The following is a 115343-nucleotide window of genomic DNA, read 5'->3' as shown; positions in this document are numbered from 1 at the left end:
CACACCTCCCCCATCGCCTGCAGCACCTCGCCAGTAAAGAGGCCGCCCTGACCGCTCACCCCGATCAGCACCGCCGGGCGCACCTGACGGATGGTCTCCAGCAGCGAACTGTTGCCCTCGTTCACCGCGCGGGCAAACGGCTGCTGGGCGCGAGTCAGCGTGGAGCGATCGCTGCAGACCACCCCGTCCTGATCAAACAGCCAGACCCCCTCACTGCCCCCGCCAGCTGGGCCAGCATGGCGGCGATGCCGCAACCGGCAGAACCGGCGCCGACGATCAGCACCGGAGCATCGCACAGGGCGGTGCCCGCCTGCTGCAGACCGGCCAGCACACAGGCGGAGGCGACCGCCGCCGTGCCCTGAATATCGTCATTGAACATGCAGAGCTCGTCCCGATAGCGGGTCAGCAGGTTGGCGGCGTGCTTGCCGGCAAAGTCTTCAAACTGCAGTACCACCTGCGGCCAGCGCTTGCGAATGGCGGCCACCACCTTGTCCATGAAGTGGTAGTAGCTCTCACCGTCGATCCGCTGGGCCTGCCAGCCGAGGTAGGAGTCATCCTCCAGCAGCTCGGGGTTGTTGGTGCCCACATCGACACAGAGCGGCAGGGTGCGCGCCGGGTTGATGCCGCCAGCGGCGGAGTAAAGCGCCAGCTTGCCGATGCAGATCCCCATGCCGCCGATACCGAGATCGCCGAGCCCCAGCACCCGCTCGCCATCGGAGATGACAATCACGTCCACCTCCTGCTCCACCGACTCGAGGATGTCGTCGAGATCGTCCCTGTCGTGCCAGGAGAGGTAAAGCCCGTGGCTACGCAGATAGAGATCGCTGTGGCGCTGGCATGCCTCCCCCACCACCGGGGTGTAGATGATCGGCAGCAGCTCCGGCAGGTGGTGGCGCACCAGATCGTAGAAGAGTACAGGGTTGTCCTCCTGCAACTGGCGCAGCAGCAGATGCTGGTCAAACGGACTCTGCATGGCGCTGACCAACCGGTAGATCCGGCGTCGCTGCTGGGAGAGTGACTCCTCCTTGTGGGGCATGCGACCCCGCACACCCTGACGCTTGCGTTCTGCATAGGGCAGGCTGGTACCCATCATGATGTCGTTCATTTTATGTGTTCCTCAATCCGGTATTCAGGCAAGCAGGGAGATAAGGGCGGTGGCCAGGATCAGCATCACGGCGCCGCCGAGGCGAGAGGAGATCTGGGCAAAGGGCATCAACTTCATGCGCTGGGCCGCCGAGAGCACGGCCACGTCACCGGTGCCGCCCATGTTGGCCATGCAGAGTCCGCCGGTAATGGCCGCCTCGATGGGATAGAAACCGATCATCTTGCCGACCAGCGCGGCACCGAGGGCGCCACCGATCACGGTGACCATGACCAGCACGAAGTAACTGATCGAGAAGGCGCTGATCAGCTCCGGGATACTGGTGTAGGCGACACCGATCCCCACCAGCAGGGAGGGGGTCAGGTTGCTCACCACAAACTGATACCAGTCAGCAGCCGCCTGCTCATAACGGCGCGGCAGCACGCCGCTCACCTTGATAAAGGCGACCGCCAGAATCATCAGGGCAAAGGGGTGCATGGGGATAAAGTTGCCGAGCAGGGAGCCCAGCACAAACATGCTGGAGCTGATAAAGAGCCCCATGCCCAGACTCTGCAGGGTCGGTGCTTCAACCTGCTCCTCGGCGATGCTATGGCTACTTTCTTTGACCATCAGCTTGCCGTTGCCAGTCAGGGAGGGGTAACGGCGACCGAGGCGCGCCAGCAGGGAGCCCACCAGAATGGCCAGGGTGTTGGCGATCACTACCGCCGGCACCATGCGCGACAGCAGGTCGGCGCTGGACATCTGCATCGGGCCGGAGAGGATCTCCACCAGTGGCACGGCACCTGCGCCCATGCCACCACCCATGATGGGCAGGCCGATCAGCAGCACCGCATTCTTGAAGCCATAACCCATCAGGGAGCCGACGAAGCCGACGCTCAGCAGTGCCAGCGCCACGCCGCCGAGGATCACCGGCAGATAGCGCATGGCGGCATTTTTCAGCAACGCACTGCTCATGCCAAACACCGAACCGGTCACCAGACTGGCGATAAAGAAGTTGAGAAATCCTCCCTCCTTCATGAAATTGGTGATGACCTGCCCCGCCTGCACCGGCAGCAGCTGGTATTCGAACAGGGCAGCGCCGCCAAAGATGGCGAGGATGGTGCCGCCCCCCAGATATTCACGGATCGGCATGATCCGCTCCCCCAGCTCGGTCAGCAGGGTGCCCAGCACAAACATCAGCGCCAACGCACCGACCATGCCCAGTGGCAGCGAACCGTTCCAGCCGGAAAAGAGAACACAGGTCGCCAGCCCCAGAAATATAAAGAGCGGCATACCGGCAATTTGTTGGCCGCCCATCAAGGCGGCCTTTTCTTGTGTGGTTTGTAGGGTAGAGAGGTTTTTCATTGTTATGTACTCTGCGTGTGATTGTGGCAGCTACTTTATTGATCCCTCTCGCCCCTGTCGGTTAGCCAGACTGCAAAGCCATATAAAAACATTAAAAACTTAAACATCATGGTGCCGCCAAACTGCATGACTCAATAGATCACCAAGCCATCGATACCCGGCCAGACAAGTAAACAAGAAGATAAAACGAGCGACACGCATGGCGCGTTATTTGGGTGATCAGCAGTAATAGCAATCTGATGATCGTTCGCCTTTGGGGAAATAACAGAGCCAGATGAAAAACCCTGCGACCATTTATCGCCACAGATCCTGTAAGTGATAATCAGAGGGCAATGTCATCCCGATGCCGCGGTCGTTACGGCAGGCGGTATCAGGGATTGCGCGCACATTGGTGCAGCCAGCGAGATGAAAAATGGTGAGAGAGGCGGCGCAAGGAAGAGCGTTGAAATTGTGATGAGTCAAGCCAGCGAATACCAGGGCACTGGCTTGAACTCACAAGGATCACACACGGTCAGGTCTATTCTGCCAACAATAATGGAATATTGGCGGGGTCAAAATCATGACTGATATCGGCACTTCTGACAGCACCATCCCGATTCACGCCATGATGTGACTCTGCACCATATTCCCCGTCACTCAACAGAGTTTCAATTGCCAGATACACACATCCACTGTCATATCCATCCACAACCCGTTTCCCCCTTGTTTTATAACCCCATCAATATTAGCGGATAAAAAAAGCGCCGCTCGCCGGACCTGAAAATTTCATGAAAATATCCGCCTAATATCCTCCCTTCACGGCATCCTATCTGGAGCGGTAAAAGAGCCCCGAGTGGATCAGTGCTGCAAACAATATCAGGGGCCCGAATGCTACTCACCCGACCCCGACGAAAGATCCGACCAGAAACACGATCGCCATCACACCATTTACTTAGCCTGCTAAATAAGTAGAATGCTTAGCAGGCTAAGTACATTGAGGATGAGAAGATGACGGATCTGGAAAGGTTGCGCGAGCTGTCGCTCGCCGAGCAGATAGCGCGGATGCACCGGCTATGGCGTACTGCCGCCGATCTGGAGTTGGCTCCCCTTGGCCTCACTCATCCCCGCTGGACCGCGCTGTGGAAACTCTCCCGCATGGGGAACCATGTCAGCCAGAAGACCCTGGCCGAAGCCCTCGAGATAGAGCTCCCCTCCCTGATGCGCACTCTGGGCCAGCTGGAAGAGCAGGGGCTGATTGAGCGCCACTGCTGCAGTCAGGACAAGCGGGCCCGTATCGTCTGCGTGACCCCGGCTGGCCAGACCCTGCTCGATCAGATCGCCGACCGCATCATGAATATCCGCCGCGAACTGCTGGGGGGCATCGACGAGCAGACCCTGCAACTGTTTGAAGCCACGGTGCAGCGGATCTCGGCCAATGCCCTCAGCAAGATTGAACAGCACCACGACCGACAGGCAGGAGGCGATACAAGCCCTCCCTATGCCAGCACAGAGAGAGAATAAGATGACACCGGATCAACAATTTACCCGCTGGATCAAATGGTCCATGGCAGGCTTTGCCGCCCTCTTCGCCTATTTTCTGGTAGCCGATCTGCTGATGCCCCTCACGCCGCAGGCGATGGCGACCCGGGTGGTCACCAAGCTTGCCCCGCAAGTGAGCGGCAAGGTGGTCGAGGTTGCCGTTCACAACAACCAGCAAGTCAAGAAAGGGGACCTGCTGTTTACCCTGGATCCCGAACCCTTCGCTCTGGCGGTAGAGCAGGCCCGTTTGGCCTTGGCTCAGGCCGAACAACAGAACCGTGAACTGGATGCCGAACTGACCGCTGCCGCCGCCGATATCAGCGCCAAAGAGACGCTGGCCAGCCAGAAATGGCGGGATGCGGAGCGGACCGATGCGCTGTTCCAGCGCCACATGGTCTCAGTGCAACAAAAAGATGAGGCGGACAGTGCCCTGCGCAGCGCTCAGGCCAACCTGCGCGCCAGTCAGGCCAAACTGGCCCAGATCAAGGCCAGCCGCGGCGTAACCGGTGAGGACAATCTGTTGCTGCGCCAGGCCCGCAACAAGCTGGCGCAAGCGGAGCTGGCGCTCGCCTATAGTCGGGTGCATGCGGATCAGGATGGCACCATCACCAATCTGCAGCTCAAACCGGGCAGTATCGCCAGCGCGGGCAGCCCGCTGCTGGCGCTGGTGTCGGAGCAGGTCGATGTGATCGCCGATTTTCGCGAGAAGAGCCTGCGCCATGTTGGCGAGCAAACCCGCGCATTGGTCGCCTTCGATGGCGAGCCGGGCCAGCTCTATCCTGCCCGGGTGAGCAGTCTGGATGCCGGGGTGAGTGCAGGTCAGTTTGATGCCAACGGTCGGCTGGCGGCGCCGGTGGAGTCGGATCGCTGGGTTCGGGATGCCCAGCGGATGCGGCTGCACCTCGAGCTGGAGCAGTTACCCGACCACCTGCCAGCCGGGGCGCGGGCCACGGTGCAACTGCTGCCGGACAATGCCCTGACCGCCATGCTGGCACGGGGCCAGATCCACCTGCTCAGCCTGCTGCATTATGTCTATTAATCAGGTATCTACTCATCCCGTAGCTACCAATACCGTGCCTGCTCATCACGCCGCGCACCTCTGGCATCGGCCCCTTACCGGCAACGAGCTGCGTCAGTGTTTGCGTATCGCCTTTGGCTGCACCACGGGCTTTCTGCTCTGCAAGCTGTTTGGCTGGGGTTACGGGGTCTTCTACACGGTCACACCGGTGCTGCTGCTGGGGATGGTGCCGGTGATGAATGGCCATGCCGCCCGCCAGCTTATCGCTTCGGCGGTGGTCTGTGGTGTGGAGGTCGGGTTGCTGGGGGGGCTGTTTGGCAGCCATCCGGTGCTGATGACCCCCATCGCCTTTCTGTTGTTTCTCTACCGCTTCGCTGCCATGTCGCGCGGCAGTCTGTTTCTGTTCGGGGCCAACGGGGTGCTGAGCCTCAGCATCATGCTGCACTTTGCCAGCTATCCGCAGACAGATCTTAACGATCTGATTTTCAACAATATCTGGGCGAACATCCTGTCGGTGCTGATCGCCTATCTGATGACGGCGCTGATCCCCGACCTGGAGGCTCGACCGAAACCGGCACCCGCCCCCAAGGCGCCGCACCGGATGCGCCACGAGGCGCTGCTGGGCGCCACAGTGGCCACCCTGTCATTCCTGACCTTTCAGCTGTTTGATCTGCGTGACTCCATGTCGGCCCAGGCCACCACCCTGCTGGTGCTGTTCCCCATGCACTGGAACGGCGCCCTCAGTTATGCCCGCAAACGGGCGATGGGCACCTTGCTGGGGGTCACCTTTGGCCTGCTCGGCCAGCTGGTGCTCTATGACTGGTCAGGGCAACTGCTGCTGGTCGCCCCGCTGCTGTGGCTCGGCGCCATGCTGTTCAGTCATGCCCACGTCAAGGAGGCTGGCGGCTCGGGGGTCGGCTTCGGCGCCCTCACCACCCTCGGTATCCTGTTTGGCCAATACCTCACCCCGGGCAACGATCTGGTGTTCAGCGCCCTCTACCGGGTCAGCAGCATCCTGTTTGCCATCGTGGTCACCCTGCTGGCCTGCTACCTCATCCACCGGTTGCTCAACCGCTTCGAGGCAACCCGCTTCGGTTATTGATTTCCTGTTGTAAACACTGTTGTCAGCCCATGGATGAGCTCTCTTTCGCCCCGTCGCCTGCCGGGGCGTTTTTTTGTCTCTCTTATTTTCCTCCCTCCTGCCGCCACGGATCAGCGCAGAAGTGTGGCTATGCTTGTAAGGCTGCTGTCGATGAGGTGTACCTATGGTTCCGTGGTTAAAAAAATGGCTGGTTTGTCTGGTGCTGCTGGCCACCAGTTCGCTCGGGGCCACCCCGCTGATCATTGGTGCCGAGGATGACTGGGCTCCCTACTGCGAGCGCGACAAGGAGGATGGCCAGCCTCGCGGGCTGGCGCCGGAGCTGGTCAAGGCAGTGTTCGCCGCCGAAGGGATCGAGATTGTGTTTCGCCCCCTCCCCTTCGCCCGCTGCATGCACGATGCGAAAAGCGGCAAACTTGCGGGGTGCTTCAACGCCACCATCACCGAAGAGAACCGTTACCAATACCATTGGCACGATACCCCCATGTTCGAGGAGGATCTCGCCATCTTCGCCCTCGCCAGCGAACCACAACGGGATCTCAAGCTCACTTCGCTGGAAGGCAAGCGGGTGGGCATCACGCTCGGTTACACCTACCCCACCGATTTTATGGAGAACCCCAGGATCACCCGCTTTCAGGCCAAATCTGATGCGCAGATCCTCGAGATGCTGGTACGCGGCCGGGTCGACTACATCCTGATGAACGGCATGCCGGGCTACCTGAAGATCCAGCAGAAGCAGCTGACCGGCAAGGTGGTCAAAGTTGGCAAACTCTCCACCGATGGCTTCTGGCTCGCCTTCTCCCGCAACGCCCCGCAAGGGGAAGCGCTGGCCAAGCGGTTCGAGCAGGGGCTGCAGAAGATCAAGAACAACGGCACCTATGAGACTCTGATCCGCCAGTTTGAAACCCGACTCGGCTTGCACTGATGGCGGGTACCTTGCTAACGCCGATCCCCCCCTCACACTCGCGACGGTATGCCGGACAGCCAGCGACGCACCGAATGGCCGCGATGATTGCACAATAACGGCAACCTGTTAGGCTCACGCCCGTATGACACCAATGGAGCTGTAATCATGAATAAAGTACATGTGATGGCCGCTGGTGCGCTGGCCCTCGGCCTGCTCGCTGGCTGCAATCAGGGCAATACCCTCTCCGTCACCGGTGGCGAGCCGGTCAGTTACCAGTGCGAGCAGGGCAAGAAGGTGCAGGTGCGCTACTTCTCTCTCTCCGACGAGAGCCTCAGCTTTATCAAGCTGTCGCTGCCGGATGGCAAGGATTACACCCTGCCACAGGCCATTTCGGCCTCCGGTGCCCGCTATACGGACGAGCACGAGGCTGTCTGGTGGAACAAGGGGAACGAGGGTTTTGTCGAGCTGCGGGATCAGGATGGCGAGTGGCAGACCGCCTACAACGACTGCAAACAGCAATAAACGTGACCCCGGCTAGGCCGGGGTCTCTGTTTCTCTGGCATCGAAGTGGTGGGGGATCAGTTGATCTCGATCTCGAAGCGGTTGGTCACCTCGACCGGAATGGCATCCGGGTTGCCCTCTGCCGGGCTGTAGCGGATCCGCGAAAGGGTCGCCAGCGCACTCTGCTCCAGCTCGCCGGGGGGCTCGGCCGCCACCACTTCCGGTTTGACCGGCGTGCCGCTGGCGTCGATTTGATAGCGTACTTCCACATACCCCTTGACCGGTTTGGCCGGCAAGGCGGGCTCGTCATTGCCAAGCCATGACCACTGCGTCTCCTGAACCCAGTAGCTGGACAACTGCTCGAGAGGGATAGCGATCGGAGCGCGTTCGTGCGCCACCTCCTGACGGGATGAGCACCCCAACAACAGTGTCACTGCCAGACCTGACCATACTGCGACTTTCCACTTCATGTAACGCTCCTTGTTCTCTGCCGGTGCTTGTTGCCGGACTGCGGGGCGCTCAACACGCGCCCCCTTGGTCAGTCATCCATCCTAACGAAAAAGTATTCGTATGAACATGAACAAAAGGGCCAACCCCGAGAGGTTGGCCCTTTTATCGTCAATGAGCTCACTAACCAGCCGAAGGCATCAGCCGCGCTTGTCGCTCACCACCAGCCAGAGCGCATGCACCATGCCCGGCAGACCGCCCATCAGGGTCAGCACAATGTTGATTAAAAAGTGCAGGCTAAAACCCACCTGGATAAAAGCGCACACCGGGGGCAGGAAAATGGCCAGCAGGATCTTGAGCAGATTGTTCATCTCGGCTCTCCTCTTCATGAATGTCGTCAGGATTGGAATGGGCTAACCATAAACATCCCGGACTTCAACTGCAAACCAGACAGGAAATTCGCTCACCCCTTTCACGCCAGGCGTTGAGGTCGTGGATCTGCTGATTGCTGCTGCCACGCCAGAGCAGGCCCGGGTCTGCCAGCTCCTTTTCAAACTTGCCATCCACCAGCACATCCAGCAGGGCAACCAGCTCGCGCTGGGCATCTGAGAGCTCGCCGAGCAAATAGCCGGTCCAGCACCAGATATCCTTGCCCGGACACTCGGTGCGCACCCGTTTCACCAGCGCCAGCACGTGGGGTACGTTGGCGGGGTGGAGCGGATCGCCGCCGGAGAGCGACAGACCTCGCCGTTTGATGCGGCTGTCGTTGAGGTCGCTAATGACGCGATCGCTCATTACCTTATCGAAAGGCTGGCCGCCATCGAGCCGCCAGGTGCTCTGGTTGTAGCAACCCTGGCACTGGTGCTCGCAACCGGAGACAAACAGGGTGGCGCGGGTGCCGGGGCCATTGATCACATCGACCGGGTAGTATTGGTGGTAGTGCATCACTTGTTTCCTGCCTCGTTCACGGGAATACGGCATGACTGCCGCCCTCCAATGAAAATGGCCCCTTGAGTCAGGGGCTAGCTCTTCATCGCTTGTGCGCTTACATATGTTTGACGCGGCGCTTCACTTCTTCCTGCTTGCCCGCATTGAAGGGGCGCGCATCCGGGCTACCGAGGTAACCGCAGACACGGCGGGTCACCGACACCTTGGCGGGGTCGTGGTTGCCGCAGCGCGGGCAGGTGAAGCCCTTGGAGGTGCACTCGAACTCGCCGGTGAAGCCGCAGTCGTAGCACTCGTCGATGGGGGTGTTTGTACCGTAATAAGGCACCTTGTCATAGCTGTAATCCCAGACGTTTTCGAGCGCTTCCAGGTTGTGCTGGATATTGGGGTACTCGCCGTAGCAGATGAAGCCGCCGCTGGCGATGGGCGGATAGGGCGCCTCGAAGTCCAGCTTGTCGTACGGGTTGACCTGCTTCTCCACGTCGAGGTGGAAGCTGTTGGTGTAGTAGCCCTTGTCGGTCACGCCGGATACCACGCCAAACTCCTTGGCATCGATGCGGCAGAAACGGGTGCAGAGGTTCTCGCTCGGGGTGGAGTAGAGGCTGAAGCCGTAGCCAGTCTCCTCTTTCCACTCGTCGATGGCCGCCTTGAGGCGGGAAATGATGGCGATGGCCTTCTGTTGCAGCTCGGCGCTGTCAAACAGGTGCACCTTGTCGCCAAACAGGGCGTTGATGGTCTCGTGAACCCCAATATAACCGAGGGAAATGGAGGCACGACCGTTCTTGAAGATCTCGCTGACGTTGTCGTCCGCCTTCAAGCGCACGCCGCAGGCCCCTTCCATATAGAGGATCGGTGCAACCCGCGCCTTCACCCCGTCCAGACGGCTGATGCGGTACATCAGCGCCTTCTTGGCGACCCGCAGGGAGGCATCCAGACGATCCCAGAAATCCGCTTCATCACGGGATTTCAGCGCAATGCGCGGCAGGTTGAGGCTCACCACACCCAGGTTGTTGCGACCTTCATGGATCAGCTCGCCATTCTCCTCGTAGGCACCGAGGAAGGAGCGGCAACCCATGGGGGTCTTGAAGGAGCCGGTCACCTTCACTACCTGGTCGTAGTTGAGGATATCCGGATACATCCGCTTGGAGGCACACTCCAGCGCCAGCTGCTTGATGTCGTAGTTGGGATCACCCTGCTTGTGGTTGAGGCCATCCTTGATGGCGAACACCAGTTTCGGGAACACGGCGGTCTTCTTGTTCTTGCCAAGGCCAGCGATGCGATTGCTGAGGATGGCGCGCTGGATCATCCGCGACTCCCAACTGTCCCCCAGACCAAAGCCGAAGGTAACAAACGGCGTCTGACCGTTGGCGGTGTGCAGGGTGTTGACTTCGTACTCCAGCGACTGGAAGGCGTCGTAGCACTCTTTCTCGGTGCGGGCCATGGCGTAGGCTTCCACATCGGCAATGCCCCACTCTTCGGCCACTTCACGGTGCTTCTGCCAGCTGATGGTCACATAGGGGGCCAGCACTTCGTCGATGCGGTTGATGGTGGTGCCGCCATAGATATGGCTCGCCACCTGGGCGATGATCTGGGCGGTTACGGCGGTGGCAGTGCTGATCGATTTCGGAGTATCGATCTCCGCATTGCCCATCTTGAAGCCATGGGTCAGCATCCCTTTCAGATCGATCAACATGCAGTTGAACATCGGGAAGAAGGGGGAGTAGTCGAGATCGTGGAAGTGCAGATCACCACTCTCGTGAGCCTGAACCACATCACGGGGCAGCATGTGGCTGGTGGCATAGTGCTTGGCGACGATACCGGCCAGCAGGTCGCGCTGGGTCGGGATCACTTTGGAGTCTTTGTTGGCGTTCTCGTTGAGCAGGGCGGCATTGGTCTGCTCGACCAGACCACGGATCTCCTGCGCCAGACGGCCACGCGCCTCGCGAGCCTGATCCCGATCGTGGCGATATTCGATATAGGCACGGGCGATGGCCTTGTCGTCGGAAGCCATCAGGTGGTTTTCAACCCGGTTCTGGATCTCGTGGATATCAACTTCACCACGCCCTTCCAGCTCCTGGCTGACCGCGCTTGAGATGCGCAGTGCCAGCGCCGGATTGGCCTGATTGACCGCTTCCGCCGCTCGGCTGACCGCCTCTGCAATCAGCTGGGCATTGAATGGTGCGCGACATCCGTCACGTTTGATCACAACCGGTTTCATGGATTTTCCCCGTTAAAAGGCCAGGCATTTGCCTCTGGCTCACCCTTGTTGGGCCCCCCTCCCGGCATCTCGTCCTGGACGCAAATAAATTCAGCCGAGGCTTGACAAGCCTGGGCTGAAGATAGGAAGGGAACAGCTTATACACAGCTTAATAACACAACATATAGGGATTAAAAACGAATGCGTCCCTATATGTGGTGTCTATTAGGCACCAAAGCGCAGCCTCATTTCTTGATCCAGAACAGGTTTTTCAGCGAGCGGGACAGTTCACGACCAACCACAAAAAGATCCAATCAAATCCAATCTCAAGCGTGGTGCGGGCTGGCGTCCGATCCGCCCAGCCGAAAAAAAATCGCCCCCCACCACACCGGTTTCGAGATGACAGCACCAACCAAAACCACCCATACTGAGTAAGTACACTCTTCCGCTCGACAAGGGATAACCCATGCGCACCTCCCTGCTGTTGCTACTGCTTGCCACCCTCGCCCTGCCGCTCCGGGCAGCCCACATTCTGGTGATCAGCAGCTACCATCCCGAATACCTGTGGGACCAAAGCTATAACGAAGGGCTGCTCAATGGTTTGCAGGGAGAACACAAGATCTCTCACTTCTATATGGATACCAAGCGTCACCCGCGGGAGGCGTTTGACGACATTGCCCAGCAGGCCATCGCCTTCTATCTCAAGAGCAAACCGGATCTGGTAGTGCTGGGCGATGACAATGCCATCAACTATCTGGCCAACGAGATCGCTTCGCTGGGCACCCCGGTGGTGTTTCTTGGCATGAACGAGAACCCGCGCCTCAAGGGGTTTGTCGGCCACCCCAAGATCACCGGCGTGCTGGAGCGGCCGCTGCTCAAACGCAACATCAGCGAAATGAGCCTGCTGATGGGGGGACTCGACAAAGCGCTGGTGCTGTTTGATTCCAGCAACGTGGCGCTCACCGCCATCGAGGATGAATTCAAGACCCAGACCGAACTGCGGGTCGGCAAGACCCGGGTCAACAGCCAGTTGCTTGGTGACTACAGCCTGTGGCAGGAGGCGGTGCTCAACGCCAGGAAGAGTGGCTATCAGGCGATCTTCCTCGGCCTCTACCACACGCTCATCGACGAGCAGGGCAAGCATGTGAGCGAACAGACGGTGCTGGAGTGGACCAGTGCCAACAGTCCGGTACCCGTTTTCTGCTTTTGGGAGTTTACCGTCGGCAAGGGGATGGCCATCGGCGGGCTGGTGCTGGACGGTCACGATCAGGGGATGCAAGCCGCTTCCCTGATCAACACCATACTGGCGGGCACCCTGCCCCGCACCCTCTCCCCGCGCGCGGCCCTACGCGGCGAGTATGTCTTCAGCAAGAGCGAGCTGGCCCGCTGGCAGCTCACCGTGCCCGACAAATGGCGCCACAAGATCCTCTGGCGCGAGTGAGTGACTGCCCTACAACAAAAAGAGAACCCGGCCATGCCGGGTTCTCTTTTATCGGGTGCCGCGGTTAGCAGGCTTGACGAGGGCTATTCAGCCCTGCAACGCCTGTTGCAGCTCCTCTTCGGTCCAGATGGTGATGCCGAGCTCCTGCGCTTTGGTCAGCTTGGATCCCGCCGCTTCCCCCGCAACCAGCACATCGGTCTTGGCAGATACAGACCCCGCCACCTTGGCACCCAGCGCCTGCAGCGCCGCCTTGGCATCGTTGCGCGACAAAGTAGTCAGCGTGCCGGTCAGCACGAAGGTCTTGCCGGCAAAAGGCTGCTCAGCAGCCTCTTTCTTCTGGATGGCTGGCCAGTGGATACCGGCGGCCAGCAGGGCCTCCAGCACCTCCACGTTGTGAGGCTGACGCAGGAAGTAGTAGACATGCTTGGCCACTACCTCGCCCACATCGGCCACCGTCAGCAGTTGCTCCACCGAGGCGGCGCGCAGGGCATCCAGCGTGAGGAAGTGGTTGGCGAGGTTCAAGGCGGTCGCCTCCCCGACTTCGCGGATCCCCAAGGCAAACAGGAAGCGCGGCAGGGTAGTGCTGCGGGCCGCATCGATGGCGGCCACCAGATTGAGGGCAGATTTTTGCCCCATCCGCTCGAGACCGGCCAGCTGGATGGCGTTGAGGCTGAACAGATCGGCGGGGGTCTTCACCAGTCCCTTGTCCACCAGTTGCTCGACAATCTTGTCGCCAAGGCCATCCACATCCATGGCGCGACGGGCGGCGAAGTGCTTGATCGCCTCCTTGCGCTGCGCCTCGCAGAACAGGCCACCGGAGCAGCGGGCAACCGCTTCCCCTTCCAGCCGTTCAACCGCAGAGCCACAGACCGGACACTCGGTCGGGAAGAGGATCGCACGAGCGTCGCTTGGGCGCTGTGCCTCCACCACGGCGACGATCTGCGGGATCACATCACCGGCACGACGCACGATCACGGTATCGCCGATCATCACACCGAGGCGCTCAATCTCGTCGGCATTGTGCAAGGTGGCGTTGGAGACAGTCACGCCACCGACAAACACCGGTTTGAGCTTGGCTACCGGAGTCACGGCGCCGGTGCGGCCGACCTGAAACTCGACGTTCTCAAGCTCCGTCATCTCCTCCTGCGCCGGAAACTTGTGAGCGGTCGCCCAGCGCGGCGCCCGGGCTACAAAGCCCAGTTCTTCCTGCAGGGCGATGGCATCCACCTTGTAGACCACGCCGTCGATCTCGTAAGGGAGCTCGCCTCGACGGGCCAGAATGTCGTCGTGGAACGCCTGACAACCGGCAGCCCCCTCTTTGAGCTTCACCTCGGGACTGAGCGGCAGCCCCCACTCCTTGAGCTGATGAAGGCGACCAAAGTGGGAGTCGCCCAGTTGCTCGCCCCCCACACCCACGCCATAGGCGTAAAAGCTCAGGGGACGACTGGCGGTGATGCGTGAATCGAGCTGGCGCAAGCTGCCTGCGGCGGCGTTGCGCGGGTTGACGAATACCTTCTCGCCCGCGGCCAGCGCCCTGGCGTTCATCGCCTCAAAACCGGCTTTGGGCATAAAGACTTCGCCACGCACCTCTAGCCGGGCAGGCCAACCCGTGCCACGCAGCGCGAGCGGAATGGCCTTGATGGTACGCACGTTCTCGCTGATCTCCTCACCGGTGGCGCCATCGCCCCGGGTGGCCGCCTGCACCAGCTGGCCATCCACATAGAGCAGGCTCACCGCCAGACCATCGAGCTTGGGCTCGCAGCAGAAGGTGAAACGCACCTCACGCTTGAGGCGATCGCTCATCCGCTGTTCGAACGCCTGCAGCTCTTCGCTGCTAAAGACGTTATCCAGACTGAGCATGGGGATCTCGTGGCGCACCTGACTGAACGCCGTCAGCGGCTGGCCGCCGACCCGCACGCTGGGGGACGCCGGCGTTTTCAGCTCGGGGTGCTCGGCTTCCAGCGCAATCAGCTCGCGCATCAGGCGATCGTATTCGGCATCCGGCACTGTGGGGTTATCCAGCACATAGTACTGATGACCATATTCGGTAAGCAGTTCACACAATTGACGGTGGCGGGAGAGGGTGTCGCTCATGAAAAAGTCTCGAAGTGTGATTGAACATCCGGCCGGGGTAGAAACAAAAATGCGGTACCAGGGTACCGCACTTTTTCTTCACTCGACCCGCATGGCGTATTAGTCGCGACTGGCCTCGTAGGCAGCCAGCTCGTGACGGTAACGGGCAATGGTCTCGTCGCTCAGCGGGCTGCGATCCATATCTGTCAGCATGGCATCGAGATCGCTGGCAAGCTGATCGGCAGCCTGCAGCATGTCCTCGAAGGCAAACGCGGCATTGCTGCGCAGCGGCAACTGCATGAACAGGGAGACACCCGGCGTGGTGAACTGTTCCATCCGGTACGGGTTGAAGGTGCCCGGCTTGACCATGTTGATCATGGAGAAGAGCACTTCACCCTTGCCGTTGGGATCTTCGTGACGGTGGAAAATATCCATCTCGCCAAACTTGAAGCCCAGCGCCATCAGGGACGAGAGCAGGGTTGCACCTTGCAAGTCGTGACCCGGACGGCCCATCAGGTTGATGACATAGACATCCTGCCAGATCTTCTCGACCGGTTGGGGCGCCATGCGCGGCTCTTCAACCACCGGAGCAGGTGCCACATAGACCGGCTCTTCATAAACAGGCTCGGGGGCCACATGACGGGGCTGCGGCTGATATTCCGGCTCGGGAGCGCGCACCGGCTCGGCACGAACGGTGTCAGCGGTACGGACTGTCTCGGCACGGGCACCGAAGGTCGGGGCGGTCGCGTAGGCGGGCTCGACCAGCGGCTCGTCGTCCAGCGACTGCATCATCGGCTCGCGCTGGGCACGGGAACGGTAGACCGGGGTACGACGATTGACCTGTGCAGGCTTGCGCACCGGTGCGGCAGGTGCCTCGTCGATCTCCTCGGGCTGCGGTTCGTCGAACGCTTCCTCTTCTTCATAGACAGGAGGCGGCGGAACCGGACGGGCAGCAGGCTTGCGCACTACGGGCGGCGGCAGATCGTCCTCGTCATCTTCATCATCAAAGGCGGGTACGGCGGGGCGACGAGCGAGTTCCAGCTGGCGGCTCTCTTCGCTACGCAGCTTGGGCTCGGCACGACGGCCACCACTGACCACGCGCACCTGGCCGATGCCATCGCTGTCGAAGGCGTCGTTGTCACGATCCCGCGACTTGGAGTCCATCCGTCCAATCGGTTTCTCTTTGATCGGTGCCTGACGATTTTTTCTGTTGCTCCACAACCCGTGAATGAGCAATGCCGCAATAGCAATACCGCCCAGGGCAACCAAGATGTAACGCAATTCCTGCATTAGCTGCTTCTCTTTCTAGTTTTGCTCAGCCAAAGCGACGGCTTCACCGATATCGACCGACACAATGCGAGAAACCCCGGGCTCTTGCATCGTGACGCCAACCAGCTGCTCAGCCATCTCCATGGAGACCTTATTATGACTGATGTAAACGAACTGTACTGTGCTCGACATCTCTTTGACAAGAGAACAGAAGCGACCGACGTTCACTTCATCGAGCGGTGCATCCACCTCATCCAGCAGACAAAAAGGTGCTGGGTTGAGTCTGAAGATGGCAAAAACCAGCGCAAGCGCGGTTAACGCCTTCTCCCCCCCGGAAAGCAGGGCAATGGTAGCATTCTTCTTACCCGGAGGTCTCGCCATGATGCTCACTCCGGCCTCCAAAAGATCATCGGAGGTCAACTCAAGCCAGGCACTGCCCCCACCGAACACTTTTGGAAACAGGGATTTTAAATCTTCGTTGACCTTATCGAAAGTGTCCCGGAACCGTATTTGTGTCTCTTTATCAATTCTTTTAATGGCTTGGCTCAAGGTTTCCAGTGCTTGCTCGAGATCCTGACACTGATTTTCGAGATAGGTTGAGCGGGTTTTCGCCTCTTCATACTCCTCCAGCGCCGCCAGGTTGATGGAGCCAAGCGCTTCCACTTGCGCCTCCAGGGTCTGGATCTCCTGCCGCAGTTTGCTGCGATCTGCGGCGATCAGCACCGCCTGATCGAGATCCACCAGCCTCACCCCCAGCTCTTCGAACTGCTCGTGCAGCCCCTGTCGACGGGTGAGGTTGCGTTCGCGCTCAAGGCGCAGGGTTGCCAGCTTCTCCTGCAATACGACCAGCTGCTTGTGATCGGCACTTCTGGCCTGATCCAGCTCGCTCAATTGGCGCTCCAGCTCGGTCAATCGTTGATGGCAGGCGAGTTGCTGCGCCTCCAGATTGCGCTGCTCGGCCAGCAGGGGCGCCAGATCCGGCACCGCCTCGCTATCCGGCCCTTTCAGCCCGGCCAGCTCCAGTCCAAGTCTCGCCAGCTCCTCTTCACCCAGGGTAATGAGTTGGCGCAGATTGCCCAGCTCCAGTTGCAAACGCTGGCAGGCTGCTTGCTGCTGCTCTCGGCGCACACGGGCCTCCTCGACCGCCCGCTCGCAGCGGGTCAGCCGATCCTGAGCGACCTGCAGCGCTTGTGTCAGCGGCTCACCCTGCTCCTGCAACTCGGCAAGGCGCGCCTCATCGAGTTCCAGTTGCTCACGGGCATTGGCCAGCCGCTCTGCCTCTTCGGCCTGCTCCTGATCGAGCCGGATCAGCTCTTCACCGAGCTGACCGAGCCGCTGCAACCGCTCCTGCCGCTGACCCTGCTGCAGGCTCCAGGCTTCGCGCAATTGTTGCCATTTCTGCTCCTGCTCGCGCAAGGTTCGCTGCGACAACTCCTGCGCGCTGGCAAGCTGGGCGCGCCGGGCATCGGCTGCAACAACTTGCTCGTTCAGCTGTGCCAGCCCCGCGGCAACCTTCTCCTGCTCGGTATGCAACCGCTCACGCTCACCGAGCAGCGCCATGGTGCCGAGCGCCGCGCCATGCCCCAGATCTGCCCAGTTTGGCCCCAGCCAGTCGCCAGCAGGGGTCAGTACCGACTCACCGGCAGCAAGGCTTGGCTGGCGGGCCAATGCCGCCTCCCTGCTATCGACCAGCCAGATCGCATTGAGGAAGGCGGGAATGTGCTCGCCGCCCAGTTGCGCCGCCAGGGTACCGGCAACCGCCGGTTGCGCCGGGCCAATCCAGAGTCCCTCTTGCGCCAGATTGCACTCGTCCGCCAGAGTTGCGGTGAGCCAGCGGCCGAGCACCTTATCGAGCGCCGGAGCCCATTCGGAGGCAACGTGCAGCCGATCGGCCAAGGTCGCCCCCTCCATCTGCTCCCCGAGGATCTGATCCAGCGTCGCCAGCCGCGCCTCCAACTCCCGCTGCAGGCTCAGCTGCTGGCCATGCTGCTGCTTGAGTTGTTCATGGGCGTCGACCGCCAGTGCCAGCTGTTCGGTCAGCTCGCCGGTGGCAGCCCGCGTCAGCTCCAGCTCACAACTGAGTGCATCGAGAGTCGGTTGCAGATCGTCAGCCTCTGCGCCGAGGGGGCCAGCGCGTTCATCTTCCAGTTTGAGACGGGCCAACCGGGTCTTGGCTTGCAGCTCCTGCAGGCCACCCAAGCGGGTGCGGGTCTGGTTGAGCTGCCCCTGCAACCCGGCCAATTGTTGTTGCCACTGCTGCTGGCGCAGACGGGCCTGCTCCACCCCCTCGCTGGCATGCTGGCGGGCCTCCTGCTGCTCGGTGAGCAACTGCTCACACTGCTCCAGCCGGGCGCTCTCCTGCTCGGCGCGTAATACCCCTTCGGTCAGTTGATCCTGCTGGCTGGCAAGCTGCGCCTTGCGGGTAGCAATCCGCTCGCCCAGCGCCTGAGCACGGACCTGCCAGTCGCGCCCCAGTTCACTCTGGTGCAGCTGTTGCTGTTCGAGACGGGCGATGGCCTGGCCGCCGAGAAAAATCTGTTGCTGGCGGCTCGCCTGCTCGGCTTGCGCCTCTTGTCTGGCGACCGACAGGGTGACGTGGCGCCCCTCATCGGCGGTGCGCTTGGCATCGAGCGCCGCCAGCGCCTGCTCGGCCTGCGCCAGTTCGGTTTTGGCCTCGCCAAGGCGCGTCTCCAGCGCCCACAATTCGGAGCCAATCAGCTCGGCGCGGGCGGCGCGCGAACGACTCTTGAGCTGTTTGTAGCGCTCGGCGGTCTCGGCCTGGGCTTTGAGGTGGTCGAGGCGCGATCCCAGCTCGCCGCGAATATCGCCGAGGCGCTCCAGATTCTCCTGGGTATGGCGAATGCGCTGCTCGGTCTCGCGGCGCCGCTCCTTGTAACGGGAGACCCCGGCCGCCTCTTCCATAAAGAGTTTGAGATCGGCCGGGCGCGACTCCACCAGTCGGCTGACGGTGCCCTGCTCGATGATGGCGTAGCTGCGGGGGCCCAGACCGGTACCGAGGAAGAGATCGGTGACATCCTTGCGGCGGCACTTCTGGCCATTGATCTGATAGTAGTTGGTGCCATCGCGCAGCACTTCGCGGCGCACCGAGATCTCGGTAAAGCGGCCAAACTCGCCGGGCACCCGGTTGTGGGGATTGTCGAACACCAGCTCCACCGAGGCGCGACCGTGCGCACTGCGGTTGATGGAGCCATTGAAGATGACATCGGTCATATTCTCGCCGCGCAGATGGCGGGCGGAGCTCTCCCCCAGCACCCAGCGCACCGCGTCGATGACGTTGGATTTGCCACAGCCATTGGGGCCCACCACGGCAGTCATATCTGCCGACAGTTCGATGCGGGTCGGCTCGACGAACGACTTGAAGCCGGCGAGTTTGATCAGTTTCAGACGCATGGCGACCTGTATCAGTGGCTAAATAAAGAGGAGGCGGGCAGGTGACTTTACCAAATCCAGACCCGGCTTTGTTTGTAATATGCAGGCATCATCCCCATTCATGCCCGATGTTCAGTCGCCACGGCACGAAATAAGGAATAGTCGGCGACTTTACCAAATCAAAGGCTTGTTTGTAATATGCTGGCAGTTCTCCCATGCATAGATGGAGCTCACATGAGCCAATCACCCCATATGGTCAAAGATTCAATCAGCGGTGCAGACTACTTCCTGCGCGGGTTTTCCCTTATTCGCCAACCGGGCATCCGCACCTTTGTGCTGATCCCCCTGCTGGTCAACTTCGTGCTGTTCGCCGGGGCCTTCTATGCCCTGCTGCTGCAGCTCGACGGCCTGTTCGCCTGGCTCCATCAGCAGATCCCCGCCTGGCTCGACTGGCTGGATTACCTGCTGTGGCCCATCGCCCTCATCACCATCCTGGTGGTCTTCTCCTTTATCTTCAGCTCGGTCGCCAACTGGGTAGCCGCCCCCTTCAACGGCCTGCTGGCGGAGAAAGTGGAGCAGATCCTCACCGGCCAACCCGCCAATGACAGCGGCATGCTGGATATCGTCAAGGATGTGCCGCGCACCTTCGGCCGCGAATGGACCAAGCTGAAGTATTACCTGCCCAAGGCTATCGGCTGCCTGATCCTGTTCCTGATCCCGGTGGTAGGCCAGACCCTGGCGCCGGTGCTCTGGTTCCTGTTCAGCGCCTGGATGATGGCGATCCAGTACATCGACTATCCGTTCGACAACCACAAGATAAGCTTCATCACCATGCGCGATGCCTTGAAGCAGCGCCGTGGCAAGTGCCTGAGCTTCGGCGCCCTGGTCACCCTCTTCTCCGCCATTCCGGTGGTGAACCTCTTTGTGATGCCGGTCGCCATCTGTGGCGCCACCGCCATGTGGGTCGATCACTACCGGCAGCAGCAGTTGGGACGCTAATCCTTGAACATTGATTAGAAAAAGGCACCCGAAACGGTGCCTTTTTCGCATTTAGCATGAATTAAATTAATGCATGTATTCGAACGCTTGTCCCATATGACACGAGTTGGTAGGATGCGGGCCTTTCTCGCTCCCTGGGATATCTCATGTTACATGCACTCTTCTTGGTGGGCCTGGTGGCCGAAGGGATGACCGGCGCGCTGGCCGCGGGTCGGCGACGGATGGATCTGTTTGGGGTGGTGATCATCGCCTCGGCGACGGCCATCGGTGGCGGTACCATTCGCGATGTGTTGCTGGGCCACTATCCGCTGCTCTGGATTGAGCATCCGGAATATGTGCTGCTGGTTGCCGCCGCTGCGATGGCGGGGGTGGTTTCCGCTCCCCTGATGCGCTATCTCGGCAAGCTGTTCATGGCGCTTGATGCGCTGGGTCTGGTGGTCTTCTCCATCTTCGGTGCAGCCCGTGCGCTGGATATGGGCCACGGTGCCGGTATTGCCTGCATCATGGCAGTGGTGACGGGGGCCTTCGGCGGGGTGCTGCGGGATCTGCTCTGCCAGCGCATTCCGCTGGTGTTTCGCCGCGAGCTCTATGCCGCCATTTCGCTGATCACTGCCGCGCTCTACTGTCTGGCTCTGGATCAGGGCCTGCCTAACGACTGGGCGGCTTTCGGCGCCATCGGCATCGGCTTTGTGCTGCGGCTGCTGGCGGTACGCTTCAAGTGGGGACTGCCCACCTTCAACTATCAGTACGCGACCCACTGAGTACGCCAGCTTCTGGCGAGGCAGGTTGGATTGCGAGCAACAAAAAAGCGCCCGAGCGGCGCTTTTTTCATGGACGGTCTGCGACTCAGTTAATCCCTTCCGAGCTGAAGAAGGTCGCCTTGTCGGCGATAAAGCGGATCTTGATGTTCTTCCCTTCCCCGCCCCAGAGGCAGCTGGTGGTGCCCAAGGCATCATCACAACGCTCCGCCTTGCCCAGAATGGTGCTGGCCTCGGCGTAACTCATCCCCATCTTCAACTGGTCGTAATTTTCACGGTTGAGCTTGCTGCAACCGGTCAACAACAGGGCGATCAGGCCGCCAATCACTATCTTTTTCATCGCTATCTCCTCACTGGTGGGAAGAGCTTGGCAGCTTGCCAACCCCTTTACCAGCTGCGAACCGGGCCAGTATCGAGGTGAACAAAGTTGTCACGGGGATAGTAGCCGACGCCACCCACCTTGAGATTGAGGGCCGCCTTGCGCAGATGGGCCAGCTGAACGCCGGGGATCCGCACATCCACCGCCTGCCCGAGGGTGTGGTAGCTGTGCTTGGCCACGCCGCGGCTCTTGTGACGCTTCTGGCGATTGGTGGCCGGGGCGCGATAGCCGGAGATCAGCTGGATTTCGCTGCGCCGACCCAGCTTGTGCTGCAACAGGAATAGCTGATCAAACAGCTTCTTGTCGATGTTGAACACTTCATTGCGCCGGTAATCGCGGAAGATGTGGTTGAGCTCGGCCAATCCGTCGCTCAGATAGTGGCCGTTCTCCCAATAGCTGGCGCGCACCCGCTCGCCGGTATTGAGATTGAAGAAACTGAGTTCACGCCCGGTGGTACTGCGGCTTGCCAGTGCAGGGAAGGAGATCAGCGAGCAGCCCAGCAGGCAACCGGCTCCCAACAACAGGCGACGTCGACTTATCTCTTGTTCCAGCATAAGGGGTTCGTCCATCGCAGATTCAAGCGAAAAGGTGAATAAGCTCACTGAGTGAATGTCATACAGGCGCTTGAAACTACCCTCCGGCGGGGGGCCCTGTCAAACCTCAATCGCCCATAGAAAAGCCCGGCACAGGCCGGGCTTTTCACTCTGTGGCAGGGATCACAGCAGGCGGCTCTGGAAGCTGACCCGATCAAATCCGTAGATGTCGTTGCGCAGTTGCTGGCGACCATTTTCGTCGATCCAGCTGCTCCAGTAGACGGTAAAGACCGGGATCGGCGTGGTGAGCGGCAACCATTTGGTCTGGCTCTCCTTGAGGATATTGGCCACCTTGTCCGGCTGATAGCGGGAATCGGCCAGCAACAGCTCGGCCAGATCGTCCGCATGTTCCACCCGGATGCAGCCCGAACTGAAGGCGCGCGCCCCCTGCTCGAACAGCGCCTTGCGCGGAGTGGAGTGCAGATAGATGGCGTCATTGTTGGGCAGGTAGAACTTGTAGCGCCCCAGGGCATTGTGATCACCCGGTTTTTGCCGCAGGCGATAGGGGAAACCGGCGGCCAGCGCCTGATGCCAACCCTCTTCGGTGAACTGCACCGGGTTACCCTCGCTGTCGATCACCTCGAACTGCTCACGATTGAGGTAGGCAGGATCACGGCCGAGCTTGGGCAGAATGTCCTTGCTCAGGATCGAGCGCGGCACATGCCAGGAGGGGTTGAGCACGATGGAGCGAATTTCGCTGGCCAGAATGGGGGTGGCCCGCTGCTCCTTGCCGACGATGACCCGGCTGGTGAACACCTCGTTGCCGGACTCCACCACACTCAGGCGGTAGTCGGGAATATTGACCAGCACGTAGCGGCCAGCGGCGAGCTGATCCACCAGATCGCGACGCCACAGGTTGCGCAGCAGCAGGCTGGCGCGCACTTGCGGGCCGGTATTGAGCCAGGAGCGAGTCTGACGGCCGATGATGCCATCAGCGGTAAGGCCATGACGACGCTGGAACTGTTTGATGGCCTGCTCGGTATCGCCATCGTAAATCAGATCACCATGGCTCGGGGCACTGTCGCCCAGCTCGTTGAGCATGGCGCGGATCTGGCCAAGCTCGGCGGCGCTCTCTCCGGCCCGCAGGGTCGGCATATCAAGGGTCGGCCACTTGCTGGCCATCGGCATCGCCAGCAGCTTGTGCACTTTGGCCCGCACCGCCTCGTATTCCGCCACCTGGGGGCGCAGGGATTTCACCTGGGTGAGCAGGTCATCACTGCCGGGCTTGGTCACCACAGGGCGATTCAAATCGAGCTTGAGGGTCTTCATCTGCTCGCGAGAGACCAGATCCATCCCCCGCCAGGCATGCTGGAAACGGCTCAGCTTGGCAAAAATGTCATCATAGATGGCGCCACGCTTGGCGGCAGGGGCGGCCTGCAGGCGCTTCCACAAGGTGAAAAAATCGGGGTGCAGCTGAGCCAGCACAGCCTCTTGCAACTGCTGCTCCAGCTCGACACGGGCCTGTTCGGCCCGACGGCCCTGATACCAGTCATGCCCGGTTTCACTGGCCGCCACCACTACTTGTGCTTCGGTCGCATGTACCGCGCCGGCGGGCAAACATCCCAGCCACACCAGATTGGCAAGAGCCAGCCAATACTTCATCCCCATGAATACCTCAAAACGGTTTGTTCACTCTGTCAGGCCTGACCGGCAGACCCGATGCTCAGGCCGCTCATGATGCGTGAACGGCCAATACTTTGCTAGCGCCCGGGGCCATAACGTTGCCAGATAATGTCATAGGCATCCGTCTCCTTGAACGCGGCTAACCTCTGGTTGAATTGTTGCAAGAACTGCGGCGAAAAACTGCGCTTGCTAAACATGAAAAAGCTCGGCGATTCATACACCACCATGGGATGAGCAACAAACTGACTACTCAGCCCCTCCTTGTTAAGGGCGCTGGGTGTCGCCAGCATGTCGCCGAGGAAACCGTCGATGCGCCCGCGGGCCAGCTTCTCGTAATTCTGCTTGTCGCTTACCGCACTCACCTGTTTGGCATATCGGCCGAGCAGCGACATCACCTCATCCCCATAAAAGTACTCTTTGGTGACGCCGAGGGAGTACCCCTTGGCCAGCCAGCTCGCCAGATCCTGCTCGGGATAGTGGCTGCCCTTGCTGACCCACAGCAAGGTGCGTCCCGGGTTGTAGGAGTCGGAAAACCAGGCATAACGGGCGCGCTCATCGTTGATGTTTGCCTCCATTGCCATGTCTATCTCGCCGAACTCCATCTCATGCAGTACCCGCTTCCAGGGCAGCTCCACATAGTTGACCTTGCAGTGCATGGCGGTGAGCACGGCCGTCAGCACCTCGACGGCATAACCGCGCACCTGTTGCGGTGAGTCAGCCTCATAGTAATGGTAAGGGGGCCAGTTATCGTAACCGACCTGAATGGGCTCGGGGCAAAGCGCCTTGGCAAAGGCCATTGGCGCCCATAATCCAAACAGCAGAGAGAGGGAGAGCCACTTCATAGGTCATCCTTGACGAAAAGGTGAGTCATCATAAATCGCCCCCTGCAAAATGGCGATAGAGGCCAGCGGACTATCGCATCCGCTAGAAAATGACGCAGCAATGTATCTCTATCTGCCAAACTGCCTGCCGGAGCGCCCCTTGCCACTGGCTACTTGCGCCCCGCCAGCCTTGTTTGACCAGCAAACAGCAACATTTGGAACAGAGGGAAAAAGGGGTTAATATGTGACCAAATATTTTTTTGTGATCCACTATGCTTTTTTTGCAATTGGATTAGCATATGCGCGACATCGGCCTACCAATTCTGTCAGGCGTAGAGAGTGATATGACGTACAAAAAGTTCGGTTTTTTGACTGCCATTCTGGCGTTAAGCGGTTTTTATCTTTACACCCTCTATCTGGCTGCTCACCCCAACGTGAGCCTGGCCTACAAACTCTATTATCTGGAAGGCAAAACCCGCTTCTGGGAACACAACTCCAGCATGACCTATCAGCCGGGTAACGAGCTCAATCTGACCAAGCCGAGCCGCTTTCTCTCCAGCGAAGGCTGGGCCAAGAAGCCGAGCGATGAAGGCACCCTGCTCAGCGGTCAGGGCGGTCTCTATTTCGTGCTGCCCAAACAGGCGGCCAATCCGGATCAGCTCACCGTACACGCCCGCATCAACAGCCCGCAAGCCGGGGCCCTGTTGAAAGTGGCGCTGGGTCACGACTTCACCACCACGGTGAAACTGGCCAAGGCGGGTATCAACGAAATCCGTCTCAGTCTGCCCGGCGACTCGCTCACGGCAGACCCCAAGCACCCCAATTTTCTGGCGCTCTCGGCCCCGACCCCCATCAATGTGCAGTCGGTACGTTTGACCGTAGCCCAGTGATCCTTGCCCCGAATACCATTTTATAAAAACAACTATCCCAAATAAGGACGTTCTTATGTCGCATCCAGATTTTCGACTCTCTCTGGTCGTTCCCGTTTACAACGAGGAAGAGAGCATCGATGCCTTCATCAACGCGATAGACAACGAACTGGCCCCGCTGAAAGACCAGCTTGAAATTGTATTCGTCAACGATGGCAGCCGTGACCGCACCCGTGAAGTGGTCGAACAGGCCATCGCCCGTGACCCGCGCGTGACACTGGTCAACCTGGCGCGCAACTTCGGTAAAGAGGCGGCCCTGACTGCCGGTCTGCATCAGGCCAAAGGGGATGCCATCGTGCCGATGGACGTGGATCTGCAAGATCCTCCCGCCCTGATCCTGGAATTCGTCAAACTGTGGCAGACCGGTGACTACGACACCGTCTACGGCATCCGCGTCGATCGCAGCGCCGATACCCCGATGAAACGCGTGACGGCCGGTGGCTTCTACCGCTTCTTCAACGCCCTCTCCACCAGCACCAAGCTGCCGGAGAACGCCGGTGACTTCCGCCTGATCGACCGTCGCGTGGTCGAGGCGATCAAGCTGCTGCCGGAGCGCAACCGCTTCATGAAGGGTCTGTTTGCCTGGGCCGGTTTCCGTGCCGTTGGCGTCCCCTACGAGCGCCCGGCCCGTCACGCCGGTGAAACCAAGTTCAACTACTGGAAACTGTGGAACTTCGCCCTCGACGGTCTGCTCAGCTTCTCCAGCTGGCCGCTGCGGGTCTGGAGCTATGTGGGTGTCGGCGTCTCCTTCGTCGCCTTCCTGTATATCCTCAAGATCGTGACCCAGGTGGTCTTCTTCGGCATCGACGTGCCCGGTTACGCCTCCCTGATGTCCGTGGTGCTGTTCCTCGGCGGTATCCAGCTGTTGTCGCTCGGCATCATCGGCGAGTACATCGGCCGCATGTTCGTGGAAGTGAAACAGCGTCCGGTCTACCTCATTGAAGGGGTCTATGGCCAGTATGCCAAGCAGGATGCGGCCAAACCGCAGAACGCTGAAAGCAATCCGCAAGAGCAGCAGGAGCAAGCGCCTCAATGATCTCCCGCGAGGAATTCTGGCGGCTGGTACGTTTCGGTTTTGTCGGCGGGGGGGCTACCCTCGTCGACCTTGGCACCTCCATCGCACTGTTTCATACCTGGCCAACCATCTCGGAGCACCTGGTTACCACGTTGGCCTTTGCCATCGCGTTCTGGTTCTCCTTCTTTGGTCACCGCTACATCACCTTCCAGAAGCAGGGAGCCGCCAGCAAGTTTCTGCTGGTCGCCCTCTTCTCGCTGGCGGTGCGTAACCTGATCCTGAGCGGCCTGCTGTTTGCGGGGCTCTCCGGTCTGCTGCCGGTGGTCATCGCCACCCTGACCGTTACCGTCCTCACTTACGTTCTCTCTCGCGTCTGGGTTTTTGCCTGATGAATGATATGACCAATACTGCCCCGCTAACCGGGGCTGCACTCCCCTATCGCCCGTCACTGCGCATCAGTGGCCGTGACTGGCTGATGATCATCGCCGCCTTCATGCTGAGTCGGATAGCGCTGTATGGCATGGGCTACTTCGGTGTCCAGCTCTATGGCTCCCCCGATATCGGCCCGCTGCAGGCCTATTGCCAGTTCGACTGCGTCTGGTTTCAGCGTATCATCGAGAACGGCTACGACCTCTACCCGCGCTGGCTGAGCAAGGGCAATGCGGCCAACTGGGCCTTTATGCCGCTCTATCCGATGGTCTCCGGTGCCATCTCCAACCTGTTCAATGTCGAGAGCCTGATCGGCCTCATCATTGTGGCCAACGCCTCCTTCTTCGCCAGCCTGCCGCTGATGTTGCTGGTGTTGCGTCAGCTCAAGCTGGGTGACGATACCGCCCGCTTTGGCGTCTGGCTGCTGGCCTTCTCCCCCTTCTCCGCCTACTTCGTCTCCGGTTATACCGAGTCGACCTTTATGGCGCTGATGCTGGGGATGTTCCTGTTCGCCTATCGGGAACAGTGGCTAATGGTCGCCGTGCTGGGGGTCTGTATCTCGGGTACCCGCAACCTGGGCGTGATGATGGTGTTCCCGGTGCTGATCCTGGCGCTGCAAGCCTACGGCTGGCGGGAATTTTTCCGCTTCACCGAGCGCGCCTTCAAGGTGGTGTTCACCCTCTGGATGATCCCGTTCGGCCTGTTTGCCTACATGGTCTACCTCTATCACCTGACCGGTGATGCCATGGCCTTCAAGCACATTCAGGTGGCTTGGGGTCGTTACATGGACAGCCCGCTGGACTGGTGGCTGAGCGGTTTCGAGCTGGGCGGTCGCAAGGCTTACCTCTCCATCATGGTGATCTTCGGCTGGTGCCTGAACGGTTACCTGTTCAGCCAGAAGCGCTGGGCCGAGGCGACCCTGATGTTCATCTGCTGCACCATTCCGCTGATGACCGGCCTCAACGCCATGCCGCGCTACATGTTCGGGCTCTATCCGACCTTGCTGGCCATCATCCTGCTGACCCATCGCTGGCCCGCCATCCGCCCTGCGGTGCTCTGCATCAGCGGCATGGTTGCCTCCTTCATCGCGGTGGCCTTCGTCAACTTCAAGTTCTTCACCGTCTGATGTGACGACGATGCCTGAAACGCCAAATGCCGGTCACCTGACCGGCATTTTTTATGGCCGCTATTTTTATCAACAGAGCGCCTCCCCCATCACACTTTCCTCGGCTTGAAAACGTAACCATTTGAACTGATGTCACAAATCGGCATTTTGCCGATCCAAGGCGCGCTTTGCTGCTCCTAGAATGGGCCCTTGTCCGAACTGCCCTGCTCAAGGAATGGCTTATGCGTCGCGCTCCCAACTTATCCTCTCTCTGGCTTGCCCTGCTGGCCGCCCCTCTGTTCACCCCACAGGCGATGGCCGCCCCCGAGGTTCACCTCTATGTGGATGGTCAGCCGATAGCGACCCCGATCGCGCTGGACAAGGGCACGGTGGAGCTGACCCATCACCTTGCCAAGGGGAGCCACCAGATCCGCATCAGCGACGCGGGCAACAGTTGCGGTACCAGCTTCGGCCCGAGCGAGGCCAAACCGCTGCCCTTCGGCACCGCCCAGCCGATGGACAAATGCAGCAAGGAGCAGAGCTTTACCCTGCGGGTGATGCTGGCCGGGGAGTATCAGTTCACCTTCAACCCGGATACCCCCAGCCTCAAGGTGCTGCGGGCGACCAAAAAGAGCGAGTTCAAGCGCCAGCCACCACAAGAGCCCTGCATCAGCTGGGATGGCGGCCCGGTCACGGTATCCCTGCAAGGGGTCTGGCCCGACGGCACTCGGCTGCGGGATGCCTACTCGAAACAGGAGGCAGTGGTCAAACAGGGCAAGCTGACCCTGACCCCGAGCAAGGAGAGCGGCAGCCTGCTGCTGCTCGAACCGGTCAAGGCGGCCAAGCCAGCACCGTTCAGCTGGGATCAGGCGAGCGTCTATTTCCTGCTGACCGATCGCTTCCACAACGGCGACCCAGCCAACGACCACAGCTTCGGCCGCCAGAAGGATGGCCAGGACGAGGTGGCCACCTGGCACGGCGGTGACTTCAAAGGGCTGACCGAGAAACTCGACTACATCAAGAGCCTCGGCATGAACGCCATCTGGATCACCCCCATGGTGGAGCAGGTGCACGGCTTTATCGGCGGTGGCGAGCAGGGCAACTTCCCCTTCTACGCCTACCACGGCTACTGGGCGCTCGACTTCACCAAAATCGACCCCAACTACGGCGATGAGGAGAGCCTGAAGACCCTGGTGGACGAGGCCCACAAGCGCGGCATGCGCATCATCCTCGATGTGGTGATGAACCACGCCGGTTACGCCACCCTCGCCGACTTGCAGGATCTGGGGCTCACCGAACTGACCCAGAACACAGACAAGCTGCCGACCGTCTGGAACCAGTGGCACCCGAGCGGTGGCCTCAACTGGCATGGCTACAACCAGTTCATCGACTATCAATCGCCAGCGTGGAACAAGTGGTGGAGCGGTGACTGGGTGCGTGCCGGTCTGCCCGGCTACCCGCAGCCCGGCACCGACGATGTCACCGGCTCGGTGGCGGGGCTGCCGGACTTCCTCACCGAATCGACCAAACAGGTAGGGCTGCCGCCGTTGCTGGCCGCGAAAAAAGACACCCTCGCCAAGGCGCTGCCCGACGCTACCGTGAGCGACTACCTGATCGCCTGGCACACCGACTGGGTGCGCCGATTTGGCATCGACGGTTTTCGGGCCGACACCGTCAAACATCTGGAGCCCGAAGTGTGGGCCAAGCTCAAACAGGCGGGTACCACTGCGCTCAAGGAGTGGAAGACCGCCAACCCGGACAAGGCCCTCGACGCTCTGCCCTTCTACATGGTGGGCGAGGTGTGGGATCACGGGGTCGCCAAGGATTTCTGGTATCAGAACGGTTTCGATTCCCTGATCAACTTCGACTATCAGCGCGAGTTTGCCCTGCCCCAGGCCCAGTGCATGGCGGGTGCCGAGCCCACCTATGCCAGCTACGCCAGCCGCATCAATCAGGATCCCGAGTTCAACGTGCTGAGCTATATCAGCTCCCACGACACCAAGCTGTTCTTTGGCGACTATCAGGATGTGCCGCTGCAACGCAGAGTCGCCAACAGCTTTATGCTGCTGCCGGGCGGTATCCAGCTCTACTACGGCGACGAGTCCGGCCGCGGGCTGGCCAAGGATGGCGGGGTGTTCGATCAGGCATTGCGCTCGGACATGAACTGGCAGGAGCTGGCCAGCGGGGACAATGCTGAGCTGGTCAAGCACTGGCAGCAACTGGGCCAGTTCCGCGCCGCCCATCCGGCCATTGCGGCAGGCAGTCACCAGAAACTCTCGGATGCTCCCTACGCCTTCGTGCGGGAGAAGGGGGATGACAAGGTGGTGGTGGTCTTTGCCGGTCGGCAGAAGTAACTTTTGAGCCACATTCACCAGCAACAAAGAGGGGAGCCACTGGCTCCCCTCTCTCGTTTATCCATCTGTAGCGGCTCACTGTGACTGGCGCGCCGCCACTGGCCACTGCAGCCGCGCCTTGACCAACATCTCTTGCCACAGGGGCCAGGCCAGCAGCGCCTGCTGATAGGCTCCCGCCTGACCGGGCAACAGGATGCCGTAGCTGGCCAGCCGATAGGCCATCACGGCATAGAAGGCGTCGACAGTGCCCGCCTCGCCAAAGTAGAAGGGGACCCGCGCCTGCGACCAGATCTCCTGCAATCGAGCCAGCTCACCGACCGCCTCCACCGGGGGATCGATACGGGTTGGCGCCCCAAGAAAAAAGGGGAGCAGAGAGCGGATCTGCCGAAATCCGGCGTGCAGCTCGGCGCAGAGGCTGCGAGCCAGTGCCCGCTCGGCCAGCGAAACGGGATAGAGCTGACGGTCGGGACAGCGCTCGTGAACATATTCGGCGATGGCCAGCGAGTCGTGGATCCGCAGCTCGCCGTCGTCCAGCCAGGGCACCAGCCCGGCCGGCGCCGTGCGCTTGAGCCGCGCCAACGCCTTGGCATCCTCCAGATCGAACACCTGCTCCTGCCACTCCAGCCCGCTCATGGCGAGCACCAGCGACGCCCGCATCGCCCAGGTGGAACCTGTGCCTACCGTCAATACCAGGGATCCCATGGATTGCCTCCTGCGTTGGGTTGTTCATGACCATCCCGTCGGCCCCGCTGGCACGACATCCGACGGTCGCCTCACATTTGCACACCGGCGGGTTTGACCCTCTTGGTGAGCGATGCTAGTTTGATTTTTCAAAACAATCAGTTAGCAACAATGTGAGCCATTAACCGAAATATGGACAGCCAATTTACCATCGTCATCGCAGATGACCACCCCCTGTTTCGGGGCGCCCTTTACCAAGCGGTGCACATGGCCATCAACGACGCTCAATTGCTGGAGGCGGACTCCATCGACAGCCTGACCAGCCTGCTCGGCGAGCACCCCGAGGTTGACCTGTTGCTGCTCGATCTCAAGATGCCTGGGGCCAATGGCTTCGAGGGGCTGGCCCACCTGCGCGGCCAGTATCCCGACCTGCCCATCGTGGTGGTCTCCGCCTCGGAAGATGCGGCCATCATCCAGCAGGTGCTGCGGCTCGGGGCGCTCGGCTTCATTCCCAAATCGGTGCCGATGAAGGAGCTGGTCAACGCCCTCAATACGGTGATCGGGGGGAATAACTGGGTGCCGGAAGGCATCTCGCTCCATCCAGAATCGGAAGATGGCCCCGATTTCGCCAGCAAGCTAGCCAGCCTCACCCCCCAGCAGTACAAGGTGCTAATCATGCTGCGCGACGGCAGCCTCAACAAGCAGATCGCCTGGGAGCTCAATGTCTCCGAAGCCACCATCAAAGCGCATATCACCGCCATCTTCCGCAAGCTCGGGGTCAAAAACCGCACTCAGGCGGTTATCGCCCTGCAGCAGCTCGATATCAGGGAGAGCTGAGCCCTCCAATCAGGCCCATATCACCACAACCTTCCGCAAGCTTGGGGTCAAAAACCGCACTCAGGCGGTCATCGCCCTGCAGCAGCTCGATATCAGGGAGAGCTGAGCCCTCCAATCAAGCCCATATCACCACAACCTTCCGCAAGCTTGGGGTCAAGAACCGCACTCAGGCGGTTATCGCCCTGCAGCAACTCGATATCAGGGAGAGCTGAGACCCGCACGCGGCGACACATGCAAGATGAGATAGCCAGCCACACTGGCTATTTGTTGCTCGACAATTAGCACGGTCGTACTTTATGCTGCCAGCGCTAACGAGGAGAGAGTGATGAGCAAAGGGCGCCTGACCCGGGAAAACATTTTGCAGACTGCCTTTGAGCAGGCGAGCCAGCAAGGGCTGGAGAGCCTGACCATCGGCTCGCTGGCCAGCGCCTGCGAGATGTCGAAAAGCGGCCTGTTTGCCCACTTTCAATCCCGCGACAATCTGCAGATCGCCGTGCTGGAGTACGCCGCCGAGGTGTTCCGGCTGCGGGTGATCCAGCCGGTACGCCAGCAGGAGCACCAGAGCCAGCACGACAAGCTGATCGCCCTGCTGCGTGCCTGGCAGGCTTGGAACCACTGCTTTGCCGGACGCTGCATGTTTCTCGACGCCTGGACCTCGGTGCAGGATGGCCATGAGCAAAAGAGCCCCGTGCAGCAAGCCGCCCGGCAACTGGTGCGCTTCTGGCTCGACTATCTGGCCCGTCAGGTGGTACAGGGTCAGGCCGCAGGCGAGTGGCGACAGGAAATGGATCCCTGGCGCGCCGTTTACCGCCTCTATGGCCTCTATCTGGCAGATCAGGTGTTCAACGATCTCGAACTGTGTCAGGATCCGGTCCGCCACTTCTGGCCCGAAGTGGACGCTCTGCTGAGCAGCTGGCGCTGATTTTTTGGCATCCGTTCAACACTAGTTTTTAAAAACCAACAAAAAAGCACGACCGTTCGCACATAAAAACCACAGGATGACCATGAGCAGCAAGATCTACTTCAACACGCGCCGCTTCAGCCCGAGCAAATGGCTGCTGGGGATCGGCACCCGGTTGCACCACAGACTCGCCCCCAGCCATGCCAAGCGCACCGCCAGCAAGTTGCTGCTCACCCCCCAGCGAAACCAGCGGGATGGCAGCGAACCTGCCGGTCTGGTGAAGCAGGCCGTCCATACCAGCGAAGGGGCACTGATGAGCTATCGGCTCGGTCAGGGGCCACTGTGGCTGCTGATGCACGGCTGGTCAGGCAGCTCCAGCCAGTTCTATCCGCTGATGAGCCATATCGCCGCGCAGGGTTTCACCGCCATTGCCTACGATCATCCGGCCCACGGCCAGAGCGCAGGCAACACCGGCCACCTGCCCCGCTTCGTGCGCGCCTTCGACGAGCTGGCGACCAGATTGGCCAGCGAAGTGGGCCCGCTGCACGGGGTCATCGCCCACAGCATGGGGGGCGCCGTCACTCTATCCAGCCGTCAGCCGGGTATCGATGCCCTGCCGCTGCTGTTGATTTCGCCGGTGCTCGACTATGTGCCCCAGCTCTACGGCATGGTGGCGCGCTCCGGCTACTCCATCCGGTTGTTCGATGCGGTGGTCAAGGAGATTGAACAGGAGTACCAGCACCCCTTGAGCACAGTCGATCCGCTGGGCCGACTCGCCAACCGCAGCGGCGCGGCGATGATAGTACACGATGAGGAGGACAGGTTTGCCCCCCACGACGACTCCCTGCGAGCCAGCCAAGATGGTCATACCCGGCTGGTGAGCACCCGGGGTCTGGGCCACGGCCGCATCCTCGCCAGCGCCCCGGTATTTGCCGCTTTCGATCAGCTGGCGCGGCCGGAAAATCCTCACCGGGCCCTTTGACAGGGGGCCATGAAAAAAACGGGCGAGCGCCCGTTTTTATATTTGATACAGCGCCTTATAGTTAACTTGTCAGTGGGAACGCCCCTCTCGGGCCAACAATAAGGCGCCAGCATATGGCCAGACCCAATACAGCGTTGTTGCTCACCGGTGGCGGTGCTCGCGCCGCCTATCAGGTCGGCGCCCTCAAGGCGATTGCGGAGCTCTACCCGCGCAATCTCGGCATTCCTTTTCCCATCCTGTGCGGCACCTCGGCGGGGGCCATTAATGTCACCGCGCTGGCCTGCTATGCCTCCTGCTTTCATCTGGGGGTGCGCAAGCTGGAGTGGGTCTGGCGCCGTTTCGAGACTCACCACATCTTCGATTTTCACCCCGGTCGGCTGCTGTGGCGGCTGATGTACGAAGGGTCGGCGGGGCTGATCAATCCCCACACCAACCACGCTTTTCACCTGTTTGACAACGCGCCGCTACACCGCCTGCTGGATCAGCTCATCGACTATCACCGCATCGATGACAACATCCTCTACGGCAGTCTGGAGGCGCTGGCCATCACGGCATCGGATTACGATGACGGTCTCTCCACCACCTTCTTTCAGGGGCGGGCCGAGCACCATCCGTGGGAGCGGGCCAGACGGCGCGGGGTACGCACCGTGCTTACATCGGAGCATCTGCTCGCCTCCTCGGCTCTCCCCTTTGTCTTTCCGGCCACCAAGATCGGCGAGAAGTTCTACGGCGACGGCTCCATCCACCAGCTGAGCCCGCTCAGCCCCGCCATCCATCTGGGGGCGGAGCGGATCCTGCTGATCACCCTGGATCCGCCTGCGCACTCGGCACCGACCCATCACCACGGCCACCTCACCAGCTCCAATATCGCCAGCCATCTGCTCGATACCGTCTTTACCGACACCCTCAACTCCGATCTGGAGCGACTGTGGCGCATCAACCAGACCCTGGACCTCATTCCGGAGCGGGAACGCAACCGCCTCAAGCTGAAGCGGGTGGAGACCTGCGTACTGAAACCGAGTCAGGATCTCGACACCATGGCGCTGGCCTATCTGCGCAAGCTGCCACTGCAACTGCGCCGCCTGTTGCGGGTATTGGGCGTGAAGGGAGATGAGACCAGCAGTCTGGCCAGCTTTCTGATGTTCTATCCGGGTTACTGCCAGCAGCTGATCAAGCTGGGCTATCGGGATACCCTCCAGGAGCGGGAGCGGGTTGCCGCCTTTCTCGATATCGAGGGGCAGCCAACAGAGCGGGAGTAAAGGGGTGCGTGGTCGATAGGCGCGAGGGGATTCAATGCCCCTCCAGCAAACGCTGCTCCGCCTGCTCCATCGCCACCACGGTACCAAACAGGATCAGCCGGTCACCAGCCGCCAGCACCAGCTCGGGTCTGGGCTCCAGGCTTTGCTCCCCGCGCTGCACCTCCTTGATCCGCACCTCATCGAGCGGCAACTCGCGCACTTCACGGCCTACCGCCCACGCCTGATCGTGCAGCAACAGCGGATGGAGGCGTTCAAGCAGCTGATCAGCCTCCAGATTGCTGGCGCTCTGATCCCCCCAGTAGAAGCCGTGCAAGAAGCGATACTGGCTGCTGCGCTCGTGCTCCATCCGGCGGATCACTCGCCCGAGAGGGATATCGCAGTTGAGCAGCAGGTGGGAGACCAGCATCAGGGCCCCCTCCTGGGACTCGGGGATCACCTCAAACGCCCCCGCCTGCTTGTACTGCTCCAGAAAACTGTCATCCCGGGTACGCACCAGCACCTTGAGATCCCCCGCCAGTTCGCGGATCAGTGCCAGCATCGCCTCCACCCGCTTGCGATCATCGAAGGTGATGATCACCAGCCGTGCCCGCAGCAATCCGGCGGCCAGCAAAATATCGCGGCGGCTGGCATCGCCGAAGGCCACCTGCTCCCCCGCCAGCTTGGCCTCGCTCACCCGCTCCGGGTCAAGATCGAGGGCCAGAAAGGGGATCTCCTCGATCTTGAGAAAGCGGGCACAGGTCTGCCCGGCCCGGCCAAACCCGGCAATGATGACGTGCTGGTTTTTGCTCAGGCCCGACTGGGCGACCTCGGAGCGGGTCAGCAACGCCGGATCGGTGAGGCTGCGGGCCAGCGAATGGGCCTGAGTCACCAGCCAGGGGGTCATGGCGATGGAGATAATGCCGATGCCGATGAGCAGGGAGACCAGCTGCTGATCCAGCAGGCCGTGGTGCAGTGCCAGTGCCAGCAGCACGAAGCCGAACTCCCCCACCTGGCTCAGCATGATACCGGCGGCCATGCTGTCGCGCTTGCGCTCCCCCATCAGCCGCCCGGCCAGCAGCACCAGTAGGGATTTGCACAGCACCAGCAACACCACGCAGATCAGTACCTGCCACCAAGCCCGCGCCACCAGTTCCCACTCCATGGCCATGCCGATGGTGATAAAGAAGAGCCCCATCAGCACGTCGCGAAAGGGCTTGATGTCTACCTCAAGCTGATGACGGTAGTGGGACTCCCCCAGCATCATCCCCGCCAGAAACGCCCCCAGCGCCATCGACAACCCGAGTGAATGGGTCATGTAGGCAGCCAGCAGCGCCACCAGCAGGGCACTCAGCACGAACAACTCGTCGGAGCGGGCTCGCGCCACCTCGTGAAACAGCAGTGGCAGCAACCACTTACCCACCGCCAGCAGGGTGAAGAGAGCAAACAGCCCCTTGAGAGTGGCCCAAGCGATCTCGGCGGCCAGGGCGCTCCCCTGCACTTCCGGCTGGGCGAGGATCGGGATCATCACCAGCAGGGGCACCACCGCCAGATCCTGAAACAGCAGCACGCTCACCCCCAGCTGGGCGCGGCGGGTATGGAGCTGCTTCTGCTCGCCGAGCTGCTTGATCACCACCGCCGTCGAGGAGAGCGCCAACGTTCCCGCCACCACCAGCGACTGGGCCAGACCCAACCCCCACCACCAGCCGATGGCGAAAAAGAGCAGTGACGTGAGCAGCACCTGCAACATCCCGACCCCCAGCACCAACCGGCGCATCGCCAGTAGTTTCGGCAGGGAGAACTCCAACCCCAGCGAGAACATCAGAAAGACGATCCCCAGCTCGGCAATGGTCTGCATGATCGACTGACCGGTGATCACCGCCAGCCCGTGAGGGCCGAGCAAGACGCCGGCAATCAGGTAGGCGAGGATCACCGGCAAGCCGAGGCGCCGGAAAGTTGCCACCAGCAGGACGGCGGCGAACAGCAGGATCAACAGGTCGGTGTACAAATTTCCCTCTCCTTTTATCGACTTAAGCTTAGTCAGCCGATCTGGCGGGCAGGAAAGATATATTGGGCATGCCAATTGCAGGGAGGAGACAGTAGTCAGGTGTTACAGGTGGAAGACCATGGAAAATACGTCGTCACTTAATGGCTTTAGCCATGGCATCGAGCAGTGGGTTCGCCAGATGGAGCGGCTCACGCCGTTGCCCAGCGTTGAACGCAACCAGTTGCTCGAGCAGTTGTTGGGGCAGAGCGATCTCGGCGGTCTGCTGACAACTTTTGCCGATCGTGCGGCAAGAATTGTCAGGATCCACGGTCTCTACCTCGATTGTGGCCAGCCCCATGTGCTGATCCAGCACCCGCCGCTGGCCACCCTCAACCTGCACAACTATCCGTTCGAGCTGCGCGGTCAGCATGGCCAGCTGCTCGGCCAGCTCCACTACGAGCTGGAACATCCGCTGAGCGGCAGCCAGCAACGGGTACTGATGCAATACCATCAGCTGCTCTGCCTGCTGCTGCCCCTGTATCTGCGGCTGGAAAAACTGGATCAGCTGGTCCGGCTCGATCACCTGACCGGCCTTGGCAACCGCTCCTACTTTGACGAGGCTATCGGTCGCGCCATCGAGCAGCACAGCCGCGAGCCCCACGGTCTGGTGCTGGTGCTGCTGGATCTCGATCGCTTCAAGCAGATCAATGATACCTGGGGTCATCCGGTGGGGGATCTGGTGCTGAGTCGCTTCGCCCAGCTGCTCAAGGGGTGTATCCGCAGCACGGATCAAGCCTTCCGGCTCGGGGGAGATGAATTTGCCCTGCTGCTGCAACCGGCCGAACCCGAGGCGTGGCGCCCGGTCTGGCTGCGACTGCAGCATATGTTGATGACCAACAAGGAGCTCAGCACCTTCTCGGTCGGATGCAGCCTTGGCGCCGCCAGCTGGCAATCCGGGGTCGATGTGCCGAGCCTCTACGAGGCGGCCGACAGTCACCTCTACGCCCGCAAAAAAGCCGGCAAGGCCAGCCCTAACGAATAATCCCGAACTCTTCTTTGCTCCGGCACATGCGCGCCATGTGACCGGAGCTTCTTTTTTTGGGGTCCCCGCTCACACCGATCACCTCATGAAAGATCCTGCTCGGGCAGAACCGGGGCGGCACCGCTCCCCTGCCAGTGACACACCAGCCCGGCACTCTGTGCCATAAAACCGTCGCAAACAAAGAGCCCCACCACCGCCGCCACCTGCTCGCCATAGTAGAGGATGGGGATGCGCCCCCGCTGCCACGAAGGCACGCCATACTCCTGCAGCAGCTTCTTCATCCGCCGACTGCCGCTTCGCCCCACCGGTTTGAGGGGGATCCCGGGCGCCACCTGAAAACGCACCGAGAGAGGCTCATCCGCTCGGGGGGAACGCAGCAGATCCTCGCCGTGCTCCGCCATGCGCACCACCAGCTCACCCAACCCGTCCGGCAGGGTCAGCGGCTCACCCACTGTGACCGGCAACACCTGATGGCAAGGTTGCAGATCAGGGCTCACCAGATAGAGTCGCTCCTGAAAACGGCGGCAGCTCTGGCGCCCCCAGTTGAGCTGGGGATTGGCATCGCCGCGCGCCAGCGCTACCTCCTGCCAGAGCCGGGCAAGCTGCTCACGGGATGGCATCTCCCCCCCCTGACGGCGGATCCAGTAGCGCAGCAGGTTGTTGCGCCGGGTGGGTGAAAGGGCGTGCAGCGGGCCGATATGGAGCGCCTCCCCCTCCCCCTCACCCGCCAGCTGCCAGTCGCTCTCGGCCAGCTCATCCAGCAGCGCCTCCTGCTCGGCGCACAGGGCCATGCTGCGCGCAGCGGTCTGGGCCATGGCGGGCCAGCGCGCCTTGAGCTGGGGGATAAGCGTCTGGCGCAAAAAGTTGCGGTCATAACTCACGTCCTGATTGCTCTCATCCTCCACCCAGCCAAAGGGGAGGCTCGCCGCCACCTCGGCCAGCTCGGCACGACTCATATCGAGCAGCGGCCGCAGCAGCAGACCGCCAGCAAAGGGCTGGCTTGGCAGGATCCCCGCCAGGCCACGCAGACCGGCGCCGCGCTTGAGGGCCAGCAGCAGGGTCTCCAGCTGATCGTCCTGATGGTGGGCGGTGAGCAGCCACTCCCCCTCCCGCATCCTAGCTGTCAGTCGCTGGTAACGGACGGTGCGGGCCTGCGCCTCCAGACTCTCGCCATTGCCGCGGATCAGGGTCACCCGCTCGACCAGCAGCTCCACCGCCAATTGCTGACACACAGCTTCACAATGAGCGACCCACTCATCGGCATGGGGACTGAGGCCGTGGTGCACGTGCAGGGCGCGAAGCGGCAGGCTGTGCTCGCGGGCATACTGCGCCGCCAGCACCAGCAGCAGGGTGGAGTCGAGGCCGCCACTGAAGGCCACCAGCAGACCGGTGGAACCTTCCGGCGCAGGCATAGTCAGACAAAAGCGAGAATAAAGATGAGAAATCATAGGCTTCCCCAAAACGGACCGGCCGATCTTAGCAGAGTCGGGCTTATCAAGCTGCAACCCTGCTGCTAGAGTGAGGCTCGCCCGCCCTCTCCACCAGGCTGGCCGCAAGGCGGTCGCACAACCGGTTGGAGCAAGGAAGATGGGCAGGGAAGCAAACAATCCGAATTGGAATCAAACAAGATGAACAATAAGAAAAGCTTACTGGCCGGCCTGATTGGACTGGCACTGCTGGCTGGCTGCAGTCAGGCACCGCAAGACTCCCCCAAACACTCCGGGCTGGCGCTGGCCAATATGGACACCCAGGTCAAACCCGGCGATGACTTCTTCCGCTACGTCAATGGCAAGTGGCTCGCCACCGCCAAGATCCCCGACGATCGCCCCGCCGATGGCGCGTTCTACATGCTGCGGGACAAATCCCTCGCCGATGTGCGGGTGCTGGTCGAGGGGCTGGCCAAGCAGGAGGCCGCCACCGGCACGCCGACCCAGCAGATTCGCGATCTCTACGCCAGCTATCTGGGTCAGGCAGGCCGTGACGCCAAGGGGCTCACCCCGCTGGCACCGGCGCTGGCCGATATCGATCGGATCGGTGATCAGGCCGCGCTGGCCCGCGCCTTTGCCCAAAGTGGCCGCATGGGCGGCGGCGCGCCGTTTGGCATCTGGATCGACGCCGATGCCAAGTCCCCCGACCGCTATGCTGTCTACCTCTATCAGGGGGGATTGGGGCTGCCGGATCGGGACTACTACCTCAAGCAGGATCCCGACAGTCAGGCACTGCGCCAGAAGTACCAGCAGCATATCGCCGCCATGCTGAGCCGCCTCGGCGAATCTGACCCGAGCGGCAAGGCCAAACGGATTCTGGCCCTCGAAACCCGGCTCGCCACCATCCAGTGGGACAACGTGGCCCTGCGGGATCGGGAGAAGAACTACAACAAGCGCCCCGCCAGCGAACTGGCACGGCTCGCCCCCCACCTCGACTGGCAGGCCTATCTGAACGCGGCAGGCATTGCTGGCCAGCCGGAGCTCATCATCGGTCAGCCAACCTATCTGAGCGCGCTGGATCAGGTGATGGCCCAGACCCCCATCGCCGACTGGCAGGCCTACCTCAAGTGGCAACTGCTGACCGACTACGCCCCCTATCTCGACAGCGAGACCGACCGGGCCAACTTCGCCTTCTACGGCACCACCCTGAGCGGCACACCCAAGCAGCGCGCCAGCTGGGAGCGGGCGCTCGGGGTGCTGAACGATCATCTGGGTGAAGCGGTCGGCCAGCTCTATGTGGACCGCTACTTCCCGCCAGCAGCCAAAGAGCGGATGGAGCAGTTGGTGGAGAACCTGCGCACCGCCTACGGCCAGAGCATCAAGGAGCTCGACTGGATGTCGCCACAGACCAAGGCGCAGGCCCTCGAGAAGCTGGCCAAGTTCCGCCCCAAGATCGGCTATCCGGACAAGTGGAAGGATTACAGCGCCATCGCCATCAAACCGGATGATCTGGTCGGCAACCTGCAACGCTCGCAAGCCTTTGAATACGCAGACAGTCTGGCTCGCCTCGGCAAGCCGGTGGACCGGGACGAGTGGCACATGTCGCCGCAGACGGTGAACGCCTACTACAACCCGAGCAACAACGAGATCGTCTTCCCGGCGGCCATTTTGCAGCCCCCCTTCTTCGACATGACGGCGGATGATGCGGTCAACTATGGCGCCATCGGCGGGGTCATTGGCCACGAGATGGGCCACGGTTTTGATGATCAGGGGGCAAAATCTGACGGCGACGGCATGATGCGCGACTGGTGGACACCGCAGGATCTCAAGGAGTTCCGCTTCCGTACCAGCCGGCTGGTGGCCCAGTACAACCGCTTCGAGCCCATCAACGGCCAGTTCGTCAACGGCCAGTTTACCTTGGGTGAGAACATCGGCGATCTGGGCGGCCTCACCATCGCCCACAAGGCCTACGAGCTGTCGCTCGATGGCAAGGAGGCGCCGGTACTGGATGGCTTTACCGGCGAACAGCGCTTCTTCCTCGGCTGGGCGCAGGTGTGGAAGGGGATGTATCGCCCCGAGCTGATGCAGATGCTGCTGCGCTCCGACCCCCACTCGCCGCCCGAGTACCGGGTCAACGGCGTGGTGCCGAACATTCCCGCCTTCTACGAGGCATTCAACATCCAGCCGGAAGACAAGCTCTATCTGCCGCCCCAGAAACGGGTGAAGATCTGGTAACAGCATCACGGCGGGCTCCCGCGGGAGTCCGCGCTCAACAGACAGCAAGAGGTTGCAAGATGAACAGAGCATTGATGATGGCAGGGCTGCTGGCCCTGCCGCTGGCGGCACAAGCCGAAGAGGGATTTAGCAAGCAACTGACCCTCCCCTCCGGGCAGGTGATCCGGGTGGCGCAGGGGGTCGGTGAGCCCGCCTCCATCGGCAGCTATGACGTGCGACTCTATTCGGGCCAGAACGCCCAATTTCCACTGGATGAGTTTCTGGATGGCAAGGTGATGGCCCGCAACGGCTTTATCCGGGAGCTGAAGCTGGTCGATTTGAATGGCGACAAGCAGCCCGAGCTGGTGGTCATCATCGAGAGCGCCGGCAGCGGCAGCTATCAGGATGCCGATGCCTACACCGTCAGCCCGCAAGGGGAGCTGGAGATCTTCAATCAAGTCAAGGAGCTGGAGCCCAAAGAGGATGTGGTCAAGGCGCTCAGGAGCCCGCAGGATTAGCCCCCAGGCATTAGAACTGACGCAATAATCGGTGACTCAGGCCCCAGTGGGGCCTGAGCTTGCCGACAGCATCACGCCATCAGACGTTTATGGGGCGACGCTGTAACCCTTGCCCTGCATGCAACTGATATAAGCCTGTGAAGAGGTGGTCGCCGCGGGCGCAGCCACTTGTTCGGCACGTCGCTCTTTTCTCTGGTGACGGCCGCCTATCACGGCCCCCACTGCGGCCGCATCCCGGGCATTCTCCTGTCGATACTCCTGCTGCACATCGTCATCGAGCCTGTCGTAGGCATCATACTGGTTACCGCGCACCTCCGCGGCGGCAGCCCCGACGAGCCCCCCTTTCACCGCGCCAGCGAGCCGCCCGCCCTGAGGCTGCTCAGTCGCCGGAGTGGTCGTACTGGTCGCCTGATTTTGGCAGGCCATATCATCAGATTTAATTTGCTCGGCGTTTTGTCCATTAAGCGGGAGCAATGTCTGGCCGGTTGCGAAACCGGCAAAACCGGTCAGCGTCAGGATCGTTGTCACCAAGAGCAGTCGTCTATTGAAGCTGTGCATGATATCTCTCCAACCGTGGAAACATGAGTATGGCGGGTTGGCTGTCAATGCTATCTGGCCGTCACTCCCGCCTTGTCATCCTGAAGATCAACCGCTCGCGTCGGTGGCCTCTTCACGCTGACACTACTGGTCACCAGATTAGTCCCCTTCCCTGTCATAAACCCATTGCTATCTCGCAGATCAGAGACGAGTCGCCCGGATGGAGACCTGCGGCAGCGCCATCTCATGCTGGGCCGCCACCAGTTGCAGCTCGTAGGCCCCCGCCAGCCAGGTGCGGGCCAGCACGGCATCAACACTGGCGTTGGTAAGCTCGAACGCCGCTACCGGGGTGCAACCGGCCAACAGATTGGCCAGCATGGTGGCGCTCAGCAGATCCCCCACCCCGATGGGGTGGCGGGCAAAAGGGTAGAGCGGGCGGGAGAGGTGAAAGGTCCCCTCCTCGCACACCAACAGCATTTCGAAGCGGTCCATGGCAAACCCGGCCTTGCCCAAGTGTTTCACCATCACCAGCTTGGTCCCTTGCGCGCGCAGCTGCTGGCACGCCTCAATGGCCTCCGGCACATTGCGGATATCGCGGCCGGTGAGCTGTTCCAGCTCCAGCAGATTGGGGGCCAGCATATCGGCGCAGGCCAGTGCCCGGTTTTTCAGAAAATCGGCGACGCCGGGTGCCACTATGCACCCCTTGTCGGGGTGACCCATCACGGGATCACAAAAATAGAGGGCGGCCGGATTGAGCGCCTTGAGCCGGGCCACCGCCGCCAGGATCTCCTCCCCCTGTTCGGCCGAGCCGAGGTAGCCGCTCAAAATCGCATCGCACTCAGCCAGCACGCCGATCTCCGCCAGGCCGTTTACCAGCTGACGGATATGACCGCCTGGCATCACCATCCCCTGCCAGCCTTCGCGGTATTGGGTGTGGTTGGAGAACTGCACCGTGTTCATCGGCCACACCTCGATCCCAAGGCGACGCATGGGAAAAACGGCGGCGCTGTTGCCGGCACAGCCAAAGACTACGTGGGATTGAATGGAGAGCACTCGCTTCATGGTTGGCGACTCACGCAATTAAGAACAGGAATTCTGGAGGGAAAAACGGGCCTTGCGGCCCGTTGTTGTCACTGTCGATTAACGCAGCACCTTGACGGTGTAGCTGCCATCGGCCTGACGATAGAGGCCGTGGATGTCGGTCTCGAAGCCCGGGTAGTGGGCACCGATCTCGCACAGCATCTCGAGGAACTCGAGCACCGGCAGAGAATCCTTGGTCACCATTTCACCCGGCAGTACCAGCGGTACTCCCGGCGGGTACGGCAGGATCATGTTGGCGCTGATGCGATCAACCATGTCACGCAACGGCACCTCTTCCAGATTGCCAGCCAGCTCCTGCTGCCATGCAGCATGTGGCGTCATCTTCATCTCCGGCAGCACGTCGAACGCCTTGAACATCAGCTCCGGCAGACGGTATTTGCTGGTCAAGTCATGAATCCGCTGCGCCAGCTCCTGAATGCGCATCCCTTCGTAGAAGCTCGGGTCTTCACGATAAAGGCTCGGCAGGATGCTCTTGATGGTCAGGTTCAGGTCATAGCCACGCTTGAACTCGGTCAGGGCGCGCAGCAGTTGCATCGCCTTGGACTGATCGATACCGATGGAGAAGAGGAACAGCATGTTGTAGGGGCCGGTCTTCTCGACCACGATGCCGCGCTCGTCCAGGAACTTGGAGACCAGTGAAGCAGGGATACCCTTCTCCAGCAGCTTGCCATCACGACCCATACCCGGGGTCAGCAGAGTGACCTTGATGGGGTCGAGGTACATGTGGTCATCGTCGATGCCGTTGAAGCCGTGCCAGTCATCTTTCGGATCCAGCTTCCAGCACTCGACGGTGTCGATGTTGTCCGGCTGCCATACATCGAAGAACCAGCCTTCGCTCTGATCACGCAGACGCTTGATCTCTTTACGGAAGGAGACGGCGCGATCGATGGAGTCCTTGATCAGCCGCTTGCCGGTGTTGCCCCGCATCATGGCGGCGGAGATCTCGGTCGATGCCACGATGCCGTACTGCGGCGAGGTGGAGGTGTGCATCATGAAGGCTTCGTTGAAGGTCTCCTCCTCCACGTCACCCTTGATGTGGATCATCGAGGCCTGGGAGAAGGCCGCCAGCAGCTTGTGGGTGGACTGGGTTTCGTAGAACACCTTGCCCGGCATTGCTTCGCCGCTCATGCCGCACTTGCCTTCATAGATCGGGCTGAAGTTGGTGTAGGGCACCCAGGCACTGTCAAAGTGGATGTAAGGGGTATCCAGACTCTCCTTGATGAAGCCGGTGTTATAGAGCAGGCCATCATAGGTGGAGTTGGTGATCACCGCGTAACGGGGAGCCTGGGCACCCGGTGTCGCGGCAACTTTGGCAGCGATGGTCTCGCGGCTGAATTCGCTCTGCGGGATACCGCCCAGAATGCCGTAGGCGTTGCGGGTCGGACGGAAGTAGATCGGCGTCACGTCGTTCATCATCATCAGGTGTGTGAGCGACTTGTGGCAGTTGCGATCAACCAGCACGGTACTGCCCGCCGGGGCGGAGAACATGCCGACGATCTTGTTGGCGGTGGAGGTGCCGTTGGTAACGATATAGGAGCGATCGGCGTTGAAGGTACGGGCGATGTACTCTTCGGCTTCCTTGTGCGGACCGGAGTGATCCAGCAGGGAGCCCAGCTCCGGCATGGAGATGGAGACGTCAGCCTTGAACGCGTTCGGGCCGTAGAAGTCATAGAAGATGCTGCCGGCCGGGCTCATCTGGAAGGCGGTACCGCCCATGTGACCCGGAGTACAGAAGGTGTATTTACCCTCTTCCACGTACTTGAACAGTGCCTTGGTGAACGGCGGCAGGATGGCGTCCTGATACTCCTGAGTGGCCTGACCCATCTTGAGGGCGATGTCGTCAGCCATGCCGAGACGGTACTCGAAGAAGTGCACGTTCAGACGCAGGTCGGTCAGGTGAATGTCCAGGGTGGACTGGTCGTTGGCGAAGGCGAAGATCGGCAGCTTCTCGTTGCGATCGTGGATCTCCTTGCACAGGCCCAGGGAGTATTTGTCCCAGTCGAAGATGGCGCCGCAAACGCGGGGGTTCTTCTCGATCAGTTTCAGCAGGTCGGCCACGTCGACCGGATAAACAACCTCGAAACCCTTGCGCTCGAGGGAGGCTTGCAGCTGGCGAATGGGTTCTTCTTTAAAGAAAACGCCCAGGTGGTTGAGGATGGCAATGATATTCATCGTAATGCTCCACACGTAAAGGGGCGCTCTCCATCAGGGATGGTGAGTGAAGAGCGCTCGGAAGATAAAAGGGGGAATCAGTTGCTGGGCTGTTCGCTCAGCAGGGCGTCGTGCTGACGCAGACCCTGTTTTTTGGCGTAGAACATCAGGATGATGAGCGACACCACGAAGGTAGCGGTAAGGTTGGAACCCTTGGCACCCATCAGGGCCACCAGACAGAAGACACAGGCCACACCGGAGAAGATCATCGCGCCGATGCTGCGGGAGGTCATGCCCTCGAAGCGAATGAGATTAATGCTGGAGTAGAAGTAGGGCAGCATGGTCAGCAGCACCGCATCGGTCGTCAGCACGTTGAAGAGATCAGCAGCGTGAGCGGACCGGGAGGTGAAGGCTGTCAGGCCAATCATCAGGGCAGTCATCTTCAGGGAGCCGAGGATCAGACCCTTCTTGGCCACGCCGTTCTTGTCCACTTCGCCGTAGATTTTCGGGAAGTTGCCGTCGTTGGCGGCACGCTTGCCCGCCTCGCCCACCAGCATCATCCAGGAGCCCAGCGAGGTGAAACAGGCCAGCGCAGTGAAGGCAGAGACAAACGGGGCAGACCAGCTACCGAAGATGGCGGAAGAGGCCATGGCAAACGGGGCGCCGGAGGCAGCCACTTCACCTGCCGGGAACATGCCGCTGATCACCTGGGTAGAGAGGATGTAGATAACACCCGCGATACCGGTACCCAGCATGGTAGCGAGCGGTACGGTGCGCTTGGGGTTCTTCACCATGCCGGAAGAGACGGCGGCAGATTCAACACCGACGAAGGACCAGAGGCAGATCAGCACGGCGCTGATGACCGCATGCAGGTCGCTGCCGCTGGTGGTGTTCCAGTTCTGGCTGTAGACGGTGGCATCAAAATGACCCCAACCCATCACCGCAGTACCGACAACCGGCAGCAGGATCAGCACCAGACCCAGAGTACAGAGTCGGCTCACCCAGCTACCGCCCAGCAGGTTGACGAAGGTGAAGATCCAGACGGCAGCGATGGTCGCTGCGGCGGCCGGAATTGGGCTATTGAGAATGGGGAAGAACACCGAGAGGTAGGAGACGCCGGTAATGGCGATGGCCAGGTTACCGATCCAGTTGGCGTGGTAATAAAGCACACCGGTCTGGAAACCGAACACCGGAGAGATCTCACCAGCGTAAGCAATGGGCCCACCCTCTTGCGGGTTCTTGGTAGCAAGGCGGGCGAAGACGAAGGCGAGGCCCATGGCGCCTACCAGACAGATTGCCCAGCTAAAGACAGAGATGGAGCCGATGGTGGCCAGTGCCGAAGGCAGCAGCGCGATGCCACTCCCCATCATGTTGCCGGCCACCACACCTGTACAGGCGATAAGGCCAATCTTCTTGCTCGTATCTAGGGACATAAGATCTCCGGTTCTATAAAAGGTCGGGTCGTCACATACACATTTGGCGGAACGCCCCGCCAAAGAATGGGCACAGACTAGGCCTCTCATCCCCGGAAAACATAAAGACCAGCTAACGGATAAAAATATGAGCCAACTTTTTTCAGCGCCTCGTCATTTTTGCTAAAAACCATTTAAAAACAGTAAATTGACATCAGGCCACACCGTCACCTTGATAAAACCTTGATATCCGGCCGCCCCGTTTTTGCCCCTTGATAACCCCCTTATCTCGCCGTCTTGATATTTTTGGCCAGATAAACCCGGGATACAGCGGCTCCCATTGCGCCCCCTGCCCTTGCGACCATCTGAACGCCCTTTGGATCGTTACCCTGAGTGGCCGCTCACCTCCTGTTCGATCTTCCATTTCTCTCATCCCCAGCGGCTTTGAGGCACACATCAACGGCGATAATCGGTAAGTGGTGAGTGGTGAGTGGTGAGTGGTGAGTGACACCTTATCCCGCCGCCAACAATAGGCAGACGTCACAAGCAGTGCGCGAGGCAAAAGCCGGGCAAATGCGAGTGCCGCAAATACTGTGAGCAAGGTAAATAGGAATAGTGGGAATGGTCGTGGAATAGCAGAAGAGAAATCGGGCCGCACCAGAGCGACTATCCCCAATGGTAGGCAGCAGGATGAAGACCGGCAGAAACAGCACAGGCCACCCGAAGGCAGCCAGTGGATGGGGTCGGCAACCGCGCCGACCGAAGAAAAACAAGAGCCGCAACGTTAGAAGAGCTTCACCTTGCTCTGACCCAGCGCATTGAACAAGGCCGGGGTGAGGCTCTCCATATTGCTGTAGAAACCGAGCTGCTGGCAGAGCAGATAGGTCTGCTCGGTCGCCTCCATCAGGAAGGCCTGACTGTAGTCATCCCCCGCCGCCTCGGGGCGACCGTCCAGCTCCGCCAGCTTGCCCTGCAGTATGTAATAGAGCACCGAGCGGCCGCGACTCGCCGCCTTCTCCAGCAGATAGTTGGCCTGCTGTTGCTGACCGTTGAGGATCGCCTGCAGGGTCAGTGCCTCCCACACCCGGGCTGGCAGGGCGCCGCTGTTTTGCACCACGCTGGCGAGATGGGTGCCAATCCCCTGCAGCCGCTCGCTCTCGGATTTGCCCGCCAGGGTGGCCAGCGCCTCGCCCGCCAGATAGCGCTCCGCCAGCAGCAGCGGCTGATCCGGATGGGCAATCAGCGCCTGCTCCAGCAGATCGATGCCGCGCTTGAGGGCGACCGGATCCCGGCTGTTGATGTAGTACTGCGCCTCCATCATCGCCATCAGCGAGGCATCATCGGTGGGCCAGCCCATCCCCGGCTCGGCATCGGGCTGGTCGAGGGCGCGCAGCAGATCCTGACTGCTCGCCTGCAACACCCCGTGCACATTGTGGCGGCTGAGCTGGTATTGGTGGCTGAACAGCACCCGGTTGGTGTTGATATTGCGGTACTCCAGATCGAGATAGGTGCCGCGGGGCTGGCGGGTGACCCGCACGCTCAGCTCCTTGCCGGGCAGGATGCCCCCCATCAGATTGGTGGCGCCATACTGCACCCGCAGCGGCGTGGCTACCGCCACCTCCCCCATCAGGGCGCGGGTGATGCCATCAGCCAGACGCACGTTCTCGTTGTTGTCATCCATGCCGGAGTGGAAGCGGAACACCAGCAGATTGGGATCCAGCATGGTGTGTACCTGAGGGCTGGTGTGCTGGTAGCTGAGCATGCTGACAATGGCGATCAGCACGATGGCCACGAAGATATCGAAACTCACCATCTTCCAGCGGCTGCGGGCATCCTTGGCATGGGTGGAGATGGCGCGGGTCAGCGGCCCGGCGGGAAAAGGGGCGACATTGGGCAGTGCATCATCATCGTGATCAGCCGCAGGCGGGCTCAGATCGGAGAGAGTCGGGTTGTCGGAGAGCGCGGTATTGACCGCGGCCACGGGTTGCTCATCCGCCATCACCACGGAAACCACCTGCAGCGGCCGTACCGGTGCCACCAGCTTGTAGCCGCGCTTGGGCACGGTGACGATATAGTCGGTCGCATCGGTGCGACCATCTTTGAGGATCTTGCGCAGTTCGAAGATGGACTGGGTCACCACCTGATCGGTCACCTCGGCGCCGTCCCACACCTCGTTGATCAGGGTATCGCGGCCAAACACAGTGCCAGCATTGTGGGCCAGAAACCGCAACAGATTGACCAGTCTGGGTTCGAGGTAGACCTCGCGGTCGGGGCGACACAACATGTTGTCGTCAACGCTCAGGGTCCAGTCGTGGATCTCAAAAACCGATTCGCTCATGATTCACTCGCTGCAGATGGAGACAATGCACGATGAGAGTGACGCAAGACCCGGACTGACTGAACGGAACAGGGCGCTACCGGCAGAGACGCGGCAGAAAAGGGAACCGGAACAGTGAATATCGCTGTGAGTCAGTCTGGCCAGGCCATCCTGTTTACGTCTGAAGGGCATCCTTGCGGGCATTCCGACCACCGGGATCGGAAAGGAGCACTTTAAGCAAAACGGGAGCTGGATCCCACTTTTTTTGGCTATAAATCGCCGCTGAGTTGATCCGACCCCGCACTTTTCGGCAAATAGCGTGCCAACGGGTGTTCATATGAATATCCCATATGCCTGAATCAAAAAAGCCCTGAACATCAGGGCTTTCTCATCTTTCCGGCAATCGGGGAGATGTTACTTCGCCACCGGGAGCGCATCCTGCTGACGGGTACGGCGCAGATGGCGCCGCCACAACGAGAAGCCGCCATAAGCCAGACTAAGCACGACGGCATAGAGCACCTGGGAGGCGAGCGCCACCAGCACCAGAGCGCAGAGCAGCACACTCACCCCCGCCAGCCCCTTGCCCACCCCACCAAGCAGGCGCCAGCCCGCCGCCATGCAGAGCAGGTAGACCAGCACGAAGTTGCCGTTGGCGTAGCGGATCAGCTCATCGAGTGGCAGTCGCAGCCAGATGATCAGAGTGATGCAGAGCAGACAGATGGCGAGCACTAGAGTGAGCGCGCGCAGCGGCGCCCCGCGGGCGGTGAGCTGGGCCAGCGAGGCAGGCAGCTTGCCTTCCCGCGCCATGCTCCAGATCAGCCGCGCAAAGCCCTGAATGTAGATGTTGATGCTGGCAAAGCAGGATAGGTAACCGAGCACCGCCACCAGCCACTTGGCGGTAGGGCCAAACAGCAGCGCCAGCAGGGAGGGGATGGCGGTGGCATTCTTCGCCTCATCGCCGTAGAGGCCATATTTGAGCACCACCAGCGAGTGTACCCAGTAGATAAGCCCCGCCAGCAGCACCCCGCCGAGCAGGGCGATGGGGTAGTCCCGCTCCGGCCGCTTGAACTCCTCCCCCATATGGGCGAAGGCCTCGAGCCCGACAAAACACCAGAACATCACCGCCAGTGCGGTGGCCATGGCAGGCCACTCATCCGTGCTCGGCAGCGGCCGCGCGGCATCGCGCCAGCTCACCTCCCCCTTGAACCAGATAAGCAGGGTGAGCCCCAGAATCGCCAGCGCAATCAGCAGTTGCAGGTTGCCGGAGGAGCGCGCCCCGCGCAGCCCCAGCAGAAATACCCCGAGCAGGGTGAGCAGCTGGATGCCCCACAGGGTCCACTCCCCCATCTCGAACAGGGCGTGCCAGAAGCCGGCGGCAATCATCAGGGCGGCAGGCAGCCCCACCGGCAGCACAGCCAGAAACAGGAAGGCGGAGAAGCGCTCGGCGCCGTTGCCAAAGGCGAGGCCAATCAGGTGCGGCGCGCCGCCCGCATGGGGATAGCGACGGCCGAGGCGAGCGAAGGTAAAGGCGATGGGCAGTACCAGCGCAATCAGCAGCAACCAGGCCCAGAGCGAGGCCCCACCCGCCAGCGAGGCGGCAGTCGCCGGTACCACGAAGATCCCGGTGCCGAGCAGCGAGGTGGCGAGCAGCCCCATCCCCTGCCAGAGCCCGAGATCCTTGTTCAACGCAGACATATTCCTTTGTCCCGATTCATAAACAGATGTCGGGCCATGTTAGGCCTCCCCCGCCACTTTGTTAAGCAGAGTGCAGAGAATATGCCCGGGTTTATGCAAATCTGCCGCTGTTGAGCAGGCAATAAAAAAGCCGCCTCGAACGAGGCGGCTTTTCACAAGGATTAACCGGAGTTATCAGGCAATCAGCTTGTAGATGATACCGGACATGGCGATCAGGCCAATCAGGGTCACGAAGCCGTTGCTGATGTTGCCAGCGTATTTGCGCATGGCCGGAACCTTGGCGATGGCGTACATCGGCATCAGGAACAGCAGCATTGCGATGATCGGGCCGCCCAGGTCTTCGATCATGCCGAGGATGCTCGGGTTGATGGTGGCGATGGCCCAAGTGGTCAGGATCATGAACACGGCAGTGATTTTGTTCAGTTGCTTGGTGTCAACGTTCTTGCCCTTTTCACGCAGCGCCTTGGCCATCAGGCCGTTCATGCCTTCTTGCGCACCCAGGTAGTGACCCAGGAAGGATTTGCTGATGGCAACCATGGCGATCAACGGAGCCACAGTGGCGATAACCGCGTTGTCGAAGTGGTTGGCCAGGTAGGACAGGATGGAGATGTTCTGTTCTTTGGCAGCAGCCAGGTCAGCCGGAGAGAGGCTCAGTACGCAGCTGAATACGAAGAACATAACGGTCATTACCATCATGACGTGAGCGCCCAGCAGGATGTTGCTGCACTTCTTCTCGGCACCTTCACCGTAACGACCTTTGTTATCCACCGCGAAGGAGGAAATGATCGGGGAGTGGTTGAAGGAGAACACCATAACCGGGATAGCCAGCCACAGGGTCTTGATGAAGTCACCGTTGAAGGCGTCGGACAGCGCCGGAGCTTCAGTGATGATGGCACCATTCCAATGCGGGATCAGGTAGAACGCCAGGCCCATCAGGGTGATCACGAACGGGAATACCAGCACGCTCATCGCTTTGACGATAACCTGGCCGCCCAGACGAACAACTGCCATCAGACCGAGGATCAGCGCCAGTGACAGGACGGCACGGGGAGGTGCAGACATGCCCAGCTGGTGAACAATCACGCTCTCGACGGTGTTGGTGATGGCGACTGAGTACATCAGTACGATCGGGTAGATGGCAAAGAAGTAGAGCAGGGTGATGAATTTGCCTGCGGTCTTGCCGAAGTGCTCTTCTACTACTTCAGTGATGTCGCCATCACGGGTAGAGCCGGACAGCACGAAGCGGGCCAGACCACGGTGAGCAAAGAAAGTCAGCGGCAGGGCCAGGATCAACATGGCAACCAGCGGCCACAGGCCACCTACACCGGCGTTGATTGGCAGGAAGAGCACACCGGCACCGATCGCGGTACCGTACAGACCCAGCATCCAGACCACATCGGCCTTGTTGATGCCACGGGAAGTGTTGCTGGCTAAACGACCATCAGCTGCAATATTCATGTCAGACATATGTTGTTCCTGTCATCTAGGAAAAATGGGATTCTTGTTTGTTCGGGCCCTTGGCCCGGTTCCCTCTCCCTGGAACGCCTGCTGTCCATCCTTGTTATTAACCTCTCGCACCCCGGCAACCTGGCCATCACTCCTTGTGACAACAAGACCGCAACAAACAACAGTGCGAGATTTTGACCCTGAGGGTCGGCGCTCGTCTCACTTAACAACCTATTAACGCGCACCACTCTTGATGGGCTGACTTTAATTAAATGCCCCTATTAATCACAGCGTTTTTTTGAATTAATCAACCAAAGTTTGATTCGGGTCGCCTTTCGGACGACCAAGATCACACTAGAAGCGCCTTATTGTGAGTTTTTTTAACAATTCAACTTAGTTTCACTGGAATCAATGGCCTGCAGGCAGCTACATTTGCGCAACAATCCATCCATTCCGCACGGATTGTGTGCAGCACGCCCATGGCGTACCCTTGGGATTCACGCCTTTTTGTTGATTGATGATGACCATTACCCGTACCGATCTCGCCGAACTGGCGGTGTTTGCCGCCGTTGCCCGCCACCGCAGTTTCAGCAAAGCCGCCCTCGAACTCGGGGTCTCCGCCTCTGCCCTCAGCCATAGCCTGAAAGGACTGGAAGAGCGGCTGGGGGTGCGGCTGCTCAACCGCAGCACCCGCGCCGTGGTGCCGACCGACGCGGGCCAGCGGCTGCTCAAACAGTTGCTCCCCACCCTCAATACCCTGGAAGAGGCGCTCAGCGAGCTGGCCCGCAACAGCGATGAGCCGGTGGGACGACTCAAGCTCTGCGCCCCCCGTGGCGCCATCGACAGCCTGCTGGCACCGGTGCTGATCGACTATCTGCGCCGTTATCCCAGAATGCAGGTGGAGGTAGTGGAGCAGGAGCTGATGCCCCGGCTGATTGAAGATGGGTATGATGCGGCGCTCTTTTACGGGGACCTGCTGCCCAAGGAGATGATCGGCATTCCCCTTGGCTCGCCCCAGCGCTATCTGGTGGTGGGCTCCCCCGCCTATCTGGCCGAACACGGTACGCCGGAACACCCGAGCGAGCTGAGTCGCCACGCCTGTATCGGCTATCGCCTCACCCCGCACCATCACTATCGCTGGGCCTTTGCCGCCGATGGCAACATGCTGGAAATTGAGGTGACCGGGCCGCTCACCACCAGCACCCCGGCACTTTATCTCGGTGCCGCCGAGGCGGGGCTGGGGCTCGCCTACTGTCTGGAAGAGGAGGTGAGTCAAAAGGTCGCGGAGGGGAAACTGCTCACCGTGCTGGAGCCCTGGTGCCCCACCTTTGCCGGTTTCTACCTCTTCTATCCCAGTCGGCACCAGCTCGGCAGCGGCCTGCGCATGCTGATCGACATGCTCAAGGCTCACTACCAACACCCAGGATTGATGAGTAATACTCAGCAATTCATAAAGTGAAACCCTTATTATCACCAAATAAGTATTAATCTAGACTAGCTGTTCGATATTCGAGCTCCCCGAGAGAACAGATATGTCTGCCTATTTAACACTGCGGCAACGGGCCATGACCCGTCGCTTCTGGGCTTATGCCCTCCCCTCCATTCTTGCCATGCTGGTCTCGGGGGCCTACTACCTCGTCGACGGCATCTTCGTCGGCCACTATGTCGGCGCCGCGGGCCTCGCCGGGATCAATCTGGTCTATCCGGTCATCATGGTGCTGATCGGTCTGGCCGCCATGATCAGCATGGGAGCGGCCACCGCCATCTCCTTCCAGCAAGGGGCGAAAAACGACACGCTGGCCCGTCAGGCGCTGGTCAACGCCCTCTGGCTGCTGGCCGGACTCGGGATCATTGCGCCGGGTCTGCTCTATTACACCCACACCGACATCCTGCTGGGGCTGGGGATTGAACAGGGCACCGAGACCTGGAAACAGGCGAGTGACTACCTCACCTGGATCGGCGGCGGTACCCTGCTGCTGGCCAGCAATCTGGCGGTGCCCTATCTGCTGCGCAACGATGGCCGCCCGAAACTGGCCATGGTGCTGGTGAGCAGCGGCGCCGTACTCAACATCATCCTCAACTACATCATGGTGGGTCGGCTGGGGCTGGGATTGATCGGTACCGCGCAAGCCACCCTGATGGCAGAAGGCGCCGTGAGCCTGATCGGCCTTGGCTACTTCTTTACCCCCTGGGCCCGGCTGCGCCTCAGCTGGCGGGATCTGGTGCCCAACCTCCCCGCCATGCCGAACCTGCTCTTTACCGGTTTGCCAAGCCTGATTGCCCAGTTCAACCTCGGGCTGCTGCTGATGCTGCACAACAGCCAGCTGATGGTGTATGGCAATGTGAAAGATCTGGCGGGCTTTACCGTGGCCGGTTACACCGAGGCTGTCTTTATCGTCATTCTGCAGGGGCTGGCGTTCGGCATTCAGCCGCTCATCAGCAAGGCGGCGGGGGCCAAGCGCCATCGCAACCTCAAGTACCTGATGGAGATGGGGCTCAAGTTTACCTTTATCTACGGCATGCTGGTGTGGCTCACCATCCAGCTGTTGCCGGGACAGGTCGCCATGCTCTATACCGGCGACAAGGATCCCGAGCTGCTGGCCGCCGCCATCAGCAGCCTGACCCTCAACCTCGGTGCCATTCCGCTGGAGGGGATCATCATGTTCGGAATCGTGCTGCTGCAATCCATGGCCCGCACCCGTCAGGCGCTGCTCATCTCCATCGCCAAAACCGTGCTGCTGCTGCCGCTCATCTTCCTGCTGCCACAACAGTGGGGTCGTGACGGCGTACTGATGGCCCAGCCCGCCACCGTGCTGCTGCTCACCCTGCCGCTCTGCTGGCTGCTGTGGCGCGAGTGGCTACGCCTGAAAGTGGCCTGCGCACCAAAAACCAGGCTCCGCCCGCAACCGGCCAACGCGCGCGCCGCCGTCCAGCTGGCCCGCTAAGACCGCCAATCCCGCAAAACAATAAAAAACCGGCATCCCCTGATGCCGGTTTTGTTATCTGCGCTTCCCGCCCATAGCGTAAATACAGAGAAGCCTCCGCAAGGGAGGCTTCTCTTATTCAACGCATCAGACTGGATGACCCGTCAGCGCGGACTGAGCGATCAGGGCTTACTTGACCGTCACCCGGGCAAACTTGCGCTTGCCAACCTGATAGACGGCGGTACCGGCACCAATCAGCGCCTTGCCATCTTCCAGCTTCTCGCCATCCACCTTGACCGCGCCCTGCTTGATCATCCGCAGCGCTTCGGAGGTAGTGGCCACCAGATCGGCCTCTTTCAGCAGGTTGGCGATGGCCAGTCCGTCGCCTTCCAGTGCCAGCTCGACTTCCGGCATCTCGTCCGGAATGGCGTTCTTGGAGAAACGCTGGGTGAAATCTTCGTGGGCCGCTTCGGCCGCCGCTTCGTCGTGATAGCGGGTGATGATCTCTTTGGCCAGCCAGATCTTCACGTCGCGCGGGTTGAGGGTGCCGGCAGCGATGCCCGCCTTGAACCCTTCGATTTCAGCCAGCGGACGGAAGGAGAGCAGCTCGTAGTAGTTCCACATCAGATCGTCGGTGATGGACATGATCTTGCCGAACATCTCACCCGGGGCATCGTGTACGCCGATGTAGTTGGCAGCGGATTTGGACATCTTCTTGACGCCATCCAGACCCACCAGCAGCGGCATCATCAGCACGCACTGGGCGGCCATGCCGGCATCTTTTTGCAGCTCGCGGCCCATCAGCAGGTTGAACTTCTGATCGGTACCGCCCAGCTCGACGTCCGCCTTCAGCGCGACCGAGTCATAGCCTTGCAGCAGCGGATAGAGGAATTCGTGAATCGCGATGGATTGGCCGCCGGTGTAGCGTTTTTTGAAGTCGTCGCGCTCCATCATGCGGGCCACGGTCTGCTTGGCCGCCAGCTTGATCATGCCGGTCGCGCCCAGCTCGCCCAGCCAGCTGGAGTTGTACTCGATGCGGGTCTTCTTGGGATCGAGGATCTTGAACGCCTGCTCCGCATAGGTGAGGGCGTTGTGCTTGATGGCCTCTTCGGAGAGCGGCGGACGGGTGCTGTTCTTGCCGGAGGGATCACCCACCATGGCAGTGAAATCGCCGATCAGCAGGATGATCTCGTGGCCCAGATCCTGGAAGGTCTTCAGCTTGTTGAGGATCACGGTATGACCCAGGTGAATGTCGGGGGCCGTCGGGTCCATGCCCAACTTGATGCGCAGCGGGCGCCCTTCCTTCAACTTGGCGACAAGTTCTTCTTCAACCAGAATTTCTTCCGCTCCGCGCTTGATCTCGGCTAGCGCCACCTCGAGCTGGGACATTTTTTGACTCTCCAATCACGATTCCACAGGGCCAAACATATTACTGGAATGGCGGGCCAATTGGAAAGGCTGTAAAATCCGTCCATTCTGCCCGACTTCATCAACTTTCCATGGTTATTTGGCACGCCTTCAACTCCCTCCCCCACTGGCACCGCAAGATGGTGCTGATTTTAAGCATCATGATCATGATGCTGGCTGCCTGGCCAAGCGAACAGGCGGTAGCAACACGGGTCGATGAAAACGGCAACGAGATTGCCCTGCGGGAACCGGCTAACGACAACGCACTGAACGACGAACTGACGGCCGAGGCTGCTCAGCCCGTGACCCCGCCCAAGCCGCGCTACATCACCAAGCAGGTGAAGGTGCGCCGTGGCGACAACATGGGGGTGATCTTCCAGCGCATTGGCCTGAGCACCACGGATCTGCACCTGATCGACCAGCTCGACGGCAGCGATCCCCTGCGGATGTTGCAACCGGGTCAGGAGCTCACCTTCAAGCTCACCGAACATGGCGAGCTAAACAGCCTCTATTACCCCCACAGTCTGGAGCAGGCGCTCAAGGTAGTTCGCAAGGATGAGGAATTTGTCGCCCGCAACGTCAAGATCGCCCTCGACACCCGCGAACAGGTGAGCAAGGGCGAGATCCGATCCAGCTTCTGGGGCGCAGCGGTGGACGCGGGAATGACCGAAGATCAGATCATGGATCTCGCCGCCATCTTCGGCTGGGACATCGACTTTGCCCAGGACTTGCAACCGGGGGACAGCTTCCGGGTGGTCTATGAAGACAAGTTCCGCGACGACGAGCGGGTCGCCTCTGGCGATATTCTGGCGGCGGAGTTCGTCAACCAGGGTACCGCCTACCGCGCCGTGCTCAATGAAGATGGCAACTACTACACCCCGGAAGGGAAGGCGATGCGCAAGAGCTTCCTGCGTGCACCGGTCAACTTCAAATACATCAGCTCCAATTTCAACCCGCGCCGCCTCCATCCGGTGACCGGCAAGATCCGCCCCCATAACGGCATCGACTATGTGGCGCCGGTGGGCACCCCCATCATGGCAGCGGGCTCCGGCAGCGTGGTGGCCGCCGGTTACAACCAGTTCAACGGCAACTACGTCTTTATCAAGCATGCCGGCAACTACGTGACCAAGTATCTGCACCTCTCCAAACGCACCGTCAACAAGGGGCAGCGGGTGAAGCAGGGTCAGACCATCGGCACCCTGGGTGGCACCGGCCGCGTCACCGGCCCGCACCTGCACTATGAATTCGTGGTGGGCGGCATTCACAAGAACCCGCGCACCCTCACCCTGCCGCAGGCCGAGACCCTGAGCGGGCGTGAGCTGGCCAACTTCAGGAAGCTGGCGATGCCACAACTGGCCAAACTCGACAAGCCCGAGCTGCAACTGGCCCAGAACAGGCGGGATAGTCGCGGCAACTGAGCCATCAGGGCTGGCAGGGTGAAGGCCCTGCCAGCCCCTTTTATTGAGCCCGCGCCTGGCAACCCGATTGAAGTGAACGCATGGCTGAGCGCCATATCGGATGGGTGCCGGGAACCGGAGTATCCCGGCCAGCAAGTGAGGAGAGCCAATGGCTGAACGCTATATCGGATTGATGTCAGGCACCAGCATGGACGGTATCGACGCCGTACTGGTGATGATCGACGGAGATGAACTGCGGGTCGAAGCGGCGCTTTGTCACCCCTGGCCGCAAGAGACCGCCCGCACACTGCATGCCCTCTGCACCCCGAGCGACAACGAAATCGACCGTATGGGGGTGGCCGACAATCTGATTGCACAGGAGTTTGCCGCAGCGACCCACGCGCTGCTGGCCAAGGCGAGCCTCACGCCCGCCGATATTCGCGCCATCGGCAGCCACGGCCAGACCATCCGCCACCGCCCCCAGCTTGGCTTTACCCTGCAGATCGGCAACGCCGCCCTGCTGGCCGCCCTGACCGGCATCGATGTGATCGCCGATTTTCGCACCATGGATATGGCCCTCGGCGGTCAGGGTGCGCCGCTGGTGCCCGCCTTCCATCAGGCGCTGTTTGCCAAGCCCGGCGCCCTGCGGGTGGTGCTGAACCTCGGCGGCATCGCCAATATCTCGGTGCTGCCGGGCAATCCGGGCGGGGTCTATGGTTTTGATACCGGCCCGGCCAACACCCTGCTTGATGGCTGGTATCGCCGCCATCAGCCCCACGGTGGCAGCTATGACGCCGGAGGCCAATGGGCCGCCAGTGGCAAGCCAATCCCGGCCCTGCAGGAGCAACTACTGGCTCACCCCTACTTCGCCGCCCCCGCCCCCAAGAGCACCGGACGGGAGATGTTCACCCTCGATTGGCTCGATGGCGAGCTGGCAGGCAGTGCCTACGCCCCCGTGGATGTGCAGCGTACCCTGCAGGCGCTCACCTGCCACAGCATCGCCCGCCAACTGCCCGCCCGGCCCGAATCAGTCGGTGCCAGCCAGCCGAAAGCCGAGCTGTTTGTCTGCGGCGGCGGCGCCCATAACGCCCCGCTGCTAAAGGAGCTGGCCAGCCTGCTGCCCGCATGGCGCATCGCCAGCACTGCCGAGCTGGGGCTGGCCCCCGACTGGGTAGAAGGGGCTGCCTTTGCCTGGCTGGCGATGTGCTTTGTCCACCGCAAGCCGGGCAACCTGCCCGCCGTGACTGGCGCCAGCCGTCCGGCCGTGCTGGGAGCGCTCTATCCCGCGGGATAAACCCTGCCAAGCGCGCTCGTTCGCCCCCTCATAGACCCACAACAGCCCCACAGCAGCCCCGACCTGACCAAGTTCGGGGCTGTTGCGTTGGATGGCGCGCTATTGCTTTATCGGGACGGCGCTTTATCGGGTCGGCTTTGCGCTCGGGTTTGTGAAAGCTCGGCCTGAATGGCTCGCTCACCCGGCCCTCCAACTCGCCATGACAACCCGCCATTTTCCTGCGCTTTCCATCACGCACCATGAGACCCATATTTTTTGCTGCAATCTTATGGAATATCTCACTATATATCGCGAGCTAAAATCGCCACACATCTGCGGCCATACTGTGACCGCCAGATAATTATCAATTTGCCGCTCATGCAAATATTTGCATTATATTCCAGCCACATCTTTAGCCGTCGCGACATGAATGGCAACTAGCATATTTTCACGATTGAAGATAGAGGATTGAAAAAACATAAAATACATATCTATGCACCGCAATGCCGTTTGCTGGCAGGCTGATGCATGGCGTTAACCCTTTATTCACAGCCCTGTTCTGCCAAGGCTTTTGCCCCAACACCCGCCCTGACTGGGCTACTGCTCGATGCAGGGCCATTGGCGGGCAAACGGCTGACTATTCAGCGTGAATTGAATAGCAATCACATTAAATTTGCGAGCGTTGAGCCATCTCATAGAAATGCAATCCGTGGTTTGCAACCCCTGATAGCCACTCATAGAATCGCCCTGTCTGAAATATCTACCCTGTCTCTTCCTCTCTTATCCCTCTCAGCTATTGAGTGGATCACAAATAATAACCGGGGATGCCGCCGCTGGCGCAGTGGCCATGGCGCACAACAAGATGGGGTCAACCTGTACCTGAATTAACAACAAATATTAAAAAGAGGCATATCTATGAGTGGCACCATCATCAAGTCGGCAAGAAATACCACCCATGCACCCCAGGATCTGGGTCCCAGCACCCAAACGGTGGCGTTCTCCCATTACAACAATATCTCCGCCCAGCTGCCGGTCGATCCGGCCACCGGCAAGATGGTGAGTGGCGATGTCACTGCGCAGGCCAGACAGTGCCTGAGCAACCTCAAGGCGATCATCGAGAGCATCGGCCATGTGATGGACGATATGGTCAAAGCGACCATCTTCCTGAAAGAGATGGCGGATCTGGAGGCGGTCAACGCCGTCTATCGCGAATTCTTCCCGGGCTATCTGCCGACCCGCACCACTCTCGCCGTCGCAGCCCTGCCGCTGGGCGCGCTGGTGCAGATCGATGCCATCATCTCCAACGGCGAAGGCACCTTCCCGCAAGCCCCCTGCCCGCTGATTAAACTGGCCCGCAACAGTGACAAGGCGCCGCACAATCCGCTCTCCACTCACACCGTGGCCTTCTCCCACTACAACAATATCGGCGCCCAGCTGCCGGTCGAGGCCACCTCGGGCCAACTGGTCGCCGGTGGCATCAAGGAGCAGGCGGGTCAGTGCCTGCGCAACATCAAGCACGTGCTGGAGAGCATCGACGTGCCGTTTGACGATATCGTCAAGGTCACCGTCTATCTGACCGATCTGGCCGATCTGGAGGCCGTCAACGAGGTCTACACCACCTTCTTCCCCGACTCCGCCATCGCCCGCGCCGTCGCCTATCTGCCCGCCCGCTCGGTAGTCAGTGCCGCCGCCCTGCCCATGGGGGCACGGGTGCAGATGGATGCGGTGATCTCCCACGGTGACGGCACCCCGCCGCAACTGGTGGAAGACAGACACAATCTGGTGATCAGCGCCCGCAATACCGACAAGGCACCGCGTAGCCCGCTCCATTGCCAGACCGTCGCCTTCTCCCACTACAACCATCTGTCTGCGCAGCTGCCGATTGACCCCGCCACCGGCAAGATCCTGACTGGCTGTGTCAAAGAGCAGACCGCCCAGTGCCTGAGCAATATCAAGGCGATTGTGGAGAGCATCGGCCATGTGATGGACGATATCGTCAAGGTGAATATCCAACTCGGCAATATCGCGGATCTGGATGCGGTCAACGCCGTCTACACCAAATACTTCCCGGGCTATCTGCCTGCCCGCACCGTATTCGGGGTCAGTGAACTGCCCGCCGGCGCCCTGGTGCAAATTGATGTGGTGATGTCCAATGCGGAAAGTACCCCGCCGCAGGCGTAATTATTGCGTTAAATAATAAAAAGAGACCGGCTGATGGCCGGTCTCTTTTTTATTTCTATATACAGTTTACATAGGCGAACTAAATTTTATATGTCAATGAACGACAGTTATCATAAATCTTATTTTCAGTAGAGTCAGCCTTTATGTCATTAGAAAGAACAATAACACACAAAAACAAAGACACAAAAACAAGTAAAAAACCATTTCTCAAAGACATGAATGACAATTCATTTCTAAAATGCCTTATTATGTTTATTTTTTCTTGTCCAATCAAGCTTGTGACTAATGTCACTGAACTCTTATTGCACTCAAAATTTGTTCCATAACCAAATTTAGGTAAAGTCTTTAAGGCCCCCAATGCTAACAAGCCACCAGATAGCATGTAAAGCGATGATATTCCAAATAACAACACTATATAGTTATTCAGGGCACTTGATGGCAATACTTTCACTATACTACTCGCGGATGCACTAATAATTGTCAATGATATACTTAGACCAAGAGTGAACTTTGATGTTTTATCATCAATTTTTTGAGCTCTTTCATGCTCATCCCCCAACCTCTTCTCTAATTGCTCGTCAGATAACTTTGAATAAAAATCAATATCCTCCATTGAGGACTGATATATTTTTTCCATCCATTGGTTACTAACATAATAAAAATATGCAAACGGTAGGAACTCTTCTATAGCTCGTGATAACAATTTAACTATTACCAGCCATAAGTCTACAAGCAATCTCTTTATCAATTTGCCTATCTGCATTAGATAACCAACCCCATTCACCAGTAGAATTTATTTCTATAAAAAATAAATCATTATGAGACTTTATAAAATCAATAGCACCATAGTTTAATCCCAAAACCTTTAGATATGAAAAGCACATATCTTTTACACGATCAGGAAGACATATATCATCATACTCAAGATTTATTTTCTCAGTAACTCGCCAGTCACCTTCAATAAAGTTCCCATCACGTTTTATTGATACTGCAAAAATTTTATCCCCAACAACAGTGACTCTAATATCCAACTTATCATCTACATATTCTTGAAATGTAATCGGTGCACTTTTTGTTTGAGCATTAATAAAATTTTCAGATGACATTCGAGATGTATAAGTAAAATAACAATCATCATTTTCTTTCAATAAAACCGTATCTATCGATTTTACAACAAAGGAATCTTTCTCTAGATATTTAAAACCCAGTCCATTGCTGATGATTGTTTTTGGTACAGTGAAGCCAATTTTTTTAGCCAACATAAGCTGATAGGGTTTCGATTCAGCAGCATATGTAGCTTGAGGCCAATTCATCCAATATGCATCATCAAAAACCATTAGACCTCTTAAAAATGCGCTCCATTGAGACTTAGATAATTGCTCCTCAATATCAATTAATTTTCCTGGGGTGTTTCGTAAAAAAATAGGTTGCCGATACCATATAGATTTTATTTTTGATATTGAAACATCGATGCCATTACCATTAATATGCAATAGCATATCCACAGGGTTTAGTGATATTTCATATAGGTGAAACTGCTCTTTGTTAAGTCTTATATAATTTTCATGCATATTCTCCAAACGCTGAACTACTAAATCCACAGAAAAGTCATAAACACTAGATAATATGAGAACATAACTATTCATTCTCCTTTTTGATCCTCACCAGTTTCAATATCACATTTCTTGGTAGCCATAACTCCAAACTCTGAAGAGTAAGATACGAGGCTTTCCCCTGCTTTTACCCAATACCCTTTAACGCTGTCATAAAAAGATCCTTCCGGCATTTCAGGTTTATCTAAGTATGGTTTCTTAGTTGCTAGCTTTATAAGAACATGCTGTGACATAGGCTCTCCAAATTACTTTTCAATAAAGGCGATTATATAAACATAAAATAATATGCTTGTTAGCATGGTACCGTATGAAACTAGAAATGGAAGGTTAATAGCACAAAAAAGTGACTTCGCTCAACTTGAAAACCTGTAACTACAAATATCTATAACTCAGCCAATAAAAACGCCCCCCATCTTGCGATGGAGGGCGTTTTATCGTTCCGGCTATTGAGTCAGAGCGACCCAATATTCAGCGCTTACAGGGATTCAGCGGTCGCAACCACGTTTTCCACGGTAAAGCCAAATTCCTTGAACAGCAGCTCGGCCGGAGCAGACTCACCGAAGGTGGTCATACCGATGATCTTGCCGCCGAAACCGACGTACTTGTACCAGTAGTCAGCGATGCCTGCTTCGATGGCCACGCGCTTGGTGACAGAAGACGGCAGGACGGACTCTTTGTACTCGGCAGACTGGGCGTCGAACACATCGGTACAAGGCAGAGAGACCACGCGCACGGCACGGCCCTTGGCAGTCAGCTGATCAAAAGCGGCAACGGCCAGCTCCACTTCGGAACCGGTGGCGATCAGGATCAGCTCAGGGGTACCGGCGCAATCCTTCAGCACGTAGCCACCCTTGGCGGTGTCGGCCAGTTGCTTGGCAGTACGGTCCATCTGGGCCAGGTTCTGACGGGAGAAGATCAGGGAAGTCGGACCGTCGGTACGCTCGATGGCGTGCTTCCAGGCGATCGCGGATTCAACCTGGTCACACGGACGCCAGGTGCTCATGTTCGGGGTCAGACGCAGAGACGCGATCTGCTCAACCGGCTGGTGAGTCGGGCCATCTTCACCCAGACCGATGGAGTCGTGGGTGTAAACGAAGATGACGCGCTGCTTCATCAGGGCGGCCATACGCAGGGCGTTGCGGGCATACTCCATGAACATCATGAAGGTGGCGCCGTAGGGGATGAAACCACCGTGCAGGGCGATACCGTTCATGATGGCGGACATGCCGAACTCGCGTACACCGTAGTGGATGTAGTTGCCGGAGGCATCGTCGTTGGTCAGGGACTTGGAACCGGACCACATGGTCAGGTTGGACGGCGCCAGGTCGGCAGAGCCACCCATGAACTCCGGCAGCAGCTTGCCGAACGCTTCCAGAGAGTTCTGGGACGCTTTACGGGTCGCGATCTTGGCCGGGTTGGCTTGCAGGGTTTCGATGATCTTGGCTGATTCGGCAGCCCAGTTGGCCGGCAGTTCGCCAGTGGTACGGCGCTTGAATTCGGCAGCCAGGGTCGGGTGAGCGGCTTCATAGGCGGCGAACTTGGCAGCCCAGTCAGCTTCCAGCTTGGCGCCCTTCTCCTGACCGTTCCACTCGGCAGCGATATCGGCCGGGATAACGAACGGGGCGTGGTCCCACTTCAGGAACGCGCGAGCAGCGGCGATCTCGTCGTTGCCCAGCGGTGAGCCGTGGCAGTCGTGAGAACCGGATTTGTTCGGTGAGCCGTAACCGATGATGGTGCGGCAGCAGATCAGGGTCGGCTTGCCGGTCTCGGCCTTGGCGGCTTCGATGGCGGCATTGATGGCTTCCGGGCTGTGACCGTCAACAGCCGGGATAACGTGCCAGCCGTAGGCTTCGAAACGCTTGACGGTGTCGTCGGTGAACCAGCCTTCAACGTGACCGTCGATGGAGATACCGTTGTCATCCCAGAACGCGATCAGCTTGCCCAGTTGCAGGGTACCTGCCAGGGAGCACGCTTCGTGGGAGATACCTTCCATCAGGCAGCCGTCGCCCATAAAGGCGTAGGTGTAGTGGTCAACGATGTCGTGGCCCGGCTGGTTGAACTGCTCAGCCATGGCTTTTTCGGCGATCGCCATACCAACAGCGTTGGTGATGCCCTGACCCAGCGGGCCAGTGGTGGTTTCAACGCCCGGTGCATAGCCGTACTCCGGGTGACCCGGGGTGCGAGAGTGCAGTTGGCGGAAGTTTTTCAGATCGTCGATGGAGAGGTCATAACCGGAGAGATGCAGCAGGGAGTACAGCAGCATGGAGCCGTGGCCGTTGGAGAGAATGAAACGGTCGCGGTCGGCCCACTTGGGGTTGTTCGGGTTATGTTTGAGGTGGCTACGCCACAGCACTTCGGCGATATCCGCCATTCCCATGGGGGCGCCCGGGTGACCGGAGTTGGCTTTTTGAACGGCATCCATACTCAATGCACGAATGGCATTGGCAAGCTCTTTACGAGAAGGCATCTGAATCTCCTGCGATTGCTTCATTTGATGGCCAAGATTAAGGCGCGTTATTGTCCCAGCAGGGCGCGCGGCGTGCAAATGTTATCTGGACGAATAAAGTGGCTTTGGGAGGACAATCGCTTTTCTTGGCTACTTTTGACCAAAGAGGACAGATACAAACGTTTGATTTCCACCCCCTTGGGGATAGTAAGGAGCCATTAGTAGCTGGCTTGCGATGCCACGACAAAATAGTGCTGGCAATCGCGGGGGGCGCTAATTAAAATAGACGTCCAGATGTAGATACCTCTACACCATCCCATTCACCCGGTTATTGCTGTGGCGATAACCCAGACAAGCTGAGACTCCCATCATGGCAAAGCTGTTTACTTCCGAGTCGGTCTCCGAAGGCCATCCCGACAAGATTGCGGACCAGATCTCCGATGCGGTACTGGACGCCATCCTCAAGCAAGATACCAAGGCCCGTGTTGCCTGCGAGACCCTGGTCAAGACCGGTATGGTCATGGTGGCCGGCGAAGTAACCACCTCTGCCTGGGTTGATATCGAAGAGATCGTGCGTGATACCGTGCGTGAAATCGGCTACACCCACTCCGACATGGGCTTCGACGCTGACTCCTGCGCCGTGCTGAACGCCATCGGCAAGCAGTCCCCGGATATCAACCAGGGTGTTGACCGCAGCGATCCGCTGGAACAGGGCGCGGGCGACCAGGGCCTGATGTTCGGCTACGCCACCAACGAAACCGACGTGCTGATGCCCGCCCCCATCACCTACTCTCACCTGCTGGTGAAGCGTCAGGCTGAAGTGCGCAAGAACGGCACCCTGCCGTGGCTGCGTCCGGATGCCAAGAGCCAGCTGACCTTCGCCTACGACGACGCAGGCAAGATCATCGGTGTCGATGCCGTGGTGCTCTCTACCCAGCACGCCGAATCCATCAGCCACAAAGATCTGGTTGAAGCGGTACGCGAAGAGATCATCAAGCCGGTGCTGCCGGCCGAGTGGGTCAACAAGGACACCAAATACTTCATCAACCCGACCGGCCGTTTCGTTATCGGCGGCCCGATGGGTGACTGCGGTCTGACCGGTCGCAAGATCATCGTCGACACCTACGGCGGCATGGCCCGTCACGGTGGTGGCGCCTTCTCCGGTAAGGATCCATCCAAGGTTGACCGCTCCGCTGCCTACGCCGCCCGCTACGTTGCCAAAAACATCGTTGCCGCCGGTCTGGCCGATCGCTGTGAAATCCAGATCTCCTACGCCATCGGCGTGGCCGAGCCGACCTCCATCAGCGTCGAGACCTTCGGTACCGCTAAAGTCGCTGAAGATCTGCTGGTCAAACTGGTACGCGAGCACTTCGAGCTGCGTCCGTATGGCCTGATCCAGATGCTGGATCTGAAGCGCCCGATCTACCAGGCCACTGCTGCCTACGGTCACTTCGGTCGCGACGAGTTCCCGTGGGAACAGACCGACAAGGCCGAACTGCTGCGTTCTGCCGCTGGCCTGTAAGGCTCGCTGTTGTGATAAAAGGGGAGCCTGGCTCCCCTTTTGCTTATCCACTACCTGACGAGATGTTGATGTCTGCCACCCCTGCCCAGCTTGTCGCCCTGCTGCAACAACGCGTAGAAGCCTGTTTTGTGCAGGCCGAGGCGCGCCTTGGCCGCACCTTTCCCCGCCCGCGGATCTACTGCAATATGCGGGGCCGGGCGGCGGGATCGGCACGGCTGCAAACCTGGGAGCTGCGTTTCAATCCTGCCCTCTATCAGGCCAACCAGCAGGCGTTTCTGGATGAGGTGGTGCCCCACGAGGTGGCCCATCTGCTGGTTCACGCCCTCTGGGGTGAAGGGCGTGGCAAAAACCGGGTGTTGCCTCACGGCAAGCAGTGGCAGTCGGTGATGCGGGAGGTGTTCGGCCTTGAGCCCAGAACCACCCACAGCTTCGATCTGGCGGTATTGGCCCAGCGCACCGTGCCCTATCGCTGCCACTGCCAGCAGCATCAGCTGTCGATACGCCGCCACAACAAGATGGTGCGTGGCGAGGCCCGCTATCACTGTCGCCGCTGCAAGCAGCCGCTGGAGCGGGAACAGCCGGAGCCAGAGCAGTAAGCCAGCTTGTGTCGCGCCCCTGTGGTAGGGTGCCCGCCATCGTTCGTCAATCACCCCGTTTGCAAGGAATCCCATGCGTTTCATCTCCTCTCTCGCCCTGACCCTGCTGGCCGGTTTGCCGCTGCTCAGCGCGCCCCTGCACGCCCAGACCTTTCGCGAAGCCAAACAGGATCTGGTGAAGCTCTATCGCAGCCAGCCAGCAGTCACTACCTTCTACTGCGGCTGCGACATCGACTATCAGGGCAAGAAGATGAGCCCGGATCTCGCCAGCTGCGGCTACGAGCCGCGCAAGCAGCCCAAGCGCGCCGCCCGCATCGAGTGGGAGCACGTGGTCCCTGCCTGGGAGTTCGGCCACCAGCTGCAGTGCTGGCAGGATGGCGGTCGCAAGAACTGCGAAAAGGCGAGCCCCGAGTTCAACAAGATGGAGGGGGACATGCACAACCTCTTCCCCGCCATCGGCGAAGTGAACGGCGATCGGGCCAACTACCGCTTCTCCGACTGGAACGGCAAGCCGGATCAGTACGGTCAGTGCCAGATGCTGGTGGATTTCAAGGATCGTCGGGTGCAACCGCCCAAGGGGCCGGTACGGGGCCAGATCGCCCGCGCCTACCTCTACATGAGCCAGCAGTATGGGCTGCGTCTGGCGGCGCAACAGCGTAAACTGTTTGAAGCCTGGGACAGGCAGTACCCGGCAGAAGGCTGGGAGTGCGAGCGCAACCGCCGCATCGGCACGCTGCAGGGCAATACCAATCCCTTTATTGAAAAGCAGTGCCAATAACCCCATTTGACCAGGGAGGGGGATCGCCCCTCCTATCATGAAGCCCTTCACCTCTGCCGCGTGAGCCTTGCTCGCAGCAGGATATGAAGGGTTTCCAAGCAAGAGACTGACAATCAGCCATGCGCATTCCACGTATCTATGAATCGGCCACCCTGCAAGTTGGCCAGACCATCGCCCTGTCGGAAGACGGCGCCAACCATATCGGCCGGGTACTGCGCATGCAGCCGGGCCAGCAGCTCGAGCTGTTCAACGGCGATGGCAATCAATATCCCGCTACCATCGCCAGCGTCGGCAAGAAGTCGGTGGAAGTGACCATCGACCGCTGCGATGCCCAATCGGTGGAGTCCCCCTTCGCCATCCACCTCGGGCAGGTGATCAGCCGTGGCGACAAGATGGATTTCACCATCCAGAAATCGGTGGAGCTGGGCGTCACCTGCATCACTCCGCTCTTCTCCGAGCGCTGCGGCGTCAAGCTGCCGGCTGATCGACTGGAGAAGAAGCGCGAGCAGTGGCAGAAGGTGGTGATCAGCGCCTGCGAACAGTGCGGCCGCAACGTGGTGCCAGAGGTGCGCATGCCGATGGAGCTGGACGCCTGGCTGGCGGAAGAGACCAAGGAGCTCAAGCTCAACCTGCACCCGCGCGCCGAGTACAGCATCAACACCCTGCCCGTTCCCGAGCATGGCGTGCGCCTGCTGATTGGCCCGGAAGGGGGATTGTCGAGCGACGAGATCGCCCGTACCGTGCAGGAAGATTTCAAAGAGATGCTGCTGGGGCCGCGGGTGCTGCGCACCGAAACTGCCGCCCTGACGGCGATCACTGCGCTGCAGTGCCGCTTTGGCGATCTCGCTTGATACTATCGGCCGCATCAATGGCTGCATCGACGCAGCCGCAAGCGGCCGATTACGCTGCGCTAATCGACCCTACAACCCTATCGAGCCATTAAAAAGGAACAGCGGATGACCATTAAACTCGGCATCGTGATGGACCCCATCTCGGCCATCAACATCAAGAAAGATTCCAGCTTTGCCATGCTCGAAGAGGCGCAAAAGCGCGGCTATGAGCTCTTCTATCTAGAGATGAAGGATCTCTACATGGAGGCCGGTCGCGCCTTTGGCACCATGCGCCCGCTCACCGTCAAATATGACTATGCCGACTGGTACACGCTGGGCGAGGTGGTGGATCAGCCCCTCTCCAACCTCGATGTGATCCTGATGCGCAAGGATCCGCCGTTCGACACCGAATTTATCTATGCCACCTATATGCTGGAGCGGGCCGAGGATGAGGGTTGCCTCATCGTCAACAAGCCGCAGAGCCTGCGCGATGCCAACGAGAAGCTCTACACCGCCTGGTTTGCCGAGCACACCCCGACCACGCTGGTGACCCGCCGCGCCGACAAGCTGCGCGCCTTCCACGCGAAGCACAAGGACGTCATCCTCAAGCCGCTGGACGGCATGGGCGGCGCCTCCATCTTCCGCATGAAGGAGGATGACGCCAACGTCGGCGTGATTATCGAAACCCTGACCGCCCACGGCAGCCAGTACTGCATGGCGCAGACCTATCTGCCCGCTATCAAGGATGGCGACAAGCGGGTGCTGGTAGTGGACGGGGAACCGGTACCCTACTGCCTGGCCCGCATTCCGGCGCAAGGCGAGACCCGTGGCAATCTGGCGGCCGGTGGCCGTGGTGAAGCGCGCCCCTTGAGCGAAGCGGACTGGGCCATCGCCCGCGCGGTAGGCCCTGCCCTGAAAGAGAAGGGCCTTATCTTCGTCGGTCTCGACATCATCGGCGATCGCCTGACCGAGATTAACGTCACCAGCCCGACCTGCATTCGCGAGATTGAAGCGGCCTTCGACGTTCATATCACCGGCATGCTGATGGATGCCATCGAGCGTCGGCTGGCGAAAGCCTGAGCCAGCACCGGCTAGAGGTTCATAACAAGAGGCGGCCCCGGGGCCGCCTCTTCTGTTTCGTACTCTGTGCGTTGGAATGAAGGCTTAACAGCGGAACTGCCCCACCTTCTGCTTGAGATCGCTCGATAGCTGCTCCAGCTCGTGGCAACTCTGGTTCAGTTCGGAGGCCGCCGCGGTCGATTCGGTAGCAATATGGGCGATATTGACCACGTTGCGGGTGATCTCCTCCGCCACCTTGCTCTGCTCCTCCGCAGCGGTGGCGATATGAGTGTTCATCTCGTTGATCACCTCCACCGAACTGACAATCTCGCCAAGGGCCTTGCCGCAGGCGAGCACGGTACGGTTGGACTCCTCCACCTGATCCAGCCCGCGCACCATGCTGCTGGCCGCATCGTTGGCTCCCTGCTGCAACTTGACGATGGTCTTGCCAATCTCTTCGGTCGAACGCTGGGTTCGCTGGGAGAGGGTGCGCACCTCGTCAGCCACTACCGCAAAACCGCGCCCCTGATCGCCTGCCCGCGCCGCCTCTATCGCCGCATTGAGCGCCAGCAGGTTGGTCTGCTCGGCGATGCCGCGAATGGCATCCATCACGCTGCTGATGTCGCGACTGTCGTCGGCCAGCTGGGTGATCATCGCCGCCGTGTCCTGAATATGGGACGACAGTGCCGACATCCGGGCGATGGCATCCTCCACCACCAGATGGCCGTGGCGGGCACTCTCGTCCGCCACACGGGCCGCATCCGCCGCGCCGGAGGAGCTGTTGGCCACCTCGGCCACCGTCGCGCTCATCTGGTTCATGGCGGTGGCGGTCTGATCGGTCTCCCCCTGTTGCCGGGCAAAGCGCTGGCGACTCTCGACCCCGATATGGGCCAGGCGAGCGGACTCCTTGGCAAGGTGCTCCGCCATCTCGTTGATCTGGTTAATCAAGCCGCGAAAGTGGCTGATCACCAGATTAAGCGATTGGGCCAGCGCCCCCATCTCGTCCTTGCGCAAGACCGGCGCCTGCTGGCTCAGGTCGAGATCCCGCTGCATTCCGCGCAGCACCTGCCCCATGGCTGCCAGCGGCTGGCTGACGCTGCGTCCGGCCCAGACACCGAAGAAGAGTACGCAGGCGGCCCCCACCAGAAACAGCACGATGAAAAGCCGGAACAGCTGCTGTCTGAGATCGTTGAGCTCGCCGATGTTCTGCTCCGCCTCTTTGAGCTGGAACTCCACCAGCGAGCTCACCCCGTCACTAACCGGATCGATCACCCCGTAGAGTGGCATGATGCGAGCAGAGAGCTGATCACGCGCCGCCCCCTGCATCTGATCCAGTACCGCCACCACGGCGGCAATCTGCTGATCCGCCGCGCCGAACAGTGCCTGCACCCGCGCAGCCTCCTGCTGTTCGGACGGGCTTCGCTCCTGTCCGCTGTATTGCTGCCAGATGCGGGCGATCTCCTGCTGCGCCTGCAGCATGTCCGCCTTGGCCTGGGCGGGCGCAATCCCCCCCACGTTGGCCTTGTTGGCCGCATCGATCACCTTGACCGCGTAGAGATCGGCAATCTGTTTGAGCTCCTTGAGCTGTACCACCTCCCCCTGATACATGGCGTTCATCCCCGTCATCAGCTGGGACATCGCCTGACTCGCGCCCACCAGCAACGCCAGCAGTGCCAACAGCGGCACCACACAACCCAGGATCAACTTCTGCCTGATTGAAATACCTTCCATGGTCTTCTCTCCCACACCTTTTGGTGAGTGGGCACGACGCGCCCGATAAAAAGCGGTTTTGCCCAAAGTGATGAACTGCCATAATTGCCCTATTCACTTCCCAACGACCTTTGCACTATTTGGCCTCTATGCAAACACTGCAAAATCACTTCCTGCTTGCCATGCCAAGCCTGACGGATCCCTACTTCGAGCGTTCGCTGGTCTATCTGTGCGAGCACAACGAAGAGGGCGCCATGGGGCTGGTGGTCAACATTCCGGTCGAGATGTCGCTGGAAACCATGCTGACCCAGCTCAAACTCAACCCGCCCGCCAGTCCGGAGCTCAAACAACCGGTATTGCAGGGGGGGCCGGTTCACGCCGATCGCGGCTTCGTGCTGCACAGCTTCCGCCCCGGTTTCAACTCCACCCTGCAGGTGGGGGATGAAATGATGGTGACTACATCCAAGGATATACTGGAAACCCTGGGCACGAGCGAAGCACCCGCCCATTGGCTGGTAGCCCTTGGCTATGCGGGCTGGAGCGCCGGTCAGCTGGAACAGGAGCTGGTCGATGGCGCCTGGCTGGTGATCCCCCCCAATCCGGATCTGGTGTTCAAGACCCCCATTCACAAACGTTGGCAGCAAGCCGCCGCCAGCATAGGGGTGAACCCGGTTCACCTCTCCAGCGACATCGGTCACAGCTAACCCCTGCAGCGCATCTGGCGTTGCATTTCGAGGATTTTTTCATGTCATCACGCAGCATCATGGGCTTTGACTATGGCACCAAGAGCATTGGCGTCGCCATCGGTCAGGAGCTGACTGGCACTGCCCAGCCTCTGCGCGCGCTCAAGGCCAACGACGGTATCCCCAACTGGGACGAGATTGAGAAGCTGCTCAAGGAGTGGCAGCCGGACCTGCTGGTGGTCGGCCTGCCGCTGAACATGGATGGTACCGATCAGGAGATCACAGTACGGGCCCGCAAATTCGGCAACCGGCTGCATGGCCGTTTCGGCAAGCCGGTGGAGTTCAAGGATGAGCGACTCACCACCACGGATGCCCGTGCCCGACTGTTTGAGCGGGGCGGCTATCGCGCGCTGGAAAAGGGCAGTGTGGACGGGGTATCGGCGCAACTGATCGTCGAAGCCTGGATGGAAGAGCAGTACAACTAAGCCATCAACAACAAGGCAAGGGTCAATGCCCTTGCCTTGTCTCGCACTATCCTCCTATTACGCCTGTGACTGACCTGGCACCAGCCCCTCGGCCTCTGTCGGCGTCGCATTCATCATCCGGTTAAGCCAGGGCACCATCAGCCCCATCACGACCGCAATCAGCAGGGTCGCCATCCCGATCTTGCCAAACACACCGGTGTAAATTGGCAGGGTCTGCAGCGGATCCGTCATCCCTTCCGGCATGGCGGTAAAGGTCGCTACATAGCCCCCCAGCAGGGATGCCATCGCCTGGGTCAGGAACCACATCCCGAGAATGAAACCCATCAACCGTTGCGGCACCAGCGCAGCCACCATGGCCAGCCCCAGCGCGCTGATCATCAGCTCACCGATACTCTGGAACAGATAGATAAGCACCATAAACCAGGGGGAAGTGAGCCCCTGTTCATCAGCAAACCACCAGCCGGACGCGGCCGCAGTCAGGAAACCCAGCGAGCAGAAGAACATCCCGAGGGTGAACTTGAGCGGCATGGTGAGATCCCGCCCCTTGCTGCCCATCCGGGTATAGATCAGCGCCAGCACCGGGCTGCCCACCACCACCCAGAAGGGGTTGAGCGCCTGGAAGCTGATGGGATTGACGCTCATGCCCAGCATCTCGTGATGCATGTTGTTGATGGCAAAGAAGTTGAGAGACGTCGGCATCTGGGCGTACAGCACGTAGAAGAGCACCGCCTCCAGCATCAGCACAAAGGCCACATACATCTTGTTGCGGCCGACGGTGTCGAGCTTGAACGCCTCGCGAAAGAAGACGATCACCACGGCAACGGTCACTGTCATCAGCACCATGTTGGCGATCACCACATGGTGCATCAGCCAGGCACAGAAAAACACCATGGCCACCGAGCCCGCTATCACCAGCAGCAACTTGCTGTAATTGAGCGGCAGGTGATCCGGCTCGGAGCCGATATCCTTGACCATATTGCGGCAGGCAAAGAAGGTGAGCAGCGCAATAATCAGCCCGACCCCGCACAGGTTATAAGTCACGGTATAGCCGTAGTGATCGGCAATCACTGGCGCAAGCGAGAGGGAAATAAGGGAGCCGATATTGATCGACATATAGAACAGGGTAAAAGCCCCATCCAGCCGCGGATCTTTTGGCTGGTAGCATTTTGACAGCAGGCTGGCCGGATTGGCCTTGAACAGGCAGTTACCGACTGCGATAGTGCCCAGCGCGTAGAAGATCAGGTCGGGATTATAGATAGAGAGACCGGTCATGAAGTAACCGATCACCAACACGATGGCCCCGAGCACCATGGTGCGCTTGGTGCCGAGCACATGGTCGCCGACATAGCCACCGACCGAGATCAGGCCATATACCAGCGCCGAGAAGGCACCGAAGGTAATAAAGGATTGCTCTTGGGAAAATCCCAGTTGTTGCACGAAGAAGACCGCTAGGATCCCCTGCACGCCGTAATAACCGAAGCGCTCCCAGAGTTCGACGAAAAAGATCATGAAGAAGGGTTTGGGTTGTTGTAACAACCCCGTGGGTGCTGTTGCTGGACGCATATTAACCTGCCTTTATTGAGGTTTATTTTTATTAATTTGGTGGTGGCTACCGCACTATTTGCCCTTCCGTCATTGCCATAACGGGAAGCGCAATCAGCCTGCCAATCTGGATATTTTCGGGCGCACGCGCCCCGTTCGATGAAAGATGTTTTTCATCTAACCGGTGCAATCACGGGTTATCGGGGGATCGGTGAATGGCGTCGCACTGTGCCGTTACGGGCTCTAGGCTTCACCTTTGCTGCATCCCTTCAATCAAGCCGGTTCATCAACCTTGATGCTTACTCTCCTCTGATCCGGCGCACACGACGGGTAGCCGGGGCATGGCACAACTGCAACCACTGGCGACCGGTGAGGCTGGCTCACCCGCTCTCTGCGGAGGATCACCTTATGCGGGTTCTGTTTAACCCCGTCATATCGAAGGTTGCCATGCTATATCACTGGAAATACAGGAACTTAATGGTTGATCACACTTTAAAAGTGTTGATAAATGAAGTTTTCTAATGAAACTACATGAATTTTTTTCGTGCAAGGAGCCTCACACGAGACGTGCAGTTGGTGCCCATTTGTGTATGTGCAGCGCTGAATGGAACGCTTTCTGGATCAATGAGGTTCACGCTCGACCTATCACGCCACTACGCAACAAAAAAAGCCGGAGCATCTTACTCCGGCTCCCATTATTGGCTGCCCACGGGCATCGACTCCCGGTGATAGAGCCGTCGTATCTCATTGAGCAGCCACAACACCTTGGCATCCTGATTGTGACGTTTGTGCCACAGCAGGATAAAAGTGAGCTCTAGTTGCTGATAGAGCGCTTCAGACAGGGGCAGTGGCTTGGTGATCAGATTGGGATGATATTTCGCTGCATGTCCGGCGCAATAAGAGGGGGCGACCGCGATCAGATTGTTGTCGGGCTGGGATGCGATGTGCAATGACTGCTCAAAGCTGGAGACCATGACCGGAACTTTACGGATCAGTCCCTCATCCTCCAGCAGCAGATCCAGCCCCCAGGTCTCCTTGACCTCAAGCACCACGCTGCTATGAGGGCAATTGAGAAAATTCTCCATTGACCACTCCTGCTGAAGCAGGGGGTGATCCTTGCGCAGGAAGACCACAGGCCGATCGCAAAACAGCACTTCATGATCGATGTAATAGGGCAGATTACTCAGCTTGAGCTGAGAACGGCTATAACTCTCGCGGACACAGCCCCCCAGATCCGCATCACCGTTGACAACGTCATTGAGGGAGTTGCGGTTCCATCCCAGCATTTTGACCACAGAGTTGGGATACTTCTCATGGATGGCCATCGGCAAATCACTGAGCAAGCTGTTGTAGAACGGGGATTGCATCACCAGACTGAAACGGGCGCCATCGGGGATCGCCTCGCTATTGAGTGACGCGATCCGTTCGGTAAGGGGAAACCAGAGTTTCAGCTCTTCTTCGAGGGCAAAGGCCAGATTGGTGGGCTGCAACTCTTTGCGTCCCCGCACAAACAGCGGATCGCCAAACCAGAGCCGTAATTTGGCAAGCGACTTGCTCACAGTGGAAGGCGTGACACCGAGCAACGTAGCCGCACCTGTGGCACTGCGTTCAGCCATCAGATATTTGAACACCACCAGCAGGTTCAAATCGAGTTCACTCAGTGCTCGCATACAACCTCTTGCGACATGATTGCTCCGGGCGGCCCATTCGCCATGCAGTCAGTGGCACGGTAAATGGCCACTCTCACCCCATTCAACAACAGATACGACATCTCCGATAGTGAAAGCGTCACACCTTTTTTGGCAGGATAAACGATATGGGTAATCACTTCCGCTGCTCCGCCAGCCATTCTGACCAACAAAATTGTTCACAGAAAGAGCCCCTGGCAACGGATCTGACGACTCGCTGACGTGCCGGTAGCCTGATGCCCGACAGAAACACCATTATCAATCGGCAATAGCGCGGATAAACAATCCCATGAGGTGCGATTGCACCCCATGAAATATGACTGACGGGATGTTTATCCCTTTTTCAGAGTAAATATGACCCCATCCAGCGCGGGGAATCCAATAACTACTGTGTTCTTATTATTCGCATCGTTAAACTCGGCAATATATGCGGTAGCCGTGTCTTTTACTTGTGCCAAACCCGCCGTGTTTTTATAATCACTCTGGCTCCAGTTGGCATCATTAAATTCAACAAATTTGCATTTCTCGAATCCGGTAAAAGTAAGTTTGCTCAATGCGTGATTGCTCTCTTTCGCGCCCTCACCGAATAATTTACAGCCTGCTGATGGCAGTTGTATAACGACGCTCAACTTGCCATCATTATTAGTCAACTCGGTATTGCCTAACATATCTGTCGCCAAGCCATTTCCAGTCAACCATGTCTCTGACTTAATATCCGTTGTGTTGACTGCTGTAATACCAACCTGGCCATTCCAATTGTGATATACCGTGGTTCCGGTACTCGAAAGATCAAACGCAGAATATCTGACCCGCTCACCCTTTTCATTGATGACGGGCATGGTTTTGATCATGACCTGACTGGGGACACTGCTTTGCCTCTGGTAATTCGATGGCACGAGCTGCGTACCTGAATCATCCCGCGTCAAAACAGCACTGTCTGCCACTTTATTTCTGCTAATGCGCGTCAACCTCAGCGTCGATGGCTCTGTGCTATCGGACTGCATTCCGGCCTGACCAAGCCACCAGGTAGCCACGGCGCCATCATCGGCCCAGATATCCCAACGCAGCTGCGCATCACGTTGTGGGTAAACGATTGCCAAGCCGGCGAAATTAACCAATGTCTGGTGCGGATCATCGCGCGTAAGCAGCGTCGTTTGGTAAACCCCTGGCTGCGGTAGCACAATGCCTGCTTTCAGTGTTGTTGCAACATGGGAAACAGGAGCAACGCTGGTCGCTGTGGTTGATTTGTTATCATCTGAGCCACCACAGCCAGAAAGGGTGGCCATACAAGCCCCCAACAATACCCATTTATGACTGTTCATCATCAGAAAATTTCTCGCTATTATTTTTTGGAACAATAAACTCTGGCTTCTCGAGGGGTATAAACCCCGTAGGTAATCCCGCTAGCCAATGAATTAAGCCAGGATTGTTCTGTCTCTATCCTGACAACATTTTCAGCACCGTGACAAATATCGGCGGCGTCTATGGGTTCGTTCAGGCCAATATCAATATCTGAAAAGAAGAAGTGGCTGGTGACCTCGGTCGAACTGACACTATTTTCGTTACCGAGTGTAAATGCCTGTGCGGCATTGACATCTACAACCTGTTTGGCACAACCACAGTTAACAACCGTCAAGCAGACGATAATAATCGCTTTGTAATTAACCATTTAAACTACCCTGCTGGTGCTGCCAATAACATCATCAAATTTTGACTGCCAGATATGGCACCGCCAATATTTGGATGGCAGTGTCACGACCGTAAAAATTAGAAATGATATATGTGATGAGGATTTTTTTTGACCAGCATCATCTGCCACACTTCCCGTGTTAACGCAGAGCAATGATGTTTGTTCAAGCCAATTTTAATGTACGACCTCTTGCATCCCCTCAATAGGGATTGAATGCAAGTTAGCCTTTCTTGTTATGAATCGCAGTATCTAACGGCCCCATGCTGGCGTCTACAGCAAAAGCAGAAGTCAGAACATTCCATTTCAGAAAGTATGTTGCGATATTGTTTGGATAGAAAACAGACGACCGAATGGTCCATCGCCATCATCACCGCCGGTTAAATAATCAATAACAAGCCGAAATGGCTGACTCCGGCTAATCAATCGGCATCGTCACTGCCACATTAACGTGGCAATTCGTCGTTATAGAGTCGCCGGATCTCGTTACGCAGCCACATTACCTTGGCATCCTGATTGTGCCGTTTGTGCCACAACAGGATGAAGGCGATCTCCAGCTGGGCATAGAGCTTCTCCGGCAGCGGCAGCGGCATGGCAATCAGATTGCCGTGATGCCGACTGGCATAACCACCACAGTAGGAGGGGGCCACCGCAATCAGCTCGTGGCTCGACTGGGAGGCAATATGCAGCGCTTGCTCGAAACTGGCGACCATGATGGGCACCTCCCGCTTCAGCCCCTCATCCTCCAGCAGACTGTCGAGGGCCCAGGTATCGTTCGCTTCCCACACCATGCTGATCTGGGGACAGGCCAGAAAGTTCTCCAGCGACCACTTCTGCTCAAGCAGCGGGTGATCCTTGCGCAGAAAAACCACCGGACGGTCGGTAAACAGCACCTCGTGATCGATGTAATAAGGCAAGCGGTTGACCTTGGCCCGGGAGCGGCCATGGGTTTCGCGGGCGCAGAAGCCGAGATCCGCATCACCATTGACGATGTCGTTGAGGGAGTGGTGATCCCACCCCAGCATCCTGACCACCGATTTCGGGTACTTCTCATAGATGGTCATGGGCAGATCGCTCAGGAAGCTGATGTAGAAGGGGGACTCCATCACCAGCGTGAAGCGGGCACCGTCGGGGATCGCATCGCTATTGAGCGAGGTGATGCTGTCGGTGAGCTGGAACCAGACCTTCAGCTCCTCCTCCAGGGTCAGGGAGAGGTTGGTCGGCTGCAACCCCTGCCGCACCCGCACAAACAGGGGATCGTCAAACCACTCCCGCAACTTGGCCAGAGACTTGCTCACCGCCGACGGGGTGACGCAGAGCTTTTTGGCCGCCCCTGCCACACTGCGCTCCTGCATCAGGTACTTGAAGACCACCAGCAGGTTCAAATCGAGTTCACCCAGGTTGCGCATATCCCCTCTCATCTTCCATCAGCCCTGCGACCGCGCTTCACGGACCGCGAGCCATGGTACCAGCCCTTTGACAGCCAGGTAACTGAGCAGTGCCAGCAGCAGGGCATAGATCAGCATCTCGGACGGAGTAAAGCCGAGCCGGCCAAGCAACCAGATATAGAGGCCGGAGAGGCTGATCTGCATGATGCAGAGCACGGCGCTGGCAAAGGCCACGTTATGCTGGCAACCATCGAGCGCCTCTCCCATCGCTACCCCGAAGCCACAGGAGAAGCCGACACAAACCAGCGCAAAACCCGGCAGCAACAGATGGATATCGCCCCCAGCCTGCCAGCTGCCGAGCAGTGAGCACGCCGCCAGCAGATAGGCGAGATGAGACACCGCCAGCACCTTCTGTTTGCCCAAACGGCGCAACAGCAGGGGGGTCAGGAAAGACGTGGACATACTCACCCCGGCCATCACCATCATCACGATGGAGTACTGTTCGGTCGTGAAGCCAAACTCCTTCATCAGGATCAGCGGCGAGACGCTGACATAGACCAGAATGGCGGTCACGCTGGCACTGGTCAGCAGGGAGAGCAACATAAAGCGCGGCGAGCGCAGCAGGGCAAAGGGCAGCGCCGCGCCACTCCCCGGTTGCCGGGCCGGACGGGTCTCCTTGAGCAGCAGCAGGTTGACCAGACCGCTGACGGCCGCCACCAGCGCCATCGCCACGAAGATCCCGCGCCAGTCAAAATGGGACAGGATGAGATAACCGAGCACCGGCGCCAGCACCGGGATCACGCAGATCACCCCGTTGATCATCGAGAGCGCCATCGCCAGCCGCTCCTGACTCAGCACATCCCGCAGCACGGTAAAGGTCATGATATAGAGCGCCCCGGCCCCGACCCCCTGCCAGAAACGGCCGAGGTAGAACTGGGTGATCCCCTCGGCATGACCCGCCACCAGCGAGGCGATGACAAAAATCAGCGCCCCCCCGAGCACCACCCAGCGCCGCCCGTAGCGATCGGCAATCATTCCCCCCAGCAGCACGGTCGCCGCCATGCCGAACAGATAGATGGAGAAGGCGGTGTGGATCTGCGCCTCGCTCGCCTGCAGGGTATCGGCAATCTGGGGCACTGCGACCAGATAGAGATCGATCCCGACCGGATAGAGGATGATCATCAGAAAACTGCACAACAGGAATACAGGCATGGATGCTCCATAACAGATTGACCCGCCAGCCCCCGCCAGAAAGAAGCAACAGGCGAAGAGTGGGCAGGGTCAAGGTGGTAACGAACGTAATGAACATGGCAGCGGACAGGGCCGCAATGGGGGGAACTATATGGTGGGCCCTCTCCTGCACCTAGTGAAGAGATGGCGATCGGTACATTCCAATCAGGAAATTTTGTTTCTACCATCGAGCCATTTAGGCAGCAAAACCCACCACAGCACGATTACCGGAGACGAGCATACCCGCAGTGACGCCGGGGTTGCCCCGGCGTCACTGTCAAATGTGGACGCCTTGAGCTCGACCGATCACTCGGCCAACTGACTCAGGATGGCGTGAGCCGCCTTCACCCTGGCCTCGATGGGATAGTTGCGATTGGCCAGCATGACGATGGCGATCCCTCTGGCGGGCACGAACGCCACATAGGCGCCAAAGCCGCCGGTCGAGCCCGTCTTGTTATAGAGCCGCTGCTCGCCCATCGCTTTGGGCACCGCAAAGCGCGTAACCGGATTGGCCTGGAAGCTCACCGCCGGGGAGTTGCCCGCCAGCAACGCCTGCTCGGTCACCGGATAGGCGTAGCTCTCCCAGCCCAGTCCCTGGGTCATTTCCCCCACCGAGTAGAAACCGGTGTGGGTCAGCGCGATCGCGCTTTTTACCGCGGCATCTCCCTGATACCCCATGTTTGCCTCGACAAACTTCAGCAGATCCGCCGAGCCGGTCTTGATCCCGTAAGCCTCGGCCGCCAGTACGCCCGGAGTGACCCGGATGGGCTTATCTTCCTTCGAGTAGCCGTAGGCATAGTTCGCCATGGCCGACTCCGGCACCTGGATATAGGTGTGGTGCAAACCAAGCTTGGGCAGCAGGGTCTGGCTCATCAGTTTCTCAAATGGCTGGCCCAGACTATTTGCGGCCAGGTGACCAAACAGGCCTATGCTGGGGTTGGAATACTGGCGATGGGTCCTCGCCGGATAAACCGGTGACCAGCTCCGATAGTAAGTGCGCATCTTGTCATTCGAATCCACCTTATCGGGGAACTGCAGCGGCAAACCACCCGCACTGTAGGTGGCAAGCTCGGCCATGGTCACACCATCGAAAGCGGAACCTTTGAGCCAAGGGGCGTGCTGGCTCACCTTGTCATCCAGCTCAAAGCCCCCCTTGACTGCGGCATAGGCACCGAGGGTCGCGGTCAGGGTCTTGCTGACCGAGCCAATCTCGAACAGCGTCTGCTCGCTGACGCGCTGGCCACTCTCGCGGTTGGCAACCCCATAGTTGAAATAGTGGGCCTTGCCATCTTTCAGCACGGCGACCGCCATCCCCGGGATCCGATACTCCTTGAGCATCGGCTGGATAATGCCGTCCACAGCGGCGGTCAGCGGAGCCCCCCCGCTGGCATAAGTACAAGGGGCTAGCAGCAGGCTACCCAGCGTCAGTAGCGCGAGCGCACGTCGTTGTTGCATATGGCTATTCTCGTGGTGAATGAAATTGGCATTAGCATAAACAAGATGTATGTGCCCACGATGGGCCTCTGTGAAGTCTCGGTGAAGTCACAGGAACATGGCCGAGGCTACATCGCTTATGGCTCGATGAGCCCTCCCTCTGCTCGCTGGCGTATAAGCTGTAGGGGCCAAAGAGCCAGAGAGAGAAATGGAGGTGCAAGTGAGATCACAAGAGCACATCACGGCGGTGCTGGCGGCACTGGAGCGAGTCATTCTGGGCAAGCCGCTACAGCTGAAAATCGCGTTGGTGACGCTGCTGGCGCGCGGTCATCTGCTGATCGAGGATCTGCCCGGCATGGGCAAGACTACCCTGGCCCACGCGCTGGCGCAGGTGCTGGGGCTTGCATGCCGGCGGATGCAGTTCACCGCCGATCTGCTGCCCGCCGACCTGCTTGGGCTGCAGATCTTTGACCCCCAGCAGCAAACATTTCGCTTTCACCCCGGCCCCATCTTCACCCAGGTGCTGCTGGCTGACGAGATCAACCGCGCCAGCCCCAAGGTGCAGAGCGCCCTGCTGGAGGCGATGGCCGAAGGCAAGGTGAGCATTGAGGGGCACACCCATCCCCTCCCCGATCCGTTTTTCGTCATCGCCACCCAGAATCCGGCGGATCAGGCGGGTACCTATCCGCTGCCGGAGTCCCAGCTCGACCGCTTCGCCGTGCGACTCTCTTTGGGTTTTCCACCGCGAGAGGCGGAGCGCCAGTTGCTGCGCGGCCACCAGCCGAGTGGCCCCTTGTCCGCCATGCTGGATGGCGCCGGACTCGCCGCCCTGCAAGCGGAGGGGGATGCCATCCATGTTTCCGATGCCACCCTCGACTACCTGCTGGCGCTGGTGCACCAGAGCCGCTTTGATGGGGATCTGCCACAGCCCCTCTCCCCCCGGGCGGCCCAGACCTTGTTGGCGGTGAGCCGGGCCTGGGCGCTGGTAGCCGGGCGGCGCTTCGTCACGGTGGAGGATGTGCAGGCGGTCTTCCCCTATGTGGCCGAACATCGGCTGCGGGGCAGCTTCGGCGTGCAGCATGGCGAAGCCTGCCCCCTGAGCCAGCGGTTGCTGGCCAAGGTCGATCCGGACCATCCCTGATGAGCACCTTGTTCACCCGCTGGCGGCAAAGGAGAGAAAACTGGCAACGACGCTGGCTCGATCGACGCATTCCCCCGGCCCGCCAGATCACCCTAGGGACTCACAGCCTCTTTATCCTGCCCACCCGCATGGGGCTGCTCTATCTGCTGGTGCTGCTCGCCATCTATCTGCTCGGCACCAACTACCAGAACAATCTGGTGCTGCTGGTGGCCTACTGTCTCGGCAGTCTGTTTATGGCCGCCATGTGGCTCACCCATCGCAACCTGCTGGGGCTGGAGCTGCTGGGTGGCCCGCTGGTACTGGGGGAAGCAGGTAGCCAGCTTCCTATCCGTATCTTGGTTCAGAGCCGGCGTCCGGTGCTGGCGCTCCGTTTTAGCCTCAACGAAGGGACCCTCTGGCTGAGACAGGCCGACGCTGTGCCCCGCACCTTGATCCTGCCGGTATCGGGCTCGCGCCGTGGGCCATTGCCCCTTGGCCGATTGCGGGTCGAGAGCCGCTACCCCCTCGGCCTGTTTCGCTGCTGGTCCCTGCTGGATCTGCAGCTGGAAGGCTGGCTCGCCCCCAAACCGGCGTTCGGGGCGCTAAGAGGGGAACATGCGACCGAAAGCGAGGGTCATCAGGGCCAGCCGGCTCCGGCCCCCCTCGGTGACTTTGATACCCTGCGGACACACCAAACCGGCGAGCCCCTGAGCCGGGTCGCCTGGAAGCAACTCGCGCAGGGGCGCGGCCTGCTGACCAAGCAGTTCCATGAACCGCTGCAGGATGATACTCACCTCACCTTGCAGCGGGTCGCAGGTGGGGATCTGGAGCAGCGGCTGGCGGTGCTCGCCTGGTGGTGCGCCGATTACGGCAAGCGGGGTATCCCCTTCACCCTGACGCTGGCAAACCAGACGCTGGGGCCTGATAGCGGCGCCGCCTTTGTGCAGCGCTGCCTGCTGGCACTGGCCCGATTCGATGCGACACCACCGAAGAGCACACGGGATGCAGCTCGATAACCGCCGCCTGCTGCCACTCATCGCCCTGCAACAGCTGCTGCTGGTCGCAGCGCTCTGGCCCCAGTTGCAGCTCTGGGTGGTGGCGGTAAGCGCCGCTACCCTCTGCGTCCGGGCCATGATGCTGTGGCGCGGCTGGCCGCCCATTCCGGCGCGCTGGTTAGCACTGCTGGCCATCACTACCTTAGTGTTGCTGGGGCTGCAGTGGCGCACATTGGGCACCCTGCCCGCCCTTATCAATCTGCTCTGGCTAGGCTATAGCCTGAAGATGATCGAGGTGCGGCGCGAACGGGATATCGAGCTGGTGCTGCTGCTCGCCTTCTTTCTGATTGCGCTAGCGCTGGTGCAGCGGCAAAGTATCGGCTGGACGGCCGGGATGGCGGTGGCACTCTGGCTGGCGGTGACCACGCTGGTCGCCGCCATCGCCCCCGAGCAGAAACGGCCTTGGCGCAGCGCGGGTGGCGCCCTGCTGCTGGCGCTTCCCCTGCTTATCACTCTATTTTTGCTGCTGCCAAGGCTCCCACCCCTCTGGCAGATGCCCACCACCAGCCGCGCCCTCTCGGGGCTCTCGGAAGAGCTGGCCCCTAGCGATATCAACGAACTGGTCAACTCATCGGAACTGGCGTTTCGGGTCACCTTTGCCGATGGCCCGCCTCCGGCCCGCGAGCGCTACTTTCCGGTGATGCGGCAGGAGGTGTTCGATGGCCAGCGCTGGCTGCTGAGTCCCGAGGTCAAGGCGTGGCAGCGGACGGTGCCGGTGCAAACCGGGCTCACCCTTCTGGCGTCCTCTTCACAGGCCAACAATCAACGTGCAGATAGTTCGTTACCTGCCGGAAGCTACGAGGTGATTGCCGAGCCCCAGCGCCACCGCTGGGCCTTTGCCCTCAGTGAACCACGCCTGCTGGCGGGTCCGGTGCTGCTCACCCCCATCGACACCCTCTATCGGCAGGGGAGCGGCGAGGTGGCGATCCGCTATCGCATCGGCCGCGGCGAAGCGCAGCCCGAGGATGATCGCCAAGCCGCCCAGCGCAACCTGCAACTGCCAGCCGGGGGCAACCCGAGAGCGCGAGCTCACGGCCAGGCGCTGGCTGCACGCCATCCGGATCGCGCTGCGCTGGTCGCCGCCCTGCTCGCGCAGTTTCGCAGCCAATCCTATTACTACTCTCTGACCCCGCCACAACTTGGCCGTGACGGGGTGGATGAGTTCCTGTTCGATACCAGGCAGGGCTTTTGCGGCCACTACGCCATGGCGACTGCCTTCGTGCTGCGCGCTGCCAGTATTCCGGCACGGCTGGTCACCGGTTATCTCGGCGGCGAGTGGAATCCCAGAGGCAACTATCTGGCGGTACACCAGTTCGATGCTCACGCCTGGGTGGAGTATCTCGATGAAAGGGGAGAGTGGCGGCGAGTAGATCCCACCGCGGCGGTGGCGCCTGAACGCATTGAGGGCGGCGTGAGGGAGGCCCTGAGCGACGAGTTTACCGCCGCCGACCCGCTCGCTTTGCAGCGTTATCGCAACTGGGCCCTGCTCAATCAGCTGCGCTGGTGGGGCAACAATATCGACTACCAGTGGAGTCGCTGGGTGATTGGTTACGATGCGGGCCAGCTCTGGCAGCAAATCGGTCTGCGCTGGCCTGCACTGGCGGTACACACACCTTGGTTGATCCTCGCCAGCCTGATGCTGGTCGCCCTGCTGGTGAGCCTGCCCCTGCTGTTGCCCGCCCGCCTGCCGCCCGAGCGGCGTATCTGGCAGCCCCTGCTCAAACGGGGCAAACGCAGTGGCTACCCACCCCAGCCCGCCGAGAGCATGGGGGCATGGTGCGAGCGGCTGGCACGGCTGCGTCCCGACCTTGCCCATCCCCTGCTAAAGAGTGCGTGGCTCTATCGCCGCTGGCGTTATGCCCCCCTCAACGACCGGCAACAAGGGCGCTGCTGGTGCCAGTTACGACGGCGTATCAGACAGCTCGCCCAGCGCTGGGATCAACAGCCAACGAGTGCGCCATAAAAGAAGGGGGGAGCCACCGGCTCCCCCCTTCAGGTTTTAATCAAGAGGTCTGACTCACCGCTTGTTATTTTTTGGTCGGATTGTCCCAGATCCCCTCTTCCAGCTGGGAGCGGATCTCGGGGTACTTGTTAGCATCGAAGGTGGGCACCTTGCCCAGCCGGAGCTGGTCGTTGTAATCCTTGGCCAGCTTGATGGCGACGCTGGAGAGCAGCAGGATCGCCACCAGGTTGACGATGGCCATCAGCCCCATGGAGACATCCGCCATGGCCCACACAATCGGCAACTCACCCACGGCGCCGAACATCACCATCCCCAGCACGAACACCCGGAACAGCATCAGGCCGCCCTTGTGGTTGTGCTCGAGGAACACCAGATTGGTCTCGGCATAGGAGTAGTTCGCCACGATAGAGGTGAAGGCGAAGAAGAAGATGGCCGCCGCAATGAAGATGTTGCCACCGCTGCCAATCTGGGAGGAGAGCGCCCGCTGGGTCAGCTCGACACCGGTCACGCCGGAACCCGGCTCGAACTGACCGGACATCAGGATGATGGCGGCGGTACAGCTGCAGATGACGATGGTGTCCATAAAGACCCCCAGCATCTGCACATAACCCTGAGAGGCCGGGTGCGGCGGATAGGGAGTGGCAGTGGCCGCAGCGTTGGGCGCAGAGCCCATCCCCGCTTCGTTGGAGAAGAGACCGCGCTTGATACCGTTGATCATCGCCTGGGAGATGGCATAACCGAGCGCACCTGAGCCAGCCTGCTCAATCCCGAAGGCGGACTTGATGATCAGCATGAAGACATGGGGTAGCTCGGTGATGTTCATCGCAACGATCACCAGCGCCAGCAGGATGTAAGCCAGTGCCATGAAGGGCACCACCAGCTCGGCAAAACGGGCGATGCCACGAATGCCGCCGAAGATAATCAGGCCGGAGAGCGCCACCAGCGCCAGCCCGCTGACCCAGTCAGGAATGCCAAATGCTACCTTCATTGCCAGACTGATGGAGTTGGCCTGCACCGCGTTGAACACCAGACCGAAAGCCAGGATCAGACAGAGGGAGAACAGCACCCCCATCCAGCGCATGCCGAGGCCCTTTTCCATGTAGTAGGCAGGGCCACCACGGTAGTTGCCATCCTCATCCTTGACCTTGTAGAGCTGGGCCAGGGTGCTTTCGACGAAAGCGGTCGCCATGCCGATAAAGGCAATCAGCCACATCCAGAAGATGGCGCCGGGGCCACCCAGATAGATGGCGACGGCCACACCGGCCAGGTTGCCGGTGCCGACACGGGCGGCGAGGCTGGTACAGAGAGCCTGAAAAGAGGAGATGCCCGCGTTGTCCGATTTGCGGCTGTTTTTCAGCACGGAAAACATGTGGCCAAAGTGACGGATCTGGATAAAACCCAGTCTGAAGGTGAAGAAGATACCGACCCCGATCAGCAGGTAGATGAGCACGGCTCCCCACATCAGGTCGTTTAGCATCGCAATCAAGGTGTCCATAATTCTCTCGTTGTTATTCACATCCATGGTCAGTCTGCGCTGACCGTTTTCTGTCTGTCGTTTAATTAGCGTTTCGCTAAAGGGGCGGAATCTAGCACAGCGGGAGAGCCCGGAATAGTGATCCCGATCACTCGGGACACAAAAAACGAACGGTAAACGCCCATAAAGCTCCATTTAAATCGCAAACTTTCAACAAACTCAATAATCTAATCAGGCAGGCCACCATTAAGCCCCATAAGAGAACCAGTTTGATATATCCCTGATGAGTTATCCGAAAACGCAAACGCTTGCCTGAAATGGCTTTCAAACGGGGATATTTCGCCAAACGTTTTCTCTGTAATTAAATTTCAAGTACGCAACAGGACAATTTGTGTGATCGACGACACAAATATGGATATTGGCTAAAAAAGTTGAGCCGGAAGCAAACCGGAAAAACCTGCAAAAACAAGATAAAAAACCTTATAAATCATCAGCTTTAGCTCATTGAAACGGAATGAATGGCCAGCCTGAATATTTAACAACCAAGCGCCCCTATTGCAGGATGCACCACATAAGTATTAATTAGGCAGGCAATGACGATGGGCCGCCCCCATCGCGCTTTTCTGAGCCTGAGGCACCAAGATCCTGTAATTTTATTTCAGAACCACCGTCTCAAGCCCGCAACCCAGGGATGATTCCCTCATTAAGAGATGATATTCGCTATGGCCGATAAATTAACCCAGCTGAAAGCCCTGACCACTGTTGTTGCCGACACCGGTGATATCGAAGCCATCAAACGCTATCAGCCCATCGATGCCACCACCAACCCCTCTCTGGTTCTGAAGGCCTCCGAGATCCCCGAGTACGCTCCGCTGATCGAAGACGCCATCAACTGGGCCAAAGCCCAGAGCCAGGACAAGGCACAGCAAATCATCGACGCGGGCGACAAGCTGGCCGTCAACATCGGTCTGGAAGTGCTGAAGATCGTTCCGGGCCGTATCTCCACCGAAGTGGATGCCCGTCTCTCCTTCGATACCGCTGCCAGCATCGCCAAAGCACGCAAGCTGATCCGTCTCTACAACGAAGCGGGTATCAGCAACGACCGCATTCTGATCAAGCTGGCCTCCACCTGGGAAGGCATCCGTGCCGCCGAGGTACTGGAGAAAGAGGGTATCCAGTGCAACCTGACCCTGCTGTTCTCCTTCGCCCAGGCCCGTGCCTGTGCCGAAGCCGGTGCCTTCCTGATCTCCCCGTTCGTGGGTCGCATCCTCGACTGGTACAAGGCCAAGCACAACCGTGACTACACCGCCAGCGAAGATCCGGGCGTAGTGTCCGTCACCGCCATCTATGACTACTACAAGCAGCACGACTACCCGACCGTGGTGATGGGCGCCAGCTTCCGCAACACCGGCGAGATCCTGGAACTGGCTGGTTGCGATCGCCTGACCATTGGCCCGGCCCTGCTGGAAGAGCTGAGCAAGAACGAAGGCGCCGTAGTACGCAAACTGGACTACACCGGTGAGCGCAAAGCCAAACCGACTCCGATGACCGAAGCCGAATTCCGCTGGGAACTGAACCAGGACGCCATGGCCCACGAGAAGCTGGGCGAAGGTATCCGCATGTTCGCCATCGACCAGGGCAAGCTGGAAACCATGCTGGCAAGCCGCCTGTAATCTGTTCTTTTTTCTGAAAAAACCGGGCCCCTACCAAGGGGCCCGGTTTTTTTTCATGGGCTTTTTTAGCTCTGTCATAGAGTCGTCACGAAAACGTTTTAATTTCAGATTCGTTATGTTATACGGGTGGTGAAAACGATAAAAACCAAGGAGGGAGCCATGGAAATGTTCAACTTCGATTATGACGAGGTGGTTGAACTCGGTTCGCGTAGCCGCGGGACAACGGGAAAGAAACGTAAATGGCGTGAGATCGAGGCGTTGAAAGACAAGCACCGCCTGCAGAAGGAGCTGCAATCCATCGATATCGCCTATGAAGGTCTTACAGACGAGATTGAACTGTAATACCGCCAGACATCTGTAAAAGCGCCCCGCACAGCCGGGGCGCTTTTTTATGCCGACATCGGATGATTAAAGCGGCTGGTCATGCCAGCGCGAGCGATGCCACGGGATGCTGCAGACACGAGACAGACCGACGACAGACAACGCGTGCAGCCCTCCTCTTCATGCTCCCTGACCGCCCTCGCCAACGGCATGGCATACCACCCCCTCCCCTCACCCGCGAATGCAGACCTGCGCCGTTTCAGGGCGTGTTGGGGCACTCACCGCAAGACAGGCCATCAGCAATAAAAAGCCCCCGTCGATGACGGGGGCCTGGATGCTCAAGGTCAGGCTGCGTTTAGCAGTAGCCGTAGCCCAGCAGACGCTGGTAGCGCTGTTCCAGCAGTTGCTCGGTCTCGAGCGGACGCAGGGCGTTCAGATCCTGCTGAATGCGGTCTTTCAGACGCTTGGCCATCTTTTCCACGTCGCGGTGGGCGCCGCCGAGCGGCTCCTCGACGATATTGTCGATGAGTTTCAGCTCTTTCAGACGCTGGGCAGTAATGCCCATTGCTTCGGCAGCTACGGAGGCCTTGTCAGCGCTCTTCCACAGGATGGAGGCACACCCTTCCGGCGAGATGACGGAGTAGGTGGAGTACTGCAGCATGTTGACGCGATCCCCCACACCGATGGCCAGCGCACCACCTGAACCGCCCTCACCGATCACGGTGCAGACCACCGGCACGGTCAGACCGGCCATCACTTTCAGGTTGCGGGCAATCGCTTCGGACTGACCACGCTCTTCGGCACCGACGCCGGGGTAGGCGCCCGGGGTGTCGATAAAGGTGATGATCGGCATCTTGAAGCGCTCGGCCATCTCCATCAGACGCAGGGCCTTGCGGTATCCTTCCGGACGCGGCATGCCGAAGTTGCGCTTGATCTTCTCTTTGGTCTCGCGACCCTTCTGGTGACCAATCACCATCACCGGCTCACCATCGAGACGGGCGATGCCGCCGACGATAGCCTTGTCATCGGCATAGGCGCGATCGCCAGCCAACTCGTCGAAATCGGTGAAGATATGCTCGATATAGTCAAAGGTGTAGGGGCGCTGGGGATGACGCGCCATCTGGGATACCTGCCAGGCACCCAGATCACCGAAGATCTTCTTGGTCAGCTCTTCGTTTTTCTTCTCCAGCCGGCGGATCTCGTCTTTCAGATCCACGGCGTGATTGCCTTCACTCACATGTTTGAGTTCATCAATCTGCGCCTGCAACTCGGCAATCGGCTGTTCAAAATCCAGAAAAAGACTCATAGGGCCTTAGAACCTCTAATCAAAAACCAATTCAACCCGCTCTCGTCCAAGCAGGACTCGCAAGTCATCTATCAGTTGATCGGTGGGCGTCACCCGCCACTCGGTGCCGAGCGTCAATCGCACCCGGGAGCCGAGGCGACGATAGTTTACCTGAACCGGACAGACTCCGGCACGGGCGGGCTCCAAAATCTCGCACAAACGCGGGAAAAAGCGATCATCAATCCGCTGTTCATCGAGGGTGATGCGGATTGCTCTGGCAAAACGCTCCCTCGCATCGTTGATATCCAGTAATTCTCGAGCCGACATTTTAAGGCCACCGGAGAAGTCATCAAAGCTGACCTGTCCAGAAACCACCAAAATGCGGTCTTTTTGCATCAATTCTTCATATTTTTCCAGCGCTTCACTGAACAGGGTCACGTCGAGGCGACCGGAACGGTCGTCCAGGGTGAAGATCCCCATCTTGTTGCCACGCTTGGTCACCATGCTGCGAGCCGCAATCACCAACCCCGCCGCCGTGGTCACGGTATCGCGGGAGGTGGGATGCAGATCGCACAGGCGACCCGAGGTATAACGACGCAACTCGCTGCTGTACTGGTTGATCGGGTGACCGGTGAGATAGAGCCCGAGGGTCTCGCGCTCCCCTTCCAGCCACACCTTGTCAGGCCAGTGCGGCACATTGGCAAACGCCTTCTTGACGTCGTCAATCTCTTCGGTGAGCACGCCGAACATGTCGACCTGCCCCACCGCCTGCGCCTTGGCGTGCTGCTCGGCGGCCCGCATCGCCTCCTCCAGCGTCGCCATCAGGGCGGCGCGGTGGGGGCCGAGCCGATCCATGGCACCGGAGAGGATCAGCTTCTCCATCACCCGCTTGTTGAGCTTCTTGATGTCGACCCGGTTGCAGAAGTCGAACAGATCGCGGAACGGACCATCCTGATCCCGAGCGCTGAGGATCGCATCGATGGGGCCTTCACCGACCCCTTTCACCGCCCCGATCCCGTAGACGATATGGCCATCTTCGTTGACCGAGAAGCGATAGCGACCGGTGTTCACATCCGGCGGGATCACCGTCAGCCCCATCCGCTGACACTCGTCTACTAGCGTCACGATCTTGTCGGTGTTGTCCATATCGGCGGTCATGACCGCTGCCATGAACTCGGCCGGGAAGTGGGTCTTGAGCCAGAGAGTCTGGTAGGAGACCAGCGCGTAGGCGGCGGAGTGGGATTTGTTGAAGCCGTAGCCCGCAAACTTCTCCACCAGATCGAAGATCTTCATCGCCAGTTCGCCGTCGACGCCGTTCTTGATGGCGCCCTCCTCGAAACCGGCCCGCTGCTTGGCCATCTCCTCGGGCTTTTTCTTACCCATGGCACGACGCAACATGTCCGCCCCACCCAGCGTATAGCCCGCCAGGGTCTGGGCGATCTGCATCACCTGCTCCTGATAGAGGATGATGCCGTAGGTCGGTTCCAGAATCGGTTGCAGGCTCTCGTGCTGCCACTTCTCGTCCGGATAGGAGATCGCTTCATTACCGTGCTTACGGTCGATGAAGTTATCCACCATGCCTGACTGCAGCGGGCCCGGTCGGAACAGGGCCACCAGTGCGATCATGTCTTCGAAGCAGTCGGGGCGCAGCCGCTTGATGAGATCCTTCATGCCACGGGATTCCAGCTGGAATACCGCGGTAGTCTCGTAGCGCTGCAGCAGGTCGAACGACTTCTTGTCATCGATGGGGATGGCTGCGATGTCGACCGGCGGCTTGCCCTCTTTGGCAAGACGCGGGTTTATCATACCGAGCGCCCAGTCGATGATGGTGAGGGTGCGCAGACCCAGGAAGTCGAACTTCACCAGACCGGCGTATTCCACGTCGTTCTTGTCGAACTGGGTTACCGGGTGATGACCCTCGTCATCGCAGTAGAGCGGCGCAAAGTCGGTGATCTTGGTGGGCGCGATCACCACGCCACCGGCGTGTTTACCAGCGTTGCGCACTACCCCTTCGAGGCGGCGAGCCATGTCGATGAGGTCTTTGACCTCCTCATCCTGCTCGTAGAGCTCGGGCAGCTTGGGCTCGGCCTCGAACGCCTTGGCGAGGGTCATCCCCGGATCCGGCGGGATCAGCTTGGAGATGCGATCGACAAAGCCGTAGGCGTGGCCCAGTACCCGGCCCACGTCCCGCACCACCGCCTTGGCCGCCATGCTGCCGAAGGTGATGATCTGGGACACCGCATCCCGGCCATACATCTCGGAGACGTGCTCGATCACCTCATCGCGTCGATCCATGCAGAAGTCGACGTCGAAGTCGGGCATGGATACCCGCTCGGGGTTCAGGAAGCGTTCGAACAGCAGGTCGAATTCCAGCGGGTCGAGGTCGGTGATCTTGAGGGCATAGGCCACCAGGGAGCCCGCACCCGAGCCCCGGCCCGGGCCAACGGGAATACCGTTGTCCTTGGACCACTGGATAAACTCCATCACGATGAGGAAGTAACCCGGGAAGCCCATCTGGTTGATTACTTTCAGCTCGATGTCGAGACGCTCGTCGTACTCGCCGCGCTTGGCAGCGCGCACCGCAGGATCCGGGAACAGGAACTCGAGTCGCGCCTCCAGACCCTCTTTCGACTTGGCCACCAGAAAATCTTCGGTGGTCATGTCGCCGGTCGGGAAGTTCGGCAGGAAATACTCACCGAGGCGCACCGTCACGTTGCAGCGCTTGGCGATCTCCACCGTGTTTTCCAGCGCTTCGGGGATGTCGGCAAACAGCTCAGCCATCTCCTCCTGACTGCGCAGGTACTGCTGCGGGCTGTAGCGACGGGGGCGGCGCTTGTCCATCAGGGTATAGCCGTCATGTATGGCAACCCGGATCTCGTGAGCGTCGAAATCATCGGCTGAGAGGAACACCACCTCGTTGGTGGCGACCACCGGCAGCTCGAACTCGGTGGCAATGGCTACCGCCATGTGCAGGTAGACCTCTTCGTCGGGTCGACCGGTACGCAACAGTTCGAGGTAGTAAGCATCGGGGAAATGGGTCTGGTAGAAGGCGAGACACTGCTCGGTCATCTGCCGGTTGCCCTTGAGCAGGAACTTGCCCACATCCCCCTCGCGGCCGCCGGAGAGCACGATCACCCCCTTGGCATGCTCGGCGAGCCAGCTCTTGTCGATGACCGGGCGCCCCTGCACGTGACCGCGCTGGTAGCCGCGGGAGATGAGCAGGGTGATGTTCTGGTAGCCGTCGTTGTCCATGGCAAGCAAGGTGAGGCGGAACTGCTCGTCGCCAAGCTCGTCGCTCTGCACCCAGAAGTCGGCACCGACGATGGGTTTGATCCCCTTGCCGTGGGCCGCGCCATAGAAGCGCACCAGACCGCACATGTTCATCTGATCGGTCAGCGCCAGCGCCGGCATGTTGTTGGCCGCTGCCGCCCCGACGATGGGGTTGATCTTCTGCAGGCCATCGACCATGGAGAAGTCGGAGTGGACTCGCAGGTGGATAAAACGGGGGTCAGCCATCGTCATCTCCTCTCGCTGCTCAAACAAAATGGCATGGTCTACTCGATCCCCAGTGCGCGGCGCACCGGTTTGAAACTCTTGCGATATTCGGGCAGCGGGCCACGCTCGGCCAGAATGGCGAGGTGCTCAGCGGTCGGATAACCCTTGTGACGGGCAAAACCATACTCGGGATGGCGGCTGTCCAGCTCGGTCATCTCCGCATCGCGGGTCACCTTGGCCAGGATAGAGGCGGCGCTGATGGCGGCCACCAGGCTGTCGCCCTTGACCACGGCGCGCGCTTCCATCGGCAGAGCCGGGCAGCGGTTGCCATCGATAAAGACCAGCTCGGGGGTGACTTTGAGCCCTGCCACGGCGCGCTGCATCGCCAGCATGGTGGCGTGCAGGATGTTGAGCTCGTCGATCTCCTCCGGAGTGGCGCGACCGATAGCCCAGGCGAGCGCCTTCTCCCTGATCTCGTCAAACAGCGCCAGCCGTTTCTTCTCGGAGAGCTTCTTGGAGTCAGCCAGCCCGACAATGGGGTTGGCGGGATCGAGAATGACCGCAGCGGTGACCACGTCACCCACCAGCGGGCCACGGCCCACTTCGTCCACACCGGCAACCAGCTTGTCGTCAGGAATATCGATCATCATCTTGTAGCCTTGAATCAAAACAGGCCCCGCGGGGCCTGACAGGGGTTCGACTGGCGCGGCATCACCGCTCGAAAACGGATTAACGGGTAGCACGGCGCAATCGACGGTCCGAAATAGCGTTATCTGCCGAGCAGATCAGCCACCGCGTCGGCGGCCTGCGAGTCGGCATTGCAGCGGATCAGCTGGTGCAATTCGGTGAAGGTGTTGACCAGCGCACTGTTGTCGTGCTCGAAGTACTTGCTCACCTCTTCCACCAGATTCTCGGGGGTGCACTCGTGCTGGATCAGCTCCGGCACCAGCATGCGACCGGCGAGCAGGTTGGGCAGCGAGACAAATTCGGTCTTCACCAGTCGCTGGGCCAGCCAATAGCTGAACGGCTTGAGCTTGTAGCCCACCACCATCGGCTTTTTCACCAGCATGGCTTCGAGCGCCGCGGTGCCGGAGGCCAGCATCACCACGTCGGCGGCGATCATCGCCTCACGGCCCTGCCCTTCCAGCAGCACCATGTCGAGATCCGGCGCCAGCTCGGCCTTGATCGCCATAAACTGTTCGCGCCGTTTCTGGTTGACCAGCGGTACGATGAAGCCGAGACCCGGATAGCGCACCGTCAGGTGTTTGCACGCCTCGAGAAACAGGGGGGACATAAAGCCCACTTCTGCGGTGCGGCTGCCCGGCAGTACTGCCAGCCAGCGGCGATTGGCATCAATGCCGAGATTGCGACGCACTGCGGCCTGATCCGGCACCAGCGGAATATCGTCCGCCATGGTGTGACCGACAAAGCGGCAAGGGGCGTCGAAACGGTCGTAGAAAGCTTTCTCGAACGGCAGGAAGGCGAGCACCATGTCGGTGGCGGCCTTGATCTTGTGAATGCGGTTCTGGCGCCAGGCCCACACCGAGGGGCTGACATAGTGAACCGTCTTGATACCGGCGCGGCGCAGTTTCAGCTCCACTCCGATATTGAAATCCGGTGCATCCACGCCGATGAAGATATCGGGCGGATTGGCAATAAAGTGGCGCAGCAGTTCGCGACGGACCTTGAGGATGCGCGGCAGACGGCCAAGCACCTCGGTGATCCCCATGACGGAGAGCTCTTCCATCTCGAACAAGGCCTTGACGCCGAGGGCCTGCATCCGCGGCCCGGCAATCCCTTCGAACTGCGCATCCGGGTAGCGGGCTTGCAGCTCGCGCACCAGACCGGCAGCCAGAATGTCGCCGGAGACCTCTCCGGCGACGATACCGATGCGAACCGGATCAGGCACGGATGATCCCGCGCTCGTTGTCTTTGAGGAAGTCCACATAGAGCTGGACGGCCGGTTCGGCTTGCGCCATCTCGATCAGTACTGGCAGCACCTCTTCGATGGTCTTGCCGGAGCGGAAAATCTCTTTGTAGGCACGCTTGACGGCAGAGATGGCCTCAGGCGTATAACCGCGACGACGCAGACCTTCGGAGTTGACCCCGAACGGCTTGGCGTAGTTACCGGCGGCCATTACGTAGGGAGGCACGTCCTTGTTCAGGGCGGCACAGCCACCGACGAAGGCGTGGGAGCCGACACGGCCGAACTGGTGAATGGCGGAGAGACCACCAAAGATCACGAAGTCACCGATCACCACGTGGCCCGCCAGGGTGGCGTTGTTGGCGAAGATGCAGTTGTCACCGATGATGCAGTCGTGGGCAACGTGGACGTTGACCATGAACAGGTTACCGCTGCCCACCTTGGTCAGGGATTGATCCTGAACGGTGCCACGGTGGAAGGTGCAGTTCTCGCGAATGACGTTGTTGTCGCCAATCTCGAGGAAAGTGCGCTCACCGGCGTACTTCTTGTCCTGGCAATCCTCGCCGATGGAGGTGTGCTGGAAGATCTTGTTGCCACGGCCAATCTTGGTCGGGCCCTTGATCACCACATGGGAACCTACCCAGGTGTTGTCACCGATTTCCACCTCGGCGCCGATGACAGAAAAGGGGCCGATTTCAACCCCTTTACCGATCACGGCAGACTCATGGACGATGGCAGTATCGTGAATGATGGCAGTCTGGTCGATCACGTGTGTTAAACCTCGCGTTTGGCGCACATCAGCTCGGCGGTACAGACCACTTCACCGTCGACGGTAGCGACACCGGTGAACTTGGCAATACCGCGACGCTCTTTCAGGAACTCCACGTCAAGCACCAGCTGGTCACCGGGGCCGACCGGACGCTTGAAGCGAGCGTTGTCGATTGAGGCAAAATAATAGAGTTCGTTGGGAGACGGCTTGCCCACCATGGTAAAGGCCAGGATACCGGTGGCCTGCGCCATCGCTTCCAGGATCAGTACGCCCGGGAACACCGGCTTGGCCGGGAAGTGCCCCTGGAAGATTGGCTCGTTGAACGAGACGTTCTTGATGGCGCGCAGAGTTTTGCGCTCATCGCTGATCTCGTAGTCGTCCACACGATCCACCATCAGGAACGGATAACGGTGGGGCAGCAGATCCATGATTTCCTGGATGCCCAGGCTCTTCTTTTCAGTAGTCAAAACAGTACCCTATACCAATCGTGATTATTCTTGATCCAGCTTCTTCTCAAGCTTGCTTAACCGCTTGTGCATCTCGTCGATACGCATCACCCGGGCGGCGGTCTTGCGCCACTCTTTATTGGTTTGCAGAGGGATGCCGGAAGAGTAGACACCGGGCTCGGTAATGGGTCGCATCACCATGGCCATACCGGTAACGGTGGCCTGGTCGCAGATCTCCATATGCCCGTTAAAGACGGAAGCACCGCCAATGATACAGTATTTGCCGACCTTGAGACTACCAGCCATGACGGTGGAGCCCGCCACGGCGGTGCCGTAACCTATCTCCACGTTGTGGGCGATCTGGCACTGGTTGTCGATGATGACGTTGTCAGCGATGCGGGTATCTTCCAACGCACCGCGGTCAATGGTGGTACAGGCACCGATCTCGACCCGGTTGCCAATGGTCACACCGCCGAGCTGGGGGATCTTGATCCACTCACCACGCTCGTTGGCATAACCGAAACCATCGGCCCCGATCACTGTGCCTGATTGAACCAGACAGTCGGTGCCCATAGTCACATTGTGATAGAGGGTGACGTTGGCCCACAGCCGGGAGCGGGCTCCCAGCCGGGTATCTTTGCCAACAAAACAGCCCGGGCCAATGCGCACATCATCACCCAGCACGACGCCGGATTCGATCACTGCATTGGCACCGATGGCCACTCTCTCGCCCAGTTGCACGTCAGCCGCGATGACGGCGCTCGGATGGATATCCGTGGCCGGCTGCGGGGTAGTGTCCAGCAGTTGGGCTACCCGGGCAAAGCCCACATAAGGGTCTTTGAGCACCAGGGCATTGGTGGGACAAAATGGCAGATCCGCTTCTGTAATGAGCACGGCGGTCGCCTTGCTCTGCTCCAGATAGTGCCGGTACTTTTTGTTGGACAGGAAGGTAATATCCCCCTCACCGGCCTTTTCCAGTGTCGCTACCTTGCGGATTTCCAGGGTTCCGTCGCCATGGACCTGGGCCCCCAGTTGCTGGGCCAGCTGTGCGAGAGTGAATGCCATCAATTAGTTGCTCTTGCTTACCTGAGAAATAACCTGGCCGGAGATGTCCAGCTTGCTGGCGGCATACGGGGCGGCGTTGCGCTCCAGCACCAGATCGTAACCATTGCTCTTGGCGATGGAATCGATGGCTGCCTGTACCTTGGTCAGGATCTTGTTGCGCTCTTCGGACTGACGGCGACCGTTGTCCTGTTCAAACGCCTGACGCTTCTGGTTGAACTCCATCTGCAGCTTGGCCAGTTTCTCCTGGTTCTGCTTCTTCTGCTCGGCGCTCATGAAGGCTTCATCCTTGCGGAACTTCTCGACCAGCTTCTGGCCTTCCTGTTCCAGCTTCTGCAGCTCACGCATGCGCGGCTCGAATTCGCCTTTCAGCTTGGCTGCAACGGCTTCACGCTGGGGCAGCTTTTGGAAGACTTCGCCCATATCCACCACGGCGATCTTGGTCTCAGCGAAGGCAGAACCCATGCCGGCAGCCATCAGTGCAAAGCTCAAACCAGCTACTTTCAACGCTTTATTCACACTTACTCCTTGTTCCCTCATGGCGAGGGCTACCTGATTTACCCGATTATGCAAGCGGCGTTAGGACCGTCTTGTTACCTGGTGAGGCACGCATACCGCGCGTCCCATCATTGAGGACCCCCACAGCATGGGTGGGGGCGATACTCTGCTTAGAAAGTACGACCAATGTTGAAGGAGAAGAACTCGGTGCGATCCCCTTCGTATTTCTTGATTGGTTGTGCCAGGGCAAACACCAACGGGCCCATGGGCGAGAGCCACTGCAGGGAGATACCGGCAGAGACCCGGATATTGCCCGGGTTGGAGTAGTCCTGACTCATATAGTTGCAGTCAAACCCATCTGCACAAGGATATGCTCCATTGGCAAAATCGGTGCTCCAGACAGTACCCGCATCGACAAATGCCGTGGTACGGATCTGAGGACGATAGGTCTCGGAGACGAACGGGGTCGGGAACACCAGCTCCAGTGACGCAACCGCCAGCGCGTTACCACCTACCGAGGTATCTGACCCCTCATACAAACAACTACCTTCAGAGTTTTTCTTACATGTAGGACTTTCTGTCCCTGTCGGTTTGTTATAAACCGGATAGATCGCTTTTGGACCAATGGTATTGCTCTTGAAGCCACGCACCGTATCGAAACCACCGGCATAGTAGTTTTCGAAGAACGGCAGCATGGCGTCATCGCCATAGCCGTTACCGTAGGAGACGCGCCCCTTGCCGATCATCACCCAGCTGTGATCCGCATCAAGCGGGAAGTAGTGGGCATCTTCGGCGGAGAGCTTGTAGTACTGCAGCTCCATGCCAGGTACGGTCACCTTGGCGTTGACACGTTGGCGGTCACCCGCGGTCGGGAACATCCCCTTGTTCAGGGTGGAGCGGGTCCAGCCAGCGGTCACATCGACGGTCACGAAGTCGAGGTTGTCGCCATCCTGTGAATAGGCATTCCAGAACTGATCCATCTGCACCGACTGGCGGTTATCGTTCCACTGATCCCAGCAGTAGTCGTTCTCATCTACACCATCAGGACCAACACACTCGTTGTACTTAGTTGGGCTAAAAGTCGGACGACTCAGCTTGGTGCTCTCGACACCGGTACTGAAGTCGAGACGGTTGAACTCGTTGACCGGGAAGCCGCTGGAGAGACGGAAACCGATGGTTTCGTTCTCGTAATCGACGATATCGGCATCATCGGCGCGGAACTGGTTGTAGTAGACCCGACCACCCAGGCTGACACCATCCACGGTGAAGTAGGGATCGTTGTAACTCAGGTCAACGTTCTTGGAGTAGTCGTTGGTGCTGGCATTGATGGAGACCTTTTTGCCGGTTCCCATGAAGTTGTCCTGAGAGACCCCCGCCTGCAGGCTCAGACCTGACTCGGTACCGTAACCGATACCGGCGTTGATGGAGCCCGCAGGCTGCTCCTTGACCTTGAAGTCGAGGTCAACCAGATCATCGTTGCCCGGCACTCGCTTGGTATCCACTTCGACGCTCTCGAAGTAGCCAAGGCGGTTGAGACGGCTCTTGGACTGCTCGATGTTGTCGGAGGAGAGCCAGGTGCCTTCCATCTGACGCATCTCGCGACGCAGCACCTGATCTTCAGTGGTAGCGTTACCGTTGAAGTTGATGTTGCGCACATAGACACGGGGGCCCGGTTCCACGTTGACAATCAGCTCCACTTCCTTGGTCTTGTCATTGACCTGCGGGAAGGTGACCACTTTCGGGTAGGCGTAGCCGTAACGGCCGAGGAACTTGGAGAGCACCTCTTCGGTATGGGTCACCTGACTGGCGGAGTAGGTGCTGCCGGCGGCGATCGGGATCAACCCCTTCATCTCGCCACCGCGATCGATCAGGTCACCCTTGAGCTGGACGCCGGAGACCTTGTACTGCTCCCCTTCCTTGATGTTGAGGGTGACGTAGACGCCCTTCTTGTCGGGGGTCATGGAGACCTGGGTAGACTCCTGCTGGAAGCGGATATAGCCGCGATCCATGTAGTAGGAGCGCAGGGTCTCGATATCACCGGCCAGCTTCTGCTTCTGATAGCGCTGGTCGGCAGTGAAGTTCCACCAGGGCACTTCGTCGCGCAGGGAAAGCTGGGCAATCAGTTTGTCTTCCGGGAAGACGCTGTTGCCGACGATGTTGATCTGCTGGATCTTGGCCGCTTCCCCTTCCACGAAGGTGAACTTGAGGTCGACCCGGTTGCGCGGCAACGGGGTGACGATGGCCTTGACCTTGGCGGAGTATTTACCCACGCCATAGTAGAAATCTTCCAGCCCCTTCTCGAGGGAGGTGAGCACGGTGCGATCCAGCGGATCACCCACACGGATACCGGAGGACTCCAGACTCTGGGTCAGTTGCTCCTCCTTGATATCCTTGTTGCCGGCAAACTCGATGCTGGAGATGGTCGGACGCTCCTTGACCATCACCTGCAGCACCTGGCCGTCGCGGTAAACCTTCACATCCTCGAAGTTACCCGAGGCATAGAGCTTTTTGATGGCGCTGGCCAGAGCCACGGAATCGACGGTATCACCGACCCGGATCGGCAGGTTCAACAGTGCGGCACCCAGGGTCACCCGTTGCAGACCTTCGACCTGGATATCTTGCACCACAAAAGAGGCAGGGGCCGCCTGGGCCAGGAAACTGGCACCCAGCAGGCAACTCAACACCAATGCTTTTTTAACAGCCATTTTGTTCTTATGTGTCCTTGTTGATGCTCTGGCCTCAGAGGCGAGCGAAATCGTTAAACAGCGCAATGCCCATCAATAACATCAGAATGGCGGCGCCGATCCTGAAACCCACTTCCTGTATTTTCTCTGATACCGGCTTGCCGGTGACCGCTTCGATCAGGAAATAGACCAGATGGCCACCATCGAGCACCGGCAGGGGGAACAGATTGATAATCCCCAGGTTGACGCTGATCAGCGCCAGAAAACTCAAGAAATAGACCAGACCATAGTCGGCACTGCTGCCGGCGCCCTTGGCAATGGAGATGGGGCCACTGAGGTTATCCAGCGACACTATGCCAGCTACCAGCTTGCCAATCATGTCAAAGGTGAGCGTGATCAGGCTCCAGGTTTTGTCGGCCCCCTGCCACAGCGCCTGCAAAGGCCCATACTGTAACAGAATTCGATATTCATCCGGTAATGGAACCAGTTGCGGCGAGAGGCCGACAAATCCAACCAGCTTGCCCTGCACTTTGCGGCTATCAGGGGTCAGGGTCACGTTGAGATCACTGTTGTTGCGCTCGACCACCACTTGCAGGGGTTCGTCCGGTGCCTGCTGCACCAGTTCGACAAACTGGGTCCAGGCGGTAATTGGCTGATCTCCGACCTGCTTGATGCGGTCACCAACCTGCAGCCCCGCCTTTTCACTGGCACTCTTGGCCACCACGGCAGCCACGACTGGCAGCACTTTGCCACTCAGGGGGACGATCCCCAGACTGCCGATGGGCGACTCTTTATCCGGATCGAAGGTCCAGCCGGTCAGCGACAAGGTTTTGTCGGTGGCGTAGCTGGTATTGGGCGCCTGTACCTTAAGGGTGACAGCCTCATCACCCAGATGGCTGATAAGGGCGTAGGTGACGCTCTCCCAGTCGCCGGTCTGCTCATCGCCGACCCCGACAATCTCCATCCCCGGCAGCACACCCGCCTCGGCAACGATGGAGGCCGGACGCACTTCACCGATCACCGGCTTGACGCTCGGCACCCCGATGATAAACATCAGCCAGAGGGCAAACAGGGCAAACACGAAGTTCGCCATGGGGCCTGCGGCGACAATCGCCATCCGCGCCCAGACACTCTTGTGGTTGAAGGCATACTGCTCGTCACCGGGCTTGAGTTCATCGACCCGGCCATCGAGCATCTTGACGTAACCACCGAGGGGGATCAGCGCCAGCACATATTCGGTGCCATCCTTGCCCATCCGGCGCCAGATCGCCTTGCCAAAACCGATGGAGAAGCGCTCAACCTTGACGCCACAGCGACGGGCCACCCAGAAGTGACCAAACTCATGCACCGCGACCAGCAGGCCCAGCGCAACAACAAAGGCACCGATATTCCACAACACACCGCCCATCAGCCAAGCTCCTCAATCAAAGTGTGAGCACGGGCTCTTGCCGCACCGTCCAGGGCAAACAGATCATCGAGGGAGCCGACGGCGCTGCTCTCCAGCGCCAGCATCACAGCCTCGTTGATCCGGGCAATATCCATAAAGCCGATGCGCCCGGCCAGGAAGGCGGCAACCGCCTCCTCGTTGGCCGCATTGAGCGCAGTGGTCGCCGCTTGTCCCTTCTGGCAGGCATTGATGGCCAGCGCCAGACAGGGGTAGCGATCGTAATCAGGCCGGATAAAGCTGAACTCTCCGACACTGAAGAAATCCAAAGGTTCCACACTGGAGGGGATGCGATTGGGATAAGCCAGCGCATGGGCGATGGGGGTACACATATCCGGATTGCCAAGCTGAGCCAGCACGGAGCCATCCTTGTACTGCACCATGGAGTGGATCACCGACTGCGGGTGGATCACCACCTGGATCTGCTCGGGTGCGGCATTGAACAGCCAGCGCGCCTCGATGTACTCCAGCCCCTTGTTGATCATGGTGGCGGAGTCGACCGAAATCTTGGCCCCCATCGACCAGTTGGGATGCGCGATGGCCTGCGCCGGCGTCACCCTGGCCAGCTCGCTGATCTCGGTGTAACGGAACGGGCCGCCGGAGCCGGTCAGCAGAATCTTGCTAATCCCCGCCGCCGCCAGATCGCAAAAACCGGGCTGGCGCTGCACGGTGGTCGGCAGGCACTGGAAGATGGCATTGTGTTCGCTGTCGATGGGCAGCAGCTCGGCCCCGTGCTCGCGCACGGCCTCCATGAAGAAAGCCCCGGACATCACCAGCGCCTCCTTGTTGGCCAACAAAATGCGCTTGCCGGCACGTACCGCGGCCATGGTCGGGGCCAGACCTGCCGCACCGACGATGGCGGCCATCACGCTATGGGCATCGGGATGGGCGGCCACCTCGCACAGGGCGGCGGCACCAGACATGACCCGGGTCGCACTGCCGTGCGCCTTCAGACGGGCGGCCAGCTCACGGGCGGCCTCCTCATCGACCATCACGGCAAAACGGGGGGAGAATTCGAGGCAGTCCCGCAACATGGCATCCACGTTACGGGCGGCGGTCAACGCCAACACTTGCCAACTGCCCGGGTTATGGCGCAGCACTTTCAGGGTACTCTGACCGATGGAGCCGGAGGCCCCCAGAATAACCAGTGACTTGTGCATCAAAACTCCTGACTGAGTAGCAGATAACTGAGCAGAAACACCGGCAGGGCGGCGGTCAGGCTGTCGATCCGGTCGAGAATGCCGCCATGACCCGGCAGCAGGGTGCCGGAGTCCTTGATGCCCGCTTCGCGCTTGAACATGCTTTCGGTCAGATCACCGAGCACGGAGGCGAGCACCGCCAGCAGGGAGCAGAACAGCACGGTGATCATCTTGGCAGGCACAAATCCCATCGACCAGGTGACACCGATGGCCAGCAGGCTGGCGGTAAAGAGGCCGCCACACATCCCTTCGATGGTTTTGCCCGGACTGACGGCTGGCGCCAGCTTGTGTTTACCGAACGCCTTGCCGAAAAAATACGCGCCAGAATCTGCCGCCCAGACCAGTCCCATCACGAACAACAGGATCCAGGCCCCCATCATGGGGTCATGGTAAAAGTTGTAACCACGGATGGCGACCAGCGACCAGAAGAAGGGAACCAGGGTCACCAGACCAAACAGCGACTTGAGCCAGATGGACTCTTTCCACAGCTTGGCACTCTGGGGATAGCGCAGCACCAGCAGCAGACCCAGCAGCCACCAGCTGACCGCGGTCCAGAGCACGCCCATCACCAGGGGGTGCAGGTGAGGCGTCCAGAGTTGCTCCACCGGCAGCCAAAAGAGGCTGGCACCGAGCAACAGACAAAATACGATGGGCAACCATTGCTGCGGGGCAGCACAGACAAACCCACTCCATTCGCGACTGGCCAACAAAAATACCAGCGCAGCCAACAGGGCAAAAAATTTCAATGGCAGAAAGAAGAGCGCCCCCAACACCAGGGGGATCAACATCAAAGCAGTAATAATTCGTTGTTTTAGCAAAAGAAACCTCTCTCTTGGGAGCGGGGTTTAGCCGGTCTGCTGCTCGGCGATCAATTCCCGTATCTGTTCACCGGTGCAACCGAAGCGACGCTCGCGGGCAACGAAAGAGGCGACAGCCTCACTGAACTCGGCCTCGTTGAAATCGGGCCACAATACTGGGGTAAAATAGAGCTCGGCATAGGCGAGCTGCCATAACACAAAGTTGCTGATGCGATGATCACCACCGGTACGGATCAACAGGTCCACGGGTGGCAGATCGGCCATGCAAACTTCGCGGGTCAGCATGGACTCATCAATGTCGTCAGCGGCCAGTTCACCGGCCGCAACCGCTTTAGCCAGCTTGCGGGCCGCCTGGGCGATATCCCACTGGCCGCCATAGTTGGCCGCAATGTTCAGGGTCAACCCCTTGTTATTGGCGGTCAAGGCTTCCGCCTTGGCGATTTTGGCCTGCAACCGCTCACTAAAGCGAGCAGTATCGCCAATCACCTTGAGCCGGATCCCGTTGTTGTGCAGTTTCTGCACCTCACGACCCAGCACTGTGATGAACAGTTCCATCAAGGCACTGACCTCCCCTTCCGGGCGGCGCCAGTTCTCGCTGGAGAATGCAAACAGTGTCAATGCCTCGATCTTGGCACGCGCAGCAAAGGTAACGGCCTCGCGCACTGACTTGACGCCCGCCTTGTGGCCATAAACCCGCATCTTGCCTCGGTTCTGGGCCCAGCGACCGTTACCATCCATGATGATGGCGACGTGACGGGGTAAAGACGAGTTGGCACAATCACCCAACGCAGCCAAAAGCGACATGTAATTCTCCCACAAAGACAAAAGCGCCGTGCAGGGGCACTACACGGCGCTCGTAATATACCTTTCAGACGGTTAGATTTCCATTAGCTCCTTCTCCTTTACGGCAAGGGCCTCATCGACCAGCTTGACGTAGGAGTCGGTCAGCTTCTGGATCTCTTCCTGGGCACGACGGTCGTCATCCTCGGAGATCTCTTTGTCCTTCAGCAGTGCTTTCAGGTCGGCGTTGGCGTCACGACGGATGTTGCGCACGGCAACACGGGCGTTTTCCGCTTCGGCACGGACGATCTTGGTCAGATCGCGACGGCGCTCTTCGGTCAGCGGCGGCAGCGGCACGCGCAGGGTCTGGCCATTGCTGGACGGGTTCAGGCCCAGATCGGAGGTCAGGATCGCCTTCTCTACCGCCTGGATCATGGAGCGGTCAAAAATGGAGATGGAGAGGGTGCGAGCATCTTCTGCCACGACGTTGGCCAACTGTTTCAGCGGAGTGGCTGCACCGTAGTACTCAACCTGGATGCCGTCGAGCAGGCTCGGGTGAGCGCGGCCGGTACGGATCTTGGACATTTGGGTCTTGAGCGCTTCTACGCTCTTGCCCATACGGTCCTTGGCGTCGTTTTTAATCTCGTTGATCACAGTGGTTTTCCTTTTGGCGAACGAGCCGTTACACGGCCCGTGTCTATCTTATTTACTGACGTGATGGATAGGATAAGAGCGCCAGGTGGCTCACTTTTATCTTATTTACCAACGTGGTGGATCAGAGTGCCTTCCGGTTCACCCATGATGACCCGGCGCAGGGCGCCCGGTTTGTTCATGTTGAACACGCGGATCGGCAGATCATGGTCACGTGCCAGGGTAAAGGCAGCAAGATCCATCACCTTGAGCTCTTTTTCAAGAACTTCATCATAACTCAGTTCATGATACAGCACGGCATCCGGATTCTTGACCGGATCTTCGTTGTATACACCATCAACCTTGGTGGCTTTGAGCACCACGTCAGCTTCGATCTCGATCCCGCGCAGGCAAGCCGCAGAATCGGTAGTGAAGAAGGGGTTGCCGGTACCGGCAGAGAAGATAACGACTTTGCCAGCACGCAGCTGGCTGATTGCCTCGGCCCAGCTGTAGGAGTCGCAGACGCCTTGCAGGGAGATGGCAGACATCAGACGGGCATTCACATAAGCACGATGCAGGGCATCACGCATGGCCAGACCGTTCATCACGGTTGCCAGCATACCCATGTGGTCGCCCACCACGCGGTTCATGCCCGCTTTGGCAAGACCGGCACCACGGAACAGGTTGCCGCCACCGATGACCAGACCGACCTGAACACCCAACTCAACCAGTTCTTTGATCTCTTGGGCCATACGCTCCAGCACCGCCGGATCAATGCCGAAACCCTCGGATCCTTGCAGGGCTTCACCACTCAACTTCAGAAGAACACGTCTGTATGCAGGTTTGGGATTGGTACTCATGTCACTGATTCCTGGTCATATAAAGACCGCGACATAAGTCGCGGTCTGGGGAAACGGGAAAACCGGTTCGATTAGGCCTTTTGAGCGGCCGCGATTTGGGCTGCAACTTCAGCAGCGAAATCGGTCTCTTGCTTCTCGATGCCTTCGCCCACTTCGAAACGGGTGAAGGAGACAACGTCAGCGCCTTCTTTCTTCAGCAGCTCGGCAACGGTCATGGAAGGATCTTTCACGAACGGTTGACCAGTCAGGGAAACCTCACCGGTGAACTTCTTCATGCGGCCTTCAACCATCTTCTCGGCGATCTCTTTCGGCTTGCCGGAGTTGATGGCGATGTCGATCTGGATTTCGCGCTCTTTGGCAACGACATCAGCAGACACGTCTTCAGGCTTGACGAATTGCGGGCTGTTGGCTGCAACGTGCATGGCCAGATCTTTGGCCAGCTCGGCAGAACCACCGGTCAGCTTGGTGATAACACCAATGCGGGAACCGTGAACGTAGGTACCCAGGTTGTCACCTTCAACCAGCATCACGCGACGCAGGTTCATGTTCTCACCGATCTTGGCAATCAGGTTGGTGATGGTCAGCTCGACGGATTCGCCGTTACCGAAGTCAGCGGCTTTCAGCGCGTCAACGTCAGCAATTTTCTGGGTCGCAGCGATGTCAGCGATCTTCTGGCCCATTGCCATGAAGCTGGCATCTTTGGCGACGAAGTCGGTTTCGCTGTTCAGCTCGATCATGACGGCAACGTTGCCTTCGGTGCGAGCAAAGATAACGCCTTCAGCGGCGATACGGCCCGCTTTCTTGGCGGCTTTGGCCTGACCGGATTTGCGCATGTTCTCAATTGCCAGCTCGATATCACCAGCAGCTTCTTCCAGTGCTTTTTTGCAATCCATCATGCCAGCGGCAGTGCGCTCGCGCAGTTCTTTTACCAGGGCGGCAGTAACGTTAGCCATGTCCAGTATCCTCGGTCTTGAATTGACAAGAAACAGGGGCCACAAGGGCCCCTGCTAACCAATTACATCAGCTTGGTTAATAAGGGCTTTACAGTCCTTATCAATTACTCAGCTTCAACGAAGCCATCTTGTTCGGCTTGAACAACGATGTCCTGAGCGCGAGCTTCCAGTACGGTGTCAGCAGCAGCATTCAGGTACAGCTGTACGGCACGGATAGCGTCGTCGTTACCCGGGATGACATAGTCAACGCCGTCCGGGTTGGAGTTGGTATCAACGATGGAAACTACCGGGATACCCAGGTTGTTGGCTTCTTTGATAGCGATATGCTCGTGGTCGGCATCGACAACGAACAGAACGTCAGGCAGGCCGCCCATGTTCTTGATACCACCCAGGCTCTTCTCCAGCTTTTCCATTTCGCGAGTACGCATCAGCGCCTCTTTCTTGGTCAGCTTTTCGAAGGTACCGTCCTGGCTCTGGGTTTCCAGATCTTTCAGGCGCTTGATAGACTGACGAACGGTTTTCCAGTTAGTCAGCATACCGCCCAACCAGCGGTGGTTTACATAGAACTGGTCGCAACGCTCAGCGGCTTCTTTGACGGCTTCAGACGCGGCACGCTTGGTACCTACGAACAGTACCTTGCCTTTCTTGGCAGCTACGGAGCTGATGAAGTTCATGGCATCGTCAAACAACGGAACGGTTTTTTCCAGGTTGATGATGTGAACCTTGCTGCGGGCACCGAAGATGTAGGATTTCATTTTCGGGTTCCAGTAACGAGTCTGGTGACCGAAGTGAACGCCGGCTTGCAGCATGTCGCGCATAGAAACTTTAGCCATTTTATACCTCTGTATGGGGTTAGGCCTCCACACATCCCATATAACCGACCTGTTAAGGCACCCCGGTATATGTGTCGATGTGTGTGTGTTATTGATTAAGGGTGATGAAATGGTGGACGCAAGTTCCCCATTCCGGCGCGCTTTATACCATAACTTTGCTCAGGACACCACCGGCCGACACCCGAAACGGGTGTAAATATGGATCCCGCCAGAGGATGCTGCGACGCTGATTTGACGTTGTGATGACAATCACACTGGAAGTACGCGGGGGTTGCGGATAAAATTTTGCCCTGATTGCAAACGCATCTATTTTTCATTACCTGTCCTGTCTGCCATCGCAGGCCCAGCGGCAGGCCGCAAGAGAGATCCCATGTCCATTAAAATCAAGACACCGGAAGAGATTGAAAAGATGCGCGTTGCCGGCCAATTGGCCGCCGATGTGCTGGTCATGATTGCGCCCCATGTCAAAGCTGGCGTCACCACTGACGAACTGAACACCCTCTGCCACGACTATATGGTCAACGTACAACAGGCGGTTCCGGCTCCGCTCAACTACCACGGCTTCCCCAAATCCATCTGCACTTCGGTGAACGATGTGATCTGCCACGGTATCCCGAATCACAAGAAGCTGCGCGATGGCGACATCATCAACCTGGATATCACCGTCATCAAGGATGGCTACCACGGCGATACCTCGGCCATGTTCATCGTGGGGGAAACCACCCCGCTGCGCCGCCAGCTCTGCAAAGTGGCGCAAGAGAGCCTCTACGCCGCCATCAAGACTGTGCGTCCGGGTGCCTGCATCACCGAAATTGGCGCCGTGATCCAGCCCATCGTCGAGAAGGCCGGTTTCTCCGTGGTGCGTGACTACTGCGGTCACGGCATTGGGGCCGAGTTCCATGAAGAGCCGCAGATCCTCCACTACCGCAACAGCGGCAAGCAGGAGCTGAAAGCGGGCATGTGCTTCACCATCGAGCCCATGGTCAACAGCAAGAAGTATCACTGCAAGGTCAATCCGAAGGATGGCTGGACCGTGACAACCAAGGATGGCGGCGACTCCGCCCAGTGGGAGCACACCCTGCTGGTGACAGAGGATGGCTGCGAGGTGCTCACCCTGCGCCCCGATGACACTATCGACCGCTTCATCAAACACAGCTAACATCGAACCCCGGCCCTGAACCTCCAAAGCGCCGGGGTTTTTACTTTTGCTTCAGCCATTTGCCTGCCACTTGCGTGTGAGATGCCATGGACGCCAGCCTGCTTTCCCCTCATTTGTTACCCGATGATCAGCTCACCCGCGACAACTGCAAAGAGTACCTGAGCCGCTTTCTCGGCTGGCTGCACGCCCGTTTCGATGCCGGTGACAATATCATCGAGCTGGTCGCCACCCGCTCCGAGTACATGGATCAGCTGCTCTGCCGGCTGTGGCAGAAGTTTGGCTTCGACAGGAGCGCCCTGACCCTCATTGCGGTGGGGGGCTACGGCCGCGGCGAGCTGCACCCCCACTCCGATATCGACCTGCTGATCCTCTATGACGGCGACGAGCTGGACGAGGTGCTGGGGCTGCGGATCGGCGAGTTCATCACCCTGTTGTGGGATCTCAAGCTGGAGGTGGGTCAGGCGGTGCGCAACGTGGCCGAGTGCCTCGAACAGGGGCGCGCCGATATTACGGTGGCCACCAACCTCATCGAGGCGCGCTATATCACCGGTCGCAAAGAGGGTTTCCGGCAACTGAAAGAGGCCACCGGCCCCCAGCACTTCTGGCCGAGCGAAGCCTTCTTTCGCGCCAAACGGCAGGAGCAGGCGGAGCGCCATCAGCAGTTTCTCGGCACCGCCTACAAGCTGGAACCCGATCTCAAGAGCAATCCGGGTGGCCTGCGCGACATTCAAACCCTCGCCTGGGTCGCCCGTCGCCACTTCGGCGCCACCACCTTGTTCGAGATGACCAGCCACGGCTTTCTCAACCGCGCCGAGTATCGTGAGCTGCTCGACTGCCAGAATTTTCTCTGGAAGGTGCGTTTTGCCCTGCACATGGCCATCAACAAGGGGGATAACCGCCTGCTGTTCGATCGCCAGCGCACCGTGGCCCAGATGCTAGGGTTCGAGGGGGAAGGCAACACTCCGGTCGAGCAGATGATGAAGCGCTTCTACCAGACGGTGCGGCGGGTATCCGAACTCAACGAGATGCTGCTGCAGCTGTTTGACGAGGCTATTCTCGGCAACACCGCCATGGATGTGCGCCGCCTCTCCGACGAGTTCCAGCTCCGTGGCCGCCTCATCGATGCGGTGGATGCGGAGCTGTTTACCCGTGAACCGGCCGCCATCCTGCGCCTCTTCTATCAGATGGCCCAGCATCCCGAGATTGCGGGTATCCACTCGGCTACCCTGCGCCAGCTGCGCGAGGCGCGCCGTAAACTCAACTGCTGGCTGCAGGACTTGCCCGACTGCCGTCGCCTGTTTATGGCGCTGCTGCGCCACCCCAACGGCATCGGCCTGCCGCTCACCCTGATGCACAAGTACGGCATTCTGGCCGCCTATCTGCCCCAGTGGAACCTCATCGTCGGCCAGATGCAGTTCGACATGTTCCACGCCTACACGGTGGATGAGCACACCCACCGGCTGCTCAAGAACATTCACCAGTTCCCCAATCCGGCCAGTCGCCAGAGTCACCCGCTCTGCCACGAGGTGTTCACCCGGCTGCGCAAACCGGAGCTGCTCAGCATCGCCGCTCTGTTCCACGATATCGCCAAGGGGCGGCGTGGCGATCACTCGGAGCTCGGCGCCGTCGATGCGCTGGAGTTCTGCCAGCAGCACGGTCTGGATCGCTACGAAAGCCGACTGGTCGCCTGGCTGGTGCGCCACCATCTGCTGATGTCGGTCACCGCCCAGCGCCGCGATATCTACGACCCCGACGTGGTTACCGATTTTGCCCAGAAGGTGCGCGACGAGCAGCATCTCGACCTGCTCTACTGCCTTACCGTAGCCGATATCTGCGCCACCAACGATACCCTGTGGAACGACTGGAAGGGCACCTTGCTGCGGGAGCTCTACTTCGCGACCCAGAAGGCGCTGCGCCAGGGGCTGGAAAATCCGCCCGACATGCGGCTGCGCATTCGCGAAAACCAGCGTCAGGCCAAGCAGTTCATGGCGCAGCGCGATATATCGGAAGAGGCGATCAACCAGCTCTGGGCCGATTTCAAGGCAGATTACTTCCTGCGTCACAGCCCGGAGCAGATCGCCTGGCACTGCCGCCACATCATCGAACATGGCGACAATCCGGCGCCGCTGGTGATCATCGGCAAACACCCGACCCGCGGTGGCAGCGAGGTGTTTATCTACTGCCGCGATACCCCGAATCTGTTTGCGACCGTCGCCTCGGCGCTGGATCAGAAGAACCTCAACATCCACGACGCCCAGATCATGAACTCGCGCAGCAACTTCGTGCTCGATACCTTCGTGGTGCTGGAACCGAGCGGCGAACCCATCAGCCCCAACCGCACCGCCACCATCAAGAAGGCGCTGGAGAAGGCGCTGCAGGAGCCGGGCAAGCTGGTGCTGCGCAACAAGCCGCTGTCACGGCGCCACCGCCAGTTCAGCGTGCCGACCCGGGTGGTCTTCCTGCCCCATAAAGGGGAGAGTCGCCACACCCTGATGGAACTGACCGCCCTCGATACCCCCGGCCTGCTGGCCCGGATCGGCGCGGTATTCCAGCAGTGCGGGCTGTCGCTGCACGCCGCAAAAATCGCCACTTTCGGCGAGCGGGTCGAGGACTTTTTCAGCCTGACCAGCCTCGATGGCGAGCCATTGACCGCCGAGCAGCAACAGCAGCTGGAAGAGCGACTGGTGCACCAGCTCAACCCCCAGCACTCTGTGCTGGATTAAGCGAGACGTGTTTCGAAAGAGACTGATTGTCGGGCGCTTTTTGCCATGCCAAACAAATGGTTGGCACACACTGGGCGAAGAAATGGCCGCTGGCTGGAAGAATTCCGGTCAACCCCTTAAAAACAGTCGGAAAAGTGTGATACAACAAACAGAATTTTTTAAAGGAAACCTGTCATGACCGAGTTGCAACAGATCATTGAAGCGGCCTTCGAGCGCCGCGACACCATTACTCCGGGCTCCGTGGATAGCGCCACCAAGTCCGCCATCCTGCAAGCTATCGACCTGCTGGACTCCGGCAAGGCGCGGGTTGCCGAGAAGATCGCCGGTGAGTGGGTTGTCCATCAGTGGTTGAAGAAAGCGGTACTGCTCTACTTCCGCATCAACGACAACGGCATCATCAAGGGCGACGATGCCCAGTACTACGACAAGGTTCCCCTCAAGTTCTCCAACTACACCGCCGAGCAGTTCAAGGAAGCGGGAGTGCGCGTGGTGCCGCCGGCAACCGCCCGCAAAGGCTCCTTTATCGCCCCCAATACCGTGCTGATGCCCTCCTATGTCAACATCGGCGCCTTCGTTGATGAAGGGACCATGGTCGATACCTGGGCCACCGTCGGCTCTTGCGCCCAGATCGGTAAAAACGTCCACCTCTCCGGCGGCGTCGGCATCGGCGGCGTACTGGAGCCGCTGCAGGCCAACCCGACCATCATCGAAGACAACTGCTTTATCGGTGCCCGCTCCGAAGTGGTTGAAGGGGTGATCGTCGAGGAAGGTTCCGTCATCTCCATGGGCGTCTTCATCGGCCAGTCCACCCGCATCTATGACCGCGAAACCGGCGAGATCCACTACGGCCGCGTACCGGCTGGATCCGTGGTCGTCTCCGGCTCCCTGCCCTCCAAGTGCGGCAAATACAGCCTCTATGCGGCGGTGATCGTCAAGAAGGTCGATGCCAAGACCCGTGCCAAAGTCGGCATCAACGCCCTGCTGCGCTCCATCGACGAGTAATCAGCATTGCTGTGCTGAAAAGGGCGCCTGATGGCGCCCTTTTGATTTTGGCGCCCCTGTCACAGGCAAGCCATCAGGCATCGGTTAAGATAATCGGGACAGGATCGTTTCAAACCGAGGAAGCCCGATGTACGAGAATCTGAAGAGCCTGGGGATCCAGGATCCCGCCTCCGTCGACAGCTATACCCTGCGCCAGGAGGCCAACCACGACATCCTCAAGATCTACTTCAAGAAGCAGAAGGGCGAGTTCTTCGCCAAGAGTGTCAAATTCAAGTATCCCCGCCAGCGCAAGACCATGCTGGTCGACTCAGGTACCCATGAGTACAAGGATGTCACCGAGATCAACGCCAACCTCAAGTACGTGGTGGATGAGCTGGACAACCTGACCCAGGGCGTCCATGTCGAGATCGATCCGGATATCAAGCAGAAGATTCTGCGCGACCTGCGTCATCTGGAAAAAGTGGTGCAGAACAAGATCAGCGAAATCGAGCGGGATCTGGAGAAACTCTAACCCTACCCACTCGACAACAGAGCGCCCTGGTGGCTAATGCCAGTCAGTTA

The 115343-nt window shown here is 59.4% G+C and carries 94 protein-coding genes and 2 pseudogenes (1 of these 96 running past the window's edge); 42 read left to right on the top strand and 54 right to left on the bottom strand.

The genetic code is table 11. The features are described 5' to 3' along the window. Together maeA and BN1115_RS16530 are read right to left on the bottom strand one after the other, a co-directional pair. Nucleotides 1-1105, bottom strand: a pseudogene (gene maeA, locus BN1115_RS16535) (oxaloacetate-decarboxylating malate dehydrogenase) (it extends 445 nt beyond the left edge of the window). A 24-nt stretch (nt 1106-1129) separates the two neighbouring features. After that, entirely contained in the window at nt 1130-2446 is a 1317-nt protein-coding gene (locus BN1115_RS16530; protein ID WP_042658007.1) for a 2-hydroxycarboxylate transporter family protein, read from the bottom strand. Between the two features lie 987 nt (nt 2447-3433). Here BN1115_RS16530 and BN1115_RS16525 point away from each other — a divergent pair. The 5 genes from BN1115_RS16525 to BN1115_RS16505 all read left to right on the top strand — a co-directional run bounded on the left by BN1115_RS16525 (nt 3434) and on the right by BN1115_RS16505 (nt 7510). Further along, the gene (locus BN1115_RS16525) at nt 3434-3946 is read left to right on the top strand and encodes a MarR family transcriptional regulator (protein ID WP_042658006.1); all 513 of its coding nucleotides are present in this window, start codon (nt 3434-3436) and stop codon (nt 3944-3946) included. 1 nt (nt 3947) lies between these two features. Next, nucleotides 3948-5003 (top strand): HlyD family secretion protein, encoded by a 1056-nt coding sequence (locus BN1115_RS16520; RefSeq protein ID WP_042058530.1) that lies wholly within the window; start codon nt 3948-3950, stop codon nt 5001-5003. Beyond that, nucleotides 4993-6084: a DUF2955 domain-containing protein gene (locus BN1115_RS16515; RefSeq protein ID WP_244152290.1), complete on the top strand. Its 1092-nt coding sequence runs from the start codon at nt 4993-4995 to the stop codon at nt 6082-6084. Before BN1115_RS16520 ends, BN1115_RS16515 begins: the two co-directional genes overlap by 11 nt. A 163-nt stretch (nt 6085-6247) precedes the next feature. After that, a complete protein-coding gene (locus BN1115_RS16510) occupies nt 6248-7006 on the top strand; it encodes a substrate-binding periplasmic protein (protein WP_042658004.1) in 759 nt (252 codons plus the stop codon). Nucleotides 7007-7153: 147 nt separating this feature from the next. Continuing rightward, a complete protein-coding gene (locus BN1115_RS16505; RefSeq protein ID WP_042658003.1) occupies nt 7154-7510 on the top strand; it encodes an MliC family protein in 357 nt (118 codons plus the stop codon). 56 nt (nt 7511-7566) lie between these two features. On the opposite strand, the gene BN1115_RS16500 is transcribed toward BN1115_RS16505, so the two are convergent. The 4 genes from BN1115_RS16500 to nrdD all read right to left on the bottom strand — a co-directional run bounded on the left by BN1115_RS16500 (nt 7567) and on the right by nrdD (nt 11099). After that, complete coding sequence (locus BN1115_RS16500) at nt 7567-7959, bottom strand: TonB family protein (protein WP_042658002.1); 393 nt, start codon at nt 7957-7959, stop codon at nt 7567-7569. A 177-nt stretch (nt 7960-8136) separates the two neighbouring features. Continuing rightward, nucleotides 8137-8307, bottom strand: a complete 171-nt coding sequence (locus BN1115_RS21910) for a YqaE/Pmp3 family membrane protein (protein WP_005338440.1) — start codon at nt 8305-8307, stop codon at nt 8137-8139. Nucleotides 8308-8371: 64 nt separating this feature from the next. Then, a complete protein-coding gene (gene nrdG, locus BN1115_RS16490) occupies nt 8372-8881 on the bottom strand; it encodes an anaerobic ribonucleoside-triphosphate reductase-activating protein (protein ID WP_042658001.1) in 510 nt (169 codons plus the stop codon). 100 nt (nt 8882-8981) lie between these two features. Further along, nucleotides 8982-11099: an anaerobic ribonucleoside-triphosphate reductase gene (gene nrdD, locus BN1115_RS16485; protein ID WP_042658000.1), complete on the bottom strand. Its 2118-nt coding sequence runs from the start codon at nt 11097-11099 to the stop codon at nt 8982-8984. 445 nt (nt 11100-11544) lie between these two features. Between nrdD and BN1115_RS16480 the strand changes: the two genes are divergently transcribed. After that, nucleotides 11545-12519 carry an ABC transporter substrate-binding protein gene (locus BN1115_RS16480; RefSeq protein WP_042657999.1) on the top strand — a complete coding sequence of 325 codons (975 nt, stop codon included), beginning with the start codon at nt 11545-11547 and terminating at the stop codon, nt 12517-12519. An 87-nt stretch (nt 12520-12606) separates the two neighbouring features. Here BN1115_RS16480 and ligA read toward each other — a convergent pair whose 3' ends face one another. From ligA to BN1115_RS16465, 3 genes are all read right to left on the bottom strand, one after another. Further along, nucleotides 12607-14613: an NAD-dependent DNA ligase LigA gene (gene ligA / locus BN1115_RS16475; protein WP_042657998.1), complete on the bottom strand. Its 2007-nt coding sequence runs from the start codon at nt 14611-14613 to the stop codon at nt 12607-12609. A gap of 99 nt (nt 14614-14712) precedes the next feature. Next, nucleotides 14713-15882, bottom strand: coding sequence for a cell division protein ZipA (gene zipA, locus BN1115_RS16470; protein ID WP_042657997.1), 1170 nt, complete (start codon nt 15880-15882; stop codon nt 14713-14715). A gap of 15 nt (nt 15883-15897) precedes the next feature. Next, entirely contained in the window at nt 15898-19272 is a 3375-nt protein-coding gene (locus BN1115_RS16465) for an AAA family ATPase (RefSeq protein WP_042657996.1), read from the bottom strand. 213 nt (nt 19273-19485) lie between these two features. Here BN1115_RS16465 and cysZ point away from each other — a divergent pair, with 213 nt between their 5' ends. Further along, nucleotides 19486-20250 carry a sulfate transporter CysZ gene (gene cysZ / locus BN1115_RS16460; protein ID WP_042657995.1) on the top strand — a complete coding sequence of 255 codons (765 nt, stop codon included), beginning with the start codon at nt 19486-19488 and terminating at the stop codon, nt 20248-20250. A gap of 146 nt (nt 20251-20396) precedes the next feature. After that, the gene (locus BN1115_RS16455; protein WP_042058557.1) at nt 20397-21011 is read left to right on the top strand and encodes a trimeric intracellular cation channel family protein; all 615 of its coding nucleotides are present in this window, start codon (nt 20397-20399) and stop codon (nt 21009-21011) included. An 85-nt stretch (nt 21012-21096) separates the two neighbouring features. On the opposite strand, the gene BN1115_RS16450 is transcribed toward BN1115_RS16455, so the two are convergent. The 4 genes from BN1115_RS16450 to BN1115_RS16435 all read right to left on the bottom strand — a co-directional run bounded on the left by BN1115_RS16450 (nt 21097) and on the right by BN1115_RS16435 (nt 24445). Further along, nucleotides 21097-21348 carry a lipoprotein gene (locus BN1115_RS16450; protein WP_005338457.1) on the bottom strand — a complete coding sequence of 84 codons (252 nt, stop codon included), beginning with the start codon at nt 21346-21348 and terminating at the stop codon, nt 21097-21099. Nucleotides 21349-21395: 47 nt separating this feature from the next. Further along, the gene (gene mepK / locus BN1115_RS16445; RefSeq protein ID WP_042658030.1) at nt 21396-21941 is read right to left on the bottom strand and encodes a peptidoglycan L,D-endopeptidase MepK; all 546 of its coding nucleotides are present in this window, start codon (nt 21939-21941) and stop codon (nt 21396-21398) included. Nucleotides 21942-22103: 162 nt separating this feature from the next. Beyond that, nucleotides 22104-23588 (bottom strand): L,D-transpeptidase family protein, encoded by a 1485-nt coding sequence (locus BN1115_RS16440; RefSeq protein ID WP_042657994.1) that lies wholly within the window; start codon nt 23586-23588, stop codon nt 22104-22106. 92 nt (nt 23589-23680) lie between these two features. Next, a complete protein-coding gene (locus BN1115_RS16435) occupies nt 23681-24445 on the bottom strand; it encodes a substrate-binding periplasmic protein (protein ID WP_042657993.1) in 765 nt (254 codons plus the stop codon). 323 nt (nt 24446-24768) lie between these two features. On the opposite strand from BN1115_RS16435, the gene BN1115_RS16430 reads away from it, so the two are divergent. From BN1115_RS16430 to BN1115_RS16410, 5 genes are all read left to right on the top strand, one after another. After that, complete coding sequence (locus BN1115_RS16430; protein WP_042058565.1) at nt 24769-25314, top strand: hypothetical protein; 546 nt, start codon at nt 24769-24771, stop codon at nt 25312-25314. Between the two features lie 55 nt (nt 25315-25369). After that, entirely contained in the window at nt 25370-26389 is a 1020-nt protein-coding gene (locus BN1115_RS16425) for a glycosyltransferase family 2 protein (protein ID WP_042657992.1), read from the top strand. Further along, nucleotides 26386-26757, top strand: a complete 372-nt coding sequence (locus BN1115_RS16420) for a GtrA family protein (RefSeq protein WP_005338463.1) — start codon at nt 26386-26388, stop codon at nt 26755-26757. Before BN1115_RS16425 ends, BN1115_RS16420 begins: the two co-directional genes overlap by 4 nt. Continuing rightward, entirely contained in the window at nt 26757-27923 is a 1167-nt protein-coding gene (locus BN1115_RS16415; protein ID WP_042657991.1) for a hypothetical protein, read from the top strand. The genes BN1115_RS16420 and BN1115_RS16415 overlap by 1 nt, the downstream gene beginning before the upstream one ends. Nucleotides 27924-28144: 221 nt before the next feature. Continuing rightward, a complete protein-coding gene (locus tag BN1115_RS16410) occupies nt 28145-30256 on the top strand; it encodes an alpha-amylase (RefSeq protein WP_042657990.1) in 2112 nt (703 codons plus the stop codon). A 75-nt stretch (nt 30257-30331) separates the two neighbouring features. On the opposite strand, the gene BN1115_RS16405 is transcribed toward BN1115_RS16410, so the two are convergent. Then, on the bottom strand, nt 30332-30958 hold the full coding sequence (locus BN1115_RS16405; protein ID WP_042657989.1) for a glutathione S-transferase N-terminal domain-containing protein: 627 nt from the start codon (nt 30956-30958) through the stop codon (nt 30332-30334). Between the two features lie 171 nt (nt 30959-31129). Here BN1115_RS16405 and BN1115_RS16400 point away from each other — a divergent pair, with 171 nt between their 5' ends. The 5 genes and pseudogenes from BN1115_RS16400 (at nt 31130) to BN1115_RS16385 (ending at nt 34916) form a co-directional block, all read left to right on the top strand. Then, nucleotides 31130-31774: a response regulator gene (locus BN1115_RS16400; RefSeq protein WP_042657988.1), complete on the top strand. Its 645-nt coding sequence runs from the start codon at nt 31130-31132 to the stop codon at nt 31772-31774. 113 nt (nt 31775-31887) lie between these two features. Further along, nucleotides 31888-31986, top strand: a pseudogene (locus tag BN1115_RS22810) (DNA-binding response regulator); the annotation flags it as partial. Between the two features lie 113 nt (nt 31987-32099). Continuing rightward, a complete protein-coding gene (locus BN1115_RS16395) occupies nt 32100-32696 on the top strand; it encodes a TetR/AcrR family transcriptional regulator (RefSeq protein WP_042657987.1) in 597 nt (198 codons plus the stop codon). A gap of 82 nt (nt 32697-32778) precedes the next feature. Next, nucleotides 32779-33657: an alpha/beta hydrolase gene (locus tag BN1115_RS16390; protein ID WP_042657986.1), complete on the top strand. Its 879-nt coding sequence runs from the start codon at nt 32779-32781 to the stop codon at nt 33655-33657. A 113-nt stretch (nt 33658-33770) separates the two neighbouring features. Continuing rightward, entirely contained in the window at nt 33771-34916 is a 1146-nt protein-coding gene (locus BN1115_RS16385; RefSeq protein WP_042657985.1) for a patatin-like phospholipase family protein, read from the top strand. 31 nt (nt 34917-34947) lie between these two features. On the opposite strand, the gene BN1115_RS16380 is transcribed toward BN1115_RS16385, so the two are convergent. Next, nucleotides 34948-36900: a monovalent cation:proton antiporter family protein gene (locus tag BN1115_RS16380; RefSeq protein WP_042657984.1), complete on the bottom strand. Its 1953-nt coding sequence runs from the start codon at nt 36898-36900 to the stop codon at nt 34948-34950. A gap of 118 nt (nt 36901-37018) precedes the next feature. Here BN1115_RS16380 and BN1115_RS16375 point away from each other — a divergent pair, with 118 nt between their 5' ends. Then, nucleotides 37019-37921 (top strand): GGDEF domain-containing protein, encoded by a 903-nt coding sequence (locus BN1115_RS16375; protein WP_005347848.1) that lies wholly within the window; start codon nt 37019-37021, stop codon nt 37919-37921. 83 nt (nt 37922-38004) lie between these two features. Here BN1115_RS16375 and tilS read toward each other — a convergent pair whose 3' ends face one another. Beyond that, complete coding sequence (gene tilS, locus BN1115_RS16370) at nt 38005-39369, bottom strand: tRNA lysidine(34) synthetase TilS (protein WP_042657983.1); 1365 nt, start codon at nt 39367-39369, stop codon at nt 38005-38007. Nucleotides 39370-39549: 180 nt separating this feature from the next. On the opposite strand from tilS, the gene BN1115_RS16365 reads away from it, so the two are divergent. Then, a complete protein-coding gene (locus BN1115_RS16365; RefSeq protein ID WP_042658029.1) occupies nt 39550-41583 on the top strand; it encodes a M13 family metallopeptidase in 2034 nt (677 codons plus the stop codon). Between the two features lie 59 nt (nt 41584-41642). After that, the gene (locus tag BN1115_RS16360) at nt 41643-42080 is read left to right on the top strand and encodes a PliI family lysozyme inhibitor of I-type lysozyme (RefSeq protein ID WP_042657982.1); all 438 of its coding nucleotides are present in this window, start codon (nt 41643-41645) and stop codon (nt 42078-42080) included. A gap of 87 nt (nt 42081-42167) precedes the next feature. On the opposite strand, the gene BN1115_RS16355 is transcribed toward BN1115_RS16360, so the two are convergent. The 7 genes from BN1115_RS16355 to BN1115_RS16325 all read right to left on the bottom strand — a co-directional run bounded on the left by BN1115_RS16355 (nt 42168) and on the right by BN1115_RS16325 (nt 52760). Further along, nucleotides 42168-42638: a hypothetical protein gene (locus BN1115_RS16355; RefSeq protein ID WP_042657981.1), complete on the bottom strand. Its 471-nt coding sequence runs from the start codon at nt 42636-42638 to the stop codon at nt 42168-42170. A gap of 180 nt (nt 42639-42818) precedes the next feature. Then, nucleotides 42819-43679 carry a pyridoxal kinase PdxY gene (pdxY, locus tag BN1115_RS16350; protein ID WP_042657980.1) on the bottom strand — a complete coding sequence of 287 codons (861 nt, stop codon included), beginning with the start codon at nt 43677-43679 and terminating at the stop codon, nt 42819-42821. Between the two features lie 78 nt (nt 43680-43757). After that, the gene (locus BN1115_RS16345; protein WP_042657979.1) at nt 43758-45890 is read right to left on the bottom strand and encodes a lysine decarboxylase CadA; all 2133 of its coding nucleotides are present in this window, start codon (nt 45888-45890) and stop codon (nt 43758-43760) included. Nucleotides 45891-45967: 77 nt separating this feature from the next. After that, nucleotides 45968-47302 (bottom strand): cadaverine/lysine antiporter, encoded by a 1335-nt coding sequence (gene cadB / locus BN1115_RS16340; protein ID WP_042657978.1) that lies wholly within the window; start codon nt 47300-47302, stop codon nt 45968-45970. A gap of 763 nt (nt 47303-48065) precedes the next feature. Then, entirely contained in the window at nt 48066-49619 is a 1554-nt protein-coding gene (gene cadC / locus BN1115_RS16335; RefSeq protein ID WP_042657977.1) for a lysine decarboxylation/transport transcriptional activator CadC, read from the bottom strand. 393 nt (nt 49620-50012) lie between these two features. Further along, entirely contained in the window at nt 50013-51293 is a 1281-nt protein-coding gene (gene yjeH / locus BN1115_RS16330) for an L-methionine/branched-chain amino acid transporter (RefSeq protein WP_042657976.1), read from the bottom strand. Nucleotides 51294-51467: 174 nt separating this feature from the next. Further along, entirely contained in the window at nt 51468-52760 is a 1293-nt protein-coding gene (locus BN1115_RS16325) for an HAAAP family serine/threonine permease (protein ID WP_042058614.1), read from the bottom strand. A gap of 499 nt (nt 52761-53259) precedes the next feature. On the opposite strand from BN1115_RS16325, the gene BN1115_RS16320 reads away from it, so the two are divergent. Then, on the top strand, nt 53260-54198 hold the full coding sequence (locus BN1115_RS16320) for a LysR family transcriptional regulator (protein WP_042657975.1): 939 nt from the start codon (nt 53260-53262) through the stop codon (nt 54196-54198). A 73-nt stretch (nt 54199-54271) separates the two neighbouring features. Next, entirely contained in the window at nt 54272-55684 is a 1413-nt protein-coding gene (locus tag BN1115_RS16315; protein ID WP_042657974.1) for an MATE family efflux transporter, read from the top strand. Between the two features lie 168 nt (nt 55685-55852). Here the strand turns inward: BN1115_RS16315 and tyrS are convergent, their stop codons facing one another. Then, the gene (gene tyrS, locus BN1115_RS16310) at nt 55853-57052 is read right to left on the bottom strand and encodes a tyrosine--tRNA ligase (protein ID WP_042657973.1); all 1200 of its coding nucleotides are present in this window, start codon (nt 57050-57052) and stop codon (nt 55853-55855) included. 110 nt (nt 57053-57162) lie between these two features. Between tyrS and BN1115_RS16305 the strand changes: the two genes are divergently transcribed. From BN1115_RS16305 to BN1115_RS16295, 3 genes are all read left to right on the top strand, one after another. Then, nucleotides 57163-58488: a peptidoglycan DD-metalloendopeptidase family protein gene (locus BN1115_RS16305; protein ID WP_042657972.1), complete on the top strand. Its 1326-nt coding sequence runs from the start codon at nt 57163-57165 to the stop codon at nt 58486-58488. A 148-nt stretch (nt 58489-58636) separates the two neighbouring features. Then, the gene (locus BN1115_RS16300; RefSeq protein ID WP_042657971.1) at nt 58637-59761 is read left to right on the top strand and encodes an anhydro-N-acetylmuramic acid kinase; all 1125 of its coding nucleotides are present in this window, start codon (nt 58637-58639) and stop codon (nt 59759-59761) included. Between the two features lie 894 nt (nt 59762-60655). Then, complete coding sequence (locus tag BN1115_RS16295) at nt 60656-61921, top strand: RidA family protein (protein WP_042657970.1); 1266 nt, start codon at nt 60656-60658, stop codon at nt 61919-61921. Nucleotides 61922-62000: 79 nt separating this feature from the next. On the opposite strand, the gene BN1115_RS22400 is transcribed toward BN1115_RS16295, so the two are convergent. The 4 genes from BN1115_RS22400 to tkt form a co-directional block, all read right to left on the bottom strand. Next, complete coding sequence (locus BN1115_RS22400) at nt 62001-62558, bottom strand: hypothetical protein (RefSeq protein WP_128821516.1); 558 nt, start codon at nt 62556-62558, stop codon at nt 62001-62003. 67 nt (nt 62559-62625) lie between these two features. After that, nucleotides 62626-63567, bottom strand: a complete 942-nt coding sequence (locus BN1115_RS16290) for an MvdC/MvdD family ATP grasp protein (protein WP_042657969.1) — start codon at nt 63565-63567, stop codon at nt 62626-62628. Further along, the gene (locus BN1115_RS22395) at nt 63564-63767 is read right to left on the bottom strand and encodes a hypothetical protein (protein ID WP_128821517.1); all 204 of its coding nucleotides are present in this window, start codon (nt 63765-63767) and stop codon (nt 63564-63566) included. Before BN1115_RS22395 ends, BN1115_RS16290 begins: the two co-directional genes overlap by 4 nt. 242 nt (nt 63768-64009) lie before the next feature. Continuing rightward, entirely contained in the window at nt 64010-66001 is a 1992-nt protein-coding gene (tkt, locus tag BN1115_RS16285; protein WP_042657968.1) for a transketolase, read from the bottom strand. Between the two features lie 349 nt (nt 66002-66350). On the opposite strand from tkt, the gene metK reads away from it, so the two are divergent. The 5 genes from metK to gshB all read left to right on the top strand — a co-directional run bounded on the left by metK (nt 66351) and on the right by gshB (nt 70786). Beyond that, a complete protein-coding gene (gene metK, locus BN1115_RS16280) occupies nt 66351-67502 on the top strand; it encodes a methionine adenosyltransferase (RefSeq protein WP_042058491.1) in 1152 nt (383 codons plus the stop codon). A 68-nt stretch (nt 67503-67570) separates the two neighbouring features. Next, nucleotides 67571-68098 carry a SprT family zinc-dependent metalloprotease gene (locus tag BN1115_RS16275; protein ID WP_042657967.1) on the top strand — a complete coding sequence of 176 codons (528 nt, stop codon included), beginning with the start codon at nt 67571-67573 and terminating at the stop codon, nt 68096-68098. Nucleotides 68099-68171: 73 nt separating this feature from the next. Continuing rightward, a complete protein-coding gene (locus BN1115_RS16270; RefSeq protein ID WP_042058486.1) occupies nt 68172-68876 on the top strand; it encodes an endonuclease in 705 nt (234 codons plus the stop codon). 119 nt (nt 68877-68995) lie between these two features. Then, nucleotides 68996-69727: a 16S rRNA (uracil(1498)-N(3))-methyltransferase gene (rsmE, locus tag BN1115_RS16265; RefSeq protein WP_042657966.1), complete on the top strand. Its 732-nt coding sequence runs from the start codon at nt 68996-68998 to the stop codon at nt 69725-69727. 105 nt (nt 69728-69832) lie between these two features. Then, nucleotides 69833-70786, top strand: a complete 954-nt coding sequence (gshB, locus tag BN1115_RS16260) for a glutathione synthase (RefSeq protein ID WP_042058480.1) — start codon at nt 69833-69835, stop codon at nt 70784-70786. An 84-nt stretch (nt 70787-70870) separates the two neighbouring features. Here gshB and BN1115_RS16255 read toward each other — a convergent pair whose 3' ends face one another. Then, nucleotides 70871-72496, bottom strand: coding sequence for a methyl-accepting chemotaxis protein (locus tag BN1115_RS16255; RefSeq protein WP_042657965.1), 1626 nt, complete (start codon nt 72494-72496; stop codon nt 70871-70873). A 128-nt stretch (nt 72497-72624) separates the two neighbouring features. On the opposite strand from BN1115_RS16255, the gene BN1115_RS16250 reads away from it, so the two are divergent. Together BN1115_RS16250 and ruvX are read left to right on the top strand one after the other, a co-directional pair. Next, a complete protein-coding gene (locus tag BN1115_RS16250; protein WP_042058476.1) occupies nt 72625-73179 on the top strand; it encodes a YqgE/AlgH family protein in 555 nt (184 codons plus the stop codon). Nucleotides 73180-73220: 41 nt separating this feature from the next. Further along, nucleotides 73221-73643, top strand: coding sequence for a Holliday junction resolvase RuvX (ruvX, locus tag BN1115_RS16245; RefSeq protein WP_005343821.1), 423 nt, complete (start codon nt 73221-73223; stop codon nt 73641-73643). Nucleotides 73644-73700: 57 nt separating this feature from the next. On the opposite strand, the gene dtpB is transcribed toward ruvX, so the two are convergent. From dtpB to blaFOX, 7 genes are all read right to left on the bottom strand, one after another. Then, nucleotides 73701-75206 (bottom strand): dipeptide/tripeptide permease DtpB, encoded by a 1506-nt coding sequence (gene dtpB, locus BN1115_RS16240; RefSeq protein ID WP_042058474.1) that lies wholly within the window; start codon nt 75204-75206, stop codon nt 73701-73703. A gap of 674 nt (nt 75207-75880) precedes the next feature. Next, complete coding sequence (yidZ, locus tag BN1115_RS16235) at nt 75881-76855, bottom strand: HTH-type transcriptional regulator YidZ (RefSeq protein WP_042657964.1); 975 nt, start codon at nt 76853-76855, stop codon at nt 75881-75883. Between the two features lie 350 nt (nt 76856-77205). After that, nucleotides 77206-78198 carry a hypothetical protein gene (locus BN1115_RS16230; protein WP_128821518.1) on the bottom strand — a complete coding sequence of 331 codons (993 nt, stop codon included), beginning with the start codon at nt 78196-78198 and terminating at the stop codon, nt 77206-77208. Nucleotides 78199-78215: 17 nt separating this feature from the next. Then, on the bottom strand, nt 78216-78542 hold the full coding sequence (locus tag BN1115_RS21905) for a Bor/Iss family lipoprotein (protein ID WP_082034882.1): 327 nt from the start codon (nt 78540-78542) through the stop codon (nt 78216-78218). Between the two features lie 464 nt (nt 78543-79006). After that, nucleotides 79007-79969, bottom strand: coding sequence for an HTH-type transcriptional regulator YidZ (gene yidZ, locus BN1115_RS16225; protein WP_042058466.1), 963 nt, complete (start codon nt 79967-79969; stop codon nt 79007-79009). An 18-nt stretch (nt 79970-79987) separates the two neighbouring features. After that, on the bottom strand, nt 79988-81160 hold the full coding sequence (locus tag BN1115_RS16220) for an MFS transporter (protein WP_042657962.1): 1173 nt from the start codon (nt 81158-81160) through the stop codon (nt 79988-79990). A gap of 324 nt (nt 81161-81484) precedes the next feature. Beyond that, entirely contained in the window at nt 81485-82633 is a 1149-nt protein-coding gene (blaFOX, locus tag BN1115_RS16215; protein WP_042657961.1) for an FOX family cephalosporin-hydrolyzing class C beta-lactamase, read from the bottom strand. A 199-nt stretch (nt 82634-82832) separates the two neighbouring features. Here blaFOX and BN1115_RS16210 point away from each other — a divergent pair, with 199 nt between their 5' ends. The 3 genes from BN1115_RS16210 to BN1115_RS16200 are packed head-to-tail and all read left to right on the top strand — an operon-like array spanning nt 82833 to nt 86750. Continuing rightward, nucleotides 82833-83753 (top strand): AAA family ATPase, encoded by a 921-nt coding sequence (locus BN1115_RS16210; RefSeq protein WP_050070523.1) that lies wholly within the window; start codon nt 82833-82835, stop codon nt 83751-83753. Next, nucleotides 83753-84748: a DUF58 domain-containing protein gene (locus tag BN1115_RS16205; protein ID WP_042657959.1), complete on the top strand. Its 996-nt coding sequence runs from the start codon at nt 83753-83755 to the stop codon at nt 84746-84748. Before BN1115_RS16210 ends, BN1115_RS16205 begins: the two co-directional genes overlap by 1 nt. Beyond that, nucleotides 84735-86750 (top strand): transglutaminase TgpA family protein, encoded by a 2016-nt coding sequence (locus BN1115_RS16200; protein WP_042657958.1) that lies wholly within the window; start codon nt 84735-84737, stop codon nt 86748-86750. The genes BN1115_RS16205 and BN1115_RS16200 overlap by 14 nt, the downstream gene beginning before the upstream one ends. Nucleotides 86751-86814: 64 nt before the next feature. Here BN1115_RS16200 and BN1115_RS16195 read toward each other — a convergent pair whose 3' ends face one another. After that, nucleotides 86815-88245, bottom strand: coding sequence for an alanine/glycine:cation symporter family protein (locus BN1115_RS16195; protein WP_042058457.1), 1431 nt, complete (start codon nt 88243-88245; stop codon nt 86815-86817). A 701-nt stretch (nt 88246-88946) separates the two neighbouring features. On the opposite strand from BN1115_RS16195, the gene tal reads away from it, so the two are divergent. Together tal and BN1115_RS16185 are read left to right on the top strand one after the other, a co-directional pair. Further along, on the top strand, nt 88947-89897 hold the full coding sequence (tal, locus tag BN1115_RS16190; RefSeq protein WP_042657957.1) for a transaldolase: 951 nt from the start codon (nt 88947-88949) through the stop codon (nt 89895-89897). A gap of 159 nt (nt 89898-90056) precedes the next feature. Then, nucleotides 90057-90239 carry a DUF3545 family protein gene (locus tag BN1115_RS16185; RefSeq protein ID WP_005338547.1) on the top strand — a complete coding sequence of 61 codons (183 nt, stop codon included), beginning with the start codon at nt 90057-90059 and terminating at the stop codon, nt 90237-90239. A 334-nt stretch (nt 90240-90573) separates the two neighbouring features. On the opposite strand, the gene accA is transcribed toward BN1115_RS16185, so the two are convergent. From accA to rpsB, 17 genes are all read right to left on the bottom strand, one after another. Further along, nucleotides 90574-91524 (bottom strand): acetyl-CoA carboxylase carboxyl transferase subunit alpha, encoded by a 951-nt coding sequence (gene accA / locus BN1115_RS16180; protein WP_042657956.1) that lies wholly within the window; start codon nt 91522-91524, stop codon nt 90574-90576. Nucleotides 91525-91539: 15 nt separating this feature from the next. After that, entirely contained in the window at nt 91540-95019 is a 3480-nt protein-coding gene (dnaE, locus tag BN1115_RS16175; RefSeq protein ID WP_042657955.1) for a DNA polymerase III subunit alpha, read from the bottom strand. Between the two features lie 38 nt (nt 95020-95057). Next, a complete protein-coding gene (gene rnhB, locus BN1115_RS16170; RefSeq protein WP_033136106.1) occupies nt 95058-95648 on the bottom strand; it encodes a ribonuclease HII in 591 nt (196 codons plus the stop codon). A gap of 119 nt (nt 95649-95767) precedes the next feature. Next, on the bottom strand, nt 95768-96907 hold the full coding sequence (gene lpxB, locus BN1115_RS16165; protein ID WP_042657954.1) for a lipid-A-disaccharide synthase: 1140 nt from the start codon (nt 96905-96907) through the stop codon (nt 95768-95770). Then, the gene (gene lpxA / locus BN1115_RS16160) at nt 96900-97691 is read right to left on the bottom strand and encodes an acyl-ACP--UDP-N-acetylglucosamine O-acyltransferase (protein WP_082034881.1); all 792 of its coding nucleotides are present in this window, start codon (nt 97689-97691) and stop codon (nt 96900-96902) included. The genes lpxB and lpxA overlap by 8 nt, the downstream gene beginning before the upstream one ends. A 5-nt stretch (nt 97692-97696) precedes the next feature. Further along, nucleotides 97697-98158, bottom strand: coding sequence for a 3-hydroxyacyl-ACP dehydratase FabZ (fabZ, locus tag BN1115_RS16155; protein ID WP_005338559.1), 462 nt, complete (start codon nt 98156-98158; stop codon nt 97697-97699). 24 nt (nt 98159-98182) lie between these two features. Further along, nucleotides 98183-99202: a UDP-3-O-(3-hydroxymyristoyl)glucosamine N-acyltransferase gene (gene lpxD / locus BN1115_RS16150; protein ID WP_042058499.1), complete on the bottom strand. Its 1020-nt coding sequence runs from the start codon at nt 99200-99202 to the stop codon at nt 98183-98185. Nucleotides 99203-99205: 3 nt separating this feature from the next. Then, nucleotides 99206-99718: an OmpH/Skp family outer membrane protein gene (locus BN1115_RS16145; protein ID WP_005338563.1), complete on the bottom strand. Its 513-nt coding sequence runs from the start codon at nt 99716-99718 to the stop codon at nt 99206-99208. Nucleotides 99719-99867: 149 nt separating this feature from the next. After that, nucleotides 99868-102402 (bottom strand): outer membrane protein assembly factor BamA, encoded by a 2535-nt coding sequence (gene bamA, locus BN1115_RS16140; protein WP_042657953.1) that lies wholly within the window; start codon nt 102400-102402, stop codon nt 99868-99870. A 34-nt stretch (nt 102403-102436) separates the two neighbouring features. Further along, the gene (gene rseP / locus BN1115_RS16135) at nt 102437-103789 is read right to left on the bottom strand and encodes a sigma E protease regulator RseP (protein WP_042657952.1); all 1353 of its coding nucleotides are present in this window, start codon (nt 103787-103789) and stop codon (nt 102437-102439) included. Further along, a complete protein-coding gene (gene ispC / locus BN1115_RS16130) occupies nt 103789-104985 on the bottom strand; it encodes a 1-deoxy-D-xylulose-5-phosphate reductoisomerase (RefSeq protein WP_042657951.1) in 1197 nt (398 codons plus the stop codon). Before ispC ends, rseP begins: the two co-directional genes overlap by 1 nt. Beyond that, nucleotides 104985-105842: a phosphatidate cytidylyltransferase gene (locus BN1115_RS16125; protein ID WP_033137949.1), complete on the bottom strand. Its 858-nt coding sequence runs from the start codon at nt 105840-105842 to the stop codon at nt 104985-104987. Before BN1115_RS16125 ends, ispC begins: the two co-directional genes overlap by 1 nt. Nucleotides 105843-105869: 27 nt before the next feature. Continuing rightward, nucleotides 105870-106646, bottom strand: coding sequence for a polyprenyl diphosphate synthase (gene uppS, locus BN1115_RS16120; protein WP_005338574.1), 777 nt, complete (start codon nt 106644-106646; stop codon nt 105870-105872). A 72-nt stretch (nt 106647-106718) separates the two neighbouring features. Further along, entirely contained in the window at nt 106719-107276 is a 558-nt protein-coding gene (frr, locus tag BN1115_RS16115) for a ribosome recycling factor (protein WP_033137948.1), read from the bottom strand. Nucleotides 107277-107377: 101 nt separating this feature from the next. Beyond that, nucleotides 107378-108112, bottom strand: a complete 735-nt coding sequence (pyrH, locus tag BN1115_RS16110) for a UMP kinase (RefSeq protein WP_033137947.1) — start codon at nt 108110-108112, stop codon at nt 107378-107380. A gap of 71 nt (nt 108113-108183) precedes the next feature. Then, nucleotides 108184-109065 (bottom strand): translation elongation factor Ts, encoded by an 882-nt coding sequence (gene tsf / locus BN1115_RS16105; protein WP_042058435.1) that lies wholly within the window; start codon nt 109063-109065, stop codon nt 108184-108186. A 104-nt stretch (nt 109066-109169) separates the two neighbouring features. Then, nucleotides 109170-109898 (bottom strand): 30S ribosomal protein S2, encoded by a 729-nt coding sequence (gene rpsB, locus BN1115_RS16100; protein ID WP_042058433.1) that lies wholly within the window; start codon nt 109896-109898, stop codon nt 109170-109172. Between the two features lie 370 nt (nt 109899-110268). On the opposite strand from rpsB, the gene map reads away from it, so the two are divergent. From map to BN1115_RS16080, 4 genes are all read left to right on the top strand, one after another. Next, on the top strand, nt 110269-111057 hold the full coding sequence (gene map / locus BN1115_RS16095) for a type I methionyl aminopeptidase (protein ID WP_042058431.1): 789 nt from the start codon (nt 110269-110271) through the stop codon (nt 111055-111057). 86 nt (nt 111058-111143) lie between these two features. Further along, complete coding sequence (gene glnD / locus BN1115_RS16090) at nt 111144-113780, top strand: bifunctional uridylyltransferase/uridylyl-removing protein GlnD (RefSeq protein WP_042657950.1); 2637 nt, start codon at nt 111144-111146, stop codon at nt 113778-113780. Between the two features lie 174 nt (nt 113781-113954). Further along, a complete protein-coding gene (gene dapD, locus BN1115_RS16085) occupies nt 113955-114782 on the top strand; it encodes a 2,3,4,5-tetrahydropyridine-2,6-dicarboxylate N-succinyltransferase (RefSeq protein WP_005338581.1) in 828 nt (275 codons plus the stop codon). Nucleotides 114783-114909: 127 nt separating this feature from the next. Continuing rightward, a complete protein-coding gene (locus tag BN1115_RS16080; protein WP_042657949.1) occupies nt 114910-115293 on the top strand; it encodes a DUF3461 family protein in 384 nt (127 codons plus the stop codon). The last annotated feature ends 50 nt before the right edge of the window (nt 115294-115343 follow it).

The sequence above is a fragment of the Aeromonas allosaccharophila genome, from assembly GCF_000819685.1.
GTDB classification, from domain to species: Bacteria; Pseudomonadota; Gammaproteobacteria; order Enterobacterales; family Aeromonadaceae; genus Aeromonas; species Aeromonas allosaccharophila.
This window is presented reverse-complemented; position numbering and strand designations above follow the sequence as displayed.

Coding starts and splice junctions, on each gene's coding strand:
- ligA (WP_042657998.1), bottom strand. CDS start 14,613: ATGAGCGACACCCTCTCCCGCCACCGTCAATTGTGTGAACTGCTTACC.
- BN1115_RS16080 (WP_042657949.1), top strand. CDS start 114,910: ATGTACGAGAATCTGAAGAGCCTGGGGATCCAGGATCCCGCCTCCGTC.
- metK (WP_042058491.1), top strand. CDS start 66,351: ATGGCAAAGCTGTTTACTTCCGAGTCGGTCTCCGAAGGCCATCCCGAC.
- BN1115_RS16410 (WP_042657990.1), top strand. CDS start 28,145: ATGCGTCGCGCTCCCAACTTATCCTCTCTCTGGCTTGCCCTGCTGGCC.
- rnhB (WP_033136106.1), bottom strand. CDS start 95,648: ATGATGATCGATATTCCTGACGACAAGCTGGTTGCCGGTGTGGACGAA.
- BN1115_RS16275 (WP_042657967.1), top strand. CDS start 67,571: ATGTCTGCCACCCCTGCCCAGCTTGTCGCCCTGCTGCAACAACGCGTA.
- BN1115_RS16345 (WP_042657979.1), bottom strand. CDS start 45,890: ATGAATATCATTGCCATCCTCAACCACCTGGGCGTTTTCTTTAAAGAA.
- BN1115_RS16510 (WP_042658004.1), top strand. CDS start 6,248: ATGGTTCCGTGGTTAAAAAAATGGCTGGTTTGTCTGGTGCTGCTGGCC.
- BN1115_RS16300 (WP_042657971.1), top strand. CDS start 58,637: ATGGCTGAACGCTATATCGGATTGATGTCAGGCACCAGCATGGACGGT.
- BN1115_RS16185 (WP_005338547.1), top strand. CDS start 90,057: ATGGAAATGTTCAACTTCGATTATGACGAGGTGGTTGAACTCGGTTCG.
- rpsB (WP_042058433.1), bottom strand. CDS start 109,898: ATGGCTAAAGTTTCTATGCGCGACATGCTGCAAGCCGGCGTTCACTTC.
- tilS (WP_042657983.1), bottom strand. CDS start 39,369: ATGATTTCTCATCTTTATTCTCGCTTTTGTCTGACTATGCCTGCGCCG.
- gshB (WP_042058480.1), top strand. CDS start 69,833: ATGACCATTAAACTCGGCATCGTGATGGACCCCATCTCGGCCATCAAC.
- BN1115_RS16295 (WP_042657970.1), top strand. CDS start 60,656: ATGAGTGGCACCATCATCAAGTCGGCAAGAAATACCACCCATGCACCC.
- BN1115_RS16315 (WP_042657974.1), top strand. CDS start 54,272: ATGTCTGCCTATTTAACACTGCGGCAACGGGCCATGACCCGTCGCTTC.
- BN1115_RS16500 (WP_042658002.1), bottom strand. CDS start 7,959: ATGAAGTGGAAAGTCGCAGTATGGTCAGGTCTGGCAGTGACACTGTTG.
- yidZ (WP_042058466.1), bottom strand. CDS start 79,969: ATGCGCAACCTGGGTGAACTCGATTTGAACCTGCTGGTGGTCTTCAAG.
- nrdG (WP_042658001.1), bottom strand. CDS start 8,881: ATGCACTACCACCAATACTACCCGGTCGATGTGATCAATGGCCCCGGC.
- BN1115_RS16430 (WP_042058565.1), top strand. CDS start 24,769: ATGACGTACAAAAAGTTCGGTTTTTTGACTGCCATTCTGGCGTTAAGC.
- cysZ (WP_042657995.1), top strand. CDS start 19,486: ATGAGCCAATCACCCCATATGGTCAAAGATTCAATCAGCGGTGCAGAC.
- cadB (WP_042657978.1), bottom strand. CDS start 47,302: ATGTCCCTAGATACGAGCAAGAAGATTGGCCTTATCGCCTGTACAGGT.
- lpxD (WP_042058499.1), bottom strand. CDS start 99,202: ATGGCATTCACTCTCGCACAGCTGGCCCAGCAACTGGGGGCCCAGGTC.
- BN1115_RS16435 (WP_042657993.1), bottom strand. CDS start 24,445: ATGAAGTGGCTCTCCCTCTCTCTGCTGTTTGGATTATGGGCGCCAATG.
- tsf (WP_042058435.1), bottom strand. CDS start 109,065: ATGGCTAACGTTACTGCCGCCCTGGTAAAAGAACTGCGCGAGCGCACT.
- BN1115_RS16200 (WP_042657958.1), top strand. CDS start 84,735: ATGCAGCTCGATAACCGCCGCCTGCTGCCACTCATCGCCCTGCAACAG.
- ispC (WP_042657951.1), bottom strand. CDS start 104,985: ATGCACAAGTCACTGGTTATTCTGGGGGCCTCCGGCTCCATCGGTCAG.
- nrdD (WP_042658000.1), bottom strand. CDS start 11,099: ATGAAACCGGTTGTGATCAAACGTGACGGATGTCGCGCACCATTCAAT.
- BN1115_RS16230 (WP_128821518.1), bottom strand. CDS start 78,198: ATGATGAACAGTCATAAATGGGTATTGTTGGGGGCTTGTATGGCCACC.
- rsmE (WP_042657966.1), top strand. CDS start 68,996: ATGCGCATTCCACGTATCTATGAATCGGCCACCCTGCAAGTTGGCCAG.
- BN1115_RS16250 (WP_042058476.1), top strand. CDS start 72,625: ATGCAAACACTGCAAAATCACTTCCTGCTTGCCATGCCAAGCCTGACG.
- BN1115_RS16375 (WP_005347848.1), top strand. CDS start 37,019: ATGGAAAATACGTCGTCACTTAATGGCTTTAGCCATGGCATCGAGCAG.
- BN1115_RS16505 (WP_042658003.1), top strand. CDS start 7,154: ATGAATAAAGTACATGTGATGGCCGCTGGTGCGCTGGCCCTCGGCCTG.
- bamA (WP_042657953.1), bottom strand. CDS start 102,402: ATGGCTGTTAAAAAAGCATTGGTGTTGAGTTGCCTGCTGGGTGCCAGT.
- BN1115_RS16205 (WP_042657959.1), top strand. CDS start 83,753: ATGAGCACCTTGTTCACCCGCTGGCGGCAAAGGAGAGAAAACTGGCAA.
- BN1115_RS21905 (WP_082034882.1), bottom strand. CDS start 78,542: ATGGTTAATTACAAAGCGATTATTATCGTCTGCTTGACGGTTGTTAAC.
- glnD (WP_042657950.1), top strand. CDS start 111,144: ATGGACGCCAGCCTGCTTTCCCCTCATTTGTTACCCGATGATCAGCTC.
- BN1115_RS16360 (WP_042657982.1), top strand. CDS start 41,643: ATGAACAGAGCATTGATGATGGCAGGGCTGCTGGCCCTGCCGCTGGCG.
- BN1115_RS16325 (WP_042058614.1), bottom strand. CDS start 52,760: ATGTCTGACATGAATATTGCAGCTGATGGTCGTTTAGCCAGCAACACT.
- BN1115_RS16515 (WP_244152290.1), top strand. CDS start 4,993: ATGTCTATTAATCAGGTATCTACTCATCCCGTAGCTACCAATACCGTG.
- BN1115_RS22395 (WP_128821517.1), bottom strand. CDS start 63,767: ATGTCACAGCATGTTCTTATAAAGCTAGCAACTAAGAAACCATACTTA.
- BN1115_RS16520 (WP_042058530.1), top strand. CDS start 3,948: ATGACACCGGATCAACAATTTACCCGCTGGATCAAATGGTCCATGGCA.
- BN1115_RS16395 (WP_042657987.1), top strand. CDS start 32,100: ATGAGCAAAGGGCGCCTGACCCGGGAAAACATTTTGCAGACTGCCTTT.
- uppS (WP_005338574.1), bottom strand. CDS start 106,646: ATGTCGCTTTTGGCTGCGTTGGGTGATTGTGCCAACTCGTCTTTACCC.
- BN1115_RS16385 (WP_042657985.1), top strand. CDS start 33,771: ATGGCCAGACCCAATACAGCGTTGTTGCTCACCGGTGGCGGTGCTCGC.
- BN1115_RS21910 (WP_005338440.1), bottom strand. CDS start 8,307: ATGAACAATCTGCTCAAGATCCTGCTGGCCATTTTCCTGCCCCCGGTG.
- rseP (WP_042657952.1), bottom strand. CDS start 103,789: ATGGGCGGTGTGTTGTGGAATATCGGTGCCTTTGTTGTTGCGCTGGGC.
- BN1115_RS16365 (WP_042658029.1), top strand. CDS start 39,550: ATGAACAATAAGAAAAGCTTACTGGCCGGCCTGATTGGACTGGCACTG.
- accA (WP_042657956.1), bottom strand. CDS start 91,524: ATGAGTCTTTTTCTGGATTTTGAACAGCCGATTGCCGAGTTGCAGGCG.
- BN1115_RS16255 (WP_042657965.1), bottom strand. CDS start 72,496: ATGGAAGGTATTTCAATCAGGCAGAAGTTGATCCTGGGTTGTGTGGTG.
- BN1115_RS16220 (WP_042657962.1), bottom strand. CDS start 81,160: ATGCCTGTATTCCTGTTGTGCAGTTTTCTGATGATCATCCTCTATCCG.
- BN1115_RS16320 (WP_042657975.1), top strand. CDS start 53,260: ATGACCATTACCCGTACCGATCTCGCCGAACTGGCGGTGTTTGCCGCC.
- pyrH (WP_033137947.1), bottom strand. CDS start 108,112: ATGAGTACCAATCCCAAACCTGCATACAGACGTGTTCTTCTGAAGTTG.
- BN1115_RS16390 (WP_042657986.1), top strand. CDS start 32,779: ATGAGCAGCAAGATCTACTTCAACACGCGCCGCTTCAGCCCGAGCAAA.
- BN1115_RS16530 (WP_042658007.1), bottom strand. CDS start 2,446: ATGAAAAACCTCTCTACCCTACAAACCACACAAGAAAAGGCCGCCTTG.
- BN1115_RS16415 (WP_042657991.1), top strand. CDS start 26,757: ATGAATGATATGACCAATACTGCCCCGCTAACCGGGGCTGCACTCCCC.
- pdxY (WP_042657980.1), bottom strand. CDS start 43,679: ATGAAGCGAGTGCTCTCCATTCAATCCCACGTAGTCTTTGGCTGTGCC.
- mepK (WP_042658030.1), bottom strand. CDS start 21,941: ATGCTGGAACAAGAGATAAGTCGACGTCGCCTGTTGTTGGGAGCCGGT.
- map (WP_042058431.1), top strand. CDS start 110,269: ATGTCCATTAAAATCAAGACACCGGAAGAGATTGAAAAGATGCGCGTT.
- BN1115_RS22400 (WP_128821516.1), bottom strand. CDS start 62,558: ATGGAAAAAATATATCAGTCCTCAATGGAGGATATTGATTTTTATTCA.
- yidZ (WP_042657964.1), bottom strand. CDS start 76,855: ATGCGAGCACTGAGTGAACTCGATTTGAACCTGCTGGTGGTGTTCAAA.
- BN1115_RS16355 (WP_042657981.1), bottom strand. CDS start 42,638: ATGCACAGCTTCAATAGACGACTGCTCTTGGTGACAACGATCCTGACG.
- dtpB (WP_042058474.1), bottom strand. CDS start 75,206: ATGCGTCCAGCAACAGCACCCACGGGGTTGTTACAACAACCCAAACCC.
- BN1115_RS16425 (WP_042657992.1), top strand. CDS start 25,370: ATGTCGCATCCAGATTTTCGACTCTCTCTGGTCGTTCCCGTTTACAAC.
- BN1115_RS16465 (WP_042657996.1), bottom strand. CDS start 19,272: ATGCGTCTGAAACTGATCAAACTCGCCGGCTTCAAGTCGTTCGTCGAG.
- BN1115_RS16450 (WP_005338457.1), bottom strand. CDS start 21,348: ATGAAAAAGATAGTGATTGGCGGCCTGATCGCCCTGTTGTTGACCGGT.
- BN1115_RS16420 (WP_005338463.1), top strand. CDS start 26,386: ATGATCTCCCGCGAGGAATTCTGGCGGCTGGTACGTTTCGGTTTTGTC.
- cadC (WP_042657977.1), bottom strand. CDS start 49,619: ATGAGCGAATCGGTTTTTGAGATCCACGACTGGACCCTGAGCGTTGAC.
- BN1115_RS16195 (WP_042058457.1), bottom strand. CDS start 88,245: ATGGACACCTTGATTGCGATGCTAAACGACCTGATGTGGGGAGCCGTG.
- dnaE (WP_042657955.1), bottom strand. CDS start 95,019: ATGGCTGACCCCCGTTTTATCCACCTGCGAGTCCACTCCGACTTCTCC.
- BN1115_RS16525 (WP_042658006.1), top strand. CDS start 3,434: ATGACGGATCTGGAAAGGTTGCGCGAGCTGTCGCTCGCCGAGCAGATA.
- zipA (WP_042657997.1), bottom strand. CDS start 15,882: ATGCAGGAATTGCGTTACATCTTGGTTGCCCTGGGCGGTATTGCTATT.
- BN1115_RS16270 (WP_042058486.1), top strand. CDS start 68,172: ATGCGTTTCATCTCCTCTCTCGCCCTGACCCTGCTGGCCGGTTTGCCG.
- yjeH (WP_042657976.1), bottom strand. CDS start 51,293: ATGTCTGCGTTGAACAAGGATCTCGGGCTCTGGCAGGGGATGGGGCTG.
- tal (WP_042657957.1), top strand. CDS start 88,947: ATGGCCGATAAATTAACCCAGCTGAAAGCCCTGACCACTGTTGTTGCC.
- BN1115_RS16480 (WP_042657999.1), top strand. CDS start 11,545: ATGCGCACCTCCCTGCTGTTGCTACTGCTTGCCACCCTCGCCCTGCCG.
- tkt (WP_042657968.1), bottom strand. CDS start 66,001: ATGCCTTCTCGTAAAGAGCTTGCCAATGCCATTCGTGCATTGAGTATG.
- BN1115_RS16455 (WP_042058557.1), top strand. CDS start 20,397: ATGTTACATGCACTCTTCTTGGTGGGCCTGGTGGCCGAAGGGATGACC.
- BN1115_RS16305 (WP_042657972.1), top strand. CDS start 57,163: ATGGTTATTTGGCACGCCTTCAACTCCCTCCCCCACTGGCACCGCAAG.
- BN1115_RS16290 (WP_042657969.1), bottom strand. CDS start 63,567: ATGAATAGTTATGTTCTCATATTATCTAGTGTTTATGACTTTTCTGTG.
- ruvX (WP_005343821.1), top strand. CDS start 73,221: ATGTCATCACGCAGCATCATGGGCTTTGACTATGGCACCAAGAGCATT.
- blaFOX (WP_042657961.1), bottom strand. CDS start 82,633: ATGCAACAACGACGTGCGCTCGCGCTACTGACGCTGGGTAGCCTGCTG.
- dapD (WP_005338581.1), top strand. CDS start 113,955: ATGACCGAGTTGCAACAGATCATTGAAGCGGCCTTCGAGCGCCGCGAC.
- BN1115_RS16440 (WP_042657994.1), bottom strand. CDS start 23,588: ATGGGGATGAAGTATTGGCTGGCTCTTGCCAATCTGGTGTGGCTGGGA.
- BN1115_RS16400 (WP_042657988.1), top strand. CDS start 31,130: ATGGACAGCCAATTTACCATCGTCATCGCAGATGACCACCCCCTGTTT.
- BN1115_RS16405 (WP_042657989.1), bottom strand. CDS start 30,958: ATGGGATCCCTGGTATTGACGGTAGGCACAGGTTCCACCTGGGCGATG.
- tyrS (WP_042657973.1), bottom strand. CDS start 57,052: ATGTCCCAGCTCGAGGTGGCGCTAGCCGAGATCAAGCGCGGAGCGGAA.